Below are 114,858 nucleotides of genomic sequence, written 5' to 3'. Positions count from 1 at the left end.
ATAGCGATGGCCGAATCGATGCGTGCCGGACAGGTTCGTCCGGTGATGATGGCAGACATCGACGCGGCCGCCGCACAGATCCGCCCCAGCACTGGGCCCTGGTTCGAGACCGCGCGCAATGTCGTCGAGTTCGCCAACAACGACGGAACCTACGACGACCTGGCAAAGTATCTGCGCCGTAGAAAGATTCGGTGATGCCAGGCCCCGCCGCCGATCAGCGCGACGAAGCCATCCACATCGCCAGCATCCACTGCGACACTGGGAATTACGAACGCGCCCGAGAGGTCTTGCGCAGTTCGTTGGCGCAAAACCCCAATGACCCGAACCTGTTGGCGCATCTGTCTCGGGCTGAATACCTGCTGGGCAACTACGACAATGCCGCGTGGAGCGCATACAGCGCGTTGGCGGCCGCGCCCGAATCGGAATTCGCCATGCGGCTCTACGCGGTATCCCTCGATCAGCTGGGGCGCAGCTGGGACGCCCTGTGCATGGCGTGGCGGGCGGTGCTGGCTCATCCCAATGAGCCCCTGGCGCATCGGACGTACGCGAGCTTATTGCAGAAGGCCTGGCAATTGCCCAACGCGCTCTATGCCATCGACCAAGCGTTACGGCTCGATCCCGGCAACGTCGACGCACACGTTCTGCGCGGCTCGATCTTGCACGACCTGCGCCGAATCGAGGAATCCACCGAGGCGTATCGAGCCGCATTGGCGCTGGACCCAGGCAACGCCGAGGCGCTCAACAATCTGGCTATCAACCGGCTTCGTCGGCGCAAATTTGCGCACGCGCTGCGCGGGTTTCTCGATGCGGCAGGCACCGACCCGGCCATAGGTGCGGTGGCCCGCCGGAACATCGGTGTGGTCCTGGAACGGGTGTTTCGCGGGGTGACGGTGGTTGCCGGGGTGCTCGCGTTCTTCGCCGCCATGGTGCTGAAGCTGAACTCCAAGGCGCAATCGACGGCGGTGCTGCGGGTGGTCACCGGAATTCTCACCGGGGTGCTGATCGTCGGGTTCATCTGGATGCCGCGCTCGGCGCCCCGTCGGGTACTGGCTTCGGCGTTGCGCGAACAGCGCCTGACCTATCTCCGGGTGCTGCACGCGCTACTGGCAGTGCTGGTCGGGGCGATTGCCACCATCTTGGCCTGGCCCGCCGGCATCATCCCGGTGTGCGGCCTGCTGATATTGAGCGGGCTGCTGTTGTTCTGGGTCGGCCTCAGCTACTGAAGCTGACCGGCCTAGTATCCGACCATGGCCTCCCGACCCCTTACTGAACTCGATAAATCCGACGTATTGGCTGGGTTGTTCGCCGTGTGGGACTCCATCGACGCGCTGCTGGACGGGCTGCCCGAGGCCGATTGGCAGGCTAAGAGCCCGCTGCCGGGTTGGGATGTCAAGGCCGTCGTGGCGCACCTGATCGGGACCGAGTCTTTCCTGATGGGCGTCGCCGCGCCCGAGCCCGACGTCGACGTTTCCGCGCTGGGGCACGTGCGCAACCCCATCGGGGTGATGAACGAGTACTGGGTGCGCCACCTGTGCGGGGAGTCCGGTGCCAGCCTGCTGGAACGTTTCCGCAACGTGACCGAGAAACGGCGCAAGGCTCTCACCGACCTTTCCAACGAAGAATGGAATGCCGCGACCACCACGCCGGCCGGACCCGACAGCTACGGGCGGTTCATGCGGATCCGTGCCTTCGACTGCTGGATGCACGAGCAGGACATCCGCCACGCGCTGCAGCAGGAATCGTCCGACGAGCAGCTTGCGGGGCCGGCTTCGCGCCTGTCCCTCGACGAGATCTCGACCTCGATGGGGTTTGTGGTCGGCAAGCTGGCCAAAGCTCCAGAGGGCTCACGCGTCCTATTCGAGCTGACCGGACCGCTGACCCGCGAGATCCGCGTCAACGTCGAGGGTCGTGCGCAGGTCGTCGACGACTTCGGGGGACAAGAACCGACCGCGAAGATCCGGATCGACGGCCTGCAGTTCACTCGGCTCGCCGGTGGTCGCCCGAAGAGTCCGGCGCGCAGCCAGGACATCGAATTCGGCGGCGACAAGGACCTGGCCGCCCACATCGTCGAGCGTCTCAACTTCGTGATCTGATCGGGAACATAATTCGGTTGCCGCTGGTTTTTCAGGGCGTACCATGGGTTGTCCTGCCGAAGATCGGCAGGGATGCGAGGGGCTGAACGGTTTCGACTTCGCGCATCGAATCAAGGGAAGCGTGCCGGTGCAGGCAAGAGACCACCGTAAGCGTCGATGCAACTAGATAAGCGCCGATTCACATCAGCGCGACTACGCTCTCGCTGCCTAAGCGACGGCTAGTCTGTCGGACCGGGAACGCCCTCGCCCCGGACCCCGGCATCAGCTAGAGGGATCAACCGATGAGTTCGGTCGCGGGGCTCATCGGGACATCAACAGCGACTGGGATCGTCATCCTGGCTAGTTCGCGTGACCAGGAGATCCGAGCAGAGACATAGCGGACTGCGCACGGAGAAGCCTTGAGGGAATGCCGTAGGACCCGGGTTCGATTCCCGGCAGCTCCACAACTGAATGGCGGGTCGTACGCCATAACTATCGCGTACGAACCATGCCTGATTCCCAAATCGGTTGCCGGTCACGGCTGTGGCCGGACCCGCAGGGTAGTTGGTGTCGACGCCACCCGCGCATTGTCGTGGCAACTGAACCTGCGCAAGCACCCGGTCACGGCGGCGGGTAGTTGAATACCACCGTCCCAACACCGCTCGGACTGTTCGAGATGTACACCGGGCCCAATGCGAAGGGCAGAAGCCCGGTATTCATTGGAATGTTTCCGGTGACTACCGGGCTGTCGGTGGCGGTCGTCGTGTAGGAGTACAGCAGCGTTTGATTGTCGTTCGTGGAGATGGAGATAACCGTTCCCGGAGGGACGACTCCGGATGTCTGTCCGGTCCCGAGAATGATCCCGGGAATCGTCCCGTGGTTTCCGCCGGAATCAACAATCGAGGTGACCGGATAATAGGTGCCGAGTGGGTCATAACCGCCGAACTGGACATCCAGGGTGGTGATCGGTACTCCGCTCACCGAGGTTATGGGTGTGCCTGTGTTGGGCCCGAAATGCATGTATCCCTGAGGAATGTTAATCAGTTCGCGCTCATTGAGTTGACCCGGCAGCGCCGTGGTCACGACGTTGCCGTGCCCTCCTGCGGCGGCGTTGATATTCGGTCAGATGCCCAGTACGCCGTGCCCCGTCGGGCCGAAGCCGTTCCCCATCGCAATCAGGGTCAGGCCTTGCAGAGATGTCGGGAACGGGAGGATGCCGACCTGAACGCTGGTCGGGGCAGTGACAGCCCCACTGCCGAAGTCCACTGTTGTGTTGAAATCGGCGTCGAGGATGTTGACCCCGTTGCCGTACCGAATCACATCGAATCCGGTGGGCAGGCCAAGGTTTTGTAATCCGATGTCCCAGATGGGGACGACAAGACCAGCAGATCCGGTGTCAAGCAGCACAGGCACACTGGGCCCGCCGTTAATGGAGACATTTACCGCCGGAAAGTTGTTGTCGAGGTATAGCGGGACAGATGCGTTGACCGGTGACCCAGTGCCAGCGGGCCCGTTGTTGCCGTATAGCCAGCCGCCGAGGCCTCCTGGTCCGCCCGCCGCGTTGGGTCCTCCGGCACCCCCGGATCCGCCGTTGCCGATGAGCAGACCGCCAGCGCCGCCATTGGGGTTGGCTGCGGTGCCGTCGGCGCCGTTGCCGATGAGCGGGCGCCCGAGCAGGAATTCAGTGGGTGCATTGATGGCTCCCAGCACGTCGCGTCCGACCGTCTGCAACAGCGACGCGCTCTGTGCCTCAGCGGAGGCATATGCGCCGGACGCCGAGTTCAGCGCTTGCACGAACTGCTGGTTGAAAGCGTCGAAATGCCCACTCAGGGAATGATATTCGCGCGCGTGTCCCGCAAATAGCGCCGCAATTGCCGTTGATACTTCGTTGGCGGCAGCGGTTGCGAGAACGGTGGTTGGGCCGGCAGCGGCCCCATTGGCCGCTGCAAGAGTCGAACCGATGCTTTGTAGATCCTGCGCTGCCGATACCAACCACGGTGGGGCCACGCTCAGTTGCGCCACGCCGACCCCCGTCCTGTCATGGTTGTCCACGTCCCCGGCTGTCTCGTCGAGGTATCCCCAGTGATTCCGAGACAGTCGGCGCTCTTCGTCGTTTCCGAGTGCCCCAATTTCAATGCGGTGTGTCCGGGCAAAGGTGGTGTTGTGCGGCGTAGACGACGGCCGGCATTGGGATCCGGCGCGATTGCACACCGCGCACACACGCAGGTGTTGGCCATGCCGCACCTCCCAGGTGGGGGTGATGCTACGCCGACGGCATCTTCTTTGGCGGACGGTTTGATCGGCGCACGCCTCAACCGTGGTGCGGTGGTGCCTCGTTGCGCAGCCATTCGTCGTTTGACGCCCGCCGGATCAGATCCTCATCGCCGAACCTGTCCAGATCCTCGGGCGTGACGCGCACCCGCGGAGGTTTTGCCGGGGCCGGCGGCGGGGTTTCGGAGTCCATGACAGTGATTGTCTCTGATTTGAACGTCGGGTTGGGATTCGCGCTCGCTGCACCCCGGACAGCTAAGACGAACAATCCTGCTGTTTGGGATCGGTAGCGGATCCGCGCCGCTACTTTTCGCGTGACGACGCCAGACAATGGCGTCAGTGGATTTGAGCGAAAGAAGTTCCACGATGTGTGAATCTTCGGCTTCCAGCAAGCAGGCGACTGCCCTGGTGGGTGCGGTGTCACGGCTGAGACCACTAGTCGTCGGCTCGGCAATGACGGTGTTCGTCTATATCGGTCTGGGGCTTGCCGGTTTGGCGCTAGGCGCGGGGACGGCCCGGGCCGATTCGAGATGTGACCCGATCTGTCACGGCACTTGGTGCCCAGGCGAACCGGTGCCGTGGGCGGTGCGGGAGCTGGCCCAAACCTGGGACATGAACGTCTGCCATGACTTTCACCAGGTATCCGGTGGGGTCTACGCGGAGGGGCCGCTTCCGCCGGACGCGGTGCGGTGCCCGCCCATTTCGTTTTTGTGCCCCTGACCGGGGCGTGGTCGACGCGTTGAACGCCGATAGTGAAGCCTAGAAGCCCATCTTCTGGCATCTCACATTGTGATTCTGACAGACCATTCCGATCCGGCCTTGGCCTTCCAAGGCGCCCTCCGGATGGCTCTGATGCAACGCGCGTGGATCCTGGGCGGGGGGCTGGGTGAGGATGAGCAAATCGTCGATTATCGGGGGAGTCGCATCTTCTGGGTCCGCGTTGGCGATCGCGCTGCTACCCACCAGAGCCGTCAGCGCAATCAGGATTGCCGACACTGCGTGAGCGATTCTCCGAAGGGGCATTGATCAACCTCTCTGCCGCCTGCCACGAATTTCTGGCTAAGTGTGAAGTTTAGTCGCCAAGCGCAGCCATTAGCGATCCGGCAAACCAAGTAAGTACACGAATTGCACAACCACCCGCCACAAACCGACCGGGTCGTGTCCAGAGTGACGTCAGGGCTCCGGCGTTGTTGATTAGCAGGCTTGTGAGCTGGGTTGATGATCTTTGGTGCCGCGCTATTGGGGCCGGAGTGTAGGCACGGGCTATCTGGAGAACGATCGAGTTGGTTACTGTTCGTCGTTGGTCTGGAGTTGCCCGTGCCTACCGTTTCAGTATTGCGTGTGTCGTCGGTTCCAGAGGTGTTCGACTGCTGGAGTCCTGGTGAGCGCAGCGAGCTCATCGGATCGGAGTTTCTCGATGTGTTGGCCTCGGTGCCAGACCCGAGGGACCCACGCGGTCGGAGGTATTCGCTGGTGGCTTTGTTGGCGATCGCGGTTCTGGCCACTGCCGCGGGGATGCGCGGCTATGCTGGTTTTGCCACATGGGCGGCCACCGCTCCCGATGATGTGTTGGCCCAATTAGGGGTCCGGTTCCGGCGGCCCAGTGAGAAGACCTTCCGCGCTGTTTTGTCTCGGCTAGACCCCGCCGACCTCAACGCCAGGATGGGCAGTTACTTCACTGCACACGTGGCCAGCAGCGACCCCAGTGGATTGGTGCCGATCGCGTTGGACGGCAAGATGCTGCGTGGTGCTTTACGCGCCAAAGCGACAGCCACGCATCTCGTGTCGGTGTTCGCCCACCGTGCCCGATTGGTGCTCGGTCAACTCGCTGTCGCCGAGAAAAGCAATGAAATTCCCTGCGTACGTGCCCTGCTCACGCTGCTGCCGGGTAGCTTGCGGTGGCTGGTCACCGTGGATGCGATGCATACCCAGGTCGTCACCGCGAAGTTGATCTGCGCCACCTTGAAGTCGCACTACCTGATGATCGTCAAGTCCAACCAAGCCAAAATATTTGCGCGTATCACCGCGCTGCCCTGGGCCGAGGTGCCCACAGCCGCTACCGACGACTCCCGCGGCCACGGCCGTGTCGAGACCCGCACCCCGCAAATCATCACCGCTGCACGAGGAATCGGCTTCCCCTACGCAAAACAAATCATCCGGATCACTCGTGAACGCTTGATCACCGCCACCGACCAGCGCAGCGTGGAGGTGGTCTATGCCATTTGCAGCCTGCCGTTCGAGCACGCCCGCCCTACCGCGATCATGACCTGGATGCGTCAACACTGGGGAATCGAGAACAGCCTGCACTGGATACGCGACGTCACCTTCGACGAAGACCGTCAAAGGGCACATACCGGAAACGGCGCACAGGCCCTAGCAACGCTACGCAACACCGCGATCAATCTGCACCGCCTCAACGGCGCCGACAACATCGCCGAAGCCTGCCGGATCACCGCTTTGACCACCAACCGCCGCCTAGACCTCCTCAATCCACAATTCCCCAGCTCACAAGCCCGCTAATCAACAACGCCGGAGCCCTGAGAGTGACGTGTCTGCGTCGCGAACCAGCTACAAACGGGAAACAACTCTGATTTCTTCAACCAGCAAAGCCGTGAGGCGAATCGGGCGGTGCCTAGCGTATCGGCTGTGATGCCGATTTCCGCGGTGATTCGTCGTGCCGCGGTTCTCGCTGTGTGCCTAGTCGTATCGATTTCCGCGCCGTCGGCAGGTGCACAACCGGACGCCCAACCCCCGCCCGGTGCCGTGCCACCGGATGACGGGGCGGTGCCGCCTGGCACACCCGCCAAGATCACCACCCCTGACGGCTGGGTCGTGGCGCTCGGCGCGAAAGACGAGAAACACGTTCCGGTGGCGCCGATGACCACCGCGATCTCGTCTCGGGAGTACCTCTCCAGCGGGATCTTCGGCGCTTCGCTAACCGGGCCGGAAACCCCGCGGGGCATCCTCGAGGTCGGCTACGAGATTGGCTGCGGCATCGACATGAGCACCTCCAACGGCTTCGTCGTGGCCAATAGCGGCGGTGTTGCCCCCTCGATCGGCGCCGAACTACCCCTGGGGCCCGGCCAGCCGCCGATTCTCATTCCTCTGATAACCGGGCAATACAACAACGTGGTCAGTGTGGGGCTCAAGCCCGGGTTCGTTGTCGTGGTGCCAGTGGTCAGAAAAGAGTTCAAGGGGGCAAATCCCTGGATCATGATCAGCGCCTTCCATCTCAAGATCGATGGGTGCGTTGGTCAATCGTTCGTCCGCTCGTACGCGACTCTGACCCGGATTACCGATGAATCCGACGTGGTGCTGTCCTACGTCGGCTCCACCAAGGCCGTCTGATCGCATCCCGGCCGATTCGGGTCGGTGGTCCTCGGAGCCCTTACTACGCCGGTGCGGCGGGCTCGATCAGAAGTGTCGGTACGTCGCACGTACCGTCCTTCACGCTGACCACGCGGGTGCCCGGCTTGCGTCCGACCCGAACCTCGGAGACGTCGAACCCGGCTTCGGCGAGGCGCCTTCGCGCGGCATCGGCGTCGGGGACGCGCCAGGACAGCCCCCACACCTGATCGGTTCGGGCTGGAAGCCGCGCGTCGCCCAGTGGCTGCGCGATCTCGATGGTGACTCCGCCCACGCGCAGGAACACCAGCCGCATGCCCCAGTCGGCAAAGCTGCGGTCCAGCGCGAGACGCAGGCCGAGCTGGTCGCGGTAGAGCGTGATTGCCGCATCGGCGTCGGATGTCTTGACCACGACGTGATCGATCCCGGTGACCACCGCATCCGGGGATCCGACTAGTGCGGCCTCGGCAAGGCGATCCGGCGACTCGTGCTCGATCGCGATCATCAACACCGCCCGGGTGCGGGTCTCCGGTAACAGCGCGCTGCGCCAGCGCCGCACCTGTCCGGTTTCGGAGTCGCGGCCGAGACCGGGGGACACCGGCGAGGGCTCGAGCCCGTTTGCGGCGAGCCGCGCATGCGCCGTGTCGAGATCGGCCGTCGCGAATGCGAGCCCGATCGGGCCCTCGCCGCGTTCATCGAGCTGCGCGGTGATCCGCTGCCCGAAGGGCCCATCGCCGCGCGGCGTGATCAGCTCGAGGTAGGTGTTGTCCAGCCGGAACAGCGTATTCGCTGTGCCCCAGCCGGGATGATCTCCGCGCCACGACGGGCTGCGGGACAACAGCGTGGCGTAGCGCCGCGTGGCGTTGTCGAGGTCGCGCACGGCGAGGATGACGTGGTAGAGCGCGTCGAACACATGCCCAGCATGCCTGATCGTCCTGAATGCTCGATCCGCCGGGTTGGCCCGGCGGGGTAGGGCCCGCTAACCGCCGCTCTCGCGGGCCTTGATCGCGTCTTGGGATATGTAGACGTCGAATTCGCCCGGTGCGGCGATGACGGCGTTGCCGTAGGCCGAGCGCACGAATGGCTTGGTCCACCACTTGCCGCCGCGCATTTCGGCGAAGAAGTTCCCGTCACCGCCGTTGAGGAAGATCTGGTGCTGTGTCGGTGAAACACCGTCGAGACGCTCACCAAACAGGCGGGTCACCTTGTAGCCGGAATGCATGCCCAAGATATTGACCCAATGGTGAAGCTCGACGATGTCGGCTTGCAGCACCCACATGTCGCCTTCGAGCTGATAGGTGTGGCGGCTATAGGCCTTGCCGGCATCGTCGTAGAGGGTGAGATCCACGTTGAGTTCATGCGCGGAGTTGCTGACCTGCGCCGCCACCACGTGGGCGGCCTTGACTTCGCCGGTCAACCCCAAATACGTCTGCACCAGCGTGGCAAACCAGAGCATCAGTAGCGAAACAACCAGCAGCGCAACGCCGGTGACCGCTCGCCCGGGCCGGAATCGCAGTCGGCGCCCGCGCGCCGCCGCTCCCGAGCGGTCGCCGGAATGCACCTTCCGGCGTCGTCCGACCACCGACGACAGCAACATCACCACGGCGGCGACGGCGATGCCCGCCAGCACGATCTGCGCCAAGCCGAACTGGTGAGGGAAGTTCATATCCGTAGTTGTACCCGCTGAACCTCAATGCGAAGCCACGGCCTAGGGGTGTTCGCTAATTGCCCGCACCAGTCGTTGCCGGCCGCTGGGGGTGAGCCCGATGTCCTGAGTGCCTTGCCAGGTCTCGACATCGGCCAGAGTCTCTTCGCACCAACGCAATAGCAGATTGTTGAAGCCGGAGTAGAAGGACACGAGGCGTTCGTTGAGGTGCAGTCGCTGCGGGAACGGTCCTCCCGTCGCGAGCAGCTCCGCCACGAGCGGTAGACCTTCGGCGCGTACCGTGCGCGCTTGCCGTGCTGTCGCTTCGACGGCGGCGCGCAGATCGTCCATGTTTCCTTGGTCGGCGAGCATGACCCGAAGCAGTCCCTCGATTTCGAGCGTCGGGGGTGCCGGCTCCGTGCCGAGCCAGGCCTGTAGCGCGGCGCGGCCAGCGGGAGTGATCGTGTAGCGGGTGCGCCGCCGCCGCCCGCCCTCCACGTGCGCTTCGGCGTGTCCGCGTTCGACCAGACGCTTGAGCTCCGCGTACAGATGTCGCTCCGACCGGGGCCAAAACCAGTGCAGACTCCGCTTCGACTGGGCTACCAGCTCGTATGCCGTCCAGGGTTGCACGCCCAGCAATCCGAGGACTGCGAAAGAACTGGCAGTTGGTTGAGGCGTCATGCTATTGACAGTACCGCATGATGCAGCAAATAATACTGCACTATGCAGTAACGCCCTCCCGCAAGGAGATCGTGATGAACGCAGCCGAGTGCATCGCCCTTGTCGACACCTCCCGAGATGAGTTACGAGATCGAATTTCGCTGGCACACAAGCGATTTGATCGCCTCATTCGCACCGCGGACCCGCTGGCCCGACCGCCGGGCCACGATTGGACAGTGCAGCAGATCGCGGCCCATGTGCTGACACTGGCGCACCGCTATCACCAGATCGCGCGGGGGCGTGACTATCGGCACGCGGGCAGCGCAAGTGCTGTCGCCGCACTCAATCAGTCCGAGCTGGAGGCGGTGCTGGCCCCGGTGTCCGAACTCGCCGATCAGCTTCAGGCACTGCTTCCGGAGATCGACGCCTTCTTCGACGCGAACAGCGACGACCGGCTGGCCATCCCGTTTCATGGCTGCGGCTTCATGTCAACCAACACCGCGCAGACCAACTTGTTGGGTGAATTCCTCCTGCACGGCCAGGATGTCGCGCAAGCGGTAAAGCTGCCCTGGGACCTACCCGAACGCGACATGGCGCTGATACTGTGGGGGGCAAGGGAGATGGTGCCCATCTACCTACGCCCTGGGGTGGGCGCCAACGTCGATATTTGTGTGGCCTTCCAGGTCCCCGCGGCGCGCCCGTATCTCATCCATATTCACGACGGAACCGCCGAGATGCGCGAACGCCGGCCTGAGGACCGCCCCGACGCGGTGTTGCGGGCACCCGCGTCGACCATGACTCAGCTGCTCTATCAACGCATCGGGCAGTTCGCCGCCGTCCGCCGCGGTCTGTGGCTGACCGGTGGCCGGCGGCCCTGGGTGGCACTCAAACTCATGACGTATTTCGAACGGGCCTGACCCGCCCCGCGCGCCATCAATGGTCCGCGGCGCAGGTCAGGGGACATCAGGAACATTTACCAGACAGATCATTTGCCAACCCATATACGGCATTTGTCTGCTCTTCCATGTAATCGAAGCTGCCCCAAGTGCCCGCCTCTGGCCAAGCCAGGCTGGTCGAGCCGTCATCCAACCAGTAGAGCCCTTCGACCGATTTCTGCAGATTGTTTGAAGCACGGTCCAGCCTGCCGAGAAGAGGTTCTAAACCGGGGACGTTGTGGTCGGCATTGAGATCCTGAAGGCGCAAAATACCTTGACGCATTGTGTTTAGCTGTCCTGTGGCGTCCCGCCGCTGCCATCCGCCGGATAAGTACGGCGAACTGATTATCCTGCGTGTCTCGTTGATTCCGGGCGACACTTGGTTGTCGAGAATATTGCGAATTTGATCGGGCACTGCACAAGGAACGGAACCCTGGGGTGCGGCTCCCGCTTTTGGTGCATTGCACACGAGCGGGAAGATGGCTACTGCGATAGATAGTGCGATGAGTCGTAGGGGCACGACGGAACTCCTGATCGGATCACTAATCACTGAACTCCTGCTAAATGATGACCGTCTGGGTTTGATTAAACGGTTGAGCAGGATTCGGCTGGTCGACTCAACGTTACCTGTGGCGGTTATCGAGGCGATGTTTCTGGCGCGATTCTAACGGGTTGCAATCACCCTGTAAATTCCTTTTACGAATTTTTTGAGTCAGATTTGTCTTGTCCGAATTTAGTTGAATTCTCGCCGGTCGGAGCGTATTCAATATGAGCACCCCGCAGCGTGTTCCGCGCCGGCCGGTAGCCCCCCGTGTCCCCTCGCGCCTGCGCATTAGAGCCCTCTCGAAGGCGTCGAAGATGTACGTTGCTGCAAAGGGGCCGCTGAAGTGCTGATCGAGGGGGACCGCTAGTGAGTTTCTGGATGTGGCCGCCCGAGGTGAATTCGGTGCTGCTGCTTGATGGGCCGGGGCCGGGGCCGATGCTGGAAGCGGCCGCCGCCTGGGACGGGATCGGTACCGAGTTGAGCGCCGCGGCCTCCGCATTTGGCTCGGTGACCTCAGAGCTGGCTGGCCAGGCCTGGCAAGGCCCGGCATCGGCGTCGATGCGGGCCGCGGCGGTCCGATACCTGGATTGGCTGGGGGGCACCGCCGCTCAGGCCGAGCAGTCGGCAACCCAAGCCCGGGCGGCGGCCGTCGCATATGAGGCGGCACTGGCAACCATCGTGGACCCCGGATTGATCGTGGCCAACCGCGGGCAGCTGGTGTCGCTGGTGTTCTCGAACCTGTTCGGCCAGAATGCGCCGGCGATCGCGGCCGCTGAGGCCGCGTATGAACAGATGTGGGCTCAGGATGTCGCGGCGATGGGTGGCTACTACTCCAGCGCGTCGGCGACGGTCGCGGCGCTGGGGCCGTGGGCCCGAGCGCTGGAGAATCTGCCAGGCGAATTCGCCCGAGCCCTGGACAACGGTCTTGTCCTGGTCGAGCAGGAGATCGAACAGGCCGCCACAACATTGGCCACCGAATTCACCCAGGTGTCCAACACGCTGTTCACCACGATCTTTGGGGCGCCGGCCGATCCTCCCTTCGCGGCATCGCAGACCGGGACATTTACCGGCACCCCGTTGCTGATAACCAGATTTGAAAATACTGCGCTGTTGCCGCTAAAGCCACTGCTGAGTGTGTCCGGGCTCGACAGTCAAATTGCGGTTCCCGGCAACCCGCTGCTGGCGTTGGTTGCCAGCGACATCCCGCCGCTGTCGTGGTTTATCGGCAATTCCCCGCCGCCGCTGTTGAACTTGCTACTGGGCGTAACGGTGCAGTACAGCACATATGACGGGATGAGCGTCGTGCAGATCACGCCGGCTCAACCAACCGGGGACTACGTGGTCGCCATTCACGGTGGCGCATTTATCTTTCCGCCCTCTTTTCTGCACTGGATCAATTATTCGGTGATGGCCCACCAGACCGGCGCGACCGTTCAGGTGCCGATCTACCCGTTGCTGCAGGAAGGGGGTACGGCCGGCACCGTGGTACCGGCGATGGCCGGCCTCATCTCAAACCAGATCATGCAACATGGTGCCGCCAACGTCAGCGTGATCGGCGACTCCGCGGGCGGCAACCTGGCGCTGAGCGCGGTCGAATACATGGCGAGCCAGGGGAGCCAAGTGCCGTCGTCGATGGTTTTGCTGTCGCCATGGCTGGACCTTGGGATGACCAATCCAAATATTGCTTTCGTCCAGGACCCGCTCCTCCCGTTCGGGCCCGCACAACAGATCGGCAAGGCGTGGGCGGGCAATCTCGCCGTGACCGACCCGATGGTGAGTCCGCTATACGGGTCGCTGAGTGGACTTCCGCCCACCTACGTCTACGCGGGGTCGCAGGAAATCCTCGCCCCGGACGTTCTCGTCCTGCAGCAAGAAGCCGCAGCCATCGGAGCCCCGTTCAACTTCGTGTTGGCTCATGGCCAGATTCACGACTGGGTGTTGCTGACGCTGGACGGTCCGAGATACCTCGCGCAGATCAACCAGGAACTCGGCATCGCGGCCTGAATGCGGGATGCGCCGTTGACTGCTGTCGCCGCCGCTGATGCCGGCGCCATCGAACAGAATTGAACCCATGGCTCCCACTTCGGTGTCGAACGCCCGGATCGAGAAGGCAGTCCTCGACGCACACGAGAAGCAGAAGAACAAGCACGGCGGCAAGAACGCCGACTACATTCCGATTCTGGCGCAGGTGCCCTCGACCCTATTCGGAGTGTCCGTCGCTACCGTCGACGGACAGGTCTTCACCGCGGGTGATGCGGGGTACGAGTTTGCGCTGGAATCGATCTCGAAGATCTTCACTCTTGCGCTGGTGATCGAACAACGCGGTCCCCGAGAGCTGCGCCTCAAGGTTGGCGCGGACCCAACCGGTGAGGCGTTCAACTCGGTGCTGGCGCTCGAGCTGCACAACGACAAACCGATGTCGCCGCTTGTCAATGCCGGCGCGATATCGACGACCAGCCTGGTGGACGCCGTTGGTCCCGAGGACCGCTGGCGCCAGATCGTCGGGGCGCAAAGCGATTTCGCGGGACGTCAGATCTCGATCAGCGAGGAGATCAACGCCTCCGAGCAGGCCACCAACTTTCACAATCGCGCCATCGCCTGGCTGCTGCGCGGCAGCGGATACATCTACTGCGATCCGATGGAAGCCTGCGACATCTACACCCGCCAGTGCTCGACGTTGGTCACGACGGCGGACCTGGCTGTGATGGGGGCGACGCTGGCCAACGGCGGGACGAATCCGATCACCGGCAAGCGAGTGATCGCACGCAAGAATGTTCCGCATGTGCTCGCCGAGATGACGATGGAAGGTGTCTACACCCGCTCGGGCGACTGGGCCTATACGGTCGGGTTGCCCGCCAAGAGCGGCGTAGGCGGCGGGCTGGTCGCCGTCGCGCCGGGGCAGCTGGCGATAGCGGCCTTCTAGCCGCCGCTGGACAAGGTGGGCAACAGCGTTCGCGCCCAAGCCGCTGTGGCCCAGATCGCAGACACCCTGCAACTCGGGCTGTTCAACGTTCCCGGCGAGGAAGACGAATAGGGGACTCGGCTCGGCCGCCCAAACCGCGAGCAGTGCCGAGATGGGGACCTTCGGCCGTGGCGGTGACCGGTGCGTGCCGACGAGAATCGCGTGATGGCCCAACGCGAGCTCGAAGAACTCTCCGACGCCGAATGCTTTGAGCTGCTCGCTACCGGGCGGGTTGGCCGACTGGTGTACCAAGACGACCTCGGACCGGTCGCCGTTCCCGTCAACTACGCGATGGCCGGACACGACATCGTCGTCCGAGTTGAGGGGGGCGCGAAACAAGCGGCGATGGCCCAACCGATGCTCGCTTTCGAGGTCGACCATGTCGACGAGGGCCAGCAGCCGGCATGGAGTGTCCTGGTGCGCGGTCCCGGGGCAGAGGTCGACATGGAACGGATTCCGGCGCTACTGCGAGAGACGGATGGCCACTTCCCCAAGCCGTGGGCGCTCGGCATCCACAACGTCTGGCTTCGGATTGTGCCCACAACCATCACCGGGCGGCGGCTCGGCGGGCAGCGTCGGTCGTGGTGACCTGCTACAGCAACGGGACGAACGACAGCAGGGAAAGCAGCAGTATCAGGGGGACACCGGAATTGGCGGTGCCGGAATTGAGGACACCGGAGTTCAACGAACCGATGTTCAGCACACCCGAGTTGTAGCCGCCCAAGGTGAAGAAGCCCGCGTTGCTGCCATCGCTGCCCGCGTTGACGAAGCCGGTGTTGTAGCCGCCGTTACCGACGTTGAAGAATCCCGTGTTGTTTCCGCCGTTGCCAAGGTTCAACAAGCCGGTGTTGCCGCCACCGGCGCCCGAGTTGAAGAAGCCCGCGTTGCTCCCGCCGGCCCCCAAGTTGAAGAATCCCGAGTTGTAGCCGCCGCTGCCCACGTTGAACAAGCCCGAGTTGTGGCCGCCGCTGCCCACGTTGAACAAGCCCGAGCTAGTTGACCCGGCGTTGAAGAAGCCCGAGTTCGCGACGGTTTGGGTGATCGCACTGCCCAAGCCGGTGTTGAGATCACCCGAGTTCCACATGCCGGTGTTGATATCGCCCGCATTCCAGAAACCAGTGTTGTAGCCGCCCGCGTTGAAGGCGCCCGTATTGTGCGCGCCCGAGTTGAAGCTGCCCACGTTGAACCCGCCCAAGACGAAGTTGCCCGAGTTGAAGCTACCCAGGTTGCTGGTGCTCGAGTTGAAGCTGCCCGCATTGAAGCTGCCCGAGTTTCCCACGCCGAAATTGTTGATTCCCGAGTTGCCGAATCCCACGTTGAACCCCGAGCCCGCGTTGAGGCCCGAGTTCCCGATGCCAGTATTGAGCGCGCCGGAATTCCCGATGCCAATGTCGATGAAGCCCGAGTTGCCAAAGCCGGTATCGATGGCACCCGAGTTTCCGATGCCCCAGTTCCCGACCCCGGAGTTGAAGAAACCAACATTGCCGGTGCCGGAGTTGCCGAAGCCGAGATTGCCGCTGCCGGAATTCAGCCCCCCAAACCCCATCTGATTGTTGCCGGTAAGGCCGATGCCGATGTTTCCCGAACCGGTGTTGCCGAAGCCGACGTTGTTGTTGCCGGTGTTCCCGAAGCCCATGTTGTCGCTGCCGCGGTTTGCCAGGCCCACATTGTTGTCGCCCTGATTTCCCCAACCCTGGTTTTGGTTGCCGATGTTGCCGCTGCCGGTATTGCCGCTGCCCAGGTTCCCGTTGCCGAAGTTGTCGTTGCCCGCGGTTCCCCCCAGCCCCGCGTTTCCGAAGCCCACGTTGTTATCGCCGTGATTTCCGCTGCCCTGGTTGTAGTTGCCGGTGTTGCCGCTGCCCCAGTTGGAGTTTCCGAGATTTCCGCTGCCGACGTTGCTGTCACCGCGGTTGCCGCTACCGAGATTGCCGTTGCCGGTGTTGCCGCTACCCAGGTTGGTGTTGCCGGTGTTGCCGCTGCCCAGGTTTTGGGTGCCGACGTCGCCACTGCCCACGTTGCTATCGGTGTTGCCGATGCCCAGGTTGGGCCAACCATTCGCGGCCGCAGCGGCGGTGGCTGAGCCAGCCAGTTGCCCCGGCAGGCCGGGCAGGCTCTGCAGCCACTGCTGCCATGGTGCCAACTGCGCGGCCGCCGCCGACGCGCCGCCGTGATAACCCACCATCGCGGCCACGTCGGCGGCCCACATCGCCTCATATTCGGCCTCGGTGGTCGCGATTGCCGGCGCGTTCAGCCCCAACAGATTCGACCGCACCAGCGACACCAGCTGGGCGCGGTTGGCCGCCACCAGCATCGGATGCACCGTGGCCGCTCGGACCGCCTCGAACGCTGCTGCCACCACCTTGGCCCGCGCGGACACATCACCGGCGCGGGCGGCCGCTAAACCCAGCCAGCCCGCATAGGGAGCGGCCGCGGCGGCCATCGCCGCCGCCGCGGGGCCCTGCCACGACCCGCCCGTCAGCCCCGACGTCACCGACGAAAACGCGGCCGCCGCCGTGCTCAACTCGTCGGCCAACCCGTCCCAGGCGGCTGCGGCCGCCAGCATTGGCCCGGACCCCAGGGCTCCGGCGTTGTTGATTAGCAGGCTTGTGAGCTGGGTTGATGATCTTTGGTGCCGCGCTATTGGGGCCGGAGTGTAGGCACGGGCTATCTGGAGAACGATCGAGTTGGTTACTGTTCGTCGTTGGTCTGGAGTTGCCCGTGCCTACCGTTTCAGTATTGCGTGTGTCGTCGGTTCCAGAGGTGTTCGACCGCTGGAGTCCTGGTGAGCGCAGCGAGCTCATCGGATCGGAGTTTCTCGATGTGTTGGCCTCGGTGCCAGACCCGAGGGACCCACGCGGTCGGAGGTATTCGCTGATGGCTTTGTTGGCGATCGCGGTTCTGGCCACTGCCGCGGGGATGCGCGGCTATGCTGGTTTTGCCACATGGGCGGCCACCGCTCCCGATGATGTGTTGGCCCAATTAGGGGTCCGGTTCCGGCGGCCCAGTGAGAAGACCTTCCGCGCTGTTTTGTCTCGGCTAGACCCCGCCGACCTCAACGCCAGGATGGGCAGTTACTTCACTGCACACGTGGCCAGCAGCGACCCCAGTGGATTGGTGCCGATCGCGTTGGACGGCAAGATGCTGCGTGGTGCTTTACGCGCCAAAGCGACAGCCACGCATCTCGTGTCGGTGTTCGCCCACCGTGCCCGATTGGTGCTCGGTCAACTCGCTGTCGCCGAGAAAAGCAATGAAATTCCCTGCGTACGCGCCCTGCTCACGCTGCTGCCGGGTAGCTTGCGGTGGCTGGTCACCGTGGATGCGATGCATACCCAGGTCGTCACCGCGAAGTTGATCTGCGCCACCTTGAAGTCGCACTACCTGATGATCGTCAAGTCCAACCAAGCCAAAATACTTGCGCGTATCACCGCGCTGCCCTGGGCCGAGGTGCCCGCAGCCGCTACCGACGACTCCCGCGGCCACGGCCGTGTCGAGACCCGCACCCTGCAAATCATCACCGCTGCACGAGGAATCGGCTTCCCCTACGCAAAACAAATCATCCGGATCACTCGTGAACGCTTGATCACCGCCACCGACCAGCGCAGCGTGGAGGTGGTCTATGCCATCTGCAGCCTGCCGTTCGAGCACGCCCGCCCTACCGCGATCATGACCTGGATGCGTCAACACTGGGGAATCGAGAACAGCCTGCACTGGATACGCGACGTCACCTTCGACGAAGACCGTCAAAGGGCACATACCGGAAACGGCGCACAGGTCCTAGCAACGCTACGCAACACCGCGATCAATCTGCACCGCCTCAACGGCGCCGACAACATCGCCGAAGCCTGCCGGATCACCGCTTTGACCGCCAACCGCCGCCTAGACCTCCTCAATCCACAATTCCCCAGGGCTCCGGCGTTGTTGATTAGCAGGCTTGTGAGCTGGGTTGATGATCTTTGGTGCCGCGCTATTGGGGCCGGAGTGTAGGCACGGGCTATCTGGAGAACGATCGAGTTGGTTACTGTTCGTCGTTGGTCTGGAGTTGCCCGTGCCTACCGTTTCAGTATTGCGTGTGTCGTCGGTTCCAGAGGTGTTCGACTGCTGGAGTCCTGGTGAGCGCAGCGAGTTCATCGGATCGGAGTTTCTCGATGTGTTGGCCTCGGTGCCAGACCCGAGGGGCCCACGCGGTCGGAGGTATTCGCTGATGGCTTTGTTGGCGATCGCGGTTCTGGCCACTGCCGCGGGGATGCGCGGCTATGCTGGTTTTGCCACATGGGCGGCCACCGCTCCCGATGATGTGTTGGCCCAATTAGGGGTCCGGTTCCGGCGGCCCAGTGAGAAGACCTTCCGCGCTGTTTTGTCTCGGCTAGACCCCGCCGACCTCAACGCCAGGATGGGCAGTTACTTCACTGCACACGTGGCCAGCAGCGACCCCAGTGGATTGGTGCCGATCGCGTTGGACGGCAAGATGCTGCGTGGTGCTTTACGCGCCAAAGCGACAGCCACGCATCTCGTGTCGGTGTTCGCCCACCGTGCCCGATTGGTGCTCGGTCAACTCGCTGTCGCCGAGAAAAGCAATGAAATTCCCTGCGTACGTGCCCTGCTCACGCTGCTGCCGGGTAGCTTGCGGTGGCTGGTCACCGTGGATGCGATGCATACCCAGGTCGTCACCGCGAAGTTGATCTGCGCCACCTTGAAGTCGCACTACCTGATGATCGTCAAGTCCAACCAAGCCAAAATATTTGCGCGTATCACCGCGCTGCCCTGGGCCGAGGTGCCCGCAGCCGCTACCGACGACTCCCGCGGCCACGGCCGTGTCGAGACCCGCACCCTGCAAATCATCACCGCTGCACGAGGAATCGGCTTCCCCTACGCAAAACAAATCATCCGGATCACTCGTGAACGCTTGATCACCGCCACCGACCAGCGCAGCGTGGAGGTGGTCTATGCCATCTGCAGCCTGCCGTTCGAGCACGCCCGCCCTACCGCGATCATGACCTGGATGCGTCAACACTGGGGAATCGAGAACAGCCTGCACTGGATACGCGACGTCACCTTCGACGAAGACCGTCAAAGGGCACATACCGGAAACGGCGCACAGGTCCTAGCAACGCTACGCAACACCGCGATCAATCTGCACCGCCTCAACGGCGCCGACAACATCGCCGAAGCCTGCCGGATCACCGCTTTGACCGCCAACCGCCGCCTAGACCTCCTCAATCCACAATTCCCCAGCTCACAAGCCTGCTAATCAACAACGCCGGAGCCCTGGCCCGGACCCCGTGCCAGCGAATATCCGTAGCGAATTGATCTCTGGTGGCAACACCGAAAAGTTCATCACTGTCGTCCTCGTACCAGTGCCTTCTCAGCGTCGGGGGCAATTGCTCGTTGTCACCGTGGCGCTATTTGAAAGCGTAATTTTAATGACTGACTTGGCGGCATGTTGCCGCCTTTGAAGAGAAAAGCTCGACCGCATCGTCGACGCGGTGGCGTCGGCCGGGCTCGGATGCCCGCGGTTTGCGCGACGCCCGTGACCAGTGTTTCGCGTCAGGGCGGGGACGTGTTCATTTGCGGTCCTTCGCGGTAGTCAGGCCGAAGACGGTTCGGATGATTCGCGAAATATTTGCATTCGCTCGCGGCTACCAATCCCAACAACGCATCCAAACCTAGGAATCAGGCCCGGACTCCAACAGTCGCAATGGGTGCAGGCCATCAACCGCGCCAACGAACGGGGGATGGATGCTGTAGCCGAGCATCCGGCGAATGTCGTCGGAGACCGCTCGGGCAATTTCGCGCGATATTGACAGGGTGTAGGCCTCCATCGGGCGCAGCCACGGTTCGCAGTACTGGGCGGTGACGGCCAGACGCTCGCTGGTGCTGGTATTGGCGCCACCACCATGCCAGAGGGTGCCGACGAAGAAGACGCACGAGCCGGCAGGCATCACGACGGGCAGCACCTGATCGTCCGGGCCCGGCGGACGTCTGCCCCAACGATGGCTGCCGGGGATGACCACCGTGGCGCCATTGTCGGCGGTGAAGTCGTCGATCGCCCAGATCGTCGCCGCCGCCAACGGTGCCCTGGGCCGCGGAATCGGGTAGAACCCGTCGTCATGGTGAGGTAGCTGCGCGTCTTCTCCGGGCAGAATGTTGATCGGCTGCAATGCCGAAAGCAGGTAGTTGGGCATCAATATCCGATCGAGCACCGCCAGCACCCGTGGATGATCGGCAAGCCGGTCGCACACTCGCGTCCTGCTCAACACGCTGTAGATGCGTTGGGTGCGCCGGCCCTCAAACGAGTTACGTCCGGTGTGCTCGAGCCAGGGTCGCACGACCTCTTGGATCAGCCGGCACTGCTCGGCACTGAGCAGGTTCTCCCAGATGACGTAGCCGTCGCGGTCGAGGGCCGCCATGTCGGCCTCGATGGTCGCGCTGTCGACCGAGCTTCCGCCGCTTGGCGTCCATTTGTAGCGGTGCGCCAGATCGCCCTTGAGGTCTTCCAAGGTTGTGACGGCTTCGTCATCAATGCTCATTGGCACTCGTCCTTTTCCCGCTGGCACCAACGGCGGCCAGCCCTGCGCGGCGACGGCTCGCACCACCACAGTAAGCCGACGATGGCCGAAATGGGTCAGACCAGGCGGCGGCTGACGGCTCGATCGGTACCCTGGCGCCATGAAGACGTTGCTGTCAGCCCTGTCGCTGGTGATCGCGCTGGCTGGTCCAGCCGCACTTCCGGGCATTATCGCCACGGCGCAGGCCGAACCGGTCATGTTCGAGCCCGACTGGCCCAATCACCAGGAGCAAGCCGAACAAACGATATGCCTGGCTCTGGCGCAAGGCTGGCCACGCACCCAGATTGTCTACGTCGCCGAACACGCAAACGACATCGACCAGACGGGACTGAGCGTGCCTGAGGCCGCCCGGCTGGCCGACACGTGGATCGACGAGGCGCACAACACCCTTTGCCCAACACTTGCCCTGGATTGACCGTTCGGCGGCGCCGCACCTTCTGACTAGCCAGCTATCAGCTGCATACCAACTTCGACTCAGATCTGCGACATTCCCTCGTCCCGCCCTTGTCGGCCCGTGCAATCGCCTGTGTACTCGGTGAGGTCAGGGCTCATCGAATGCCCGGAGATCGGCCGCGATGAGGTCTGCGACAACGCATTCCGGGGAGAGGAGGCAGTGCTTCCATGCGAATAGTTGGTTGGGCAGCGACGGTCGCTGTCCTGGCCGCCTTGAATCCGCTGGCGCCACCGGCACAAGCGGAACCGACCTGTGGGGTCAACCTCAATGCCCCAGAGATCCAGGCAGCGATCAAGTCATTGCCAACCCTGCCGCAGAGCTACCCGTGGGACACCAATCCGCGCAGCTTCGATCCGAGTAGCAACTACAACCCGTGTTCCACACTGTCGGCGGTCATCATCAGCGTTGAAGGCGCGACGGGCAGCTCACCGGACCTCGTTCTGCTTTTTCACAACGGCACCTCCGCCGGTATTGCCACCACAAAGGCGTATTCGTTTACGACGCTGAATGCGGCGAAGACAACCGATGACACGGTGGCCCTCGACTACAAAGACGGCAGAGACGTCTGCACGGCGTGCCCCGGACCGATCACGACGGTGAGGTACGAGTGGAAGGGCGACCACGTCGCGATGTTGGACCCGGCGCCAGCTTGGTGACCCACGCCTGTCGTCAGTCCTGGGTTCGGGCGCCGGTCAGCGACTGGATGGACTGTATTTCGCTCTCTCGGTAGGGCCGTCCTTCGGGTTGCAGAAGATCGCTGAACCATACCTTCGGGGGCTTGGTGTACGGATGATCCCAGGAATCCCACGGTAGGTAGGTCTGAGTCTTACCGGCGACCAAACCCCAATTGAAGGCGCCGACGTTGCGACGCTTGGCGATTGGTAGCACCCCCTCCACACTGCTGCCCTGGGAGCGCGCCAGGTACTCGGTGCAGATGATCGGCCGCCCCAGCGGCGCAAGTTCGTCGATACGGGCCTCAAAGCCGGCCGGTGCCGCGTAGCTGTGAAATGTGATGACGTCGGCATTGTCGAGCTGGATGCTGGCGATGGTGGAGCGCTTGCCCGGATCCGACCAATTTCCCTGCCAGACACCGCTTGTCAAGGGCTGGCTGGGATCGACCTCGCGCGCCCACTGAAACACCTGGGGGAGTAGCTCCGCGACCCGCTCCAGCTTGTCCTTTCTCTCCACCTTTCGGTACACCTTCGCCGGATTGTCGGGCTCATTCCACAAGTCCCAGCCCAATACGCGGTTGTCGTTGCGGAACTGGTTCAACACTCCAGTCACGTAGCCGTGCAGAACGGCCTGGTAGCTGGGGTCGCCGAGGTGTTCGGCGCCGGGGCTTTGCACCCAACCCGAGTTGTGCACGCCGGGCCTTGGCGCACGCTGCTGACCCAGCTTGGGGAACGGGTCCCAACAGGAGTCGAACAAGACGAAAAGAGGTTTGATGCCGTGGCGCGCCGCGATGGCGACGAATTGTGCCAGCCGAGTCTGAAAGCCCCTTTGATCCGAGGCCCACAACTGATCGTGCAGGAAGACTCGCATGCTGTTGAACCCGATCAACCGGGCCAAGCCCAGCTCTCTGTCGATGCGCCGCGGATCGTAGGTGGCGGGCTGAAACATCTCGAGCTGATTGATGGCGTTGGCGGTGATGTAGTTGGCGCCGACGATCCAGCCTTGGGTCTGGTACCAGGTGTTGGCGCGCTCAGCCGACCACCGGCCTGCCACAGCGGTGGCGCGGGGGGTCTGGGCCAGCGCGGCGCCGGCCGCCAGCAGCAGCGGCAGTTTGAGAGCCGTTCGACGTTGCACCAAGTGACGATAATTTCGCGGGCGATCTGTCCGGTCTTGCGCGCTGACGTGTCTAGGCATGCTTATCGATTCGCAACAACCTGGGATTGCAAATTGTTATCTCCTGAACACCATCCAGGCTACCCGGCCGGCGGGGTGAAGTCTCGGCGCAACGCCGTGGATTGTCTTGTGCCACACCGGCCGAGCGCACTGTGTAGGATGGCTTGAGCGTCTTGTCGAAGACGTCTCGGGAGACTCTGTGGTGCCGCGCGTCTGCGCGCTCAGTTTGGCGCGGCTACCGCGTCCCCGAAGCCGGGCCCGGCTTCGGGTGTGACATTGCGTGCGGTGATCTCTTCGCCGCAGTGGGCGTAGATCAGGCGCGGCTCGACGAACTGGCCGCAATGGTGACGCAACACAATCGGTGGGCCGTCGGGGTTCGGCAAGTGCTTGTCGCCCCACTGCATGAGGACGACGATCGCGGCGAACAGTTCGTGGCCGGTGTCGGTCAGCCGGTACTCGTGGCGCTCCGGATCCTGGGAGTAAGGCACCCGGTCCAGCAGGCCCGCATTGACGAGCATCCGCGGCCGCGATGACAGGGTGGGGCGCGGAATGTTGAGGTTGCGGGCGAGCTGGCCGAAGCGCTGCACGCCGAAGAACGCCTCGCGCAGGATCAATAGGGTCCAGCGCTCGCCGACCAGCTCGAGGGCACGGCCAACCGACTCCCCTTCGAAGCGGTGGGACAGATCGGCGGCGCCCATGGTTCAACAACTGTACCCGGTTCAATTTCTGAACCATGGTGGTAACTTGACGGAACCGCCGTCATTACCAGGAGTCCTGATGAATCAGCCGGACCTGAGCGCCGCACCACTGCGCAGAGCAGATAGCGAGATGGAGAACCTCGCCGAGAAGATCGCCCTGACGGCGCGGGAGATGTCGGCGGAGATCGACCGCGATCGCAGACTGCCCGACGAATTGGTGGCGCGGCTTGGCGAGGCAGGATTGCTGCGCGCCACGATGCCGCGCGAGGTACAGGCGGCAGAGCTGGCCCCCGGACCGGCGCTGCGGTGTGCCGAAGCGGTGGCGCGCGGCGATGCTTCAGCGGGATGGTGCGTGTCGATCGCGATCACCAGCGCGTTGTTGGTCGCCTATCTACCGGCGTCCAGTCGCGACGAAATGTTCGGTGCCGGGCGAAGTGTCGCCGCGGGTGTGTGGGCACCGCGAGGTAAGGCGAAGTCGGTCGACGGCGGTGTTGTGGTGTCCGGGCGCTGGCCGTTCTGCAGCGGGATCAACCACGCGGACATGATGTTCGCCGGTTGCTTCGTGGAGGGCGAGCCGGTGCCATCGGTGGTGGCGCTACCCAAAGACGATCTGCGCGCCTTGGACACCTGGCACACCCTGGGGCTGCGCGGTACCGGCAGTCACGATTGCGTTGCCGAGGAGGTCTTCGTCCCCGCCGATCGAGTGTTCTCGGTGTTCGACGGTCCCACCATTGACAGGCCGCTGTATCGCTTCCCGGTGTTCGGCTTCTTTGCGCTTTCGATCGGCGCGGCGGCGCTGGGCAACGCGCGCGCCGCGATTGACGACTTGGTCGAGTTGGCCGGCGACAAGAAAGGGCTGGGGGCCAAGCGCACCTTGGCCGAACGGTCGGCCACCCAAACGGCGGTCGCGACGGCCGAGGCGGCACTTGGTGCGGCGCGTGCACTGTTTTACGAGGCGATCGACTCGGCCTGGCAAGCCAGCCACAATCCCGATCCGGTGCCGGTGCCGGTGCCGGTGCCGGTGCCGGCGCCGGTGGCGCTGCGCAACCGGCTACGGCTGGCGGCCACCCACGCGGCGCGGACCTCTGCCGACGTCGTGCGCACCATGTATGACCTGGCCGGGAGCAGCGCGATCTACGATGGCTCACCACTGCAACGCCGGTTTCGCGACGCGTTTACCGCCACCGCCCATTTCCAGGTCAACGAGGCATCCCGCGAACTGCCGGGGCGCGTCTTGCTCGGCCAGCACTGCGATACCTCGATGCTGTGACCGATTTAGAAGTCGCGCTACCGTTTTGGCTGGACCGGCCCGACGACGAGGCGATGTAGGTGGCGCTGGCGGCGTCGAACGCCGGTTTCGACGTGCTGTGGGTTGGGGAAATGGCCACCTACGACGCGTTTGCCCTTGCCACCGCGATAGGGCTGGGTGCACCCGGAATGGGCTTGAAGATCGGACCGCTGGCCGTCGCCGTTCGCGGCCCGGTGGGGCTGGCGCTGGGCGTCAGTTCGGTCGCCTCTCTCACCGGTAGCCGGGTCGATATCGCCCTGGGCGCCTCCAGCCCGGCGATAGTGGCCGGTTGGCATGATCGGCCGTGGGCACACCACGTGCCGGTGATGCGGGAAACCATGGAATGCCTGCGGTCGATACTGGGTGGGGCGCGCGTCGACTACCACGGGCGCCATGTCGCCAGCCACGGCTTTCGGCTGCGCAACCCGCAGCAGGAGACTCGAATTGCGTTGGGGGCCTTCGGCCCTGGCATGATTCGCCTGGCGGCAAGGCGAGCCGATGAGGTGGTGCTCAACCTCGCATCGCCGGCTCGGGTGGCGGAGGTTCGTCACGCCATCGACTCCGCGGCCGCCGCAGCGGCAGGTCGCGCCGCACCGCGGCTGACGGTATGGGTGCCCGTTGCCGTTGATCCCGGTGCCGCCGCGCACGCTCAGCTGGCGGCGCAGCTGGCGGTCTATCTCGGCCCGCCCGGCTACGGCGAAATGTTCAGTGCACTGGGCTTTGACCGCCTCGTCGGTGCCGCGCGCGCCGGGGCGAGCCGTCGAGAGTTGGCTGCCGCCATCCCCGTCGAACTGCTCGAGCAGGTGGGGGCATTGGGCACCGCCGAGCGAGTCGCCGCCCGGCTGCGGGACTACGAAGAGGCCGGCGCGGACTGCCTGGCACTGGTGCCCTGCACTGCCGAAGATCCGGCGGGCCGGGCAACGCTGAACGCACTGTCGAGGAAGGGTGAATCGTGACGCTGGTCAATACCGTGTGCCGGCTGGCCGCGCGCCCGATCGGATTGCCCAAGCCATCGGACTGGGAGGTCGCCGACGAACCCGTTGGCGGTCCGGCCGATGGGGAGTTTTTGGTGCGCGTTGAGTATCTGTCGGTCGATCCGGCGATGCGGACGTGGATGAACGCGGGGCGGTCCTACGTGGCGCCGGTGCAGATCGGCGAGGTGATGCGCGCGGGCGGCATCGGGCGCGTGATCGATTCTCGCCACCCGGATTTCGCGGCCGGCGACGAGGTGTACGGAATGTTCGGGGTGCAGCGTTACGCGCATTCCGACGGTAGCGGTGTGACGCGCGTGGACACCACCCTCGCGCCGGCCCCGGTGCATCTGGGCGCCCTGGGCATCAGCGGTATAACGGCCTACTTCGGGCTCCTCGACGTCGGTCGCCCGCAACCCGGTCAGACCGTCGTCGTCTCCGGAGCCGCCGGTTCGGTGGGCAGCATCGTCGGACAGGTAGCCCGGATTGTGGGTTGCCGGGCGATCGGCATCGCCGGCGGTGAGCAGAAATGTCGTTGGCTGGTAGAAGAGCTTGGCTTCGACGCCGCCATCGACTACCAAGCCGGGGATCTGCGCCGTCAGCTGAAGATGCATGCCCCCAATGGCATTGACGTCTTTTTCGACAACGTCGGGGGAGAGGTGCTCGAGGCGGGGTTGTCACGTCTGGCCCGCGGAGCGCGTGTCGTAATTTGCGGAGCCATCTCCCAGTACAACGCCGCCGGGGAGCTGCACGGGCCGGCCAACTACATGCAGTTGCTGGTCGCACGCGCCTCGATGACCGGGTTCGTGGTCTTCGACTACGCGGATCGATATGGCGAAGCCGTTGGGCAGCTGGCGAATTGGCTGGCTAGCGGTGAGCTGCGCGCCCGCGAGCAGGTGGTTGCGGGCGATGTCGGCGACTTTCCTGAGGTGCTGTTGGCGCTGTTTCGGGGTGAGAACACCGGCAAACTCGTGCTCGCGCCGCGCTAGCGATTCGGACGGATCGGACCGTCACGATAGCGGCCATTCATGGACTGGGGCCCCGCTGCGCGCGTGCTCGACGTATCGCCGGGTCATCTCGTGCAGCGCCGAGATGCGTTCCAGTCCGCGTTCTTCGAGGTGGCGCACCGTTTCCGTCTGCCAGGCCGCGCCGGTGCGGCCGCTGCGAACCCGCGCTTCGATGACACCGAGGTACCGGTCGCGGTCGTGGGCGTCCACGCCCCACGCGTCGAGTCCGGACGCGGCGGCCGGCAGCAGGACGTCGCGGGTGAGCTGTGCTGCGGGCTGGTCGGTGCCCTGCCAACTCAATTGCGCCGCCAGCCCGTCGCGTGCCGCGCGGTGCAGGTCTCGCTCGGCCACCGCGAAAGGGGTCTGTTCCCACGGAGTGCGGTCACTGTCAGCGATTGCGCGCACCAGTCCGTAGTAGAAGGCGGCATTGGCGACCATGTCGACTGCGGTGGGCCCGCTGGGCAGCACCCGGTTCTCGATTCGCAGCTGCGGGCTGCCGCCCTGGACGTCGTAAACGGGGCGGTTCCACTGCCACACCGTGCCGTTGTGCAGCCGAAGCTCATGGAGCACCGGAGCTTGCCCGGCCTCGAGGGCAGCGTCGGGATCTTCTGCCTCCAGGGTTGGGAACAGGGGCGGGTACTCGCGCACCAGGTGGTCGAAGAGGTCCACGGGGTCGCTGATCCATCCCTCCCCGAGCCGGACGCGCGCCGGTGCGCTGGCCTTGACCTCGCTGGGGCGGCGGGAGTCGAGTAGCTGCTCCACCAGCGTGATTCGGGTCTCCTGCCAGGCGTGCCGGCCGAGCAAGAACGGGGAATTGGCGGCCACCGCGACCTGCGCTCCGGCGATCAGTTGGGCCGCGTTGAAATAGGCCGCAAATCGGTCCCGGTGCGCCCGCAAGTGCAGCTGCAGGCTGGTTGCGGAGGCTTCGGGCGCGACCGAGTCGGTGGTGAATTCGACCGGCTCGGGTGCGTCGCTGATGTGCACCCGGAACGGCCGGTGGCGAGCGGTGCGGATGCGGCGGCTCAGCAGCTCGTAGCGCGGGTTGGTGGAGAGCCGTTCGGCGGTCATGTGGTCGGCGCTCAGGGTGGGAAGCATGCCAACCGCGATCAGGTGGGTGCCCAGGCTTTCGATCCGCGCGCCGGACCCGTCGAGCACGTCGGCAAGAAGTTGTTCGCTGTCCCGGAGCACGTGGCCCATTAGCGGGTGGGGCGGCAGGTTCAACTCGACATTGAACTGGCCAAGCTCGTGCTGCATATCGGTTCGGTCCAAGGCCTGTAGAACCGCGTCGTTGACCAGTCGCGGCCGGCCCAGCGGGTCCACCAGGTCGAGTTCCACCTCCATGCCGATGGTGTCCTCGTGGCCGGCAAACCAGCCGGCCTCGACCATTTGCCGCAACACCGCGACTGAACGCGTGAGCCGGCGCCGGACGTCATCTCCGTGCCCGAGAACCAACGCGGACGCGTCGATGCGATCACCCACGGGCCTACCTTCCCTCCCGCACACCTGGCCATCAGTTGCTTGTGCCGGTATACCTAATTCGCAAACTAGGCGTCATCGCGGGGTTTGGCGACTCGGACCCCGGATTGGGTGTGGGCGCCCACGGAAGGCCAGCACATACGCCACTCCCGCTCGGTGATTCCGCCGAGCGCCGTGCGGTCGGGTTCTTCGGTGGCATCGGGCGCGCGGCGCCTGGCGGCGATCGTGTCCTCGGCACGGCGCACCGAGTCCATGAACTCCAGGACCGCCGCCCGCAGCTCGCCTTCCGAATCGATGTCAGGTGACACCACGACGGAGGTGAGCGTCGCCGGGACCAGGTCCATCGGCAGGCCAGCCCTGACTGCGCGTTCGATCACCTTCTGGGCCAGAGCCAACGCGGGCTGACCATGAAACAGGTCGTGCATCACCGAGCCCGCCCGTTTGTCTGCCTTTTTGCCCTTCTCCCACTGCGCCACCTGCTCCTGGAATAAGGGCGAATTGCCCGCCAGCACTCCGCGGCGCCGGTTGCCCAGCTTGCGTATCAGGGTGTCGGCCACGTCATCGATGGCGAAGGGGCGTCGCGGCGCGTCCTGCGCGATCCGAGCCTGGAAAAGTACCTGCAGGAGCAAGGCGCCGAGTTCTTCGCGTAGCTGGCCGGCATCTGCGCTACGCAGCGCATCCAGCAGCGCATAGGTTTGGCTCAGCAAATAGCGGCTAACCGAGACGTGGGTCTGCGCGGCTTCCCACGACCCAGCTGTGCGTAGTTCGTCCACTGCCGCAACGGCATCGATCAGGCGCTCACCGCACTGTGGGTGCGGTATGGAGATCAGCCGGTCACCGGCGACCAACCGTGCCGTAACCGCAGGATGTGTTGGATCGGAGGACAACAACACGGTGGCGTGGCTTCCGACGCGCACGGGGCGCGCCGCGGGCAGCAGCCGAGTCAACGCGGCCGGTATTTCCTCGGTGTACTGCACCTGCTGCCGCAGCACTTCGAGGGCTTCCATTGGTACCAGCAAATAATGCGGGTCAATCAGTACGACAGTCATCACACAGCCGGCTCCGCGTTCGACGGTGACATGGCAGCCGTCGCGGCCATTGCAGTTGGCGCTGATTCAACCCGCGTCGGGGAGCCTCATGATGCCCGCCGCCAGGCGCCCAACACCGCTTCGATGATGGCCGTGCGGTGGGCCGCGGTGGACACCGTGGCATCGAGCCAACGCACCCTGCGGTCTCGCCGAAACCACGACCGCTGCCGTCGGACATAGCGTCGAGTGGCCAGACAGGTTTGTTGGCGCGCACGATCCAGGGCTTGAGTGTCTGCGCCGGCCTTGAGCGCCTCCATGACTTGGGCGTACCCCAACGCGAGTGAAGCGGTGACCCCCCTGGCCAGGCCGCAGGGGAGTAGCGAGATCACCTCTTCGATCAGGCCTCGATCGAACATGGCTTTGGTTCGTGCCGCTAGCCGTTCATCAAGAACCTTTGTCTCGCAATCTAATCCGATGATCGCGCTATCCCAGCGAGGGCTGCCGATGCGTGGAGCGGAGGCGGCATACGGGCGACCGGTGATTTCGACCACTTCCAGCGCACGCACCGTACGGCGGGCGTCGTTGAGCGGGATGACTGCGGCCGCGGCAGGGTCGCGGCGGACCAGCTCGGCATGCAACCTGGCCGGCCCGGCCTGAGCGAGACGTCGCTCCCAGCGGGCTCGGATCGCTGGGTCTTTCGCCGGAAAGGCCCAGTCATCGAGCAGCGACTGGACGTAGAGCATCGAGCCCCCGACCAGCAGCGGCAGCGCTCCGCGTGAGGCGATCGCTTCGATGTCAGCTGCAGCCGAACGCTGGTAGCCCGCGACAGTGGCGGTTTCGGTGACGTCGAGCACGTCGAGTTGGTGATGCGGTATGCCGCGGCGCTGGGCCAGCGGCACCTTGCCGGTGCCGATATCCATGCCGCGGTAGAGCTGGTACGCGTCGGCGTTCACGATCTCCACGGCGATCTTGCCGCTGAGTCGGTCCGCAATCTCGATCGCTAAGTCTGACTTGCCGGTTCCCGTTGGTCCGATGATCGTTAGTGGTCTCATATCCTCTGCCTGCTATCTTGCCTCAACAGCGCCTGTCGGAGGGTCAGCAGTGGGGCGAATCGATGTCGGCATGCGTGCCATCCCGTGCTCCCCTGCGGTGGTCCTGCTTGCTAGCGGTGACACCACAAGGGTTGCGTTCGGCGGCCGCGCTGGGATCAGTCAAATGGCCTAATAATGCGCATGGGTCCGCTCTGAGACGCTGGCCTCCCCAGACGACGCGAACGCCGACCGAGTTGATGGGCAGAGGTTGCTGAATGCGCTGTCGACGTCGGTCGTGACGATGAGCCGATCGATCGCGGCGGTGCGCACGAAGCCTTGCTGCCGCAGTTCTTCGAGCCAGTCGAGCAGTCCGCGGTAGTGTCCGGCGGGGTCCAGCAGGACTACGGGCTTGTGATGTATGCCGAGGCTGGCCGCGGTCCAGCATTCGAGCAGCTCTTCGAGGGTGCCCAGACCGCCGGGCAGCGTCAGGAACCCGTCAGCGCGTTCGCCCATGAGGTGTTTGCGTTGGGTGAGTGTGTCGGTGACGATCAGCTCATCGGCACCGAGGTCAGCAAGTTCGGATTGCAGGAGAATTCTCGGGATTACGCCTGTGGTGTGGGCTCCGGCGGTTCTGGCCGCGCGGGCCACCGCGCCCATCATGGCGATGGTGCCGCCTCCAGAGATCAATCGCCATCCGCGTCTACCGATTTCGGTGCCCACGGCGGCGGCCAGGCTCAGGTCGGCGGGGTTGTCGCCGCCGGAAGCGCAGTAGACGCAAATCGTCGTACGGCCATCGGTCCGAGCGCGCCAGGCAGGTCTGGGCCCAGCGTCAACGAATCCCGCCTCCTCGAGCAATCCGGTCACCCGCGCGGATTCGTCGGCGTCCAGCAGGGAGCCGCCGCTGTGCAGGTCGTAGATTCGGCTGGCCGTGCGTTGTGCCGGCAGGTCTCGAGTCACAGACCGTCCTCCAGTACCTTCCTCGAACTGATCAGAAGTTGTCCGCTGACGCGGGTCAACTTGTCGTGGATCACGCAACTTTGGGCGATCGCCGGCTTGGTACCGGGACGAGTGTTGATTTCGATCAGATAGGCAGATGCCTCGATCACGCCGGCACTACGCGACGCCAAGTCGATCATCGACAACCAGTGCCGTCGTTGAATCGCATCCCCAGCTCTGCTGTCCCACTTCAGCAGGGCTTTCTCGATTGCTGCGCGTGTCGAGACCGGGCCGGCGCCGGGGATGTGCTCGAACGTGGCGTCCTTGGTGAACGTCTTTGCGTGGGAGCCGATGTCACGCAGGTCCAGTAGCCTCATCTGCCGTGCGTAAAACTGCTGCACCTCCGCGTACAGGCAGCTGTGCAGCGCCTTGCCCCGCGGCCAGGAGAACAAGCGCAAGCGGTTCGCTGACGGGATCACGCCGCCGTTACTGCCTTCAGGTGCAACAGCGCGGGCAACACGATGTTGGTGTGGCGGTGCAGTTGGGTCCTCTCGGTCAATGTCAGCCGTGGTAGCCGACGCATCAGAGTTCCCACTGCGATCTGGCATTCGAGGCGGGCCAAGCGTGCCCCAAGGCAGTAATGAATTCCAGCGCCGAACATGACCGCTGCGCCTCGGGCACGGGTGATGTCGAATCGGTCCGGCCCCTCGAACACCTTCGGATCCCGGTTGGCTGCGCCTACGAAGGCGATCACCGGTTGCCCCGCACGAATGTGCGCGCCGCCGAGCGTGACGTCTTCGATGGGCTTGCGTGCCGCCGTGGACTGAACCGAGCCGTTGAAACGCAAACTCTCGTTGACCGCAGCTGCCATCAGCTCCGGATGCGCCCGCAGTAATGCCAGCTGGTCAGGGCGCGTCCACAGATCCGCGATCATGTTGCCGATCTGCGCAACCGTCGTCCCGTGTGCGGCGAACATGAGCTGCACACAAAGGGCCAGCAGTTCTTCGTGCGTCAGCTGACCGGCCTCGCGGGCCGCGATCAGGGCGCTGATCAGCCCCGGTCGTAACCGATCGTGGCTGGCCGCGGCGGTCTCGAAGAACCACAACATGTTCGCGGCGGCATCGTCGGCTCTCGCTATGGCCGCAGGTTCCTTGCGCAGATCGAACCCATCGCCAAACCGAGAGACCCACACCGGAAGGTCCGGATGCAACTCGTCGGCGGTCAAGCCCAGCATCGCTGCTATCAATGTCATTGACAGAGGAACGGCATAGTTGTCGATCACGTCGAACGCAGTCGCCTCGTCGAGCCCGTCGATCAGCCGATCCGCGGCCTTGGCCGCGATCATCCGGTAAGACTCGATTGCCGAAGGTGTGAACGTGGGCGCCACGATGGAACGCAGACGCCCATGATGGGGCGGATCCAGTGACAGCAACAGCCGACCCGACAATTCGGCGAAACCGCGGGGCGCGCCAAACACTCGCCCGGATGCCAGAGGATCGGCCGGAACCAATTTGCGGCGAAACCGAGGGTCCCTCAGCATCGCAACGACATGATCGTGTCGAAACAGGTACCAGCATCCGTTGTCGCCGGGTTTGAACGGTTGTCCCCAATGCACCGGATCCGCCTGACGATAGGTCGCGTAAACCGCGTACGGATCGTCGCGCAGCTGCTGATCGTGTGGGCCGAAACGGGCCAACATGGTGTCTGTCACATTCCGTAGGGCGGGGCCGGTTGCCTACGCGATGGCGTTGATCCCAGCCGGGATGGACAGTCGTGATCGGTCACGGTTCGCCTGGCGTCTTGAACGAAAACAACTCGTATGTCATCAGCCGCTGCGCAAATGCCGAATGCATCAACTCTTCGGTGCCGGTCACGTGCGCCGACTCCAGCCGTGTCTTCCAGTATGGGACGGTGAGTCCGGTCAAATCCACCTGCCGACAAGTGATCAACCCGGCCTCGTCTGCCGCTCGCCGGTAGTCGGCCGGCTCGTGAATGTTCGTGCAGTATTGGTCATCGACGCGCTGCTTGACGCTTTCGGCGGCCCGACCCCGGCCCGCGCACCACGCGACCACTACGATTTGCCCACCCGCGACCAGCACTCGGCCAAACGTGGTGAACATCAACCCCAGATCATCGACGTGCTCAGTGCTTTCGCACGCCCACACGGCTTGATAGCGGTGTCGGATCTGGCCGGAACCCAAGCGGCGGTCAACCTCGAGCATGTCGCCGACCCTGAACCTGACCTGGTCTTCCACGCCGCGCACCAGGGCCGTTGCGGCGGCGAACCGCGCCTGCTCAGGCGACACTGTCACGCCTTCCACGGCACACCCGAATCGCTGGTGAATCATGATCGCGCCGCCCCCGGCCCCACAGCCGGCATCTATCACGGTGCCATCCGAAGGCGGTTTACCGAGGAACTTCAGGCCAAAGCTGACCAGCTCGGCCTCGGAGCGGTGCAACCAGTCCAGTCGAGCCTTCTCCTGCATCGGCGCCGGACCGTCCGGCAGGTCGATGCCGTTGTGATTGAAAAACAATCCATCGCGCGACGCGAGCATTGCGTTGAGCCCGTCGCAATCGCGGGTCTTCCGGTCGTAGAGCGCGGCAATGGACATCCGCCGCGCTTCACTCAAGCCGGCTACTATCTCACCAGTACTCAAGTCGATCACCCTCCCTCACTTGAAAATGCCAATCGCCCACTGCTGTTGGTTGCGCAAGGACTTCGATGCGGCAGTGACTTTGCACAGTCGCCGTCCGTGGTTGTCCACCGCTGCGGCCGCACGGGTAGCGGGGGAGAAAGCGGCGTAGGTGCGGTAAAGGCCAGGAGCTTCATCGGTGGGCCCCCGCCGCTAACGGCACGCGGTGTCGGGATGCGTACCGGAACTGGGGATTTGGGCTTGGGCAACCGTGATTCGGGATACCCCCAGCCCGACGCCACGCGTTGTCGGGGTCTGGCCGCGTTCGCTGGCATCACCTGCGGGGGTCCTGCGCTGCTGCAGCAGCGGCCCGTCTGCGATCAGATGGTGCGGTGCGGCATCGGTGATTTCGACATCCACCAAGTCACCCGGCCGGACCGAACCGTCGGCGCTGTCCGGACGGAAGTGGACGAGTCGGCCGTCGCGGGCCCGCCCGCTGATTCGCGCCGTGGTGGCGTTTTTGCGGCCCTCTCCTGCGACCACCAGCAGTTCCTGCCGGGTCCCGACCAGGGATCGGTTGCCCTCCAAGGAGATTCGCTCTTGCAGCGCCACCAGCCGCTCGAAGCGCTGCTGGACGACGTTCTTGGGAATCTGGTCGGGCATGTCCGCCGCGGGTGTGCCTGGCCGAGGCGAGTATTGGAAGGTGAATGCGCTTGTGAACCGCGCTTTTTGTACCACGTCGAGGGTCTGCTCGAAGTCATGTTCGGTTTCGCCGGGAAAGCCGACTATCATGTCGGTGGTGATGGCCGCGTGCGGTATCGCGGCACGGACCTTATCGATGATGCCCAGGTAGCGATCGCGCCGGTAGGAGCGGCGCATGGCCTTGAGGATCTGGTCCGAACCCGATTGCAGCGGCATGTGTAGATGCGGGCACACAGCCGGAGTTTCGGCCATCGCCAGGATCACGTCGTCGGTGAATTCGGCCGGGTGCGGTGAGGTGAACCGGATGCGCTCTAGACCCTCGATCCGGCCGCAAGCGCGTAGCAGCTGCGCAAACGCACCTCGATCCCTAGGCAGTGGTGCCTCGCCCGTCGAAGGGTCCGGGTCTGCGAAATTGACGCCGTAGGAGTTGACGTTTTGGCCGAGCAGGGTTACTTCCAGCACGCCCTGCTCTACCAGGGCCTGCACCTCGGCGAGGATGTCGCCGGGGCGGCGGTCGGCTTCCTTGCCGCGTAGCGACGGGACGATGCAGAAGGTGCAGCTGTTGTTGCAGCCCACCGAGATCGACACCCACGCGGCATAGGCTGAATCCCGTGCCGCGGGCAGCGCCGAAGGGAATGTCCGCAGTGATTCGAGAATCTCGACTTGCGCGTCTTGGTTGTGCCGAGAGCGTTCCAAGAGCACCGGCAGTGAGCCGATGTTGTGTGTGCCGAAGACGACGTCAACCCATGGTGCCCGGTCGAGCACGATGTGGCGGTCTTTTTGGGCCAGGCATCCGCCGACCGCGATTTGCATGCCGGGCCGGCTCGCCTTGATCGGAGCCAGGTGCGCTAGCGAGCCGTAGAGCTTGTTGTCGGCGTTTTCACGCACCGCGCAGGTGTTGAATACCACCAGGTCTGCAGGCGCGCCCGGGTCGGCTTTGATGTACCCGGCGTCTTCAAGCAAACCCGCCATGCGCTCGGAGTCGTGAGCGTTCATCAAGCAGCCGAGAGTGCGGACTTCATACGTGCGGGCGGTTGCGTTGCCCGCGGTATCATTCCTGGTCGCAGGTGGCCGCTCAGTCACAATGTGGTCTTGAGTCACGATTCCTCCGGCAATTTCTCGACTGGAGGGGCGACATTTCCATCGCACGCCCAAAAGGATCGGAACAAGGCATAGCCGAAATTGGACTAATCGAATTCCCCAGGAAAGGGGAATTCGACAAGCCACGGCGAGATATAGCCCATGCAAAACTTTCCGAGCCTCCTTTTGAGGGGGGTGCGGGTTTTGCTGAGTCCGGGACTCCTTTTAAGGGAGCTGCGGATCCACTTCGATTTGAATCTCTGAGAAGTGGTGCTGGTAAGTACTGCAAACCCCATCACCTATGCCGCACAAGTCCCGTGTGGCGATTCCTCGAAAAATTTCCCGGTAAGCAGATAAAAGCCCCGCGAGAGGCATGGTAGGTGCGGCGTTGGGCCATTTCGCGCCGCACTTTGAGGCCGCACTCGCCGGTCAGAGGGGTCGATTGCCCGCACCGACGACTTCGGCAACACGCGGTAACCTCGGTCGCCATGGGGGAGAGCCGATGAGCGCAGGCCTGTTCGGGCTGCTCGATGACGTCGCTGCCCTGGCGCGGCTGGCCGCGGCCTCGGTGGACGACGTCGGTTCGGCCGCGGCTCGCGCGACCGCCAAGGCGGCAGGCGTAGTGGTCGATGACACCGCGGTAACGCCACAATTCGTGCACGGCATCACCGCCGAGCGCGAACTGCCGATCATCAAACGCATTGCGCTCGGCTCGCTGCGCAACAAGTTGGTGTTCATCCTTCCCGGCGCGATGCTGCTTAGCCAGTTCGTCCCGTGGCTGTTGAGTCCAATCCTGATGCTCGGCGCCACATACCTGTGTTACGAAGGCGCGGAGAAACTGTGGAGTGCGCTGCGCGGCAACGGTGCCCAGGCCAGGAGGCCGAAAGACGAACAGCAAGTGGTGACCGGGGCGATCCGGACCGACGTCATCCTCTCCGCCGAGATCATGGTGATCGCGCTCAGCGAAGTGGCCGACTTGGCTTTTCTGCCAAGGCTTGTCGTCCTGATCGTCGTTGCGCTGGTGATCACTGGCGCGGTGTATGGGGTGGTGGCGGCGATCGTCAAGATGGACGATGTTGGGCTGCGGCTGGCCGAGACGTCGTCTCGGTTCGGGCAGCGGCTCGGTCGCGCCCTGGTCGCTGGGACGCCCAGGTTGTTGTCCATGATCGCGGCGGTCGGAACGGTTGCGATGCTGTGTGTGGGTGGCCACATCCTGTTGGTGGGCAGCGATCAGATCGGTTGGCACACCCCATACGGCTTGGTGCATCATCTCGATGAACAGGTGCGCCACGCGGTCGGGTCCCTAGGTACCGTCGTGGCCTGGCTGGTCAATACCGGCGTGTCGGCGGCGCTCGGACTGATTGTCGGGGCAGTAGCGGTCACGCTCGTGCACCTGCTGCCGTTTCGTCGGGTGGGTTAGGCGCCGGCGTGCGCCGTCAAATGAAGTCCGAGCCGCCGTCGGCATTCACCGTCGCGCCGGTCACATAGCCGTTGCGCCGCGACACCAGGTAGGCGGTGATGGAAGCGACCTCCTCGGGAAGGCCGGCGCGGCCCAGATCGCACGGCTGGTGAAAGTATTTGTCAATCCAGGCCATGACGTCGTACGGGTTGGTGGCATCGAGTCCGTCGGCGGCCAGCAGGTCTTTGAGCTGTTCGGTAAAGCTGGCCGTGACGATGGTTCCCGGGCACACGCAGTTCACCAGGATGCCGTCCTTGGCCAGGCTCTTCGACAGGTTCTTGGTCACGCTGGACAGGGCCGCCTTCGAGGCCGTGTAGGCGACCAGGCGTGGGTTCTGTCGCTGAATTGAGTGCGCGGACAGCGTCACAACGCGGGCCCAGTCCGCGGCGCGCAGCAAGGGCAACGCGGCGCGAATCGCCCGGACCCCCGACATCGTGCCCAGCGTGAACGCGGCATCCCAAGCGGCGTCGTCGAGTTCCTCGAAGTACCCGTCGCCCGGTCCGATCGTGTGCACCAGGCAATTGAGTTGCCCCCAGCGTTCGGAGACGGCGGCGAAGGCGCTGGTGATCGATGCGGCGTCGGCCATGTCCGCGCTGATCGCCATCGCGTCGGGAGCGCCGGCCTGACTTAGCCTTTCCACGGCGCTGTCCAGTGCCCGCTTGCCACGGGCGATCACCGCCACGCTGGCTCCTTCGGCGGCCAGGGTTTCGGCGATGGCCAGGCCCATGCCTTTGCTGCCTCCGGTGACGACGGCCTTGGAACCGCTGAAGCCCAGGTCCATCGCATCTCCTCTGCGGGCGGGCGCCTCACATGTCAGTCTGGCGCGGTGATCTGCGCAATGGTGTCCGGCGCAACGCCCAGTCCGCGCAGGCAAAATCGCACCGTGCTCTCGCGAACCTCGTCGCGTCGGCAATCCCCGGAGGCCCACTGCTGTTCCGTGTTGGCCCACACCACGCCCTGAATGGAGCGCGCCTCGCTGTGCGGGTCGACGTCGTGGAACACTTCCTGGGCCACGCCGAGGTGAAGCTGCTCGATGAGCGGCTCAAGCGTTTCGGCGTATGCGGGTTCGACCAGCTCGGGGGCGTTGAGCAGATGTGATTGAGCATCCATGGACAGGTGACGCAGGTCCGCCTTGACCGCGTCGTCGAAAGCCAAGTCGAGGCGGCCGTCGATCCAGGCAGCCACTCCTTCGATCGGATTTGTCGCTTTGGCCATGAGCGTTCTGAGCCGCACCGCTTCGACCCGGGCGACCTCGAGGAACATCGTGGCTACCAGTTGGTCTTTCGACTCGAAATGCCGGTAGAACGCCCGGGTGCTGAGTTGGGCCCGGTCCAGGACGGTCGCGACGCTAAGTCCACGAACCCCATGTTCGCGAACCGACATCGACGCGGCGACCAGGATGGCACGCCGAATGCCAGGATCCGGAGCAAGCTTGTGCCGGCGCCGCGTAAGCCGGCTACTCAGGTCCGCCTGGCGGCGGGTGCCCGGGCTGTTCGGATGCGTCATAGATCCGTAGGTACCCACCAGGCGCTTCCGGGACACCCGCAGCCGACATTTCATCGTCGCTGCAATGTTGGACATGTGTTAGCTACCTGCGCGGCAGTGCATTGTGGGTGAGGGGGATGAGCCGCCTTTTACGGGCAATATGTGCGCATCGAGATGTCGACGTAGTCGCCAGCGTGGTTGCTGAGGGCCGGATTGCTCGAACGAAATGCCGCGACGATCTCGTCCACAGTGAGCCCACGACGGAAGTTCTCGCACACCAACTTGCCGTTGTAGATCGCTGCGTTGGGATTGGCGAAGGAGATACCCCGGTCGTTGAGCGCTGCGATGTAGGCGCTGTCCTGCTCAGGAGTTGAGGCGATCGTCGTCGTGGTGGTTGGGGCGGACGTCGGCGTTGGCGCAATCTGGGTGACCGACCGCGGCTTCGAGGCCTTGCCCGGCGAGCTCTCCGTGGACAGGGCCCAGCCACCGATCACGATCACCGCCGCAAACCCGAGACCGAGCAACAGTAGGGCCGCGGCCCTGGCCAAGGTGGTGCGCCAGGACTGGACGAGCGACGCCGGTTCAGCAGCAAGCTCCTCGCCGCGACCATCGGGGATGTCCGGGACATCGGGGAGGTCTGGGCCGGGGTCGCGGACGTCGCTGACGTCCTGTTCGCGCGACCAGGCCGTCTCGACCGTGTCGGTGGGTGCGGGACTGGGGACGGCTGCCGTCTTGTCGCCGTCGAGTGCGGCGGTCTTGTCGGAAGCCGGGACCGGCTCGGCCATGAGGGCCATGGTAGCCATCGACTCCGTCACCCGATGCGGGCCAACGGCGGGCGCCCGCTTTATGTGAGGTGACGGTCACGCCACCTGGCGAATCGGCCCGTCGGTGCGTGTATCGCCGCCATCACCGAGCTCATCGATGAAGCCACCGAACTCGCGTGCTCGGCGGGCTCGGCGACCGGCGGTCCATCACCCTCCCACCACGTCGGCCGCAATAGTGCCGTCGTCACCGGAATCGCGTCCTCGACGCTGCTGCGGCCCCACTCGTAGGCACGGTCGATGACGCCGGCCGAGGGGGCCAGGTTGATCGGTGACAGCGTCGGCTGGAACCTGACCAGGTGGTCGGCATACGGCAAATTGCGCACCATCTGCAGCTGGATCGCCTGGGTAATCGGGGCCAGCCACATGTGCCGGGAGTCCCACTGCGGATGGAAGCAATCAAAGGCCAGGTAGCACGCGTTGCGGGTGCCGAGCTTTCCGTCACGCACCCGCTTCCACGCCAATTCGACCGGCACGTTGCTGGCCGCGCCGCCGTCGACGATCGCCGCGATGTCTTGGTCGGCGCAGAGGGCATCGAGCATGTCGAGCATGCGGTCATCACTGGTTTCGTGGTGCAGCACGCCGGGAACGGCAGACGAAAACGACGCCGCGTCGACGACGTCGAAGTCGCGATCGGGGTCATCGCCGCTGACCACGATCGGTTTGACCACCCGCAAGTCGATGAAGGCGGAAACCTGCCACATTCGGGCTGCGACCAGCGGGCCGATGCCGATGGGCTGGAAGGGCAGTGAGCGCAGTTGCAGCGCCGCCAGTTCCGGACGGCGAAACCGGGATGGCAGTGCGGAATACGGTTGCTTTCGCACGCCGGAGACCACGACATCGAACGGAATCGTCAGATCTGACATGCGGAGCCGGATGTTGTCTTCACGGCTGAGCAGCGATAGCGCGAATTGGTCGAAGCGCAGGGCGAACATCCCGGCCAAGCCGTGGCGGCGGCGCAACCGCTCGGGGCCCAGAATGGCGCGATAAGACACCGTCTTGGCCCATTCCACATAGTCGTCGATCGGCACCGGCAGGCAACGCGCCACCAGACTGCCGATGATCGACCCGAACGACGACCCGATCATGTAGTCAGGCGTTTGGCCGGCCTCCAGGAGGCGCTGGATGCCGCCGATGTAGACGAACCCCGCGCCGCCCCCGCCGCCGAGGATGGTGACGAGCTTCTTGTAGCCGACTTCGGAGTCCAGTTCGGCCGCAGAGAAGTCGCTGCCGTGGCGTTCGATCAGCACTCGCCGTTGGTCGTCTTGGTCGGCGGACAAACCGTCGAGCGCGGTGCGTGCGGCCTTGAGCGCGGTGATCGGATCTGGCTCTTCGCGCAGCGGTCCATACAGGGTGTCGCTGACCCGGGACCGCCACGGAGCGACTTCGGCGCCCACCGAGATGTCACCGCGTCCGCGGCTGCCGCCCGGACCCGCGGCTCCCGGTTCGAAGTCGGCGAGTCTGGCGAAGTTGAGGATGTAGCGCAGCTCCTCGTCGCTCAACACGCCCGGGTTGGCCAGGTGCTGCCGGATCAGCCTGCTTTCCATCTTTTGCAGCAGCTGGGCCGGCTCGGCCGATGGGAGATCGACGGTGTCGAGGGAATCATCGATGTCCTGAGTCTCGGCATCGATCTTGTCGACCAGGTCCAGTGCGGCGTGACGGCGAGCAAAACGGCTGCCTATCAACTCGGCGAACGGAATGTGCATCAGATCAACCCTCTCATGGCGATCATCTGCGCATGGCTACCGTCCGGGGGGCACCGAGACGGTCGGCAGAGCCGAGCTGCCCGGCCAGCAGCCCAGCGGGCTGATGCCCTTGTTGATCGCGGCCGTAATGCAGTTCTGCACCACAACGTTGGGGTCGTTGCTGATTGAGCGGGACAAGATCTCGTTGGCCTTGGCCTTGGCCTTGGCCTTGGCCTTGGCCTTGGCCTTGGCCTGAGCCTCGGCGGTGCGCTGCGCCTCCACGGCGATCGAGGTCTGCGCGCGCTGCTGGTTGAGCTGGTTGATCTTGTCCTCGGTGCCCTGGTCGTACTGGATGGTCGGAACGTTGACGTCGAAGATGTCGACTTGGCGGCCCACGTCCTGGCGCATGATGTCGGCGGCTCGCTTGGCCAGGTTGGGCAGAGGGGACACGTCCAGGTTTTGCGGGTCCAGTGGGTTGAATGCGGCGAACACCTCGTTGAGGGCAACCGACAGATTCCGCTCGATGAGGTTGACCCGCACGTTGTCGAAGGTTTTGTACTGCTGGAAGAGTTCGGGTGCGGCCGACTGCTTGAGCTGCCAGCGGATACTGACGTCGGCCAGGGCCGTGGATTGGTTGCCCAGCCGCACGGTGATGCGCTGGTCGCTGTTGCCTTCCTTGACGTACTTGTCGATCTGCACCGCGCCGTCCAATTGGTGGGTCATCTGCCAGGGCCATTTGCCGTGGAAGCCGTTGTTCAGGCTCACCCCGTTGGGGCGGCCGAAGGTGGTGACGATCGCGATCTGCCGGGTCCCGACGATGGTGAAGCAGCCCATCAGGAAGAACAGGACCGCCGCCCCAAGGGCGCCGAGGGTCACGATCTTGCCGCGTAGGCGCGCTTTGTCATTGCCGGCGAACTTCCACAGCAACGCCGCCACGGCGGCGCCGATCAAGCACATGGTCAACATCACGATCTCCCACGTCATCCCTACGCTCCTTCTCCCGCTCGGGTGATGCCGATCGGGCGCGGCATTGCTCAGTTGGGTTCAGCCAGGCCCAGCCAGGTGCGGCCGGGTACGTGCAGACTAGGCGTTGGCGCGACCTGGCCGGGTGCAACGCCCGAGAATGTGGCGTCCGCGGCGGGCTTCAGGTGCCGCAGTAGGTCCGGTAGGCGCCGAAATCCTCAGGCGCCGGGCCGGCGTAGCGCTCGAGCCCAGGCCTTTCGACATAGGGGTCCGTGACCGCATCCAAGAGCCGGCGGAACGGATCGAGGTTGCCGTCGGTCGCCGCGGTCAGAGCCTCCTCGACGAGATGGTTGCGGGGGATGTAGATCGGATTGACCCCGTCCATCAATTCGGCATCCGGCCCCAGGTTCTGCCAGCGTGACAGCCAGTCGTCGAATCCGCTTGGGGCGTCAAACATTGCGCGGGCCGCGCCGCCATCTCCACGGGCCGCTGCCGCCAGGTGCCGGAAGAACGAGGTGTAGTCGACCTGGCCCTGCCGCAGGAGCTGCAGCAGCTCGTCGGCCAGGGGCTTGACCACCTCGGCCTCGGTCACCGCCGGCAAGCCGAGTTTGGCTCGCATACCGGAGCACCAGACGGCGTCGTAGCGGGTGCGGAATACCCCGAAGGACTTCTCGGCGAGGGCGATGCCCTCCTGCATGTCGTCGGCGAGCAGCGGCAGCAGGGCCTCGGCAAAGCGGGCCAGGTTCCAGCCCGCGAGGACGGGCTGGTTGGCGTAGGCGTAGCGGCCCCAGTGGTCGATCGAGCTGAACACCGTTTCGGGGTCGTAGGCCTCCATGAAGGCGCACGGCCCGTAGTCAATGGTTTCGCCCGAGATGGTCATGTTGTCGGTGTTCATCACCCCGTGCACGAACCCGATCAACATCCAGCGCGCCAGCAGTGCGGCCTGGACCGCGACCACCTCTTCGAACAGCGCGAGGTAGGGGCGCTCGGCATCCGCGGCGCCGGGGTAGTGGCGGGCGATGGCGTAGTCGGCGAGGCGCCGCAGCAACTCGACGTCGCCGGTAGCGGCCGCGTACTGGAAGCTGCCCACCCGCAGGTGGCTACGGGCGACCCGGACAAGCAAGGCGCCGGGCAGTGGTGTCTCGCGCTGAACCTGGCGCCCGGTACCCACGACGGCCAGGGACCGCGTTGTCGGGATGCCCAACGCGTGCATCGCCTCGCTGACGATGTATTCGCGCAACATCGGCCCAACCACGGCCAGGCCGTCGCCACCGCGGGCGAACGGGGTGCGCCCGGAGCCTTTGAGGTGAATGTCGTACAGGCGCCCATCGGTATCGGCGATCTCGCCGAGAAGCAGGGCGCGGCCGTCGCCCAACCGCGGGACGAACCCGCCGAACTGGTGCCCGGCGTAGGCCTGCGCCACCGGAACCGCTCCGCTGGGTAGCAGACTGCCGACCAGGAACCGGACTCCTTCGGAACTGCGCAACCACGTGGAGTCGAGTTTGAGCTCGCCCGCCAACGGTTCGTTGAGCACCAGCAGCCGCGCGTCTGGCGGCACCTCGGCCTGCCAGCGAACGGCCAGCTCCGGCAAGTCCCGCAAGAAGTGGCTTTGCAGAGCGATGGTCAGATCCGGTGCAGTGCTCATCTCACCAAGCTTACGGACGGGTCAGCCACTCGGGCGTGTCCATTCCCTGTCGGATGATTACCTCCTAGGCTTGCGTGCCATGTCGATCGATCGTGCCGCGCTGGTTGCGGGCAGTCTGCGTTGTGCCTCCGGTATCTCATTTCTCGTCGACCCGGTACGGGCGAACCGGCTTTGGGGTGCGGGTGCGCAGGAGTCGTCGCCGACGGCGCGGCTGCTGTTGCGGTCGATGGGCTATCGCGACGCCCTCATCGGAGGGCTGCTGGCGACAGCTGCGGTGCGCGGCAAGAACACCCGTGGCTGGTTCCTGGCTTCGGCTGGCGCGGACGCAGCCGACCTGCTCGGCGGGATCAGCGTGCATGACGAGCTGAAACGGCTACAGCAGATCGTCGCCCTCGGCGGCGCAGTCGTCGGTATCGGAGTGGGGCTCTGGGGTGCCGCGCGGCCGGCCACCGAAGCCAGTGCGTCCCAACTCGGGTAGGAGCAAGCATGCGTGTCGGAGTCCTGACGTTTGTCACCGATGAAGGCATCGGCCCTGCGGAGCTGGGCGCGGCACTCGAAGAGCGTGGGTTCGAGTCGCTGTTCCTCGCCGAGCACACTCACATCCCGGTAAACAATCAGAGCCCGTATCCGCCCGGCGGGCCAATTCCGCGCAAGTATTACCGCACGCTGGATCCGTTCGTGGCGTTGACGGCGGCGGCGGTGGCGACCGAGTCACTCGTCTTGGGCACCGGCATCGCGTTGATCCCCGAGCGGGATCCGATCGTGACGGCCAAAGAGGTGGCATCGCTGGACGTGGTGTCCGGCGGGAGGTTCTGCTTCGGTGTGGGTGTGGGGTGGCTGCGAGAAGAAGTCGCCAATCACGGTGTTGATCCGGCGGCGCGAGGACGGGTCACCGATGAGCGGCTGGGCGCGATGATCGAGATCTGGACCCAGGACAACGCCGAATATCACGGGAAATATGTCGATTTCGGCCCAATTTGCTGCTGGCCGAAGCCGGTGACCAAGCCCCATCCGCCGCTGTACATCGGGGGAGGGCCGGCAAGCTTTGGCCGCATCGCCCGCCTAGGTGCCGGATGGATCGCGATTAGCCCGTCGCCGCAGCTGTTGGCCGGTCCGCTCGAAGAACTGCGCTCGCTGGCCGGTGAGGACGTGGCGGTGACGGTGTGCCTGTCGGATGAGACGAAGGTCAGCGACCTCGAGGGCTACCTGCCGCTGGGGGTCGAACGAGTCCTGCTGGGATTGCCGACCGAGCCTCGCGACCAGACGTTGAGATATCTTGACCAGATGGAATCCGAACTGGTCCAGTTGGGATAAGACCGCAACCCAGTCAAGTGTGGGGGCAGGCCTCTGTCTGCGCAAAGTGGTTGTGGTTATTCAGATTTCGTGCCGATACCCGGATCTGGACGGGATCTGTAGCCGTGATGCGCCGAAAATTATTGTAATTTGCGTAATTTCGGTCATTCATGCTGAATTGTGCTTATATTGCTTGACTTTCGTCGGGATCGGCGAGCTAGGGTGGTGGCGTGAATCTCCACTTGAACGCGGACCTGCAAGCCCGCTATCACCGCTTCGTCGAAAGGGTGCGCACATCAGGCGAACTCTGGGTGCTGATTGGACCCGAGGCGCGGGGAGCGTGGGTCGAATCGAACCACTACGTGACCGAGGACGACGAGCCCATCCCCGTGCATCTGGTCTATTCGGCTGCAGCCTATGCGCGCCAGCACGCCACAGGGTCGTGGGCGGCATACGAGCCGGCGGCGTTGGAGCTGGACCAGTTCCTGGCCGGGCCGCTTCAGCACATGCACCAGAGCGGCGAGATGCTGGGCCCCGACTACAACGCCGATCTCGCGGGAGTCGAGATCGAGCCCATCGACCTGGCCCGTGCCCTGCTGGGGGAAGAGCAGCCGTAGCCCGCGCAGTGGAGCCGTTGGCTAGCTCCCGATTCGGCCCAGCAGCCGACGAATCGGGCCCTGCGACTCACCGGTCTCCGGCTGTCGATTGGCATAGGGCCACGGCTGGTTGCGCTCCGGCACCGACGAGGCCCGCTGCTGTTTGAGCTGCATCCGCAGATGCTGACGCAGCTCATGCAACTCGGGGTCGGTCCAACGATTGTCGGTCTCGATTGGATCGGCAGTCAGATCGTAGAGTTCCCACTGGTCGTCCACCGGGTCGGTGCGATAGGTCTCGCCGCCCACACCGTTGCTGGCCAGGTGACGTACCCCGGGCTCGGTCCAGGTTGCCGGGTCGTCAAAGGTGCGCACCAGCTTCCACAAGTGGCCGGCGCCTCCGGGGGCGTCGGAGTCCTCGACCCGCACCACCAGCCCTTCGAAGTTGGCGGCCACGTGCGCGGGCAGCTTGATGCGCAGCGGCGCTGGGGGATTGACCGTGCGTCCCAGCTGTCGGGACAGCAGCGATGCGCCGGTGTCGCCTTCGAGCACGTTGTCGCGTGTCATCAGGTAGATCGCTCGATCTTCGTCGGCGGGGGCCCCGTCGACCACCGCCATCAGATCCCGACCGGGCAGCGGGTGCACCTCGGTGAATGATTCGGCAAGGTTTGCGGCGACGGCCTCGGTGTCGATGCCGGCCGCGCTAAGCAGCGTCGGCACCAGGTCGACGTGCGATGTTGGGGCCGAAACGGTGCGTGCCGTGGTCGCCTCATTGCCGACTCGGGCGATGACGAACGGGACCCGGGTGGCCTCGTCGTAGAGGTTGAACCACTTCTGATGCAGCCCGCCATGAGCCCCGAGCAGATCACCGTGGTCGGATGTGCGTACCAGGACGGCGTTGTCGGATCCGCCCTCGGTCACCGCGCGGCGGACCCGGTCAATCGGCCCGTCGTTCTCGGCGTGCAAGCGGTAGTAAAGATCGCGGTAGCGCTGCGCGTTGCGCTGGTAGGTGCGCTTGATCGCCGGTGCCACGCCGTATCCGGTGTAGTACGCCTGCCGGAATGCGATCTGTGCGGCCGGCTTTGTTCTCAGGTCCTCGTCGGCGGTGGGTGGTGCCGGCACATGTGGGGGGTCTAGGTGCGACGGCTTCAACGGGCCGAATCGCACCCAGGCCGGGAACAGCACCACGTCGTGCGGGTTGATGAAGCTGGCCACCAGCAAGAACGGACGCAGCGCCGCTTCGTCGCCGGCACGGCGGCGCGCATAGCGGTCCTCGAGCCACGCAACAACTCGATCGGCGATCAGCGGGTCACGACGGAAACCGCTGTTCGCGTTGCCCGCGCCATGCGGCTCGGGGCCCACCCAGCCGGAAAAGCCGTACGGGCCGAGCGGGTCGGCGTCGAGGTAGCGCTGTACGGCCGCCGGGTCGATCTCGCCGTCGTCGTCGTTGGTGGCCAGCGAGAGGCCGGTGTCGGGGTCTTCCAGATCGGCATGCGAGATGTGCCATTTGCCGTCGTAGTGGGTGTCATATCCCGCCGCGCGGAACCAGTTGCCCAGAGTCGGTACCTCGCCCGCCCGCAGCCAGCGCAGCCGGGAGTCGTCGAACCGTTTGCCGATGCCATCGGTTTGCGTGACACCGTGCAGGTCGGGGTACTGGCCGGTGAAGATCGTCGGGCGACTCGGCACACAGGCCAGCGATCCGGTGTAGTGCCGGGCGAAACTCACCCCGTGTTCGTCGAACCAGCGACGGCCGGTGAGGGTGCGCTGCCGCCAAGCCAGGACGTCGGCCGACTCGTAAGGGGGAACCGCGCGCTCCTCGTCGGTCATGATGATGACGATGTCGGGCCCCTCAGGCATGCGTTTTCTCCAATCGGCTCGCCAATCCGGCAAGCATCGCGTCGGACTGCTTGGCCAGCACGCGCAGCGCAACCCGCTCCGCCATCTGAGCCAGCCGGCTGGTCCCGACCTCTACCGTGCTCGTGAGATCCACGATGGTGGCGTTACCGCTTCGGCGCAACCTCCAGTGGTTGGCGACCTTGCGGAGGCGGTTGGGTAGGCCCTCGATGTCATAAGCCAGCGAGGTGGGCGGGTCGAACGCGGTTATGCGTTCCACCAGGGTGTTGCGGCCCACCTGTACGCGGCGGGTGGTGCCCACCGGCTCCCCGTCGGGGCCCTCATTCAACACGCACGAATGGTCGATGCCGTCAGCCCACGTGCTCAGGGCGCCGAAGTCGGCGAGTACGTTCCAAATCGCCTGCGGCTCGGCCACTATGGTCCGGCTACGGCTGATATCTGCCACTCAGCCATCCAACACTATGCGGCAGGCTCGCGCGCCAAGTTGGTCTGTTCGCGTCCTCGACGCGGGACGCGGCCGCCGTTGCCCGGCCGGGTCGGCGATGCGGCGGCGCGGGGTCACGATGGCAGTGATCGGACCTGCCCCTCGAACACCGTTCCCCAAATGGGGAGGTCTTTGAGGCCGTCGACGCCGACCTGGTAGGGGTCGTCTTCGAGGACGGTGAAGTCCGCGTACTTGCCGGCGCGGATCGATCCGAGGTCGTTTTCTTTGCGCATGATCCAGGCGGCGTCGATGGTGATGGCCCGCAGTGCGGCGTGCAGGCTTATCCGCTCCTGCGCGCAGTTGAGGTTGCCGTTGATCGTGATCCGTCGGGCCGCGACCCAGGCGAGGGTCAGCGGGGCCAGTGGCGCCATGGGGCAATCGGAATGCAGGCCGAACGGGACGCCGAGGCGTTCGAGTGATCCCAGGCGCACCAGCTCGGCGCCGCGGTCGCTGCCGAGCCATTCCGAACTGTAGATATCGCTGAGTAGGTAGTGGTAGTAGGGATTGGCGGAGACCACCATGCCCAGCTCCCGCATCTGCAGGTTCTGTTCCTCGGTGGTGTAGCCGAAGTGTTCCAGGACGGTGCGGTGACCGATCCGGGGATGGATCCACTGCAGGTGGCGTACCAGGTCGATCAAGGCCTCGGCACTGAGGTCGCCGACGGTGTGGGCGTGCAGTTGGTAGCCCTCCCGCCAAAAGACCTCGGCCCAGGTCCGCGTGACTTGCAGCGGGGCCATCCACATCCCGGTGTGGCCGTCGAGGTAGCCGGGATACCCGAACTGGGCCATTCCGCTGAAGATCGCACCGTCCATCATGAGTTTGAAGTGGTGGTCAAATCCGACTCGTCCGGAGGTCATTTGCGCCCACTCCGCGACAACGGCCACGGCCTCCTGCGGGGTGACACCGCGGGCCAGGAAATCAGAGATCAACGGGGTGAGCACGATCCTGGACGGTGCGTCGATCTCCCGCGAGATCCTGTTGATCAGCCGGATCTCGTTTTCCGGATTGCCCATGCTGCCGACGCCCATGTCCAGACAGGTCGTGACGCCGGCTAGGTGGACCATGCGGAAGAAGTTGGCCATGCCTTCCCCATACCGGGCGGGTTCGAACAGGAGTTGCGGCAGGCGGCTGGCGCCGACCAGGGCCATTGCGCCGTTCTCCCAGAAGCGTCCGCGCTCCCAGTCCACCTCGGGAAGATCGGCGAACTGCTGCTCGCTGAGCCCCATCCAGTCGATCGCGCCATCGTTGGCGATCAATTCATGGAACGACCGGTGCCAGAGGATGACGGGCCGGGTTCCGAACATCGCGGTCAGCTCGGGGCGCCCGATCGGCCCGTGCCAGAGCGGGTGGTAGCCCCAGGCCACGAACGGCACGCTCCAGTCCGGGTGGGCGTCGACCAGTTCCCGCAACTGCGTGCGGAACGCGTCCGGGGTCGTTGCGCCGGCAAAACGTCCGGTCGGCAGGTTCCAATCCGCGGGAGCGAGGAACGGAAACTGAGTAAGCACCGCAGGCAATGAGGGGTGCACGTGCGGGTCGATGAAGCCGGGAAGCACCACCTTGTCGGACAGCCGCTCGTCGACCACGTATTCGTGGCGGTTCAGCCAGGGGCGCATCGAGTCCAGCGAACCGACGGCGACAATCCGGCCGTCGGCCACCGCGACCGCGGAGGCCTCCGGTAGTGAGGGCGTCATCGTCAGCACCTTGCGGGCCGGGAAGACAGTGATCGGATGCGTGGGGCCCTCGGACATATGGCCAGCTTGCTCCACGGGCTCACCCCAGCGGTACAAATCAACGAAATCGGCGGCCGTCGGCTATTTCAGTTCCGCTAGAGCTAGTTTCGCCGCATTGGCGCCACACATGCCATGGGCGCCCGGCCCCGGCGGCGTCGCGGCCGAACAGATGTAGGTGCCCGGCACCCCGGTTCGATAGGGCGACAATGTCACCCGCGGCCCAAAGGTCAGCTGGCGGATATCTTTGGCGCCCGTCATGATGTCGCCGCCGACGTAATTCGGGTTATATCTGGACATCTCGGTGGTGCTGCGGACGGTCTGCCCGACGATGTGCTCCCGGAATCCCGGTGCGAAACGCTCGATCTGCGCGATGATCGCGGCGGTGGCGTCGCCGGTGTAGCCGTTGGGGACGTGTGCTTAGGTCCACAGCGGATGGATATTGCCGACCGAGCGCTCAGGATCGGCCAGGTACTGCTGCCCGACCAGAACGAATGGTCGTTGTGGCATCCGTCCGGCATGGACCTCGCGTTCGGCGGCGGCGAGCTCGGCGTAGGGGCCTCCCAGATGCACCGTCCCCGCCCGGCGGGCCTGCGGGTTGGTCCATGGTACGGCGCCCTCGATGGCGAAGTCGACTTTGAATGCGCCTGGCCCGCGCCGCAATTTGTTGTAGGCGCGGGCAATCCGCCCGGGCATCCGGTCGCCGAGGATGCCGGCGACGGCGTCCGGCGCGAGGTCGAACATGGTCACGTCCGCCGGTGGCAGCTGCGATGCCGTCTGTACCCGTACGCCCGTTTCGATCTTGCCGCCAAGCTCGTCCAACGTTGCCACCAGCGCGTTGGTGATTGACTGCGAACCGCCGGCCGCTACTGGCCAGCCGTGCCGGTGGCCTGCGGTGATGATGCCCAGGCCGATGGCTGAGGTCATCGGGTAGTGCAGTGGCCGAAACGCATGCGCGGCAACGCCTCCGAACAATGCCCGGCCCTGGTCGGTGCGAAACAGCCTGGCCAGCACCGAGGCGGGAAGCACCGTCGGTGCACCGAACCGGGCCAATGTGATCGGGTGCCCGGGAATGCTCAGCAGCGGACCCATGATGTCCTCGGCCAGCATGTCGAATCGTTGCGAAGTCCAATCGAACAGGGCCCGCCATCGGCGACCATCGGCGCCCAACCCGTCGGCCGTCTGGCCTACCGAACGGTGCAGCACGCCCGCGCTGCCGTCATCGAGCGGATGCACGCAGTCGATATCGGGCAGCAGCCAGCTCAGGCCGTGGCGGTCCAGGTCCAGGCCGGCGAGGAACTCCGAGCCGACGGCCATCGGATGGATGGCCGAACAGTGGTCATGCACCAGGTCGGGCACGATGGCCTCGCTGCTGCGGGCACCGCCGCCCACCTCCTCGGCGGCCTCGAGAACGGTGACCTGCAGTCCGGCTTTGGCCAGGGTGATGGCGGCGGCGAGCCCATTGGGCCCGCCACCAGCCACGATCGCGGTCTGCGATGCACCTTTCATGCCAGCGCCCCATGCTCGCGGTCCTGCCCGTCGCGGATCCGTTCCCGCCTGCCGCCGAGCGACCAGGTCACCTGCGTTGGGATCGGGCCGTTAGGCAGCCACGGTTGCTCGGCCACCGCATCGGCAACCTTCCAGGTGCCGCGCTCGAGCACGCCCAGGGCCGAGTCGATGACCTTGTAGTGCTGCACCTTGCTGCCCCAGGCCTGCGACTCCACCCATACGACGACGAGTTCACCGGGCTCGAACGCGGCCTGTGTCTGCATCGCCGCGATCAGATCTTCGTTGTGCAGGTGACCGTCGCCGAAGTTGAACCCGATCAACGAGTTGCAGATGAACTCGCCTTCCCGCACGGTGCGGGTGTCGATGTCGGGCAGGTTCTTCAGCAGCACCGAGAACAGGCCGCGGCCCTGGCTGTGCATGCTGCGCCAGGCGATCGAGTGCTGCATCGTGATCTCCGCCCACTGCGGCTCATAACCGAAGTCGATGAACTGGTCGAGCTGGTTCTTCGACGACCGGGTGACCTTGTTGAGTTTGTGCTCGGTGCCCGGAGCGAAGGCCCATACCGCGGAGACCCAGTTGCCGGCGTATTGGCGCATGGACGGCAGGAAGGAGACCTTGTCGGGCCGGAAGTTGCCCAGGATCGGGAAGAACAGCAGTGCGGCGACGATGGCGGCCAACAGCCATGGCGACGACATGGAGGTCACGCCGTAGCCCTGCCAGGCCGGGAAGTCCAGGAACAGAAAGATCGTGGCGTAGGCGAACAGCACGTTCCATTCCAGCGGGACCGCCAGCGGGAACGTCGAAATGATAAACAGGTGGAACGACACCATCAAGGCGGCGGCCGCCAGGGTCAGCCACTTGTTGGTGGAGAACAACAGCGTCAGCGGGGCGAGGACTTCTACCGTGGTGCCGGCGGCGTGGGCCATCACCTCGGCAAGCCGAGACGGGCGCAGGTCCCGCGGAAAATTGCGGTAGTGGGCCCGCTTGAGCCACCTGAACGCAATGGCCGGGCTGTTGCTCACCATCGGGGGGATGACGTTGGCGAAATGCTTGCCGAACTTGGATGCGCCGGCGCCCACCCATACGACAATGATCAGTAGCTTGAGCGCGATGATCATGTCCGCGAAGTTCGCGAATCCCAGCACCGCGAAGAAAAACATCGCCGGCAGATACTGCTCGCCGCGGGCGCCCAGGAAGATCGTCTTGTCGCGCAGTCCCACCAGGACCAGCAGCACCATCGGCGCGATCAGCAGTGCGGGACTGACCAGGCCGGATGTGTTTCCGGGAAGCGCCGCCGACAGCGAGTCACTGGGCACGCCGGGCGAAAACAGCGCAACCGCCACACTGACCAGCAGGGCGACATAGAGCGCAACGTCCAACAGAGTGCGCCGGTCGCCCTTGGTGAACGGCACCCATTTCCATGGCCGCAGCCGGATGGTGCCGGGGCGGGCCCAGAAACGAATGCCGCCGGTCATCGGCTTGATCTTGCCGGCGAGGGGCCCCCAGGAACCGGCGACGCCAATGGATTCCAGCAGCACCGTCCACAGTATGACCTTCTGGTACACAATCGGTTGGTTCCACCACGCGGCCACGTGCAAGAAGGCCGGCAGCCCTGAGGTCAACGTGGCAACGATGACCCCGCCGAGCGCGTAGCCGAAGATGAGCTTCAGGATGTAGATGGCATGCACCATCCGCGGCGACGGGAACCCGTATTCCACCCAGCTCTGGGCGAGGATGCGCCCCCGCTCCATCAGCGGTTTGCGCAGGAATGTGTCCGGATCAACGTCGGGAAAGCGTGGTTTGAAGAATCCCATCGCAGTGGCTCCTTGATTCATTGAAACTTGTTTGGTCAGGTCGAAGGTGGATCGGGACACCGTACGAATCAGGTGATGTGGCCCACACCGTCTCGACCGGATGAAATTGCTTGTTCGCACTGTCCTGGGAGGACAAAAGCACCGCTAAGACCCGGTTCTGTCGGACCCGTCAAGACGTCTAGTGTCGGTTCATGGCGGAACGAAACCGCACCGACGACGCGGTGGTCGGCAAAATCGTGGTCGAGGTCGTGTACCGCCTTAGCGCCCAATTAGCCGAGGCGACCGCATCGATTCAAGGCACCCTGGAACGCGAAATCGTCGAGCTGCGCGGTGACGTGCAACTGCTGGACCTTCTCCACGCCAGCGTCGAGGGAAACGTGGCCGCGGTGCTCAACGCGATCCACTACGACATTCCGATCGAGCGCGTTGAGTCTCCGACAGCGGCGCTGGAGTACGCCAGGAGGTTGGCGCAGGGGGGGGCGGTCAATGCGCTGGTGCGTGCCTACCGGCTTGGTCACAAAGAGATGCTGGAGCGAATCATCGATGGGGTCCAGGAAGCGGGCGCCGATCCCGCGCTGAGCCTTGATGTGTTCAACCGGATCTCCGAGGTCACCTTCAACTACATCGACTGGATCTCGCAACAGGTCGTGGCGGCCTACGAGGCCGAACGCGACCGGTGGCTGGAAAACCGCAGCCGAGTCCGCAATGTCCGGATCGCGGAGATTCTCGATGGCGGCGACATCGACACCGACGCGATGACCAAGTCGATTCGCTACCCGTTGCGAAAGGTGCATCTCGCGCTCGTCTTGTGGTTCCCCGATGACGCGACCGACGGTAACGAGTTCGAGAGGCTGGAGCGGTTCTTGGACGAACTTGCCGAGCACCTGGGTACGGGCAATGCGCTGTTCGTGGCCGCGGATCGGATCACCGGGTGGGGGTGGATCCCGTTGCGGGCCAATGATGCTGGCCTGACCGGGCGGGTCCGTCGCTTCGTCGCGGGCCACACCGATGCGCCGCACGTCGCATTGGGCCAGGCGTTGCCGGGCGTCGAAGGGTTCCGGCGGGCGCACCGTCAGGCGCGAAACGCACACCGTGTTGGTGTCGCGGTGGGTGCATCCGCGCCGGCGGTCATGGCGGTCAGCGACGAGGGACTGTCCGCGGCCGCATTGATGGGTGCGGATCTGCCGGACGCCGGGGCCTGGGTGCGCGAGACCCTGGGCCCGTTGTCCACCGATTCGGACAACGATGCCGTGCTGCGCGAGACGCTTCGGGTCTTCCTGCGCGAAGGGGGTAGTTACAAGGCGGCGGCCGAGCGCCTGCACCTGCACTACAACTCGGTCAAGTACCGGGTTGCCCGGGCGGTCGAGCGTCGGGGCCGGCCGATCGACGACGAGCGGCTCGACGTCGAGATGGCGCTACTGGTCTGCCAGTGGTTCGGCGCGGTGGTGCTCGGCCCCGGGCGGTGAGGGTGCCGGCGCCGTGGGTACAGGTCGTTGGAGGCAATCGGTGGCGTTACCGCTACGGTTTAGGTAATACGCCCGACTAATAGAACGAAGATGGCGGCAGAACAAGCAATGTACGAACAGGTCAATAGCTACGTCGTGGATCCTGCCGACGTGGGTTCACGCATCGACCCAGTGCTGGCCCGGAGCTGGTTGCTGGTCAACGGCACGCATGCCGACCGATTCCAGGCCGCGTCGCATTCTCGCGCCGACATCGTCGTGCTCGACATCGAGGATGCGGTCGCCCCCAAAGACAAGGGCAGCGCTCGCGACAATGTGGCGCATTGGCTCGGTGACGGCAATGCCGACTGGGTTCGCATCAATGGCTTCGGCACCCCGTGGTGGGCCGACGACATAGCCATCCTGGCTTGCAGTTCGGTCGGTGGTGTCATGTTGGCGATGGTGGAATCGGTTGACCATGTCACCGAGACCGCCAGGAGGCTGCCCAACGTGCCGATCGTGGCATTGGTCGAGACGGCCCGTGGCCTGGAGCGCATCACCGAAATCGCGTCGGCCAAGGGCACCTTCCGGCTGGCTTTCGGCATCGGTGACTTCCGCCGGGATACCGGCTTTGGCGAAGACGCCACCACGCTGGCGTACGCGCGGTCACGATTTACCATCGCGGCCAAGGCGGCCGGCCTGCCGAGTGCGATCGACGGGCCGACCATCGGTTCCAACCCGCTCAAACTCATCGAGGCCAGCGCGGTCTCGGTGGAGTTCGGGATGACGGGCAAGATCTGTTTGTCGCCGGAGCAGTGCTCGGTGGTGAATGAGGGGCTGTCCCCGTCGCAAGATGAGATCGGCTGGGCGAAAGAGTTTTTCGCCGAGTTCGAACGCGATGGGGGAGAGATCCGAAACGGCTCCGACCTGCCGCGTATTGCCCGCGCAACCAAGATCCTGGATCTGGCGCGTGCCTACGGCATCGAGGCCTCTGACTTCGAGGACGAGCCGGTGCACTCACCCGCGCCAACCGACACCTATCACTACTAGTCACTACTAGGTTGTGACGGGCTAGGCGGCGTGCCGGGCGAGTGAAATGCCTACCCTGACCTCGAGTTCGCTGGCCGTGACGGTCTGCACCCGCGGCGGGGCGCCGGATCGATAGCTTGTTCCCGTTGGCGTGGTGAATTCAGCTGTGTGCGTGTGGGTTTCGTGCATACTCGTCTCGACTCGCCAACCGTACGCCTCCTTGGCGTAGTTGCAGCGCTCGCACGATCCCAGGCCGTTGTCCGCTGTGGTGGGGCCGCCTTTGGCCCAAGGCCGCGCGTGATCGCGGTGTCGGATCGGGGCGTCGCAGTAGGGAGTGCGACACCGCTGATCCCGCAACTCGATGAAGGCGGCCAGGCCGCGGGGAAATAGCCGCGCTCGTGATTCCATCGCTACCAGCGCCCCGGCTCGGGGATGGGCGTAGAGCCTGCGCAGCGTCGCCCGCGAACGTCCGTCGGCGACAGCGTCGGCGACCATCGTACGGGCGACCGCCGCGGGGATTGGGCCATAGCCGCAGACATCCGCGGGTGCGCTATCGGCTCCCAGCAGTGATTCATCCGTCAGCACCAGGTTGACCGCGATCGGAGTCGGGACCGCCGCGTCGCGCCCGGTGACCCGCTCGACCAGGGTGTCCGCCATCACCTGCCCGCGGGAGCGCCCGTCACACCGGGTGTCTGCCGCACGGCGCAGCGCCGCGTACACCGATATGCCCTGGGCCACCGGAAATAGCGCGGTCAGATAGGTCATGGTGTCGGGAGCCGGGCGGATGGTGACTGTCCGTTCCCTCTCGGCCTTGGCCGCCCGGTCGACGACAGCATGTGGGTCCAGCCGGTAGGCGATCGCTTTGGCCGCCGCGGCGACCCGAGCATCACCCATCCCCTCAAGGCCGGACGGGTCGCCACACAATTCGGCATCCAATTCGCGCCGGTGCTCGATGTCCAGACAAGCGCTCTCGCGAACGATCAGGGTGGCCCGCCACTCCGACAGCAACCCGCATTCCAGCGCCGCCAGTGTGTGCGGCATTTCATGCACTAGTGCCTTGGCGAATCCCAGGTGGCGGCTGCCCCGGGCGGGCGAGTCTCGTCGCGCCAGCGCGATCTCATTGGCCAGACCACGTCCACGCCGGGCGGCTGGCACGCCGGCAGCTGATTCGGCAGCTCGGCGTGCCGTGTCCAAGGCGGCCGCCGCGCGGGCCTGGCCTGCTGCGGCTGCCGATTTGACCCTCTCCAGCTCAGCAATGCGCTCGACCAGCGCGGCTTGGTCGGCGGCGGGATCGACAGTCGCCAAGGATTCGAACATATTTTCGATTCTAGCAGGTTCCACTGACTGGACGACAGCCCCCGATACGCTGGCTGGATGAGCCGCGAGGCCCGGATCCGGGTGGCTCGGATCTATGACGACGTCGAACCCGACGACGGCCAGCGCGTCCTGGTCGACCGCATCTGGCCGCGAGGCATTCGCAAGGACGACCCCAGGGTCTGCATCTGGTGCAAGGGCGTCGCCCCGTCTACCGAGTTGCGTCAGTGGTACCACCGCCAACCTGAGCGATTCGACGAGTTCGCGGCGCGCTATGAGGCGGAGCTGTCTGGCAGCGCGGCGCTGGCCGAACTGCACACGCTGGCCCAGGGCGGTGTGGTCACGCTGGTCACCGCTACCCGAGAGGTAGCTGGAAGTCACGTGGCCGTTCTGGCGAATCTGCTGAAAGCCCGCTGAGATTCGTCGCTCGGGGGTGCGCTGCGTGAGACGATCTCCGGGTGCAGCTGGGATTGCATGCGCTGGGAATCGGTGCCGGGGCCGACCGCTCGATGATCGACGCCGTGGCCTGCGCGGCCGATGATGCCGGGTTTGCCACATTGTGGGCCGGCGAGCATGTCGTGATGGTCGACCGGCACACATCGCGCTACCCGTACTCCGAGGACGGCGTCATAGCGATCCCGCCCCAGGCGGACTGGCTGGACCCGATGATTGCGCTGAGCTTCGCCGCCGCCGCCGCCTCCCGTATCACCGTGGCGACCGGGGTGCTGCTGCTGCCGGAGCACAACCCGGTAGTGGTGGCCAAGCAGGCGGCAAGTCTGGACCGGTTGAGCGGGGGACGGTTGACGCTTGGCGTGGGCGTCGGCTGGTCTCGCGAGGAGTTCGCGGCGCTGGGTGTCCCGTTTCAGGATCGTGCTGGTCGTACGGCCGAATACGTCGCCGCGATGCGCACCCTGTGGCGCGACGATCTCGCCTCGTTCACCGGGGAGTTCGTCCGGTTCGATTCGGTTCGGGTGAATCCCAAGCCCGTGCGCGACCGACGGGTCCCGGTCATGGTCGGGGGCAACAGCGATGCGGCGCTGCGCCGCGTCGCGGCCTGGGCGGATGGCTGGTACGGCTTCAACCTCGACGGCGTTGGCGCCGTCCGCGAGCGGGTTGGCACGCTCGACCGGCTGTGTGCCGAGTCGGGCCGCAACCGTGATGAGCTGCGGTTGTCCGTCGCCCTGCGCTGCCCCCAGCCGTGCGACGTCGATGCGCTGGCCGAGCTGGGGATCGATGAGTTAGTGCTGGTTGAGACGCCGCCCGAGGCCGCCGATGCGGCGCAAAACTGGGTTTCGGCGCTGGCAGAAAGATGGCTGTCCACAGTGTGGGTTAGGTAGGCTCCCCGTTGACATGAGTGAAGCCGACACGCTGTTCCCGAGGGAACTGACCGACCTCGACGACGAGGTCCGCAGCGTTCCGCCGCCGCCGGCGCCGGAGGTCCCCAGCCCGTACGCGTTCCGGCTGGCTGATCCCGACGCCGACGCCGACGCCGAGAAGATCGCTGACTGGATGCGCCGGCCGCACCTGCTCAGGGCCTGGGATGCCGCATGGCCGGCGTCGCGGTGGTACCGCTACCTGCAGGCACAACTCGAGGGCGACTACTCGCGACCCTACATCGGCAGCTTAGAAGGCCTGGACTATGGATACCTCGAATTGTATAGGGCTGCAAAAGATCTCATATCAACGCTATATGAGTCTGACCCCTATGATCTTGGCATCCACGCCGCAACGGCTGAACCGAAGTTCGTTGGCCTGGGAAATGCCCAACTCTTGCTGCCGCACTTCGTGGCCAGCGTACTCAATGCCGAACCGCAATGCCGCCGGATCGTCTTTTCCCCGGACTATCGCAGCAGGGGCACCCGCCGATTCTGCGAGAACGGTGGCTGCACATTCCTGGGCGAACATGACCTGCCGGATCGTCGCGTGGCGCTCTACGTGCTACCGCGCACTCTCGACGACGTGCCCGGACTACGCAGCTGAAGGGTTCGCTTCAGTAGTCGTAGCGAGCCATCGGGGGTTCGCAGGTGCGCTGCGTCCAGTCCAACGACTCGCTGAACGACATTGCGGCAGGAATCATTTCGCTGGTCACCAGCCCGTGACGGGTGGTCAGGTCCTCGACAATCTCGAAGCTGCGCGCGATCGCCTCGGGTGTGTCGATGATGATCGTGGTTACCGGCACATCGCGGGTGATCCGAAACAGCTTGTCTCCGTGTGTTCTGCGGTCGCCATGAAACCCCCAGATGCCGCGTAGGGCGGTCGCTCCGCGCGCCGCCCCGGACTGCATCAGTCGATGCACCAGGGCACGGTGGATGGGCACCCCCTCGTGGTGACTGGCTTCGGAGGTGTGCACCATCAGCTTCTGCCACAGGTGGCGTCCTTGGTCATCGGTCGGCGGCAGCTGTTGGGGGCGGGCGAACAATCTGCCGTCGTTCTTGCACAGCCGCACCCGTTCGATGGTCAACAGCGGGTTGGTCAGTACGGCGGCGAGTTTGGTGGCGGCGGCGGACACCTGCGCGGCCGTTCCGATGCCGATGATCATGAGCGGAACGTTGACATTGCGGCCAAAAAAGCGGGCCCGGAATCGTTCGCCATCTGCTGTGCCGTCCACACCAAGAAGTACCGTGGCCCCGGCAAATCCATGCTGCCATAGCAACTCGCAGACGGCATAGGCGGCGGGGGATCCGCCAACCCGGACCTGGCGGCCGACATAGACGGTCAGCTTTGCGGCGTCCGCGGTTTGCTGCTCGATGTCGTTCAATGCTTCGACGCCGTTGTTCCGGGTCACCAGTCGAGCGCGCTCGAGTGTCAACAGCGCCCGGCCGGTCATCGCCGTCACTTCGTCGACCAGCGAGCGGATCTTGGACTCGACATCGACGGCGACGACTGTCACCGGAGGGTCCTCGGACAGGCTCAGCGACTGGTCGCTGCGCAGCTCGTGCTTGAGGCCGAAACCGGTGGTACCGCGCAGCATTACGCTCGTGGCGATGCCACGGTTGCCGAACAGATCCAGCATCGCATCGGCCAGGAACCGATTGGTACCCACAACGCGATGCCGCTCACCGAAGTACGCGGTCAACTTGAGGCTCTGCGCGCTCATAGCAGCTGCGCGATCCAGTGCCCCAACAACGCCGCCCCGAGGCCGGCGAGCACGCTGAGCCCAATATTGGCCAGCGCGACCCACATTTGCCGTTCCTCGCTCAGCCGTTGGGTTTCCAGCATCCAAGTGGAGAAGGTGGTGTAGGCGCCCACAAACGCGGTGCCCGCCAACAGGGCCGCGTCCCGGGACAGTGCCAGGCCGGCAAGGAATCCGAGTAGTGCTGCACCGCTGACGTTTACGGCGAAGGTGCCAAACGGAAACGTCCTGGCCATTCTGCGCGCGATCGTGCGGTCCACCAGAAAGCGCAGCGTCGAACCGAGGCCCCCAATGACCATGACGCCCATCCAGACCACCACGGTGCCTGCGGTCATCAGCGCACCCGCACGCGGCGAACCGCGACTGTCGCCAGTTTGACCGCCAGCAGCCCGAAAGTAACGCTCACGAGCGTGTAGACGAGGGCCAGTGCCCAATGGCCGTACTCGATCATCTTCAGCGTCTCGACTTGCATCGTAGAGAAAGTGGTTAGGCCGCCACACAATCCGGTTCCCAACAGTGGGCGTCGGTAGCTAGACAACGGCAACCGCTCCAGCAGGCGGGTGGTGAAGTAACCCACCAAGAAGGCGCCGACGATGTTCACGGTGAAGGTGGGCCAGGGCCACTTGGCCGGGTCGGGGACCGCCAGAGTGCTCAATGCCGCGCGGGTCAGGGCGCCCAGGGCTCCGCCGGCGAAAATCGCGGCCAGTTCTCGGTAGTCGGGGCGTGCCACCAGTCGCTTCCCTCCCGCGGTACAAGTTCGTGTCCTTTAGCAGCCTAGGTGGGGACTTGCAAGTGGGTAAATCCTGGGAAATACCTGGGAAGTTCCCGAGTGGTAGGGGGAGGCAGAATTGGTACTCATGGTTGCCAACCCGCGGGCCGGACAGCCGGCCCAGCCCGAAGACCTGGTCGATCTGTCCCACCTGGTGACGGCCTATTACACCATTGAACCCGATCCGGACGACGTCGCCCAGCAGGTGGTGTTCGGCACTTCGGGTCATCGCGGCTCCGCGCTGAACGCAGCGTTCAACGAAGCCCACATTCTGGCCATAACCCAGGCCATCGTCGAGTACCGCGCCGCACGTGGCACCACCGGACCGCTGTTCATCGGCCGTGACACACATGGTCTTTCGGAACCGGCCTGGGTGTCGGCGCTGGAAGTGCTCGCCGGCAACAACGTGGTCACCATGATCGACTCGGCGGACCGCTACACACCGACGCCGGCGGTCAGCCACGCGATCTTGACCTACAACCGCGGCCGCACCGAGGCGCTGGCTGACGGCATTGTGGTCACGCCATCGCACAACCCGCCGCCGGACGGTGGCTTCAAATACAACCCCCCCAACGGGGGCCCGGCCGACACCGACGCCACCAACGCAATAGCCAAGCGCGCCAACGAAATTCTGCGGGACGGGGCAGGCGTGGCGCGGATGCCATTGGCCCGAGCGCTACGTTCCGCGCAGCGGCATGACTACCTGGGCAACTACGTGGACGACTTGCCCAACGTGGTCGATATCGCTGCCATCCGCGAGGCTAGGGTTCGCATCGGTGCCGATCCGCTGGGCGGGGCCAGTGTGGACTATTGGGGTGAAATCGCCAGTCGGCACGGTCTGGCGCTCAGCGTGGTCAACCCGCTGGTCGACGCGACCTGGCGGTTCATGACGCTCGATCACGACGGCAAGATCCGGATGGACTGCAGCTCACCGGATGCGATGGCCTCGCTGATCGCCAACCGGGACCATTACCAGATCGCGACCGGCAACGACGCCGACGCAGATCGACACGGCATCGTCACCCCTGATGAGGGGCTGCTGAACCCGAATCACTATCTGGCGGTGGCCATCGACTATCTGTACACGCACCGGCCGTCGTGGCCGGCAGGCATTGCCGTGGGCAAGACCGCCGTCAGTTCGTCGATCATTGACCGGGTCGTCGCAGGAATCGGCCGTGAGCTTGTGGAAGTGCCGGTCGGGTTCAAGTGGTTCGTCGACGGCCTGATCGGCGGCACCATCGGGTTCGGCGGCGAGGAGTCGGCGGGCGCCTCGTTCCTGCGGCGCGACGGATCGGTCTGGACCACCGACAAAGACGGCATCATCATGGCGCTGCTGGCCGCGGAGATCCTGGCCGTCACCGGCGCCACGCCTTCGCAGCGGTACCGCGCGCTGGCTGATCAATATGGTGCCCCCACGTATGCCCGGGTAGACGCGCCCGCAAATCGGGACCAGAAGGCCCGTCTGGCCAAGCTGTCGCCCGACCAGGTCAGCGCCACCGAACTCGCTGGTGAGCCGATCACCGCCAAGCTGACCCAGGCGCCGGGAAACGGGGCACCGCTGGGTGGGCTCAAGGTGACCACCGCCAACGCGTGGTTCGCGGCGCGTCCGTCGGGCACCGAAGACGTCTACAAGATCTATGCAGAGTCCTTCAACGGGCCCGCGCATCTGGCCGAGGTACAGAAAACCGCGCGCGAAGTGGTGAATCAGGTGATCGGGTAGTCGTTGCGGCCAGCGACTTTGAACCCGTGATGCTAGTGGTGTAGCTTCGATGAGCACGACTTCGCGGGGCTATGGCGCAGCTGGTAGCGCACCACACTGGCAGTGTGGGGGTCAGGGGTTCGAGTCCCCTTAGCTCCACTCGATTTGACTGGGCATCTTGCGTATTTCTACGCGGGATTTGAGTGGTCAGGAGTGGGTTGACGACCGTGTTCGTCCGCACGCTGAAAGCAGGCTCGAACACCGGCCGACTGAGTGGCCAAGGCCCTGCACTCGCAGGCCACTCGGGTACCCCGAGGCGTTGGAAGCGAAGGTCGAGTCGCTCCGCCGTTCCCAAACCGCGGGCAAAGTGTCCGACGGTTACCCGCCGAGCTTCCTACTGACCTTGGCCATGGCCACGGCCACGGCTTGGAGCGCGATGAGCCCGTTCGGACCGTCTTTGAAGCCCTTGTCCAGCCAGCAGCTTGCGGTGATGCGGGAGTGTGTTGCGCGTCGGCCGGCCCTTAGCTGATCACCGACACGGTGTCGTCACCCTTATTTGCGACATAGACGACGCCGGCTTCGGCGCCGGTCGGGCTGACCGCCACCTCGATCGGCTTGGTACCGACGGAGATCGTGTCTATGACGGCGTTGGTGGTGGGGTCGATCACCGACACCGTGTCGCCGCCCCTGTTGGTGACGTAGATGTCGCCGGCTTCGGGGCCGGTGGGGCTGACCGCGCCACCCCAAACGGTCCGTTGCCGACGGAGACGGTGGCGGTGACGCTCTAGCCCGCACCTCCGTCACCTCCGTCACCGCCGTCACCGCCGTCACCGCCGGTGCCCCCGGTGCCTCCAGGGCCGCCGGCCGCACCGGAGGAGCCACTGCCGGCGTTGCCGGCGTTACCCGTGCCTCCGGCGTTACCGGCACCGACGACGCCGGTGCCGCCGGTGCCGCCGTCACCGCCGCTGCCTCCGGTGCTGCCGCTGCCACCTTCACCGCCCTCGCCGCCGGTGCCGCCGGGGCCGGCGCTGCTGGATCCGCCGCTGCCGCCTGGACCGTCCTGGCCGCCTTGGGCGCCGGCGCCGCCGTTGATGCCGCTGATGATTCCGTTTGCTCCGGTGCCGCCTTGGCCGCCTTGACCGCCGCTGTTACCACTGAAAGTGGAGACGCCGCCGGTCCCGCCCTTTCCGCCTTGACCGCCGAGGCCGGCCGTGCTCCCGGTGCCCGGTGTGCCGGGTCCGGCACCGGCCGTGCCGCCGGCTCCACCCTGGCCGCCATTGCCGCCATTGCCGCCATTGCCGCCGGTGCCGGCATTGTCGGTACCGGTGTCGAACGCGCCAACACCGCCTTGGCCGCCGCCGCCGCCCTGGCCTCCATCGCCGCCGTCGCCGTTGGTGCCGTTGGTACCCGTACCGGCAGCGGCGCCGCCGTCACCGCCGGTGCCTCCAGCGGCGCCGACACCGCCGTCACCACCCACGGCGGCTAGTGCGGCTGCTCCGCCTGTGCCGCCGGACCCGCCGCCGCCGGCGTTGCCGCCGTCGCCTCCGCTGCCGTTTCCGCCGGCCCCAGCATCGCCGCCGGTGCCGCCGGTGCCGCCGTTGCCGGCGGCGCCACCCGCGCCGCCCACACCGCCCGCACCGCTACCGGTGGACCGGGCTGCGCCGCCGTTACCACCGGCGCCGCCGTTACCACCGGCGCCCGCGTTACCGTCATCGCCGCCGCCAGCACCACCCGCGCCACCGTTGCCGCCATCACCAGCGGCCCCACCTGTACCGCCAATGCCACCGGGGCCATTGGAGGTATCGCCGCCTTGGCCCCTGCCGCCGGTGCCGCCGTTGCCCCCGTGGCCCCCGGCTCCGCCGTCGCCGCCGCCACTAGCGCCAATGCCGGCGCCGCCCGCACCGCCGTCACCACCCCTGCCTCCTACGCCGCCAGTTTGGCCGGCTTGGCCGTTATTAGCGGTGGGCGCGCCGCCAAGCCCGCCCTTCCCGCCGTTTCCTCCCGCTCCGCCGTCTCCAGCGGCGCCGCTAGCCCCGCCGCCCGCGCCGCCCGCGCCGGCAGCACCACCGGCACCGCCGGTCCCGCCAGATCCACCGTCTCCGCCGACCTGTCCGGCCGAGCCCTGCCGCCCGTTGCCGCCGTTGCCGCCGCCGCCACCGTTTCCGCCGTCGCCGCCGCCGACTCCACCGATTCCCGCGCCGCCGGTCCCGCCGGCCCCGCCGACACCGCCGTCGCCGCCGTCGAGGCCTGGGGGGAGGGCGGCTCTGGTGCCACTGCTGCCGCCGCCGGCGTCGCCGCCGTCGCCGCCCGTCCCGCCGTTGCCGGAACTGCCGTCAGCGCCCGTGCCCGTGCCGCTGCCGCCTGCGCCGCCGGTGCCGCCGTCGCCGCCTGCGCCGTCGGTCCCGAGAGTCCCGTCGGGAAGCGCCGCGGCGACACCGCCGTTGCCGCCGGTGCCCCCAGTGCCTCCGGTGCCCCCATCGCCGTTGCCGCCGGCGCCAGCCGCGCCGCCGGCGCCCCCGGCACCGGCCGCGCCGGCGATACCGCCAGCGCCCCCGTTGGTGGTAATGGTGCCGGTTCGGGGGTCGCCGAGGCCGCCGGTGCCGCCATCGCCACCGAGGCCGCCGGTCCCTCCGTGACCGCCACCGATCCCGCCTGTACCGCCGACGCCGCCATCACCGGCCGCACCGCCGGCCCCGCCGTCGCCGCCGAGCTCGCCGCCCTGACCGCCGGTGCCGCCACCGCCGCCGGTGCCACCTCCGCCGCCGGTGCCGCCGCCGGTAGCGCCGATGCCGGCCCCGCCAGCGCCGCCGATGCCGCCCGTCCCGCCGTCGCCGCCGGGGTGGTCACTGTCCCACGGACCGAGGCCGCCGGTGCCGCCTTTGCCGCCGCTACCGCCATCCCCGCCGGTGCCGCCACCGTCGTCGCCGCCGCCGCTACCGCCATCCCCGCCGCTACCGCCGGAGCCTGGGTCGCCGCCAGCAATGCCTGACGGGGTGCCGCCTCCGGCTCCGCCGGCTCCGCCGTTGCCGGCAGCGCCGCCGTGGCCTCCGGTGCCGCCTCCGTTGCCGGCCCCGCCAGCACCGCCTACGCCGCCGTCGCCGCCAGCGCCACCAGCACCAGCGTGCTGGCTCGGATCTTTGCCGCCGGTGCCGCCGGTGCCGCCCGTGCCGCCTTGGCCTCCGGCGCCTTGGATGCCGCCGGTGCCGGTTCCGGCTGCGGCGCCCGTTCCGCCGGTTCCGCCTGCGCCGCCGGTGCCTCCGGTGGCGCCTTGGGCGCCGGCGCCGCCGGCTGCTCCTGGGGTGGTGCTGTTGTCGGTGCCGTCGCCGCCGGATCCTCCGGCGCCTCCGGTGCCGCCGGTACCGCCCTGGCCGCCGGCACCTTGGATGCCACCGGTGCCGGTTCCGGCTGCGCCGCCGGTGCCGCCTTGGCCGCCTGCGCCGCCGGTGCCTCCGGTGGCGCCTTGGGCGCCGGTGCTGACCGTGGTGGTGTTGTCGGCGCCCGTGCCGCCGTGGCCGCCGAGTCCGCCGGTGCCGCCGTCGCCGGCGGAGCCGTCAGTGCCGGCCACTGATCCGGTGCCGCCTTGACCGGCCGCTCTGCCGGTTCCTCCGGTGCCGCCTTGGCCGCCGGCTTGGCCGACGAGGGTTGGGTCGGTGCTGTTGTCGGTGCCGTCGCCGCCGGTGCCGCCTTGGCCTCCGGTTCCGCCGGTGCCGCCTTGGCCTCCGGCGCCTTGGGTGCCGCCGGTGCCGGTTCCGGCTGCGCCGCCGGTTCCGCCTTGGCCGCCTGCGCCGCCGGTGCCTCCGGTGGCGCCTTGGGCGCCGGCGCTGACCGCGGTGGTGTTGTCGGCGCCTGCGCCCCCGTGGCCGCCGAGTCCGCCGGTGCCGCCGTCGCCTGCGGAGCCCTCGGCGCCGGTCACTGATCCGGTGCCGCCGGTGCCTGCGGCTCCGCCGGTTCCTCCGGTTCCGCCTTGGCCGCCGGCTTGGCCGGCGAGGGTGGGGTCGGTGCTGTCGGTGCCGGTGCCTCCGGTGCCGCCTTGGCCTCCGGTTCCGCCGGTGCCGCCTTGGCCGCCGGCGCCTTGGGTGCCGCCGGTGCCGGTTCCGGCTGCGCCGCCGGTGCCACCTTGGCCGCCTGCGCCGCCTGATGCGCCCTGGCCGCCAGTGCCGCCGTCGACTGCGCCCATAGAACCGGTGCCACCAGCCCCGCCGTCGCCACCTAGCCCGCCGGTACCGCCGTCCCCGGATGACCCGTCGGCACCCGCAACGGATCCAGTGCCACCAGAGCCGGCAGCACCACCAGTACCGCCGGCCCCGCCCTGGCCGCCCGCTCCGCCTGCGACTCCGGCATTCGCACTGTTGTCGCTACCGGCTCCGCCTTGGCCGCCGGTGCCGCCGACGCCCCCGACACCGCCGGATCCACCGACTCCCGAGTCGGTGCCTCCGGATCCGCCGGTTCCTCCGGCTCCACCGGCGCCTCCGGTGCCGCCGATGTCTCCGCCGAGTCCGCTGCCGGCAGCTGCGTCGGCGCCGGTGGTTCCGGTGCCGCCATCCCCGCCTGCGCCGCCGTCGCCGCCGGTACCGATGGACTGGCCGCTAGTGCCGCTAGTGCCGCTGGCGCCGCCGACCCCGCTTGTGGTGCCGGCCGCGCCGCCCTGACCCCCGGCGCCCCCAGCGCCGATGTTTCCGCCAGATCCGCCGGCTCCGCCGGTCCCGCCGATCGTGGTGTTGGCAGCTCCGGCGCCGCCGTCGCCAGCTTGGGCGCCGCTGTTGCCGCCCGTCCCGCCGGCTCCGCCATCGCCGTTGTTGCCCGCCGCGCCGGCTCCGGTCCCGGCGGGACCGCCTGCCCCGCCGGTCCCGCCGTCACCGCCGGCGCCACTGTCCCCGCCGTCGTGGCCGCTCGCGCCGCTGCCGTCCAGTGCGTCCGCGCCGGATCCGCCGGTTCCGCCAGTCCCGCCGGTGCCGCCGTGTCCGCCGGATCCGTTGGTGCCGCCGAGGCCGCTGTTGCCGCCGGTGAGGCCGGTTCCTGCGGCGGCATCGGTGCCTTGTCCGCCGGTTCCTCCGTTGCCGCCGTCACCGCCGTCTCCGCCGGTGCCGGCGTCGCCGTGGGTTCCTGTGGTGCCGCCGGTGCCGCCGAAGCCGCTGTTGCCGCCGGCTCCGCCTGCGCCGGCGTCGCCGCCGGTGCCGCCTTGGCCTCCGTCGCCGCCGATGCCGGTGGTGTTGTCCGCGCCGGATCCGCCGGTTCCGCCGGTTCCGCCAGTCCCGCCGGTGCCGCCGTGTCCGCCGGTTCCGCCGGTGCCGCCAGTCCCGCCGGTGCCGCCGTGTCCGCCGGATCCATTGGTGCCGCCGAGGCCGCTGTTGCCGCCGGCGCCGCCGGTTCCTCCGGTGCCGCCGGCGTATCCGGTGCCGCCGGTGAGGCCGGATCCTGCGGCGGCGTCGGTGCCTTCTCCGCCGGTTCCTCCGGTGCTGCCGTCACCGCCGTCTCCGCCGATGCCCGCATGACCCCTGGATCCGTTGTGACTGAACAGGTTGCCGGCACCGCCGGCTCCGGCTTGGCCGCTGGCACCGCCGATCCCGCCGTCCCCGCCAGCACCGCCGATACCGGTAAGACTGTCTGCGCCCGTGCCGCCGCCGCCACCGGCGCCGCCAGCACCGGCGTGGCCCCCGGTCCCACCGCAGCCGAACAACAGCGCGGCTTGACCGCCGGCGCCGCCGTCGCCGCCAACACCGCCACCGCCACCAGTGGCGCCGTTGCCTCCGTCGCCGACACCGTTGCTGCCATCAGCACCAGCTCCGCCGGCCCCGCCGTCCCCGCCGGCACCGCCACCCATCAAGACGCCGCCGCGTCCGCCGGCCCCGCCGTGGCCAACCACGCCTCCGGTGGCGCCGACTGTGGTAGCAGCCCCGCCGGCCCCGCCGTCTCCGCCGGAGCCAGCTCGGCCCAACAGCCATCCGGGGTTGCCGCCGTCGCCGCCGGCACCCCCGGCGCCACCGGCAGTGCCGACTCCGCCGGCGCCACCACCGCCGCCGTGCCCGAAGAGCAGCGCGGCCTGACCGCCCGCCCCGCCTGCACCGCCGCCGATGCCGCCGGTGCCGCCGTGTCCGCCGAAGCCCAACAACCATCCACCGTTACCGCCCTCGCCGCCCGCGAAGCCGCCATCGCCGCCGGCGCCGCCGTGCCCGCCGAAGCCCAACAACCACCCGGCATTGCCACCATCGCCGCCCCCGAGGCCGCCGTCACCGCCGGCGCCGCACAACAGTCCGCCGTGGCCGCCGTCGCCACCGGCGAACCCACCGTTGTCGCCGCCAGCCCCACCAGCCCCACCGCGGCCCCACAGCGCCGCCCATCCGCCGGACCCGCCGGTCTGCCCAGTTGCACCGGCACCGCCAGCGCCGCCGTTGCCATACAGCAGCCCGCCGTGCCCGCCGGTGCCGCCGAAGCCGCCACCGGAGCCGCCGGTGCCGCCCATCCCGCCTGCGCCGCCGTCGCCAAACAGCCACGCACCTCCACCGCTACCCCCGCTACCGCCACCAGTGCCGCCCGCACCGCCGATGCCACCGCGGCCAAGCAGCCACCCGCCGCTGCCGCCGTTGCCGCCGGTGCCGCCGCCTATTCCGCCGGAGCCACCGTTGCCCCATAGGCCCGCGGATCCGCCGGCCCCGCCGGCCTGCCCGGGCGCACCGGCCGCGCCGTTGCCGCCACTGCCGTAGAGCAGCCCACCGTCGCCGCCCGCACCACCGGGGGTTGTCGCATTGGCACCGTTGCCGATCAACGGGCGCCCGAGCAGAGTCTGGACCGGCGCGTTGACCGCGTTCAGCAGATTCTGCTCAACGTTGGTCGCCTCAGCCCACACATACGAACTCGTCCCAGTGTTCAAAGCCGCAACGAACCGGTCGTGAAACGACGCTATCTGTGCGCTGATGGCCTGATACTCGACGCCGTTGGCGCCAAAGAGCGCTGCGATGCGCGTCGATACCTCGTCAGAGCCAGCAGCTAACAACTCTGTCGTGGCGACGGCAGCCGCCGCGTTGGCCGCGCTGACCGTCGATCCGATGTTCGCCAATTCACCTGCGGCCGATGAGACGATTTCCGGTGAGATAGACATGTGCGACACAGGGCAGCTCCAAAACACGCTCGGTGACGGCAGTGCACCCGCAGCCAGAATTGATGCGGTTGGTATTGGGAAAGAAAATAGGTAGGCGGCCTACTGGCGTAGGTTCGCTTTGGAGAGATTGCCAAGGTGAGCCCGTCGTTGTGGTCCAGCCTTTGTGCGACTCGGTCACGCGACGTTCGGATGGGACGACTCTGCGGGACACGACATCGACCAAGTGCCAACCGCACACGTTGGACCGAAGCATTCCTAGCCTCGTCACGGTCAACAAAAGTGTTGGGGCAGAGGATAACCCGACGTCATGGTCGGGAACCCGAAGATCGGGCAGGATGCGCGACGCGACTCGAGATGCTCAAGGTGCCGAACACCAATCATGTCGTGATGGTTGGCCGCGATCACGAAATCGGCAGTGTCATTTGGTGTTCATGCGGACCTCATGATCGGCGGTCGGCCGGAGGCGAGGCATGGTTGCGCACCAATCCTGGGACTGTTGGTGCGGATCGGCCAATTCTGCACCGGCAGAGCGCCCAGGCAGCCAACAGTCGGCCTCTGCGTGCAGCGGGTCGCGACGTACGTCGGCTCGTACATCTGGGCGAGCGCCTGGTAATCGGTTCGGCCGGTTTAGCGTTTCGCGTCGGTGCCGGAGATCGCAAAGTGCTTGAGGGATCGGCCAGCGAAGTTCTACCACCACCCACACGAGCTCGTGTTGTTCGACCGACGATCGTGTTGCCGCGACTGGTATCGGCGCCGGTCTGATGCTTCGCGCCGGCCTCGCGTGGGTCCCAGCGATAGCGACGTCATCCAAACCATCGATCCGAACAACGCGGGCGACACCCGCGTTTCCGTTGACTGATGGAGCCGCTTCTCACAACGACCGCTTATTCGATTTGACTTTCATTGTCGTTTGCGAAGCCAGGCGCACTCTAGACCTGGTCAAGGCGAAGATCGGAAGTTAGCAATTGAGCCGATAACTGTCGGCAACGTAATTTTCGACCGTGAGCTGCTGCTACGCACCTGCCTCGGTGGGGGAGTTAGTCGATAGCCGAATGGGGGAGAGGAAAGTTTATACCAGGAATGCCTGGTTGGCCCCAATTGCTTGAGCCGGGGTGTATAAGAGGTTTTCCGAGAATGGTCGCTGAGACTGGCCGGATGCGGCGCGTATGCCCGGCAGGGCTGGCGACAAGGGTGCTTGGACATCTGGGGCGACGTCGCCTCGATATCCCGTGGCTCGCACGCCGGAGCCCTGGGGTCGAGCCCACCTGCACCGGCTGTGATCGGCAGTCGGGCGGGTGGCCCCGAACGCGCATTGCCTGACAGCGCACCCGCCCGTCGCGGTGCCTTTCCGCCTCAACGCATTTCATCAGAGCAGTACTGCCGCACGTCGCGGCAGGGCAATTCCCGGGTCGGGGCGGCCGCAAAGCTGTGCGAGGCGGCCCGCCGCGCCGGCGTGATATCGGCTGCGATCAGGGCGTTCGGCCACGCCTGGGTACGGGCATTGCCGGCGCCGCCGTAGCCACCGGTGGAGAGCGGCCAAGCTCGCTTCTCGGCGGGCCTCGACGACAAAGACTGCGGCCGCAGACGAAGGGTCCGCGGCGTCAAAACCCAACTCTGGAAAGGTTCATCATGTCCATCACCAAGAACGCCCCCCGGGAAGGGGCCGAGGAAGTGGCGGCCACCGCGCTCGGTGTGGCCGCCGCGCGTGCGGCAGAGACCCGGCGGCAGCGGCCGCTGATCGTCGATCCGTTCGCGCAACTATTCGTCGATGCGGCCGGTCAGGACTTGTGGAGCATGGTGGCCAGTGGCGCGGCGCACGATGAACTTGCCAGTGCCGATCCGGCTTTGGCGGCGGTAGTGCAAACCTCGCTGGGGCACATCGCATCGCGCACCAAGTTTTTCGACGAATTCGTTCTTGCAGCGGCTGACGCGGGCATCCGCCAGGTGGTGAGTCTGGGGGCCGGTCTTGACACCCGAGCGTCGCGTCTGAGCTGGCCTGACGCTGTCACCGTGTATGAACTCGAACAGCCCAACGTGCTGGAATTCAAGTTGTCTACGTTGCGGGACAACGGCGCAACGCCGGCGGCGAACTACGTCGACGTCCCGGTGGATCTACATCGATGCTGGCCGCGATCGCTGTGTCTGGCCGGATTCGACCCTGCCGCACCGACCGCCTGGCTGGTCGAAGGTCTCCTGCCGTTCGTTTCTGTCGCGGCCCAGGATCTGCTTTTTGGGGACGTCCACAAGCTCAGCGTGCCTGGAAGCTGGCTTGCCGCTGAGGCATTGGGTAGCGAGTTCCTCAAGCCAACGACGGTGGCGCGCCAGCGTGCTCGCATACGGCGGATGCGAGTCACCGCGACCACGCTGGCCGGGCTTTCCAACGTTACCGAGCTGTGGGATCTCGCCGAAGGACGCTCAGACGTCGCCGACTGGCTACGCGGGCGTGGTTGGCACGCTTCTGTGTTGACCGCGGAGCGCCTCTTGGCCCGCTATCACCGCAGCGCACCCGTCGAGCTGGGTGATGCAACACCGCCGAGCCTGTACGTAACCGCTCGGCTTAGTGCGGAAAGCAGCCTCGATGCCTAACTACGTCACCACCATGCCTCACGGCAATCCACCGGGAGCCGTCAGCGCAGTGACCGGCGACGGCAGCGTGGTCGAAATCTACCGCCGAATGCCATCGCTGGGCGAAGTTGAACGCATCCATTCGCTACTCCCGCCGCGCAGTTCGGTGCTGGACCTCGGCGCCGGAACCGGCCGTATCGCCAACGCGCTAACGGCGTTGGGGCATCGGGTCACTGCGGTCGACGACTCGGCCGAGATGCTTGAGCATGTCCGTTGTGCGCGCACGGTTCAGGCGCGAATCGAGAACCTGCGATTGGCCGAGAGGTTCGACGCAGTTCTGCTGATATCCAACCTGATCAACTATCCGGACACTCAACTGCTCAGGTCGATGTTGGCCTCGGTCACCCACCATCTTGCGCCGGCCGGAAAGGCCATCATCGAGTGGTCGCTACCGTCCTACTTTGCCGAGTGGCCGACGGGCTGGACCGGAACCCATGTCAAGGCGGGAGTGACGATGAGCTTGGCCATCCACTCCAACCGAGGCGGTGTCATCGACGCTGAGTTGGTTGTTGCTGTCTACGACCAGCAATGGTGCCAGCGGCAGACGATGCGGCGAATCACCCTCGCAACGCTGCGCCGCGAACTGGCACGGGCCGGACTGGTCTTGACGACGGCCGCTCCCGAATCGACTCGATGGTTACAGGTCAAAACGAGGCACGAGCCCGAACGCACGGTGCGGGCTTTCCCGCTCGGGCGGGGGCCTGGTGTTGCGTGAGGGCGGCCGGCTCGCCGAATTTGTGCCGAGAGGCAAGCCGAGGTGGTGCTCACCAACAACCCCTCTTTGACATGTTGATCTACCGTCTGGTATAGCTAATACGGCGACTTGATCTACCGATTGGTATATCAAGTGTGACGCCAGCAGGAAGTTGGAAGTGAGGGCAATGGCGATGGTGTCCAACGATCACAGCGGTGAGCGTGTGGATGGCCGGCGGCTGCGCTACCGGGACCGGCGCGGCGAAATCCTCGACGCGGTCATGGCCCATCTGTTGGAGCACGGGATTAGCGGGATGTCGTTTCGCACTCTTGCGGCAGCGGCAGGCGTGTCGCACATAACGTTGCGCCACCACTTCGGCACAAAGGACGAACTGCTAGTCGAAATCTTTGGCGTGATCGGCGCACGGGTACAGATCCCGGATCACTTTGGTGCTGATGATGTCGAGTCGCTAGTCAGGAAGATGTGGCAGCGATGGACCGAGCCACAGTCTGACCGCAGGTCTCGACTTGTGTTTGAGGCCTACGCACACGCGGTGCGCAGCCCAGACGAGTACCGCGCGTTCCTGGACCGCGTGGTGACCGGATGGATCGAAATCATCCGCTACCACGCACTGCTAGCCGGGTGCCCCAGCGACGAGGCCGACACCTTTGCCACGCTGTTGCTGGCGCAACTGCGCGGTCTGCAGTTCGACTTTCTCGCCACCGGTGACCGCGTGAGTATCGGTACAGCGCTTGAAAGTGTCATTGATGGCATCCACCATCAGCGCGCCCAATGGGCCAGGGTCGCCAGCCGCTGACATCGGACAGACACGCCATGCACAGCGACCTTGCACTGAACCTGGCTTCGCCCGACAATGCCGGGCGGGCCCTGTCGGCTACGGTCCCGCCGAAATGCCCGGCACACCGACGCGGGTCAATATCGCTGGCATCGCCAAACATTGACCCGATATCCACCGCGTCGTGGCCATCGGCCGCGCCGGGGTAGATGTCGAAGACATCGAGGCTGCCCTTACAGGTTGGCACCTGTGGGTCCGCCTCGCCGAGAAAACACCCAACCTGCAGCCACCCGTCGGCGCATTCGCGACGCCGGTCTTGGCTGACAGTTCTCGATTGGATGGTGCCCATCGTGGACCAAAGAACTCTCATACACCCTGGCTCACTCGATTGGGGCCAGTCCAGCAGCAGCACGCCAGCGCGGAGGCTCGATAGGATCGTGGCGACGAGGAAGAGGCACAGCCCCGAACAGGTTGTACGCAAGTTGGTGACGGCCGATCGGCTGCTGGCTGAGGGGATGGACACGGCGGCGGTGTGCCGCGAGCTGGGTATCTCGCAGGCGACATATCACCGGTGGCGCAACCAGTTTGGTGGTTTGAAGGCTGACGACGCTAAGCGCCTCAAGAAGCTCGAGCGGGAAAACGCCAAGCTCAAGCGGCTGTTGGCAGATGCCGAGCTGGAGAAGATCGCCCTTAAGGAGATCGGGAAGGGAAACTTCTAGGCCCGGAACGTCGGCGGGCGGCCGTTCGTCATCTCCAGCAGGAGCTGGGGGTCAGCGAGCGATTCGCCTGCCGGGTTACCGGGCAGCCCCGTGCGACTCAGCGACACCAGCCCGCAGCCACGACAACCGACCCCGATGCGGCGTTGCGGGCCTGGCTGCGTAGCTACGCGAAGGAGCATCCAGGTCGCGGGTTCCGGCCGGCCTATCGCGACGCCGTCGTTGAAGGCTGGGTGGTCAATCACAAGAAGGTGCAGCGACTCTGGCGCGAGGAAGGCCTGCGGGTGGCGCAGAGTCGGCGCGGCGAGCGCCAGGCCAGCTCGATTTCGCCAAGCGGGATGACAGCCGACAGGCCAAACCGGATATGGGCGGCGGTCTTCCTGTCCGGTGCCACTATCGACGGACGGCCGATCAAGATCATGTCGATTGTCGATGAGCACACCCGCGAATGCTTGGGTGGGCTGATTGTCCGCAGCATCACCGGCGAAGGCCTGATCGCTGTACTCGAGAGACTCGCGGCCAGCCGCGGAACCTACCCGGATGTGGTGCGCTGTCACAATGGACCCGAATTAGCCTGTGCCGCAATGTCCGAATGGGCCACCGAACACGCAGGTCTGCACTTCATCCCGCCCAGTGAACCTCGGCGCAACAATTACGTGGAGTGGTTCAACTCGCGCATCCGCGACGAATGTCTCAACATCAACAGCTTCTGGTCGCTGAACCAGGCCCGGATAGCCATCAATGACTGGAAACACGACTACAACCATCGCCGTCGCCACGCCGTGCTCGGGCACCTGCCGCCCGCCCGCTACGCCGCCGCGTGCAAGCACCGATGAACGGCTCGGCGCTGGATGCGGCCAATCGCAACGCCAGCGGCGCATCGGGGTATTCGCTAATATCCCTAGCAATCGCGTCGTGACAGCCCGGGGCGCCCAACACGCGACATCCGAGCAAGGAGGGGCACGCCATGGTGGCGAAAGCCGTAGCGCTGATGGTCCTTGCGGTCGGATTGGCCGCGCCGGCCGCTGCAGACTCCACCGACGATGCATTCCTGACCAACCTCAACACCTCCGGCATGGATTTCGGATCCCCAGACAAGGCAATCCAAGTCGCGAAAACCATCGTGTGCGGCTCGCTGCACGACAATCCCAATGCCAGCAACGCGGACCTGATCGCCAAGGTGACCAAAGCCACCGACTGGCCGGCGCTCGACTCTGCCTACTTCACCGGAGCCGCAATTCAGGCCTATTGCCCACAGTACGGCTCGCTGACTCCGCTAAGTCTGCCCAGCAAAGTCCCCACCGCCCCCAGTGCACCTCCCGCACCCCCATCCACCTCAGTGTTGCAGACCGCGTAACCGCGATACTTGGTGACCGACTCAACGGTCCCGGCGGCACGCTGTCCTCTTCCAATGATCGTCCACGAGTTCGGGTTGATGACTGATTCCCCGACTGGACTAGCGACTATGGGACAGGGATCGGCGGGATGAAACCGAACGCCCAGTTGATGAGGGAGTTCACCCAATTGATCCCGTAATTGATCCACGAGTTGATCCAACCAAGTGACGGGATGAAACTGAGCGCCCAATTGATTACCGAGTTCACCAATTGGATCCCCCAGTTGATCCACGAGACCGCCCAGTCAATTGCCCAGTTCACGACGTCGAACGCCCAATTGATGAGCTCGTTGATGATAGGCGGAAGCGGGGGGAGTGGGGGTACGGGGATCGTCGCGGTCGAGGCCGCTGCCGCCGAGGCCGACATCAGTGCTGCGTTGGTGGCTTCACTGGCCGCAAAGGCGGACCCAGCCCCACCCAAGGCCTGCACAAACCGGGAGTGAAATGCCGCCGCTTCACCGCAGAGGTGCTGGAAACCTTGTCCGTGCTCCGCGAACAGCGACGCCACCGCCGCCGACACCTCGTCACCGGCTGCGGCCGCTATCCCAGTGGTGGGCGGCGCCGCCGCCGCATTGGCCGCACCCAACGCCGTGCCGATGTTTTCCAATTGTCCGGCCGCCTGGTTCAAACATTCCGGCACCACCATCACGAACGACATATTCGATCCCCATTTCATCGCCACCGATTCCCAGGTGCCGCCGACCGTATCAGCGTCGCCGCAATTCGGGGGCCGAATTCCGCAGATGGTGACGTGCCCGGTCAATCGTCCACGGCGCCGGCGAAGAAGCGGAGTTGGCCGCGGACGCGGTGGGATCCGGATGCCAGCGACGGGGGCAATAGCGGCCGACGGTTGTCCGGCTGACTTGTCTCCCGACGACAAGGCCGCATCAAGAGTTTCGTCACCTGGCAACGTCGACGCACACTCGTCGTCTCGGCAATTCTTATTGCGACCGCGCGGAGGGCACGCGTCGCGATTTCGCTACCTCCCCGCAACGGAGTCAAGATCCCACCAGCCTGTAGGAGGCACCAATGAATTCCCCCGTCACCGATACGCACCGCGCGGTCTTGGCAGCGCTGGCGGACACCGTCGTGCCATCGTTGGATCGCTCCGATGACCCAACCCGGTTCTGGTCGCTGGGCGGCAGTGACCTGCACGCGGATGTCGCGGTCGGATTCACCCTCGTGGAACTTCCCGAGCAACAGCGCGCGCGCATGCTCGCACTGCTCGACGGGCTGCATGCGCAGGGATTCGTCGCCGCCTCGCAATCGGCGCGCGAGCGGCTCATCGGTGACTTTGCCCAGCTGGGTCCGCAGCCGGCGGCGGCGATGAACGCGCTGGTATCGCTGACCCTTGCGGTCGCCTACGCGGGGCCCGATCCGCAGACTGCTAGCAACCCCATGTGGGAAGGTTTCGGTTACCCGGGCGCGCCGCGTATCGAGCCGGGCGGCGACGAGGCCCCCGTGCCGTTTGTTCCCGACGGGCCCGAGCTCAGCGCCGATGTCTGTGTGGTCGGGTCGGGGGCCGGGGGCGGTCTGATCGCGGGCGTGCTGGCGCAGGCCGGGCTCGATGTCGTGGTGCTCGAGGCGGGTGGGAACTTCAATGAGCCCGACTTCAGCGGGCTCGAGTTGCCCGCTTTCCAGCAGATGTTCTGGCGCGGCGGCCCCACCCCGACGGCCGATTTCAACGTCACCCTGCTGGCCGGGGCGACGCTCGGTGGCGGCCCGACGATCAACTGGTCGAACTGCTTGCGCACCCCGGCGCAAGTGCGCGAACAATGGGCGCAGGAGTTTGGCCTCAAAGATGTGGACGGACCCGAGTTCGACCGCCACCTGGACGCGGTATGGGAGCGCCTCGGGGTCAACCCGGATTGCTCGGACCTCAACGGCCCCCACGAACGCATGCGTGACGGCGCCCAAGAGCTGGGCTGGTCCTTCAAAACCCTGTTCCGCAACGCGGATCCGGCCGCGTATTCACCGGACACCGCGGGCTACATCGGCTTGGGTGACCGCTCCGGAGCCAAGCTCGATGTGCGTCGCACCTACCTGCGCGACGCGGTGCACAGCGGTGCCCGGGTAATCGCACGCTGTCGCGCCGAGCGGGTGCTGACGCGGGACGGGCGCGCCACCGGGGTGCAGGCCAGTTTCGTGGACCCGCGCACTGGGGCGAGTGTGCCGTTGCAGGTCAATGCGCCGCGCGTGGTCGCCGCATGCGGCTCGCTCGAGTCTCCCGCGCTGCTGCTGCGCTCGGGTATCGGCGGTCCGGCGGTCGGCCGGTATCTGCACCTGCATCCGGTGGTCGCCATGCTCGCGCTACACGACGAGCCGCAGCAGCCGTGGTGGGGCGGCCCGATGACCGCACTGGTCGACGAGTTCTCCGATATCGAAGACGGCTACGGCTTCCTGATCGAAGGTGCCCAATGGGCGACATCGATCATTGCCGGCGGCATGGCGCGTGCGACCTTCGAGGAGCACAAGGAAACGATGGCGCGGCTGGGGAACGCGGCCTGGTTGATCGGGCTGGCCCGCGACCGCGGGCACGGGACCGTCACGATCGACGACGCCGGGGAGGCGGTGGTTCACTACGATCTGACCGACGAACTCGACGTGCGCATCGCGCACCAGTCGATCGAAGCTCAGATCCGCATCCATGCCGCGGGTGGGGCTCGGGAGATCGTGTCGTTCGCCGCAACCGGCGCCCGCTGGCGCGCCGGCGACGACCTCGAGGCGTTCATCGCCGAGATGCAGCGAATCCCGCTTGGCGCGGGCGGGCATCGGCTGTTCTCCGCCCACCAGATGAGCAGCTGCCGGATGGGTTCGGATCCGGCCACCTCGGTTGCGAACGAGTGGGGCGAGCTGCACGACACGCCCGGGGTCTTCATCGGTGACGCGAGCGCACTGCCGAGTGCCAGCGGTGCCAATCCGATGATCTCAACAATGGCTCTGGCACATCGCACCGCGGAAGCCATCGCTGCGATCGCCGTGCCTGGCGGGGGCAACGCCTGACGTGGACAACCACGGCAGTTCTGGGCTGACCGACATCAGCCCAGAACTGCGGCCCCGTACCAATGGCAAAGCAGGAGTGCGACTTCAACGTCGAGGCGGTCATCGGTGAGCGGTCGGCCCCGACGCTTGATCGCGCGCTGCACTCGATACTTGACGGAGTTGTGATGCAGGTGAAGCTCCTCGGCGGCCGCTTTGAAGCTCGATCCGCTGCGCAGGAACGCGCGCAGCGTCTCCCGTAGCCGCTCGTCGCTATCGGTTTGAGAGGCCAGCGGGCCGAGTATCTGGCCGACCCAGGCCGCCGCGTCCTCGATGTTGCGGCCGAGTAGACCCGCCATGGAGAGCCCAGGATCGCCGGCGGCGGTGACCCGATGCGCATTGGAGCCCAACACGATTGCTACCGAACGAGCGTCCCGCGCCTGCCAGTGCGAGCGGCGGAAGCCGGCTACATGTGGCAGGGGATCGCCAACCGCGATCCACGGGATGTCGGTTCGCTCCCGGGCGAATTCGCGGATCTCTGTCACCGCGTTTCGCGCGGTGTCGGTCGTCAACGGGACCCATGCCCATCCGGTCAGTCGGTCCACCGGGATGAACAACGGGCTCGCGCTCGCGCCAACCGACTGTCCGAATTGGCGGATAACCCGTTGCATGATCGCGAGTTCGTTGCCGAGGGCGGGCCCGTCGAACCACATCACGGTGGCCAGGTGGATGAGGTTGAGTGGATAGCGAATCTCGGTCGTCATGGCATCGACGTCGAGCTGGGCTCCGTCGAGTACTTCACGTACTCGCAACGCGCGCAGACTGTTTCGGTTCTCGGTCCAACGGTCGTGCTCACTCTGATAGGTATTCACCACTTCTTGGGTGATGTGATCGACGTAGCCGAAGGTGACCTGCTCGATGCGGCCGAATACGTCCAGGCTCAGGCCCTGGTCCAGCTTCAAGGCGCGGACTTGTCCGCGTGCGACGTCGAGTACCGCCTTGTGTCCCAGCCGATAGGAGCGCACCAGCGAGTTCACCGACACCTCGCGTTGTGCCAGGCGCCGTGCGTGCTCGAGTGCGGCTGTTGGCGGCTCGACGTTTTCGATTCGGATCCCGTGGCGGATGGCGGAGAAGACCGTCTCGATATTCGCCCTGATGCTGTCATGCAACAGTCTCGTCAGCAACGCGTCCTCGCGCAGTTCGCCGACTTCACTGACCACCTCGGCTTCGACCGTGTCGACAAGCGAAGTCATCAGGTCACCGAGCCGCGTGACGATTTCGACCGCCCAGGTGTCGACGGAGTCTTGCTGGCGGTCTGCGGCCATGCCCAGACTCTATGACGCGGCGGCGGGCCGGCGAAGTGATTCGCGGGTTCGCCCGGCGCGAAGAGGTTTGTTCTCGAGAGACAAAGACTGCCTGCGGAGTTGGTTGCCTGACGACCTCGTTTCCGAGTTCTGGGAGCCGTAATTTTGGAGACGTCGGATTCCGTTCCACCCCATCGCGCAGCCATGGTCCGGGCGATCCGTTCAGTCAATGACAGTCAAGGGCAGCTGATGCCATCCCGTCGAGCGCTCGCTCGGCGTGAAACGCGTAAGGAGGAACATTCATGACGACCGCGACCGTCACCCCTATCAATACCAGGCAAGCGCCCCAGGGGCGGCTGGAGAAATTCATGGCACGTCGCATTGCCGGGGCGATGTCCGCCGCGGCCCCCAACCAGCAGTTCATGCGATACGTGCAGAATCCGATCTGGAATTTCCGGTGCGACAATTACTTTCGGGTGGAGATCGATGGCTGGCACCGCATCCCTGACGAACCGTCGTTGCTGATCGGCATCCATTCGGGCGGCTCGCTGACAATGGACGCGTGGACGCTGGTGCATTCCTGGTATCGGCGGTTCGAGGGACGGCGGATCTTGAACGGCACCGCCCACGACGTGTTGATGGCCGCGCCGCTGCTGGGCGACTATTTCAAGGCCCTCGGGGTGATTCCGGCGTCCCGCAAGGGGGTCACCGATGCCCTGGCGGCGGGCCACGATGTGGTCGTCTGGCCGGGAGGCGAGCAGGATGCGATGCGCAACTGGCGCCAGCGGGACAAGGCGATCTTGTCCGGCCGCAAGGGATTTGTGCGCCAGGCGATCCGTTCCGGTGTGCCGATTGTGCCGGTGGCCACGGTCGGTGGCCACGACACCGTGTTTGTGCTGTCCGAGGGCCGGTTCATTGCTCGCTGGACGGGTCTGGGTAAGCGGCTGCGCGGCGCGACGATACCGATCATCGCGGGCTTCCCGTTCCCGCTGGCCGTCGAGATCCTGTCCGCACATCTGCCGTTGCCGGCCAAGATCCGCACCGAGTTCCTCGATCCGGTTTACGTCGATACCGACCCGGCGCGCGCCGACGACACCGAGTACGTGGACAAGATCTACCGGGAAGTACAAAGCGCGATCCAGGACGGGATGGACCGGCTGGCCAAGCGCCGCAGCTTCCCGGTGTTCGGGTGAGCTGCGATGCACCAGCTCACCAGTCTTGACGCGCAGTTTCTCGCCGCTGAAGACGGTCGCACGCACGGCCACGTCAGCGCGTTGGGCATCTACGATCCTTCGACCGCGCCCGGGGCGAGGCTTACCCTCGAGGCTGTGCGCGACCTCGTCGCGACGCGGATCGACTCACTGGCGCCGTTTCGGTGGCGATTGGCGCCTGTGCCGCTGAACCTCGACCACCCCTATTGGTTCGACGATCCGGTCTTCGATCTCGAGTTTCACATCCGTGAGCTGGCATTGCCCGCCCCGGGTGACGACCGCCAGCTCGCCGAGCAGGTGGCGCGCCTGCACGCGCGCCCGCTGGACCGCGGGCGTCCACTGTGGGAGCTCTATCTCATCCAGGGCTTGTCCGGGGGGCGAGTCGCGATCATGACCAAGATCCACCACTCCGCCGTCGACGGGGTGTCGGGCGGCGAGTTGCTCAGCGTGTTGTTGGATCCCGACCCGAACCCCCGCACACTCGAGCGCCTCGAACCGGCGCAGCGCCCTCCTCGGCGCGGCGACCCGGTTCCGGGTCAAGTGGGGCTACTGCTGCGCGGTCTGCTCGGTTTGGCCCGGCAGCTGCTGCGCGCGCTCGCCGCGACACCGCGCACGCAGCCACATCTGGACCAAGTGCCCACCGTGCGGATGTTGCCCGGGGTGCGGGCGCTGGCGGCCGGCAGCGCTCTGCTGACCGGCGCGCGGCGCCGCGACGGCGGCGTGCTGGAGCGGACCAACCTGCGGGCACCTCGAACACGATTCAACCGGCGTATCGGTCCGCACCGCCGGTTCGCGTTCGCCTCGGTGCCGTTGGCCGATGTCAAGGCGGTCAAGAACGCGATGGGCGTCACCGTCAACGATGTCGTGCTCGCATTGAGCGCCGGGGTATTGCGTCGGCGGCTGGCCGCCGCCGGCGATCTGCCGACCGAGCCGTTGCTGGCCATGGTCCCGGTGTCGGTGCGCACCCCCGAGCAAGCCGGGACCTTCGGTAACCGCGTCTCGACGATGATCGTGCCGCTGCCCACCGACGAACCCGACGCTCGGCGGCGAGTCGCGCGGGTCAATGACGTCATGCGCTCGGCCAAGCAGCGTCACCGCGCCATCCCGGCCACGCTGATGCAAGACGCCAACCAATTCATTCCACCGGCATTGCTGGCGCGGGCATCCCGGGTCGTCGGCCAGCTGTCGGTCAGCGACCCACTGGCGCCGCCGGTCAACGTCGTGGTTTCCAACGTTCCGGGCTCACCGACGCCGTTGTATCTGGCCGGCGCCCGGCTGCAAGCCCAATTCCCGGTGTCGATCGTCATCGACGGCGTCGGGGTCAACCTCACGGTGTTGAGCTACCGCGACTCACTCGACATCGGCGTGATCGCCGATCGTGACCTCGTCGAGGACACGTGGCCATTCATCGAAGACATCAAGGCGGAGCTGGCAGAGCTGTCTGCTCTGGTGATTCCGCGCCCAAAGCGCAAGACTCGAACTCGCACCGCGAGAACGCAACCCAAGGAGGATCCGAAGTGACCAGTCTGGCCGGCAACCTGATCGAGGGCGCTCGCCGCCACCCGAACCGAATCGCGTTGCGTCTCGACGAAATCGAAATACCTTACGGCGCACTTGATACCGCCAGTGCGCGGCTCGCCGGCCTGCTGATCCAGCGCGGATTAGGACCCGGCGACCGGGTGGGTGTCATGCTGCCCAACGTCCCCTACTTCGCGGTTGCCTACTATGGCGTGCTGCGTGCGGGCGGGGTGGTGGTGCCGATGAACGTGTTGCTCAAGGAGCGGGAAACCAGCTTTTATCTCACCGACTCCGAAGCCAAGGCGATCATCGCCTGGCACGAGTTTGCTCCCGCAGCTCAAGCGGGTGCCGATGAGGCTGGCGCCGAGTGCATCTTGGTCAAGCCGGGCGAATTCGAGGAACTCATCCAAGCGGCCGAGCCGCTCGAAGAGGCGGCCGTGCGCGAGGACGACGACACCGCGGTGATCCTCTACACCTCGGGCACCACCGGAAAGCCCAAGGGCGCCGAGCTCACCCACGCCAACCTGCGCCGCAACGTCGAGGTGATCGTGCAGATGCTGCAGGTGGGGCCCGATGATGTGATCCTGGGCGCCCTGCCCCAGTTCCACGCGTTCGGGCAGACCGCCGGGCTCAACGCCGCAGTCGCCGCCGGCGCATGCCTGACCCTGATCCCGCGCTTCTCGCCGGAGAAGGCTTTGCAGATTATCGAGCGAGACCGGGTCACTGTTTTTGAGGGCGTGCCCACCATGTTCGCCGCGATGCTGCACAGCACCGAGCGCCCGGACACCGGATCGTTGCGGCTGTGCGTGTCCGGTGGGGCCGCGATGCCGGTCGAAGTGATGCGCGGCTTCGAGCAGGCCTTCGGCACCATGGTGCTCGAGGGGTACGGCCTGAGCGAAACCTCGCCGACGGCGTCGTTCAACCATCCCGATCGGGAGCGCAAGCCGGGGTCGATCGGCACGCCGATCGCTGGGGTCCAGATGAAACTTCTCGAAGTCGACACGCACGGCATCGGCGAGATCGCCATCCGCGGGCACAACGTGATGAAGGGCTACTGGAACCGGCCCGATGCCACCGCGGCCGCGATCGACGCCGAGGGCTGGTTTCGCACCGGGGATCTGGCGCGCATCGATGAGGACGGCTACTACTTCATCGTGGACCGGTCCAAGGACATGATCATCCGGGGCGGCTACAACGTCTACCCGCGCGAGATCGAGGAGGTGCTCTACGAGCATCCCGAGGTCCGCGAAGCGGCGGTGGTCGCCGTTCCCGACGACATGCTCGGGGAGGAGGTGGGCGCCGCGACTGCGCTGATACCGGGCGCCACGTCAGACGCCGCAGCGCTTTCGGACTTCGTCAACGAACGCGTCGCCGCTTACAAGTATCCCCGTCGGATCTGGTTCGTCGATGAACTGCCCAAGGGGCCTACCGGCAAGATCCTCAAACGCGACATCACCGTTCCCCAGGCTAGCCCGGCGCAGCAGTGATGACCGGGCACGTAATGACCCATATCCCGTCCGGGCGCGGCGGCGGCCAAGCCGCTGTCGACACGCTGCGCTGAGATCCTGAGGAGATTGAAATGTCAAGCATCGCAACCGAACCAACAACGCAAAAGGATGATGGCCAGCCTCAGATCCCGGTTGAGAACCCCGCGACCGGCGAGGTCATCGGGCATGTTCCCGACATGAGTGCGGCGCAGATCGCCGAGCTGGCCCGGCGGGGCCGGGCCGCCCAACCGGGCTGGGAGGCGCTGGGCTACGAGGGCAGAGCCGTCGTGCTGAAGCGGATGCAGCGCTGGCTCGTCGACAACGCAGATCAGGTGATCGCGACGATCTGCTCCGAAACCGGCAAGACCTACGAGGACGCGCAGATCGCCGAATTCATATACGGCGCAGCGGCATTCGGGTTCTAGGCAGACAAAGCCCCGCGCTACCTCGCCGACGAGCGGATCCACTCATCGTCGGTATTCGTCAAGGGCAAGCGGCTGGTGCTGCGCTACCGGCCAATGGGGCTCATCGGAGTCATCGGCCCGTGGAACTACCCGCTGACCAACTCCTTCGGCGACTGCATTCCCGCACTCGCGGCCGGAAACAGCGTGATTCTCAAACCTTCGGAGGTCACGCCGCTGACTTCGCTGCTACTGGCGCAGGGACTGGCCGAATCCGGTTTGCCTGACGGCGTGTTCGCGGTGGCAACCGGCCGGGGCGGCACCGGTGCGGCCGTCATCGACGAGGTCGACATGATCATGTTCACCGGTTCCACCGCCACCGCCACCGCCACCGCCACCGGGCGCAAGGTCGCGGTCCGCGCCGCCGAGCGCCTGATACCGGCATCGCTCGAGCTCGGTGGCAAGGACCCGATGATCGTGCTCGCCGATGCCGACATCGAGCGGGCAGCCAACCACGCCGCCTACTATTCGATGTTCAACTGCGGTCAAACGTGCATCTCTATCGAGCGCTGCTACGTGGAGGCGCCGGTCTACGGCGAGTTCGTCGCGAAGGTCACCGAAAAGGTGCGTGCGATCCGCCAGGGCGTACCCGCCGGCCCCGGCAGCGTCGACGTCGGGTCACTGACCTTCCCACCGCAAGTCGAAACGGTGCAGCGCCACGTCGAGGAAGCGGTTGAACGTGGCGCGAAGGTGCTCACCGGCGGTCATCGCGGCCGGACGAAGGGGTACTGGTATGAACCGACGGTGCTGGTCGACGTCAACCACGACATGGCCTGCATGCGCGAGGAGACCTTCGGGCCGACGTTGCCGATTATGAAGGTCGCCGACGCCGAAGAGGCGATTCGGCTGGCCAACGACTCGGAGTACGGACTGTGCGCCGCGGTGTTCTCCCGCGATCTGGCGCACGCCGAGGCCGTGGCGCGACGCGTCAATTCGGGTGCGGTCACCGTCAACGACGCGCTGTTGAACTACACCGCGCTGGAGCTACCGATGGGCGGAGCCAAGCCGGGCTCCGGGGTTGGCTATCGCCACGGCCCGGGTGGCATCCGCAAGTACTGTCGCCAGCAGGCGCTGCTCATTTCCCGCTTCCACGCGCGTCGCGACGTCCACATGTACCCGTACTCGGCGCGGCGAACCCGGATCCTCGGCCGCCTGGTCGGGCGTCTGTATCGGGGAGTTCGGGGAACCGACAGCTAGGGTGCGTGGAGAGGTACTACGGCGTCACGATGTTGAAGTCGGGGTTGGGCCTGTCGAGCACACTGACAAGGGATTGCAGGGCTTGCGGGTCGCCACTGATCTCGACGCCGGGGGAGGTCTGATCCCCGGCTGCCAGGGTGACCAACCTCAGCTTGCCCGCGAGTTTGATCGTGGCATTCGCGGTTGACGCATCGGCGCTGGCCTTGCGATAGACCAATACCCCGTTGCGCAGCGTGAGCCGGTAATTGACTGCCAGGTCGTCGAACGAAACATCAAGTGCCAACGAGAGATCCCACGCCTTCGGGCCGTTCACGCTGATCGCCAGGACGTCGAACATCTGCTCGGGCGTGAGTTGGCCGAGCAACGAGGCCGACGAGGCGGCCTGAGTGGGCGTTCCCATGTTGCCCGCCGCCAGCTCGGTGGCTCCGGACAGGAAGAAGTTTCGCCAGGTGGCGCACTCCGCCCCGTAGGCCAACTGCGTCAGGGTGTCCGCGTACGGCTTGCGCGCGCCGGCGTGCTGCTCGTCGGTGAACACAATGTGATCAAGAAGTGTTGCAGCCCAACGGTAGTCGCCGGTGTCGTAGGCCTTCTGGGCCAGTTCGAGGGTGCGGTCGATGCCGCCGATGGCCTCGACGTATCGGGGCCCGATCGCTTCGGGCGGGTGCTGCCAGAGCCGGGCGGGATTGCCGTCGAACCAGCCCATGTAACGCTGGTAGACGGCCTTGACGTTGTGGTTGACCGATCCGTAGTAGCCATGGGTGTGCCAGGCCTTCTCCAGCGCCGGGGGCATCCGGAAGTTTTCCGCGATCTCGATACCGGTGTATCCCTGGTTGAGCAGGCGCAGCGTCTGATCGTGCAGGTAGGCGTATAGATCCCGTTGCAGCGAGAGGAATTCCACGATGCCCTCGCGGCCCAGGTCGGCCAGTGGTGTGAGGCGAATACGACGTCGGTGCGATCGGCGAAGGTGTCGATGGCCTCGGTGAGGTAGCCCGACCACGCGTGCGGATCGCGCACCAGCGCGCCGCGCAGGGTCAACAGGTTGTGCAGGTTGTGGGTGGCGTTCTCGGCCATGCACAGCGCCCGGAACTTGGGGAAGTAGAAGTGCATCTCTGCCGGCGCCTCGGTGCCGGGAGCCATCTGGAATTCGATGTCGACACCGTCGATGGTGTGGATCTCGCCGGTGCTGGTGATGTCGATCGTCGGCACGATCAACCCGACCTCACCCAGGGAAGGGGTCTGTCCCAGGCCGCATCCCACCTGACCTTGCGGACCACGCGGCAGGACCGCTCCGTACATGTACGCCGCCCGGCGGGCCATCGCGGTGCCGGCATAGACGTTCTCTTGCACCGCGTGTTCGACGAATCCTTCGGGCGCCAGCACCGCGACCTTGCCGGCATCGACGTCGGCCTGGGTGGTCACCCCGAACACGCCCCCGAAGTGGTCCACGTGGCTGTGGGTATAAATGACGGCGCTCACCGCTCGGTCACCGCGGTACAGGGCCAGCGCGGCCGCCGCCGTCTCGGTGCAGACCAGCGGGTCGATGACGATGACACCGGCGTCGCCTTCGATGAAGCTGATGTTGGACAGGTCCAGTCCGCGCACCTGGTAGATGCCCTCGACCACCTGGTAAAGGCCCTGCTTGGCGCAGAGCTGCGACTGACGCCACAGGCTGGGATGCACCGACGGCGGGGCATCCTCGTCGAGGAAGGAGTAGGAATCGTTATCCCAGACCACCCGGCCGTCGGCGGCGGTCACCACGCACGGTGACAACTTGGCGATGAAACCGCGATCGGCGGCGGTGAAATCCTGCGTGTCGCCAAAAGGGAGCGCGCTGAGGTGATCGCGGTGATTCGAGACGATGAAGGGGCTGGGACTGGTCTGCTCCATGACCCTAATTTGTAGCCGAAGGCGCTGCGGTGAACCTATCCGGACTGGGGACGATTTGTGTTCAGTACCGCGGTACGCCAGGCCTGCATCATCGAGCAGAACGACTCCCTGGACAGCCCGTAAGTGTTCGGGAAGGACACCATGTCGCGGCGTTGGCCGCCGGTGCGGTCGGTCTCGACTTCGTCAAAACAGACCCGCTGTATCACATGGCCATGGACGCGAACCGACTTGATCCGGAAGTTCTCGACGGCGCTCCAGCGGAAGTTCTGGGCATCGTGGGCCTTGATGATCCCGAATCCCCGCTTGTCCAGGACCAGTTCGGGCGGGTTGCGCAGGTCGCTGATGGAGAGCGCGAGGGCCAACACGCCCGAGGTTCCGAACACCAACGTCCCGAAGAATGCCTGTGCCGCGCGGGGAAAGTGGGGGTCGGAGTCACCGACTCCGACGAAGACGAACCAAAGGAAGGTAAAGGTAAGCGCCACGCCCACCGCGAGTCCGAGTCGGGTCACCCACCTGGGTTGCTGCATGGTGACCGGGCCGGGAAAAGAATCCAGCGCGGCCTGCGCGCGCTGTGGAGTTCGACACGGCAGTCACCTTCCAGTGGGGCCTCGTAGTGAGGTCAGACTGCGCCGTCAGGCTTGGTGGATTCTTGGGAAACTGCGCTCTCGGTAGTTGCTGCCCTATATTTCGCAACGGGTGTGCGGCGACGGGTCGAAGCAGGTCACCGTTCCGTGCGGGCAACGTGGCAAGGCGCGGGTGGCGGTCTTGCGCCAGCGACGCCGGAGCAGCCGGCGGGCCAGATATCGCGCCGCGACCACTCCCTGCTCCTTGTTGTACTGCGGGCCGTCGTGCTCGATTCCGTAGTAGATGTCGTAAACGTCGTAGGCGAGGGCGTCGATTAGTTCCTCCACTTCCGTTGGTGTGCTCATCCCTCCAGGGTTCCCCATGCGGCCCCAGCCGCAACCCCCTGCGCGAAACTCACAACGAACTTTGTGCGAGCAATCCTCGTTTCTGGCCACGTCGGTATCGGTCGTCACCGGGATGACGGCGATGTGCACCGCGAGTTCACGATGGCCTTCGGCGGCCTACCGACTGCCGGGCGTCCCGGTGTCGTTGCCGACCAGTCTGGCGATCGCGTCGGTGAGCGCCGGAGCGTCCAGGGGGGTGTCGCTGATCATGGCGTGCAGGGTGGCGCCGTCGAGGAAAATGCTGACGACGCGAGCGGCGCGGGGCCCGATACGCGGCTCCAGCAGCGCGACTAGGCCGTCTGACCACAACTGGGCTAGCGATTGCAGTTCGGGCTGATGACTTGCCGCAACGTAGAGCTCGTTGAGGGTGCGGTGCCGATCAGGGTCGGTCAGGTAGTCGGCGGTGAGCCGGGCCAGGGTCGCCGGAATATCGGTGCTCTCATCGAGGTCGCGCTCCCAATGCTCGAGCCAGTCGGTTGCGCTGGTCGCGACGTGAGCGAGGGCAGCTTCCCTTAGTTCGCTAAGATCGCTGAAGTAGTAGGTGGTCGACCCGACCGGTACGTCGGCTTCGGCGGCAACCCGGCGATGGGTGAGGTCGCCCAGTCCGTGGCGGGCGATCAGCCTCCCGGCCGCCTCGATGATCGTCTGCCTGCGACCCGCGGGGTCTCGAGGGCGACGCTCGACTTCCCGGGTCAATGGGCGCCGGTCAGGTTCAGCGTGAGCACGCCGCCGATGATCAGCCCCACTCCGAGGACCTTGGTCAGCGACAAGTGTGAGCCGAGGAAGAGCACGGCGATGAGGACGATGGCGCCGGTGCCGATGGCCGACCACAGCGCGTATGCGACGTCGGTTTGCATGCCGCGCGCGATCGACATCGCCAGCATCGCGAAGGAGAAGCCATAGACCGTCAAGCAGATCACCGTGGGCCACAGTCGGGTGAAGCCCTCGGTGCTCTTCAGGAAGCTGGTCGCCATCACCTCCATGGCGATCGCGCCCAACAACAGTAGGTAAGCCATGAACCCTCCTCGTGTACAAATGTACATGTACAAATGTACATGAAGGGTCGGCTGGGGTCTACCCAGGCCTATTCACCCCACCTACCCAGCGACTCCAGTTGTTCCAGGGCGGTGATGCCATTGGTGCGGCGTTCCAGGAGCAGGCCTCCGGGCACCGTGTAGGGCGGCGCCGCCTCGGGGCTGCGCTGCGCGTGGGTGGTGATCGCGTCGACCAGGGTGGTGGCCATGGACAGCCGTGGGTACTGATCGTGGATCAATGCGGCGGTCCGGTCGTCAACGAATTCGGCGTTGCGGCCGAAATCCATGCCCACCCCGGCGTGGACCAGATAGCAGATCGGTCCGCGCCGCTCGGCGATCCCGAAGCAAGTGTGCAAGGCGATGGCTTCCCAGACGGTGTCCACGACCTCGTTGTCGCAGCCGTGTTCGCCCAACAGCGCTGCGGCGAGGTCCGCGCCCTCGACCTCGAAGCGGGCCTTGCCGGGGGCGGCGGACCCGGCGCCCAAGTCATGAAGCACGCAGCCCAAAAACAAGGTCTGGCTGTCGTAGTCGACTCCGTGGCGCATGCCGTCGTGTGCGGCAAGTAGTTCGCCGAACAGGTAACTGCGCACGCTGTGGTTGAACACCGCGGGCGACTCGGTGGAACGGGACAGCCGCAGTGCCGCTTGGGCGACGGTGGTGTCGACGAGCTCTGGAACTGATTGCATACCGGGCACGTTAGGGCGTTCGCCGCGTCGTGGGGAGTGGCCGATAGGTCGCTGACCGCACAATTTAGGTCAAGTTCGGGACCTGGCAGTTACGGGGTGAGGTTGGTGCCGGCCGTGAGTTGTTCCCAATCGGCGATCTCCACATCGCGCCGTTGCGCGATGTGGCGGTAGGCCATCAGCGCGTCGGGCCCCAGCAGCAGAAATGCCGGCGGGGCGGGTGATTCGACGGCGGTGATGATCGCGGCGGCAGCCTTGGCGGGATCACCGGGCTGGTTGCCGTGCATGGTGTCGTTCTCCTTGCGCCGTTGCCCTGCCGTGGCGGCGTAGTCATTGATCATCCTGGTCGATTGCACCAGGGAGCGGCCGGCGAAATCGGTACGGAAGGCGCCGGGCTCGACGACGGTGACCGATATGCCCAGCGGCGCGAGCTCCCCGTGCAATGCGCCGCTCATCCCCTCCATGGCGGCCTTGGCCGCCGCGTAGTAACCCGATCCCACCGGCGTCAGCGCCACCGCGATCGATGAGATGTTCACGATCGCACCGCTGCGGCGGGCCCGCATGTCGGGAAGGACGGCTTTGATCAGTGCCACGGTGCCGAAGAAGTGTGTCTCGAACAGGTCGCGGATCTCGGCGTCGTCGCCCTCTTCGACCGCCGCACGGTATCCGTAGCCGGCGTTGTTGACGAGTACATCGATGCCGCCGAAACGCTGCTGCGCCGCCTGCACCGCCGCAGTGATCTGGTCGGGCTCGGTGATGTCCAAAGCGAGGGGCAAGACCCGTTCGGGGGACCGCTGGGCCAAGTCGGCAACGCCGCCGACGCTGCGCGCGGTGGCGACGGTGTGGTGACCGGCGTCGATGACGGCTTCGGCCAGGGCGCGGCCCAGCCCGGTGGAACAGCCGGTGATGAGCCAGGTGGACACGGTGAAAGCCTCCTTGGCTATAGGTCAGGATCGTGCTGGGACGTGCCGTTGCAGCCGGAAGGTGCGGTTGAAGCCGGCCGGATGCGTGGTGAGGGTCACTTCGGCCGCGCCGCTGGGGGCGATGACCAGGGCTCCGGCGTTGTTGATTAGCAGGCTTGTGAGCTGGGGAATTGTGGATTGAGGAGGTCTAGGCGGCGGTTGGCGGTCAAAGCGGTGATCCGGCAGGCTTCGGCGATGTTGTCGGCGCCGTTGAGGCGGTGCAGATTGATCGCGGTGTTGCGTAGCGTTGCTAGGACCTGTGCGCCGTTTCCGGTATGTGCCCTTTGACGGTCTTCGTCGAAGGTGACGTCGCGTATCCAGTGCAGGCTGTTCTCGATTCCCCAGTGTTGACGCATCCAGGTCATGATCGCGGTAGGGCGGGCGTGCTCGAACGGCAGGCTGCAGATGGCATAGACCACCTCCACGCTGCGCTGGTCGGTGGCGGTGATCAAGCGTTCACGAGTGATCCGGATGATTTGTTTTGCGTAGGGGAAGCCGATTCCTCGTGCAGCGGTGATGATTTGCGGGGTGCGGGTCTCGACACGGCCGTGGCCGCGGGAGTCGTCGGTAGCGGCTGTGGGCACCTCGGCCCAGGGCAGCGCGGTGATACGCGCAAGTATTTTGGCTTGGTTGGACTTGACGATCATCAGGTAGTGCGACTTCAAGGTGGCGCAGATCAACTTCGCGGTGACGACCTGGGTATGCATCGCATCCACGGTGACCAGCCACCGCAAGCTACCCGGCAGCAGCGTGAGCAGGGCACGTACGCAGGGAATTTCATTGCTTTTCTCGGCGACAGCGAGTTGACCGAGCACCAATCGGGCACGGTGGGCGAACACCGACACGAGATGCGTGGCTGTCGCTTTGGCGCGTAAAGCACCACGCAGCATCTTGCCGTCCAACGCGATCGGCACCAATCCACTGGGGTCGCTGCTGGCCACGTGTGCAGTGAAGTAACTGCCCATCCTGGCGTTGAGGTCGGCGGGGTCTAGCCGAGACAAAACAGCGCGGAAGGTCTTCTCACTGGGCCGCCGGAACCGGACCCCTAATTGGGCCAACACATCATCGGGAGCGGTGGCCGCCCATGTGGCAAAACCAGCATAGCCGCGCATCCCCGCGGCAGTGGCCAGAACCGCGATCGCCAACAAAGCCACCAGCGAATACCTCCGACCGCGTGGGTCCCTCGGGTCTGGCACCGAGGCCAACACATCGAGAAACTCCGATCCGATGAACTCGCTGCGCTCACCAGGACTCCAGCGGTCGAACACCTCTGGAACCGACGACACACGCAATACTGAAACGGTAGGCACGGGCAACTCCAGACCAACGACGAACAGTAACCAACTCGATCGTTCTCCAGATAGCCCGTGCCTACACTCCGGCCCCAATAGCGCGGCACCAAAGATCATCAACCCAGCTCACAAGCCTGCTAATCAACAACGCCGGAGCCCTGGGGCGATGACGTAGCGCTCCTCGACATCGGGCCCCTCGTCCCAGCGGCCGACCGGCTGATGCCCGAGGTCTTGCCGGTCACGAAGGGCCGGGTCGAACGGGAAGTAGACCGGATCGTAGGGCGTGACGTCACCGTCGGGGCGGCCGTTGACCAGGCGGCTGCACTCCACGAACCGGAAATGGCCGATGTTGTGCGCGGCCCGGTAGGTGCGCCGGATGACCAGCGGCGAACTTCCGTCGCGGAGAAGTGGGGAGTCTTTTGCCACGATGGGGTCAAAGACGACGTCGGCACCGGCTTGGGCCTCGCGAAAGACCCCGAAGTGTCGCGAGAAATGTTCGGAAAGCTCGAAACTCGCTTCGTGGTCGAGGAAGACGGCCAGCCCGATGGCGGTGGCCGCAAACGCGTGCGGCGAGCGTTTCACCCGCTTGTCGCCGAAGGTCGCGCGCAGCATGCGCGAGATCAGTGGGAAGCTCCCCGCCCCACCGGCCAGGTAGATGCCCGCGACTTCCGACCAGGCCACACCGTCACCGCCGGGCGCCGGATCACGCAAGACGCGCGACAGTACCCCGATCGTGTCGTCGACCAGCGGTGCACATGCGGAATACGCGTCATCGATATCGCAGGAAAATGGTGGCCGGTCGCCCCCGATCCCGGTGAGGTCCATCAGGAAGCGGCGCGTCTGTGGCCCGACGGCTTCTTTGCGCGCGGCGCATTCCTCCTTCAGCACGTCGTATCCGGTGACGTCGGTTGCGGCCAGCTCCGCGATCTCGGGCAGCCGTGCGGCAACGAGTTGCAGTATCGCCTCGTCGAAGTCGTCGAAGTCGTCGAAGTCGTCGAAGTCGTCGAAGTCGTCGCCGCCGAGCCGCTGGATGCCCTCGCTGCGGACGACGTCGTTGACGTGGCCGGTCATCTTCAGCAGTGAGGCATCGAAGGTGCCGCCGCCGAGGTCGTAGATCACGACGTACTCGCGCTTGGCGGTGATGGTAGAGCGGTAACGATGTGCGTATTCCAGGCTGGCCGCAGACGGTTCGTTCAACAACGCGACTACTTGGAAACCCGCCGCCACGAAGGCATCCAGCGTCAGGAAGCGTTGTGCGCTAGACGCATTCGCCGGCACGCTGATCGCGGCCTCGACCGGCTCGCCGGGTGTCAGGCCGGCGTTTGACCGGTGTTGCAGATCGTCTTTGAGCTGTTCGAGGAAGCGGGCCAGCAGCTCGGTCAGCCGGTAGCTGCGGCCGGCCAGGCTGACTTCGGTGTGCGGTCCAGCGTCGTTGAGCAGACGTTTGAACGAACGCAGCACCGACCAGCCGGGATCGCGGCGCACCGCGGTTGCGTCCAAACCGAAGCGCAGCTCACCGGCCGCGTTGGCGGCGATGGCCGAAGGCCATGCGTCCACTCCGTCGAAGGACACGACGGGATAGTTGCCTCTGTCGACGACCGCAGCCACGGTGTGGGTGGTGCCGAAGTCGATACCGACTCTCATTGCGCACAATTCTAGGGCGCTACAACGCAGTTGGGCACTACCTGATTTCCGGCGCGCCGATACCGGATTGATCAGCGGGCGGTCATGATGGTCGCCCACCTTGCGTGTCGGCCAGCGCTGACCACTGCTGCGCTACCTCACGTTCGACGGCGGTGGGAACCAGGCCGGCGGGGGCGAACAGCTTCGACGGCATTGGCTCGTCTTCGGTCAGCGGGCGAGCGCTTCCGCGAAGTGCCTTGTAACACATTGCTATTCCAGCGATCACAATGATGATGACAATGCCGGCGAAGACGATGGACAGGATCCCCTGCGCCAACGTGTTGCGGATGACGTCGTCGAGCTGGTCGACATTGGCGGCCGAACCGAACGCCGTCTTGCCGGCGTCCTTGGCCTCCTGGTGCCGAAAGTGCTGGGTCCAGTAGCCGACGGCGGGGTCACCGGAGAAGATCTTTTGCCATGACGCCGTCAAAGTGACGATGAGGTCCCACAGCAGTGGGACGCCCGGTATCCAGGCCCACTTCAGGTGACCCTTCTTGATCACGATGACGGTGATGACCGTGAGTGAGATCGCGGCCAGTAGCTGGTTGGCGATACCGAACAGCGGGAACAGCGTGTTGATCCCGCCCAATGGGTCGGTGACGCCCAACAGCAAGGTGCCGCCCCATCCCGCAACCACCAGTATGGTGGCCAACCATGCGCCCGGGCGCCAGCTCGGATTCTGCAGCTTGCGCAGCGGCCCGCCGAGGTTGCTCAGCGCATCGGACACCATGAAGCGTGCGGCCCGGGTGCCGGCGTCGACGGTGGTCAGGATGAACAGCGCCTCGAACATGATCGCGAAGTGGTACCAAAATGCTTTGAGGCCGATGCCGGCAAGGGCGCGGTTCATGATCTCCGACATGCTGAATGCCAGCGTTGGTGCGCCGCCGGTGCGCGACACGATCGAGTGTTCGCCCACGCCCGCGGCAGCCTGGGTGATCTGGTCTGCGCTGGCCGGATTTCCCGATAACCCGAGTCCGTTGACGTAGTCCGCGGCGCTGGCCGCCGTGCCGCCGGTCTTGGCGGCGGGGGCATTGAGCACGAAATACAAGTGCTGGTCCAGGATCGATGCGGTGGGCAGTGCGATGATCGCCACGAAGGACTCGGTCAGCATCCCGCCATAGCCGATCAGGCGCATCTGGCCTTCCTTCTCCAGCATTTTCGGCGTGGTGCCCGAGGAGATCAGCGCGTGGAATCCGGACAGCGCGCCGCAGGCGATGGTGATGAACAGAAACGGAAACAACGCGCCGGCGAACACCGGCCCGTCACCGGTCATGGCGAATCGGGAAACGGCCGGGGCCATGATGTCGGGCCGAACAACCAGCACGCTGACGGCCAGCAGCGCGATGGTGCCGACTTTCATGAACGTAGAAAGGTAGTCACGCGGTGCCAGCAGCAACCACACCGGCAGCACCGACGCCGTGAAGCCGTAGATGATCAGCAGCCATGACAGGGTGACCGGCGACAGGCTGAACCAGGATGCACCCCACGATGTTTCGGCAACCCAGCCGCCGGAGACCACGGCCAACAGCAGCAACCCGATCCCGATCACCGACACCTCGGCGACCCGCCCGGGCCGCAGGAACCGCAGATAGCAGCCCATGAACAGGGCAATCGGAATGGTCATCGCGATCGAGAAGACACCCCACGGGCTTTGCGGCAGCGCCCGCACCACCACCAGCGCCAGCACCGCGATGATGATCGTGATGATCAGCGGCACCCCGATGAGCGCGGCCACCCCGGCTGTCGCGCCGAGTTCGTCGCGCACCATCTGCCCGAGCGAGCGCCCGCGCCGCCGAGTGGAGATCCACAACACCAGGTAGTCGTGCACGCAGCCGGCGAATACCGCTCCGGCCACAATCCATATGGTGCCGGGCAAATAACCCATCTGGGTGGCCAAAACCGGACCGACCAGCGGACCGGCTCCGGCGATGGCGGCGAAATGGTGGCCGAACACCACCCGACGGTCGGTGGGCACGTAGTCCATGCCGTCGTCGAGATATTCGGCCGGGGTGGCGTGATCGTCGCGGGGGCGGACGATCTTCATTTCGACCAACCGCGCATAAAAACGAAAGGCGATGATGTAAGTGCACCCAGCCGCGGCGACAAGCCAAACGGCGTTGACCGTCTCACCCCGGGCGAAGGCGATCATCGCCCAGGCGACGGCACCAACGGCGGCGATCACCCCGAAGACGATCTTGTGCCGGAAGGTGATCGGGGAGCGGTCCACGATCGCGACCGGCGGTAGATCGGCGTCGGTGCGGATATAGCTGACGTCCGCGGAGCGGTCTTCGATTCGATCCGGCGGGGTCGACTGGGCCACCGGCGCCTCCCTTGCTGACAGGTGGTCGTTGTTCCCGGTGATCCTTGCACCATGAGGGGGATGTGCGGAACCCGAGAGCGGCATACGCCACTGTGGCGCCCCGTCGCCTGTCGGCCACTGCCCTGGGTCCTCGGCCGGCACATCTTCTCCAAATATGCAGATCTCGAAAATTCCTTCGGGCCAATACAAGAGGCGGCCTTTAACGGCATTGCGTAGCGCGAAATATGAATGCGCCCGGATATCATCCAGATTGTCATTTGGATGACACAATTGCCCGCGCTGGTCATGCTGAATTTGGCCGCGCGAAATGGCGCATTCTTGGCTAAGCTCCCGTTGACGAATCGGAAAGCACAGTAGGGACTTGGCGGTTGGCGACTGTGAATCGCAGGGCGTTCCTGGCTCTTATGGCGGCAACTGGCGCGGCCGGCGCGATAAGAGGCGCATCGGCGCCAGCACACGCGGGCGGTGACGAGCTTCGTGACCTTCCCGAATTCTCAAGCGCAAACGGTGTTTTGGATACAGAGTTGAGCGCCGTCACCAATGTTGTCGAACTCGATGGCCGTCAACTGACCTTGGAGACGTTCAACGGCCAGCTACCCGGGCCCATCCTGCGAATCCGGCCGGGTGACAATCTGCGGGTCTTGCTCAAGAACCGGATTGTCCCGGTCGGGATCCCCACCAACAACGTATTCATGCTGCCCTATTGCGCCTCCAAGTCCAACGACGCGCGTTATGACACCCGGCGGGCCTGTGTCCACGACCTGTGGAACAAGTGGGAGAGACGGCAAACGCTCGCGCAAGAGGATGTCGACATCAACTTGCACACCCATGGCCTCCCAGGGCTCCGGCGTTGTTGATTAGCAGGCTTGTGAGCTGGGTTGATGATCTTTGGTGCCGCGCTATTGGGGCCGGAGTGTAGGCACGGGCTATCTGGAGAACGATCGAGTTGGTTACTGTTCGTCGTTGGTCTGGAGTTGCCCGTGCCTACCGTTTCAGTATTGCCTGTGTCGTCGGTTCCAGAGGTGTTCGACCGCTGGAGTCCTGGTGAGCGCAGCGAGCTCATCGGATCGGAGTTTCTCGATGTGTTGGCCTCGGTGCCAGACCCGAGGGACCCACGCGGTCGGAGGTATTCGCTGATGGCTTTGTTGGCGATCGCGGTTCTGGCCACTGCCGCGGGGATGCGCGGCTATGCTGGTTTTGCCACATGGGCGGCCACCGCTCCCGATGATGTGTTGGCCCAATTAGGGGTCCGGTTCCGGCGGCCCAGTGAGAAGACCTTCCGCGCTGTTTTGTCTCGGCTAGACCCCGCCGACCTCAACGCCAGGATGGGCAGTTACTTCACTGCACACGTGGCCAGCAGCGACCCCAGTGGATTGGTGCCGATCGCGTTGGACGGCAAGATGCTGCGTGGTGCTTTACGCGCCAAAGCGACAGCCACGCATCTCGTGTCGGTGTTCGCCCACCGTGCCCGATTGGTGCTCGGTCAACTCGCTGTCGCCGAGAAAAGCAATGAAATTCCCTGCGCACGTGCCCTGCTCACGCTGCTGCCGGGTAGCTTGCGGTGGCTGGTCACCGTGGATGCGATGCATACCCAGGTCGTCACCGCGAAGTTGATCTGCGCCACCTTGAAGTCGCACTACCTGATGATCGTCAAGTCCAACCAAGCCAAAATACTTGCGCGTATCACCGCGCTGCCCTGGGCCGAGGTGCCCACAGCCGCTACCGACGACTCCCGCGGCCACGGCCGTGTCGAGACCCGCACCCCGCAAATCATCACCGCTGCACGAGGAATCGGCTTCCCCTACGCAAAACAAATCATCCGGATCACTCGTGAACGCTTGATCACCGCCACCGCCACCGACCAGCGCAGCGTGGAGGTGGTCTATGCCATCTGCAGCCTGCCGTTCGAGCACGCCCGCCCTACCGCGATCATGACCTGGATGCGTCAACACTGGGGAATCGAGAACAGCCTGCACTGGATACGCGACGTCACCTTCGACGAAGACCGTCAAAGGGCACATACCGGAAACGGCGCACAGGTCCTAGCAACGCTACGCAACACCGCGATCAATCTGCACCGCCTCAACGGCGCCGACAACATCGCCGAAGCCTGCCGGATCACCGCTTTGACCGCCAACCGCCGCCTAGACCTCCTCAATCCACAATCCCCCAGCTCACAAGCCTGCTAATCAACAACGCCGGAGCCCTGCATGGCCTCCAAGTGAGCCCAGAAGACCCCGCGGACAACGTCTTTCTGCAGATCGGCCCGCTAAACGATCACCAATACAGCTACGACATCCCAAAGGATCAGCCGGCTGGCTTGTATTGGTACCACCCCCATTTCCACACGGCGACCGCACATCAGGGCTGGAACGGGCTCTCCGGCGCAATCATCGTCGAGGGCGACATTGACGCGGTGCCCGAGATCGCCGCCATGCGTGAGCGCACCATCGTGATCAACGAGCTGTGGATCGCCGATGACAGCGGTGAGGTTCCGTTCACTGTGGTGGCGCCCATCGCGGGCGATGTGCCGTTCGCCTCCTTTCCCTCAGTGCCGTCGAGCATGTACTACACCGTCAACGGCCAACTCATCCCAGACATCACCATGCAACCGGGTGAAGCCCAGCGCTTTCGGGTGCTCAACGCGTGCCCGCATCGGTCGATATGGCTGCACGTGGAAGGGCATTCACTCGAGCAGATCGGAACCGATGGGACGCCCTACGCCGCCCCGCGCACGCGCCAGCACATTTTCTTGGCCTCGGCCAACCGGGCCGAGTTCATCATCAAAGCGGGCGAGCCCGGGCGCTACCGGATCTACGCCGAAGCCTACGACCAGGGACACCCCGGTGGCCCCCGCCCTTATCTGCCGCTGGCCACCCTGGTGGTGCGCGGCAAACCGACCGACACACCGATGCCGAAGACCCTGGTGGAGCCGCCACGGATGCCGAACCTGCCGGTGTCGCGGCGCCGGGTTCTGGTGTTCTCCGGCGATATCAGCGGGCGGACCGGTATGGGAATTCACTTCCTCATCGACGGTAAGGAGATGAATATGGACCGGATTGATCAGGAGATCGAGGGTGGCACGGTCGAGGAGTGGACGATAGTCAATGAGGACGTCTTCCAGCACCCCTTGCATATCCACATAAACCCGTTCCAGGTTGTCGACGTCCAAGGGATCCCAACAGGTGACACCAGTTGGGCGGCGGCCTACGAGCCCGACATCTGGTGGGACACATTCCGCCTACCGCCGTACCGCAGGTATACGTTGCGGACCTACTTCCGTCCGGACGTGACCGGCAAGTCCGTCTATCACTGTCACATCCTGCCCCACGAAGACAGGGGAATGATGGGCATCTTGCTCGTCGATCCCCAGGGCAGTATCCGAAGGGGGCGCCGTGAGGCTGCGCCGCCCGCTGCTGGCCGCATTCATCGCCGCTCTGGTGTTTGCCGTCGGTCCCGCGGTGGCCGAGCCCGAAGATGCCCAGTTGCCGCTGCACAACGAGGGTCGCTATGTCTTCACCCAGCAGCATCGGGACAATCTGAGTTGGTGGAACCGCACCTGGACTCCGCAACTGGTGCCCAAGGGTGCAATGCTGGAAGTACAGCTTCCCAGCACCCCGGTGCACTGGATTCCCTACGGAGAACCGGAGTGTCAGCCGTGCCCAGGCTGGGACTGGGCCGAGATCAGCGGTTCCTGGTACCCCGACGGTCCGCCGCGCCATCAGCGTGTGCCGGTGCAACTGGTCGGTCAGCGTATTGTTCCCAACCCAAACCGCATGAGGGAGTCGGCCAACCCCTATGAACTTCCGGGGGTCTACATCCCGTTCGACAAGCGAGTGTTGGGCAGCTCGACCCTCAGTGTGTTCGAGTACCGACTCGAGACCGGTGCCCCCGACGACTATTGGGCGGGCAGGGGCCTGGCGACGATATGCCTTCGCCCCGAACCGATTCCCGAAGATGTAAGGGTGCTGGGCTTCCCGCCCGATACTCCGCCCATCTTCGTGCTTACCTTGGTGGTCGGCGTGCGACAGGCATCCTATGGGGGTGGTCTGCCGCCGACCCCACTGCCGGCACCGCCGGAGGTGCGCCCCATGCCCGACGAGCCTGCGCCATAGGCACTCCGGCACAGAGATTGCAGATGGGAGGTCACTACGATCCGGCTAGGAGCCGACGAATGGCGCGGCGCCTTTCAAAAGCATTTGATCAGAATGTGATTCGGACTTGGCGCTGGCTTCTAGGATCAGGGCAAACCCCAGAGTTTCGGCTGCCGTTGATACGGATGAGCACCAGCCACGCCAACAGATCTGCCCGACGATTTCGAGATGGCAGCCATGGGATGCCCGGCGTACGATACGAAGCCATGCGAGTTGCGGTGTACGCATGGGTGTCGATCGCGGCGGTGCTGGCCGCCGCCGTCGGCCCTGGACTCGCACCGGATGTTGCGCGAGCGGATCCACCAGGTGCGCACACAATCACCTACATCGCGAAGGTGGATGCCCCGATCTCCAGCGGACGGGCCATCTACATGGTCAACGACACCTACACGGCAACCGCCCCGTTGAGCGCGACCGGCCGCGAATTCACCACCACTACGATGCTGGCCGATCCGGCGAAAGCGGGGATGCAAGTAAGTATCCTGTGGCCGTACTCGGACAATGTGCACTGCGAAATCGATGTGGACAACCACATTGTCGCGCAGGTGGATCAGTTCGTGGCGTCCACGCCCGGCAACGGCGACCCCAACTCCTACGGAGTGGTGTCGTGCGGCGCCGGGTCGTTGCCCGTGCCGCTGTGGTGGGCGAAAATCTGCGACGCATGGTGGTGTACGGATACGTCGTTGCCGTCTAACGCCCGTGATCAAGCCCGCGCCGACGTGACGCGGGACTCGGATCTGGGGCGCAGTCCTTCGTGGCCTCCGCCTGACCCAAATGAGCCGGCCACCTAGTTCGGGCTGCCGGCCTAGCGCGCTCTGGCGCTGAGCCCGTTGACGTCAACGATCGATATCTCGGCGTAGCCGACGGCGATCAACCCGTCACGTTCAAAGCCCTTGAGGATCTTGTTCAGAGACGGTCGCTGCACACCGAGCATTGCCGATAGCGTGCGTTGCGCGAGTTGTACTGATCCTTCCGATGATTCGTCGAGCAGTAGCTGGGCAACCTGAGCCGGAAGCGGTCGGCCCAGCAGGGCAATGAGCCGGGCTTGCCCGGCTGAGACGCGCTGTGCGACCGATGACAGCCAGCGCCGCGCGATGTTGGGGTGGCCTGCCAGTAGGCTCTCGAAGTTCGCCCGGTCCAGATAGAGGCAAGTGCTGTCCTCGAGCGCGCGGGCGGTATAGGCCATCGGCATCTCCAGCAACAGCGGAATGTCTCCGTCGACATCGCCGCCGCGCAGCACATCGACGACTGCGCGCCGCCGCCCCGAACCTACCGCGAGCTCGATCTGTCCCTGTCGCACAATCCACACCCCGGTCGGATCTTGGCCGAGATTGAAAAGTACTGCCCCGGAGGTGAACTGACGTTGACTAAGGGTTCCGGCGAGAGCCGTGAGGTCGTTGGGATGCAGCGGCGCTGCCGCTCCCCGCCCGACGCAGCGGGCCACCCACGCGGCGTGGCGGACTTGCGATTCACTGGGTTGCGCGCCACCGGTGAAAAGGGTGACCGCCTCTCGAAATCCCGATCCGCGGCGTTCGCTCATCGTCGTGCCCTCCTAGATTCCTGTAATCCTGATGACATTTCCGCGGTGTGCGCAAGGTCTAGCGGATTGAGTGTCAGCGGCGCCGCTTCTCATGCGCCGACGTACGGAGGTATTCGAAATGGCAACTGCTGCTTCATCTGGCTCGGAGGCATCGACAATATCCCGCCAGGCCGTGCGAGGCCTGCTTATGGGCGGGGGAGCGGGTGTGCTCGCCTCGCTGGTGATGGCGATGTTCGCGATGCTGGCCGGCGCCACGCTGCTGCACAGCGGGTTCTTCACCCCGCTCTATCGCATCGCCGCTACGTTCGTCGGCCCCGACGCGATGGTGCAGTCGATGCGGGCGGCCACGGCGGGACAACTGTTCACCTTCATCGCCGCGCCGGCGGTGCTGGGCGCGCTCGTGCACATGATGGTGGGCGCGGGGTATGGCGCGGTCTTCGGGCTGATTGTGGACCGGGTGCGACTGCGCGGCGTCGCCCTGGTCGGCGCGGCGCTGGTCTGGGGCCTGGCGGTTTTCGCGGTCAGCACCTGGATTGCCCTGCCCGTTTCGGCGGCGCTGTTCGGCGGCGGGGATCCGGTGCGCAACATGGCGGCTGCGGCCGGTTACGGCCCCTTTGCCGTCCAGCACCTGATCTACGGGGCGGCGCTTGGCCTGCTCCTGCTCAAACCGGCGAACCGCTAGCGCGTCAATACAGCGCCCGCACGGTGTCGATGGTGTCTGCGTCGGCCGGCCCCTTGTCGTCGCGGTAGCGCACCACCCGGGCGAAGCGCAACGCCAGCCCGCCGGGATAACGCGAGGACGCCTGCACGCCGTCGAAGGCCACCTCGACCACCTGCTCGGGGCGCAGCGCGACCACATAGCCGTCGGTGCCCCCCACGGCAAGTTCGGTGAATCGCGCGGTCTGCCAGTCCAGCATGGCATCGGTCATGCCTTTGAACGTCTTGCCCAGCATCACGAATTCGCCGGTGGCGGCATCGCGGGCGCCGAGGTGAATATTGGACAGCTTGCCGCGTCGTCGTCCTGACCCCCACTCCACCGCGAGCACCACCAGGTCCAGCGTGTGCACCGGTTTGACCTTCAGCCATCCGGCGCCGCGGCGGCCGGCCAGGTAGGGCGCGGTGGGGGATTTGGCCATCACGCCTTCGTGGCCGGCGGCCAGTGTTGCCCGCAGAAAATCGGTCGCCGCGGCCGCGTCTGCGGTGGTCAGCCGATCGACTCGGTGCCGGGCCGGCACCACGGCGTCCAGGGCTGCCAGCCGGTCGGTGGTCGGCGCATCGAGTAGGTCGCGTCCATCCCGATGCAAGATGTCGAAGAAGAACACCGACAGCGGCTGTTTGGCTTGGGCGGCAGCGACATTCACCGACCGGCCAAATCGTGATGCGGTGACCTGGAAGCGATGCGGCCGGCCGTCTGGTTGCAGGGCAATCGCCTCGCCGTCGGCAACAAGGTCGCTGACCGGCAGCGCCAGCGTTGCCTGAACCACCTCCGGCAGGCGGGCCGTGACGTCGTCGAGGCTTCGGGTATAGACGGTGACCTCATCACCGGTTCGGTGGATCTGAACCCGGGCGCCATCCAACTTTGCCTCGAAAATTGTTGCACCGCAATGGCGTTCGAGGGCATCGGTGATGCTGCCGGCGCTCTGCGCCAGCATCGGCCCGATCGGTCTGCCCACCCGCAGCGTGAACGAATCCAGCGCGCCGGCCGCGCCCGATGGCCCGGCCGCCAGGCACGCCGCCGCCACCGTCGGTAAATCCCCGCCCAGCATGGCGGCTCGTTGTACCGCCGTAGCGGGGACTTCGGCCGCCCTGGCGACGGCGTCGACCATGATCCCGGCCAGCGCGCCCTGGCGCAGTTCGCCGCTGAGCAGCCGCACCAGAAAGGCCTGCTCGGTTTCGGTCGAAGCGGCGAACAACCGAGTGATGAGTTCGCGGCGGCGGGCCGCAGACCCCTTACCCGACACCGCGCCGATCTCGCTGAACGCCGCGTCGGTACCGGTGACGGTGAGCGCCGGGCTACCCGCGGCCGCGGGCAGCGACCGCAACGTGGCCCAGCCCACGCCGATCTGGCGCTGCCGCAGCTCGCCGGAGAGCCACGCCACGACGATCGCGACCAGCTCCGGGTCGGGTGCGGCCGCGCGTAACAGCTCGGCAATCCGTGCGACCTTGGCCAGCCGAGACGAGGTGCCGCCCACATTAAGCGAAGTGCTTGCTATGTCGATGAGGAGCACGTTTCGAGCTTGGCATGAGTCGCTGACATCAATGCACGGTAGACGCGCTAGCGTTCCGAGATAACGTTACAAATTGTCATGATTCTGACAAGGCATCGGGAGGTCCGGATGGAGATCAGCGGCAAGAAGGCCGTCGTTATCGGCGGCGCGTCGGGGATGGGTCGTGCCACCGCCGAATTACTGGCAAAACGCGGTGCTGACGTGGCGATACTGGACCGCGAGGGGTCCGACGGCAAGAGTGTTGCCGAGGCGATCGGCGCGGCGTTCTACCCGGTCGATGTCACCGACTTCGCCGGCACCGAAGAGATCCTGCAGACCGCGGTTGATCGTCTCGGCGGTCTGCACGTCATCGTGACCACCGCCGGCGGTGGTATCGCCAAGCGGACCCTGACCAAGTCCGGTCCGCACGACCTGGAATCCTTCCGCTCCGTGGTGGATCTCAACCTCATTGCCACCTTCAACATCAGCCGGCTCGCCGCCGCGCACATGGCCAACAACGAGCCGGAGGACGACGAGCGCGGCGTCATCATCAACACCGCATCCATCGCGGCCTTCGAGGGCCAGATTGGGCAGGTCGCCTACACGGCCGCCAAGGCTGGAATCGCCGGCATGTGTTTGACCATGGCCCGCGATCTGGGCTCGATGGGGATCCGGGTGCTGGCTATTGCGCCGAGCCTGTTCCTCACCGGGCTGACTGCGATGGTCCCCGACGAGATGGCCGCCCAGCTGGTCAAGGACGCCGCCTTCCCGAAGCGGATGGGCCGGCCCGAGGAATACGCCAAGCTGGTCGCGGCAATCGTGGACAACCCGATGCTCAACGGGCAGTGCCTGCGACTGGATGCGGGACAGCGGTTCGCGCCCAAGTGAGTGACCCCACAAACCCCGCCGATCGCACCGCACATATTTGAGTACACTCTTTAGGTGATCGGCCGGGCCCGTAACGAGGCGAGCTTGGCAGTGTCGCGAGGAGGGCCCTGATGGGTATCGCATTGACCGACGACCATCGCGAGCTTGCCGAGGTAGCCCGCGCGTTCTTGACCTCGCAGAAGGCGCGCTGGGCGGCGCGTTCGCTGCTCGATTCACCCGATGAGTCGCGACCACCCTTCTGGCAGGACATGGTCGAGCTCGGTTGGCTCGGCTTGCACATCGACGAGCGTCACGGCGGCTCCGGCTACGGATTGCCTGAACTTGTCGTGGTAGTCGAAGAACTCGGCCGTGCGGTGGCGCCCGGCCCCTTTGTGCCCACCGTTATCGCTTCGGCGGTGCTCGCCAAGGAGGGCAGCGACGAGCAGCAGACGCGGCTGCTGCCGGGCCTGATCGACGGCACCGTCACCGCTGGCATCGGCCTCGACGGCAACGTACGGGTCGAGAACGGGGTCGCCAGCGGTGATGCCGGGATCGTGCTGGGCGCGGGACTGGCCGAGCTGCTGCTGGTCGCCGCGGGGGACGACGTGCTGGTGCTGGACCGCGGCCGCAGCGGTGTGTCGGTGGAGGTTCCGGACAACTTCGATCCCACGCGGCGCTCGGGGCGGGTGCGGTTGCACGAGGTGAAGGTCAGCGGGCAGGACCTCTTGTCCGGCGCCCGGGCCGCGGCGCTGGCCCGGGCCCGGACCGTGCTGGCCGCCGAGGCGGTCGGCGGCGCGGCCGACTGCGTCGACGCCGCTGTCGCCTACGCCAAGGTGCGCCAGCAATTCGGTCGCACCATCGCCACTTTCCAAGCGGTGAAACACCATTGCGCAAACATGCTGGTGGCCGCCGAGTCTGGGATCGCCGCGGTATGGGATGCCGCGCGGGCAGCCACCGAGGACGAAGAACAGTTCCAGCTCATCGCCGCAGTGGCCGCGCTGCTGGCGTTCCCGGCCTACGCGCGCAACGCCGAACTCAACATCCAGGTGCACGGCGGGATCGGATTCACCTGGGAGCATGACGCGCATCTGCATCTACGCCGGGCGCTGGTGGATGCGGCCCTGTTGGGCGCGGAAGTGCCGGCTCGTGATGTTTTCGAGCGCACCGCCGCCGGAGCGACGCGAGAGAACAGCCTGGAACTGCCCGCCGAGGCCGAAGAATTGCGTACCCAGATCCGGGCCGACGCCGTCGAGATCGCTGCCCTCGACAAGGCTGCCCAACTCGACAAGCTGATCGAGACCGGTTATGTGATGCCGCACTGGCCCAAGCCGTGGGGGCGCGCGGCGGATGCGGTGGAGCAGCTGGTGATCAAGGAGGAGTTCCGCAAGGCGGCCATCAAACGCCCGGACTATTCGATCACCGGCTGGGTGATCCTGACGCTGATTCAGCACGGGACCGCTTGGCAGATCGAGCGATTCGTGGAGAAGGCGCTGCGGCAGGAGGAGATCTGGTGCCAGCTGTTCTCCGAGCCGGAGGCCGGATCGGATGCGGCCTCGGTCAAGACCCGCGCCACCCGGGTCGATGGCGGCTGGAAGATCAACGGCCAGAAGGTGTGGACCAGCGGCGCGCAGTACTGCGCCCGCGGTCTGGCCACCGTACGCACCGATCCTGACGTGCCCAAACACGCGGGCATCACCACGGTGATCATCGATATGAAGTCGCCCGGGGTCGAGGTCCGCCCGCTGCGTCAGATCACCGGTGGTTCGGAATTCAACGAGGTGTTCTTCAACGACGTGTTCGTTCCCGACGAAGATGTCGTCGGCACGCCCAACTCCGGCTGGACGGTCGCGCGGGCGACATTGGGCAACGAGCGGGTCAGCATCGGCGGCAGCGGTGGCTACTACGAGGGCCTGGCCGCCAAGCTGGTCAAGCTGGCCCAGAACGGGGTGGATCGATTGGCCGGCGCCGAGATTCGGGTCGGGTACTTCCTAGCCGAAGACCACGCGCTGCGGCTGCTCAACCTGCGCCGGGCCGCGCGCAGCGTCGAAGGTGCCGGTCCGGGGCCGGAGGGCAACGTCACCAAGCTCAAGCTGGCCGAACACATGGTGGAGGGCGCGGCCATCTCGGCGGCCTTGCTGGGCCCCGAGATCGCCCTGCTAGATGGCCCCGGTGCGGTGATCGGCCGGATGGTGATGGGCGCTCGCGGCATGGCGATCGCGGGCGGCACCTCGGAGGTGACCCGCAACCAGATCGCCGAGCGGATCCTCGGCATGCCGCGTGATCCTTTGATCAACTAGCGCCCGCGGCTCGGGGTCATCCGCCTCGCGGGCTCAGGCCGGGCGGGGGACCGCCGCCAGGCGCGATTGGCCGAGCCAGGCGGGCACCGACCGGCGCACCTGCGCCGGCCCGTCGATGCGCACCCCGCCGTTGAGCATCGCCCGCGACCAGGACTGGTCCCCGCGCCAGAGCTGAGTCAGCGTGAGCAGGCTGGTCTCGACGGTCGCGGCAACCTGATAGCCGGGGTCGAAATCGCACACGTCGGCCTCTCCCTCGGACACCAGCAGCCACCAGCGTGCGGTTTTGGGTGCCACACCGGCCAACCGGAACGCCAGGACCGTGCGGGCCCGCGGCCACGCGTCGATGGGTACGGTGCGCCGGATATCCCACATCAACAGGTGCGGATCGAGGTCTTCGTCGCCGAGCTCAGGTATCCAGCGAATGCCCCACTCACCGAGTGCATCCACCACCGTGGCGAGCTCGCGACCGCAGGTTGTCAGCGAGTACGAGGTGCGCCCCTCGATATCGCTGCGTTCAACGACAGCGGCCTTGGTCAACGACTTGAGTCGCTTGGACAACAACGCCGGTGACATCTTGGGTACCCCGCGGCGCAGGTCGTTGAAATGCGTGCTGCCCAGCAGCAGCTCCCGAACCACCAGCAGTGTCCATCGTTCGTCGAGCAACTCCATCGCCTTGGCGACCGGGCAGAACTGGCTGTATGTGGACATCGCGCAAGACCCTCCAGTCGACTGTGTCCAGTAGACGCTGTGGCGATCGAATTGACTAGTACAGATTGTGTACCGCCGCAGGTTCACATCTGTCACTGGAAGTGATTCAGCGCCGGCCCGACGATGGTGATCAGTCATCAGAACAGCCCAGAAAGGTAACTCGTCATGACGACCCTGGCCCGGACCGAACCGACCGATCGCGGTTACGAAAGCAAGCATCGCGCCCTGTGGGCATTGGGCGACTATCCGGCCGTGGCCACCGATCTGGTGTCGCCACTTGGCCCAATCCTGTTGGAAGCCACTCGAATCAGCGCCGGTGACCGGGTGCTGGATGTCGCGGCCGGATCTGGCAACGTGGCGATACCGGCCGCGCTGGCCGGGGCTGACGTCATTGCCAGCGACCTGTGCCCGAACCTGCTCGAGTGCGGCCGGGGGCTGGCGGCCGCCCGTGGTGCCAGCCTGCGCTGGGTGGAGGCCAACGCCCAAGCCTTGCCGTTCGACACCGATGAGTTCGACGCCGTGGTTTCCTGCGTCGGCGTCATGTTCGCGCCGTATCACCAGCCCTGCGCCGACGAGCTGGTTCGAGTGTGCCGGCCCGGCGGGGTGATCGGTTTGATCAGCTGGACCCCAGGCGGATTCATCGGTGAGATGTTCACGACCATGAAGCCCTACCTGGCCCCTCCGCTACCGGGCGCCCAGCCGGCGCCGCTGTGGGGAACCGAAGGCCACGTCCGTGAGTTGTTCGCGGATCGGGTCACCGACTTTGCCGTTCGCCGCGGTGCGTTGCTGGTGGACGAGTTCGCCGACGGTGCGTCCTTCCGTGACTACTTCAAAGCGAACTACGGGCCTACCATTGCGGCCTATCGGGCGATAGCGGCCGAACCCGATCGTGTCGCGGCGCTGGACGCGGAGCTGGCCGCACTCGGCGACCGGTATCTGGCCGGCAGATCGGCGATGGAATGGGAGTACCTGCTGGTCACCGCGCGCAAGCGGTGATCAGCGCCCGGCCGGTGCGAAAAGCGGCGCCCCGCCGGTGCCCCGCTCCGGCCGGATAGTGACCGGCATGCCACAGGTCACCGAATCGGGTTCGCAATCAACGATATTGGCGGCCACTCGCAGCCCGGCTTGCTCGCTGAGTTCTACCAGGGCGATGATGTAGGGCGTCGGGATGTCCGGGTGGTACCGGTGGTGGTTGACCGTGTAGGTAAACACCGTGCCGCGCCCGGATACCGGACGTGGCACCAGCGCGGCGTCGCAGTCATCGCACCGTCCGGTTGCCGGGTGTACCCAGCGAGCGCAAGTATCGCAGTGCTCGATGAGCAGCGAGAAGATCGGCTCGGCGGACACGCTCAATACAGTACACTTTATTAATTCGTGTACGCGGGGCCTTCGGACGGTTGCAGATGAAGCACTTCGAGAAAGACGCGATCCTATCCGGTATCGGGATTTCGCGGATCGGCCGTCGAACCGGCATCCCCGGGCTCGAACTGACCATGGAGGCGGTGCGGGCCGCCGTTGCCGACGCCGGCCTGACCCCCGCTGATGTCGACGGCATCGCGACGCTGGGTGACACCCCGGCCGCCGACGTCAACGCCGAACTGCAGATCGACGCCCCGGACTGCGGAACCGGCTTCGGTACCGGCGGGTTGTTGAGCCCGGTGATGTCGGCCTGCCGTGCCGTCGCCGAGCGGCGCGCCCGTCATGTGATCGTTTACCGGACCATTCAGATGCTGGGCGGCACCGTTGCGCTCCAACCGGAGCAGGACGCTCCCGCTCCGCCGCTGGCCCGCATGTTCGATGTTGCCGAGGGTGCCCCGCGCCCGGCGGTGGGGCCGATGGATGACATCACCGATCTCATTGCGGCGCATGCCTACTCGGCGGCGAACTGGCTGGCGCTGAACTGCCGCCGCCACATGGAGCTGTATGGCACCACAAGGGAGCAGCTGGACTGGACCGCCCTCAACGGGAGGCGCAACGCGGCGTTGAATCCGCTTGCCGTCTATCGCGAACCCATGACCATGGCTGACTACTTGGGGGCGCGCCCGGTGTCCACACCATTGGGCTTGCTGGATTGCGATGTGCCCATCGACGGCTGCGTCGCGGTGCTGGTCTCGACCGCCGAATACGCGCGTGATTGTCCGCACCGCGCTGTCCGGGTCGAGGCGATTGGGGGATCCGATGGGTCCGGCGGCTGGTTTCACCGCGCCGACTATCCCAAGATGGCGATGTCGGACGCCGCGGCGCAGATGTGGTCGCGCACCGCGTTGAAACCAGCCGATCTCGAGGTCGCGCAGCTATATGACGGCTTTACGTTTCTGACCCTGGCCTGGCTGGAAGCCCTGGGCATTTGCGCCGACGGCGAAGCCGGCCCGTTTGTCGAGGGCGGAGCGCGAATAGCGCGTGACGGGAAGTTGCCGCTCAACACCTACGGTGGCCAGCTATCGGCGAGACGCATGCATGGCTACTGGGCACTGCATGAAGGCTGTCTACAGTTGCGCGGGGATGCGGGGCAGCGGCAGGTGCCGCGCCGCCCAGAGGTCGGGGTGGTTTCTGTGGGCGGAGGACCGATTGCCGGATGCATGTTGTTGACGTGTTGAATCAGCTGGTGGGGTGGGGCAGTTGAGCGTTGAGCCGGATGTGATCCGGGCGGACAAGCGAGCCGCAAGAGTCGCCCGCCACATTGAGGCCGAGATCGTGCGCCGCGGGTGGACAGTGGGGGCGTCGCTGGGTTCCGAGGGCGCTCTGCAACAGCGGTATGGCGTAAGTAGGTCGGTGCTGCGTGAAGCGGTTCGGCTCGTCGAGCACCATCAGGTCGCCAGGATGCGTCGCGGACCCAACGGTGGGCTGCTTATCTGCGCGCCCGATGCCGGACCTGCGACCCGGGCCGTCGTCATCTACCTCGAATATCTCGGCATCACCCTGGGGGAATTGCTCGACGCGCGGCTGGTGTTCGAGCCGCTGGCGGCCTCGCTTGCCGCCGAGCACATCGACGAAGCCGGGATCGACCGGCTGCGAGCGGTGTTACGCGCGGAGGAACAGCGCAAGCCGGGGCTGCCGGCTGCGCGTGACGAGTTCCATGTGGCGCTGGCGCGGCAGTCGAAAAATCCAGTCCTGCAACTCTTTATCGAAATCCTGATGAGGTTGACCCGCCGCTACGCGCTCACTTCGCGCACAGATACGGTGGCCGAGGCGTTTGAGGCTGTCGACCAGATGCACAACGACCACGCGGCCATCGCTGCAGCCGTCACGGCGGGGGATTCGGCGCGTGCCAAGACGCTCAGCGAGCAGCACGTGCAACAGGTGACCGGTTGGCTGCAACAGCATCAACCTGGTGGGGATGCCAAGCTGGCGCACGTGCCGCGCCGGTCACTGCGGCTGGACTCCGAGACCCCGCCCGGCAAGCTCGCCGAAGTGTTGGCCGCCACGATCGCCGACGACATCGCCGCCAGCGGCTGGCAGCTCGATTCGGTCTTCGGGACCGAAACAGCTTTGCTGCAGCGCTATCGGGTGAGCCGTGCGGCGCTGCGGGAAGCCGTGCGGCTACTGGAGTATCACTCGGTGGCGCGCATGCGCCGCGGTCCCGGTGGTGGGCTGGTGGTCACCAAACCACAGTCGCAGGCCAGCATCGACACCATTGCGCTCTACCTGCAGTACCGCCAGCCCAGCCGCGAGGACCTGCGTTGTGTTCGTGACGCCATCGAGATCGCAAACGTAGCCAAAGTCGTGGAGCAGCGCGCCCGGCCCGAGGTTGCTTCGGTCCTCGACGAGCTGGTTGTGGCCAGCGACTTCGCGTTCGAGGACGCCGCAGACGCCGCCCGTAAGGTCGCCGTCGAGGAGTTCGGCTTTCATGTCGGTCTGGCTCAGCTGGCGGGCAACGCACTATTGGACTTGTTTCTGCGGATAATCGTCGAATTGTTTCAACGGCACTGGTCCAGCACCGAACACCAGCAGCCGACGTTCAACGATGTCGGCGCCGTCGAACATGCGCATCAGCGGATTCGCGAGGCGATCATCGCCGGCGATGACAGCCTGGCCCGCTACCGCATCCGCCGTCACCTTGATGCTGCGGCGTCCTGGTGGCTCTAGTCCTGTGCCGGGGATCTGACAAACCCATAGAGCCCGTGCATAGCAACGCCTCTCGACGGGTATGCCGATAGCCAAGCGAGAGGCCGGTCCAGCGGGGTGCCGGCGCAGGCGGGAGCGTTGAGATGACCACTAGCACGGTGACCGGACAACGAAACTTTGTCCATTCCGCGCTGCTGTACCACTCCCAGCATGAGTATCTGGAATCGGTGCAACGCTTCGTTCGCGAGGCGATGGTGCTAGATGAGCCGGTCCTGGTCGCGGTGCCCACCGACCGGCTGGCGCTGCTGGGTAGCCGGCTGCGCGGTGGAGCCACGGCCGAGCTGCAAATGATCGACATCGCCGAGGCCGCCCGCAACCCGAGCCGGCTGCTGGCCCTGCAGAATGCGTTCGTGGCGCGACACCGCGGTCGGCGGGTCCACATTGTCAGCCAACTTGTCTGGCCGGGGCGCACCGTGGACGAGTGTCTGGCCTGCATGCAGCACGAGGCGCTGGTCAATGCGGCGCTGGAAAACGACAGAGTGACGGCGCTGTGCCTCTACGACGCCGAACGAATGGAGGAGGAGGTGCTCGCCGACGCCCGCGCCACCCATCCGTTGCTGTGGAAATGCGGGTCGCCGCAGCGCAGCGCCGACTACGCGCCGGCTGAGGTCCTGGCCCGGTGCAATCGGCCGCTACCACTTCATCCGGGCGCCGTTACCTGCCTGGTGCGCGAGAGCACCGACCTGCGGCCCGCGCGCTCGTTCGCCGTCGACTACGCGGGTTGGGTCGGTTTGTCGCAGGAAGGCCTCACCGATCTGCAGTTGATCGCCACGGAGTTGGCCACCAACAGCCTGCAATACGCCGACGGTGGCTGCCAGCTGGCATTTTGGCGTCACGATGAGCATCTGGTGTGTGAGGCGCGCGACGGCGGGGAACTCGGTGACCAGATGGCCGGACGTCACATCCCCGGCGGCAGCGGAACTGCCAGCCGCGGACTGTTCCTGGTCAACGCCATGGCGGATTTGGTCCGCACGCATACCTCGGCAAGCGGCACCACCATCCAGGCCTACCTACGCCTTGATCCGATGCGAGGCCAGACCGGATAGCGGCCCGCATACCTGCGGGCCGTCAGCCAGGCGAACCAGCCCTACTGTTCTTCTGGATATGTTGGGACGACCGGCTCCACGGGTGACTCGCGTTGGGTTGAGCAACCCGCCGACGCCACGGCGAACGCCGCGGCCAGTACCACGACCACCATCCGGATTGCCTGCATGCCCTTGCTGGTTTTCCTCGCGCTCATTACCGCGCCTTCCACTAGCCCCAATCCCCACAACCTGCGATTTGTAGCGCAAGCCGATGCTAACGCCATCGTTTGGCGACGCGAGCGGTTTTCGGATCTTTGGGCGGCCCGGTTGCGCCAGCGCGCGGCCGCTGCAGACAAAACCCGCTTGCGCCGGTCGCCGACCCCGTCTAGTGTCACCGTTCGTGCGTCTTCTCGAGTGTGCCGTAGTAGCCAGCACCCGCAGCGGGGTCTGATCCAGACCGACCCCCCGCTGTGGGTCGGAAGCTACTGCCGTCGGTCGTTCCTGCGAATCAGAGAAGACCGCCACCATGACTCTGCTCAACACTTTCGATCTGGACCTCGACCCCGAACCGATCGACGGTTCGGCGCGCAAGCCCGGCGCGCGAGCACATTTCGCGGGAATCTTCGGCGTCGATTTGCCGCGCGGACTGCGCGAGCAGGCCGCCACGATGTCATGGGATCGCTTTGTCGCGACCTATGGTCGCACCGGCGGTCCGGTCCGGTTGGGGCACTGGGAGTGCACCGACGCGGATCGGCCATC

98 protein-coding genes, 1 tRNA gene, 1 other RNA gene and 9 pseudogenes (2 of these 109 only partly in view) are annotated in these 114,858 nt (G+C 65.6%); 54 read left to right on the top strand and 55 right to left on the bottom strand.

The window, feature by feature from the left end:
* The 4 genes from MPSD_RS21380 to ssrA all read left to right on the top strand — a co-directional run.
* Nucleotides 1-195, top strand: partial view of an ATP-binding protein gene (locus MPSD_RS21380; RefSeq protein ID WP_015354984.1) — the 3' end only. Its footprint begins 1,041 nt before the window's first position; the window shows 195 of its 1,236 coding nt (coding positions 1,042-1,236); its start codon lies beyond the left edge, outside the window; the stop codon is at nt 193-195.
* The gene (locus MPSD_RS21375; protein ID WP_086085283.1) at nt 195-1,223 is read left to right on the top strand and encodes a tetratricopeptide repeat protein; all 1,029 of its coding nucleotides are present in this window, start codon (nt 195-197) and stop codon (nt 1,221-1,223) included. The genes MPSD_RS21380 and MPSD_RS21375 overlap by 1 nt, the downstream gene beginning before the upstream one ends.
* A gap of 24 nt (nt 1,224-1,247) precedes the next feature.
* The gene (locus MPSD_RS21370) at nt 1,248-2,093 is read left to right on the top strand and encodes a maleylpyruvate isomerase family mycothiol-dependent enzyme (protein WP_036426366.1); all 846 of its coding nucleotides are present in this window, start codon (nt 1,248-1,250) and stop codon (nt 2,091-2,093) included.
* A 78-nt stretch (nt 2,094-2,171) separates the two neighbouring features.
* Nucleotides 2,172-2,539: a transfer-messenger RNA gene (ssrA, locus tag MPSD_RS21365) on the top strand.
* A 154-nt stretch (nt 2,540-2,693) separates the two neighbouring features.
* Here the strand turns inward: ssrA and MPSD_RS21355 are convergent.
* Nucleotides 2,694-4,094 (bottom strand): annotated as a pseudogene (locus MPSD_RS21355) (PecA family PE domain-processing aspartic protease).
* 289 nt (nt 4,095-4,383) lie between these two features.
* Complete coding sequence (locus MPSD_RS28250; protein ID WP_015354987.1) at nt 4,384-4,536, bottom strand: hypothetical protein; 153 nt, start codon at nt 4,534-4,536, stop codon at nt 4,384-4,386.
* Between the two features lie 173 nt (nt 4,537-4,709).
* Here MPSD_RS28250 and MPSD_RS21350 point away from each other — a divergent pair, with 173 nt between their 5' ends.
* Nucleotides 4,710-5,063, top strand: a complete 354-nt coding sequence (locus MPSD_RS21350) for a hypothetical protein (RefSeq protein ID WP_012393378.1) — start codon at nt 4,710-4,712, stop codon at nt 5,061-5,063.
* 39 nt (nt 5,064-5,102) lie between these two features.
* On the opposite strand, the gene MPSD_RS21345 is transcribed toward MPSD_RS21350, so the two are convergent.
* Nucleotides 5,103-5,339, bottom strand: coding sequence for a hypothetical protein (locus MPSD_RS21345; protein ID WP_020732292.1), 237 nt, complete (start codon nt 5,337-5,339; stop codon nt 5,103-5,105).
* A 321-nt stretch (nt 5,340-5,660) separates the two neighbouring features.
* Between MPSD_RS21345 and MPSD_RS21335 the strand changes: the two genes are divergently transcribed.
* Together MPSD_RS21335 and MPSD_RS21330 are read left to right on the top strand one after the other, a co-directional pair.
* The gene (locus tag MPSD_RS21335; RefSeq protein ID WP_420811956.1) at nt 5,661-6,863 is read left to right on the top strand and encodes an ISAs1 family transposase; all 1,203 of its coding nucleotides are present in this window, start codon (nt 5,661-5,663) and stop codon (nt 6,861-6,863) included.
* Nucleotides 6,864-6,992: 129 nt separating this feature from the next.
* Nucleotides 6,993-7,691 carry an MspA family porin gene (locus MPSD_RS21330; RefSeq protein ID WP_174524143.1) on the top strand — a complete coding sequence of 233 codons (699 nt, stop codon included), beginning with the start codon at nt 6,993-6,995 and terminating at the stop codon, nt 7,689-7,691.
* Between the two features lie 43 nt (nt 7,692-7,734).
* On the opposite strand, the gene MPSD_RS21325 is transcribed toward MPSD_RS21330, so the two are convergent.
* The 3 genes from MPSD_RS21325 to MPSD_RS21315 all read right to left on the bottom strand — a co-directional run bounded on the left by MPSD_RS21325 (nt 7,735) and on the right by MPSD_RS21315 (nt 10,014).
* Complete coding sequence (locus tag MPSD_RS21325) at nt 7,735-8,601, bottom strand: VOC family protein (RefSeq protein WP_020786377.1); 867 nt, start codon at nt 8,599-8,601, stop codon at nt 7,735-7,737.
* Between the two features lie 66 nt (nt 8,602-8,667).
* The gene (locus MPSD_RS21320; RefSeq protein ID WP_086085849.1) at nt 8,668-9,354 is read right to left on the bottom strand and encodes a hypothetical protein; all 687 of its coding nucleotides are present in this window, start codon (nt 9,352-9,354) and stop codon (nt 8,668-8,670) included.
* 42 nt (nt 9,355-9,396) lie between these two features.
* Nucleotides 9,397-10,014: a PadR family transcriptional regulator gene (locus MPSD_RS21315; RefSeq protein WP_036426368.1), complete on the bottom strand. Its 618-nt coding sequence runs from the start codon at nt 10,012-10,014 to the stop codon at nt 9,397-9,399.
* Nucleotides 10,015-10,088: 74 nt separating this feature from the next.
* Between MPSD_RS21315 and MPSD_RS21310 the strand changes: the two genes are divergently transcribed.
* A complete protein-coding gene (locus tag MPSD_RS21310; protein ID WP_086085853.1) occupies nt 10,089-10,910 on the top strand; it encodes a maleylpyruvate isomerase N-terminal domain-containing protein in 822 nt (273 codons plus the stop codon).
* A gap of 46 nt (nt 10,911-10,956) precedes the next feature.
* On the opposite strand, the gene MPSD_RS21305 is transcribed toward MPSD_RS21310, so the two are convergent.
* On the bottom strand, nt 10,957-11,448 hold the full coding sequence (locus MPSD_RS21305; RefSeq protein ID WP_232022617.1) for a hypothetical protein: 492 nt from the start codon (nt 11,446-11,448) through the stop codon (nt 10,957-10,959).
* Between the two features lie 402 nt (nt 11,449-11,850).
* Between MPSD_RS21305 and lipY the strand changes: the two genes are divergently transcribed.
* The 3 genes and pseudogenes from lipY (at nt 11,851) to MPSD_RS21290 (ending at nt 15,022) form a co-directional block, all read left to right on the top strand.
* Nucleotides 11,851-13,476: a triacylglycerol lipase LipY gene (lipY, locus tag MPSD_RS21300; protein WP_086085850.1), complete on the top strand. Its 1,626-nt coding sequence runs from the start codon at nt 11,851-11,853 to the stop codon at nt 13,474-13,476.
* Between the two features lie 67 nt (nt 13,477-13,543).
* Nucleotides 13,544-14,506: pseudogene (glsA, locus tag MPSD_RS21295) on the top strand (glutaminase A).
* A 93-nt stretch (nt 14,507-14,599) separates the two neighbouring features.
* On the top strand, nt 14,600-15,022 hold the full coding sequence (locus MPSD_RS21290; RefSeq protein ID WP_036427187.1) for a pyridoxamine 5'-phosphate oxidase family protein: 423 nt from the start codon (nt 14,600-14,602) through the stop codon (nt 15,020-15,022).
* Between the two features lie 4 nt (nt 15,023-15,026).
* Here the strand turns inward: MPSD_RS21290 and MPSD_RS21285 are convergent, their stop codons facing one another.
* Nucleotides 15,027-17,036 carry a PPE domain-containing protein gene (locus MPSD_RS21285; RefSeq protein WP_086085851.1) on the bottom strand — a complete coding sequence of 670 codons (2,010 nt, stop codon included), beginning with the start codon at nt 17,034-17,036 and terminating at the stop codon, nt 15,027-15,029.
* Nucleotides 17,037-17,152: 116 nt separating this feature from the next.
* Here MPSD_RS21285 and MPSD_RS21275 point away from each other — a divergent pair.
* Both MPSD_RS21275 and MPSD_RS21265 read left to right on the top strand, forming a co-directional pair.
* Nucleotides 17,153-18,349: pseudogene (locus MPSD_RS21275) on the top strand (ISAs1 family transposase); the annotation flags it as partial.
* A gap of 130 nt (nt 18,350-18,479) precedes the next feature.
* Nucleotides 18,480-19,682 carry an ISAs1-like element IS2404/ISMul1 family transposase gene (locus tag MPSD_RS21265; RefSeq protein WP_420811955.1) on the top strand — a complete coding sequence of 401 codons (1,203 nt, stop codon included), beginning with the start codon at nt 18,480-18,482 and terminating at the stop codon, nt 19,680-19,682.
* Nucleotides 19,683-20,097: 415 nt separating this feature from the next.
* On the opposite strand, the gene MPSD_RS21260 is transcribed toward MPSD_RS21265, so the two are convergent.
* Entirely contained in the window at nt 20,098-20,961 is an 864-nt protein-coding gene (locus MPSD_RS21260) for a phytanoyl-CoA dioxygenase family protein (protein ID WP_086085040.1), read from the bottom strand.
* A gap of 139 nt (nt 20,962-21,100) precedes the next feature.
* Here MPSD_RS21260 and MPSD_RS21255 point away from each other — a divergent pair, with 139 nt between their 5' ends.
* Nucleotides 21,101-21,415, top strand: a complete 315-nt coding sequence (locus MPSD_RS21255; RefSeq protein ID WP_015354997.1) for a hypothetical protein — start codon at nt 21,101-21,103, stop codon at nt 21,413-21,415.
* Between the two features lie 206 nt (nt 21,416-21,621).
* On the top strand, nt 21,622-22,110 hold the full coding sequence (locus tag MPSD_RS21250; RefSeq protein WP_015354998.1) for an LppP/LprE family lipoprotein: 489 nt from the start codon (nt 21,622-21,624) through the stop codon (nt 22,108-22,110).
* A gap of 13 nt (nt 22,111-22,123) precedes the next feature.
* On the opposite strand, the gene MPSD_RS21245 is transcribed toward MPSD_RS21250, so the two are convergent.
* Together MPSD_RS21245 and MPSD_RS21240 are read right to left on the bottom strand one after the other, a co-directional pair.
* The gene (locus tag MPSD_RS21245; protein ID WP_020786387.1) at nt 22,124-23,260 is read right to left on the bottom strand and encodes a cellulase family glycosylhydrolase; all 1,137 of its coding nucleotides are present in this window, start codon (nt 23,258-23,260) and stop codon (nt 22,124-22,126) included.
* A 260-nt stretch (nt 23,261-23,520) separates the two neighbouring features.
* A complete protein-coding gene (locus tag MPSD_RS21240; RefSeq protein WP_020786388.1) occupies nt 23,521-23,997 on the bottom strand; it encodes a winged helix-turn-helix transcriptional regulator in 477 nt (158 codons plus the stop codon).
* A gap of 79 nt (nt 23,998-24,076) precedes the next feature.
* Between MPSD_RS21240 and MPSD_RS21235 the strand changes: the two genes are divergently transcribed.
* The 3 genes and pseudogenes from MPSD_RS21235 (at nt 24,077) to MPSD_RS21225 (ending at nt 27,245) form a co-directional block, all read left to right on the top strand.
* Nucleotides 24,077-25,267, top strand: coding sequence for an acyl-CoA dehydrogenase family protein (locus MPSD_RS21235; protein ID WP_372509724.1), 1,191 nt, complete (start codon nt 24,077-24,079; stop codon nt 25,265-25,267).
* Nucleotides 25,264-26,241 (top strand): annotated as a pseudogene (locus tag MPSD_RS21230) (LLM class F420-dependent oxidoreductase). The gene MPSD_RS21235 and the pseudogene MPSD_RS21230 overlap by 4 nt, the downstream one beginning before the upstream one ends.
* Nucleotides 26,238-27,245, top strand: a complete 1,008-nt coding sequence (locus MPSD_RS21225) for an NADP-dependent oxidoreductase (RefSeq protein WP_020786391.1) — start codon at nt 26,238-26,240, stop codon at nt 27,243-27,245. Before MPSD_RS21230 ends, MPSD_RS21225 begins: the two are co-directional and overlap by 4 nt.
* A gap of 21 nt (nt 27,246-27,266) precedes the next feature.
* Here MPSD_RS21225 and MPSD_RS21220 read toward each other — a convergent pair whose 3' ends face one another.
* From MPSD_RS21220 to miaB, 8 genes are all read right to left on the bottom strand, one after another.
* Entirely contained in the window at nt 27,267-28,742 is a 1,476-nt protein-coding gene (locus tag MPSD_RS21220) for a glutamate-cysteine ligase family protein (RefSeq protein ID WP_020786392.1), read from the bottom strand.
* Between the two features lie 65 nt (nt 28,743-28,807).
* Nucleotides 28,808-29,788, bottom strand: a complete 981-nt coding sequence (locus tag MPSD_RS21215; RefSeq protein WP_086085039.1) for a nucleoside triphosphate pyrophosphohydrolase — start codon at nt 29,786-29,788, stop codon at nt 28,808-28,810.
* Nucleotides 29,789-29,874: 86 nt separating this feature from the next.
* Nucleotides 29,875-30,819, bottom strand: coding sequence for a tRNA (adenosine(37)-N6)-dimethylallyltransferase MiaA (gene miaA, locus MPSD_RS21210; protein WP_086085038.1), 945 nt, complete (start codon nt 30,817-30,819; stop codon nt 29,875-29,877).
* Nucleotides 30,820-30,987: 168 nt separating this feature from the next.
* Nucleotides 30,988-31,578 carry an LOG family protein gene (locus tag MPSD_RS21205; RefSeq protein WP_231991586.1) on the bottom strand — a complete coding sequence of 197 codons (591 nt, stop codon included), beginning with the start codon at nt 31,576-31,578 and terminating at the stop codon, nt 30,988-30,990.
* Nucleotides 31,579-31,751: 173 nt separating this feature from the next.
* Nucleotides 31,752-32,213 (bottom strand): nuclear transport factor 2 family protein, encoded by a 462-nt coding sequence (locus tag MPSD_RS21200; RefSeq protein WP_012393399.1) that lies wholly within the window; start codon nt 32,211-32,213, stop codon nt 31,752-31,754.
* The gene (locus MPSD_RS21195; RefSeq protein WP_232022615.1) at nt 32,210-33,445 is read right to left on the bottom strand and encodes a cytochrome P450; all 1,236 of its coding nucleotides are present in this window, start codon (nt 33,443-33,445) and stop codon (nt 32,210-32,212) included. Before MPSD_RS21195 ends, MPSD_RS21200 begins: the two co-directional genes overlap by 4 nt.
* A gap of 70 nt (nt 33,446-33,515) precedes the next feature.
* Nucleotides 33,516-34,400: a methyltransferase domain-containing protein gene (locus MPSD_RS21190; protein WP_020786396.1), complete on the bottom strand. Its 885-nt coding sequence runs from the start codon at nt 34,398-34,400 to the stop codon at nt 33,516-33,518.
* A 180-nt stretch (nt 34,401-34,580) separates the two neighbouring features.
* The gene (gene miaB, locus MPSD_RS21185; RefSeq protein WP_232022614.1) at nt 34,581-36,065 is read right to left on the bottom strand and encodes a tRNA (N6-isopentenyl adenosine(37)-C2)-methylthiotransferase MiaB; all 1,485 of its coding nucleotides are present in this window, start codon (nt 36,063-36,065) and stop codon (nt 34,581-34,583) included.
* Nucleotides 36,066-36,651: 586 nt separating this feature from the next.
* Here miaB and MPSD_RS21180 point away from each other — a divergent pair.
* Nucleotides 36,652-37,569: a DUF808 domain-containing protein gene (locus MPSD_RS21180; RefSeq protein ID WP_086085036.1), complete on the top strand. Its 918-nt coding sequence runs from the start codon at nt 36,652-36,654 to the stop codon at nt 37,567-37,569.
* 16 nt (nt 37,570-37,585) lie between these two features.
* Here the strand turns inward: MPSD_RS21180 and MPSD_RS21175 are convergent, their stop codons facing one another.
* From MPSD_RS21175 to MPSD_RS21150, 6 genes are all read right to left on the bottom strand, one after another.
* Complete coding sequence (locus MPSD_RS21175; RefSeq protein WP_015355012.1) at nt 37,586-38,389, bottom strand: SDR family NAD(P)-dependent oxidoreductase; 804 nt, start codon at nt 38,387-38,389, stop codon at nt 37,586-37,588.
* Nucleotides 38,390-38,421: 32 nt separating this feature from the next.
* Nucleotides 38,422-39,189 (bottom strand): TetR/AcrR family transcriptional regulator, encoded by a 768-nt coding sequence (locus MPSD_RS21170; RefSeq protein ID WP_086085035.1) that lies wholly within the window; start codon nt 39,187-39,189, stop codon nt 38,422-38,424.
* Nucleotides 39,190-39,242: 53 nt separating this feature from the next.
* The gene (locus MPSD_RS21165; RefSeq protein ID WP_020732315.1) at nt 39,243-39,878 is read right to left on the bottom strand and encodes a DUF732 domain-containing protein; all 636 of its coding nucleotides are present in this window, start codon (nt 39,876-39,878) and stop codon (nt 39,243-39,245) included.
* A gap of 59 nt (nt 39,879-39,937) precedes the next feature.
* Nucleotides 39,938-41,620: a patatin-like phospholipase family protein gene (locus tag MPSD_RS21160; protein ID WP_086085034.1), complete on the bottom strand. Its 1,683-nt coding sequence runs from the start codon at nt 41,618-41,620 to the stop codon at nt 39,938-39,940.
* 36 nt (nt 41,621-41,656) lie between these two features.
* A complete protein-coding gene (locus MPSD_RS21155; RefSeq protein ID WP_086085033.1) occupies nt 41,657-42,583 on the bottom strand; it encodes an Rv3090 family protease in 927 nt (308 codons plus the stop codon).
* A 160-nt stretch (nt 42,584-42,743) separates the two neighbouring features.
* Nucleotides 42,744-44,207 carry a protein adenylyltransferase SelO gene (locus tag MPSD_RS21150; RefSeq protein ID WP_020786402.1) on the bottom strand — a complete coding sequence of 488 codons (1,464 nt, stop codon included), beginning with the start codon at nt 44,205-44,207 and terminating at the stop codon, nt 42,744-42,746.
* A gap of 79 nt (nt 44,208-44,286) precedes the next feature.
* Here MPSD_RS21150 and MPSD_RS21145 point away from each other — a divergent pair, with 79 nt between their 5' ends.
* The 3 genes from MPSD_RS21145 to MPSD_RS21135 all read left to right on the top strand — a co-directional run bounded on the left by MPSD_RS21145 (nt 44,287) and on the right by MPSD_RS21135 (nt 46,117).
* Nucleotides 44,287-44,685, top strand: coding sequence for a DUF4267 domain-containing protein (locus tag MPSD_RS21145; RefSeq protein ID WP_012393410.1), 399 nt, complete (start codon nt 44,287-44,289; stop codon nt 44,683-44,685).
* 8 nt (nt 44,686-44,693) lie between these two features.
* On the top strand, nt 44,694-45,521 hold the full coding sequence (locus tag MPSD_RS21140; protein WP_086085032.1) for an LLM class F420-dependent oxidoreductase: 828 nt from the start codon (nt 44,694-44,696) through the stop codon (nt 45,519-45,521).
* 209 nt (nt 45,522-45,730) lie between these two features.
* On the top strand, nt 45,731-46,117 hold the full coding sequence (locus MPSD_RS21135; RefSeq protein WP_020786403.1) for a DUF2750 domain-containing protein: 387 nt from the start codon (nt 45,731-45,733) through the stop codon (nt 46,115-46,117).
* 21 nt (nt 46,118-46,138) lie between these two features.
* Here the strand turns inward: MPSD_RS21135 and MPSD_RS21130 are convergent, their stop codons facing one another.
* The 5 genes and pseudogenes from MPSD_RS21130 to MPSD_RS21110 all read right to left on the bottom strand — a co-directional run bounded on the left by MPSD_RS21130 (nt 46,139) and on the right by MPSD_RS21110 (nt 53,481).
* Nucleotides 46,139-47,950 carry a sulfatase-like hydrolase/transferase gene (locus tag MPSD_RS21130; RefSeq protein WP_086085031.1) on the bottom strand — a complete coding sequence of 604 codons (1,812 nt, stop codon included), beginning with the start codon at nt 47,948-47,950 and terminating at the stop codon, nt 46,139-46,141.
* The gene (locus MPSD_RS21125; RefSeq protein WP_036426377.1) at nt 47,943-48,392 is read right to left on the bottom strand and encodes an SRPBCC family protein; all 450 of its coding nucleotides are present in this window, start codon (nt 48,390-48,392) and stop codon (nt 47,943-47,945) included. The genes MPSD_RS21130 and MPSD_RS21125 overlap by 8 nt, the downstream gene beginning before the upstream one ends.
* 113 nt (nt 48,393-48,505) lie before the next feature.
* Complete coding sequence (locus MPSD_RS21120) at nt 48,506-50,179, bottom strand: amidohydrolase (RefSeq protein WP_020786406.1); 1,674 nt, start codon at nt 50,177-50,179, stop codon at nt 48,506-48,508.
* Nucleotides 50,180-50,242: 63 nt separating this feature from the next.
* A pseudogene (locus tag MPSD_RS21115) lies at nt 50,243-51,667 on the bottom strand (phytoene desaturase family protein).
* Nucleotides 51,664-53,481: a DUF3556 domain-containing protein gene (locus tag MPSD_RS21110; protein WP_036427188.1), complete on the bottom strand. Its 1,818-nt coding sequence runs from the start codon at nt 53,479-53,481 to the stop codon at nt 51,664-51,666. The pseudogene MPSD_RS21115 and the gene MPSD_RS21110 overlap by 4 nt, the downstream one beginning before the upstream one ends.
* A 191-nt stretch (nt 53,482-53,672) precedes the next feature.
* Here MPSD_RS21110 and MPSD_RS21105 point away from each other — a divergent pair, with 191 nt between their 5' ends.
* Entirely contained in the window at nt 53,673-54,947 is a 1,275-nt protein-coding gene (locus MPSD_RS21105) for a PucR family transcriptional regulator (RefSeq protein WP_086085030.1), read from the top strand.
* 108 nt (nt 54,948-55,055) lie between these two features.
* Nucleotides 55,056-55,973 (top strand): HpcH/HpaI aldolase/citrate lyase family protein, encoded by a 918-nt coding sequence (locus MPSD_RS21100; RefSeq protein WP_086085029.1) that lies wholly within the window; start codon nt 55,056-55,058, stop codon nt 55,971-55,973.
* Nucleotides 55,974-55,994: 21 nt separating this feature from the next.
* On the opposite strand, the gene MPSD_RS21095 is transcribed toward MPSD_RS21100, so the two are convergent.
* Nucleotides 55,995-57,269 (bottom strand): HNH endonuclease, encoded by a 1,275-nt coding sequence (locus tag MPSD_RS21095; protein WP_036426378.1) that lies wholly within the window; start codon nt 57,267-57,269, stop codon nt 55,995-55,997.
* Nucleotides 57,270-57,326: 57 nt separating this feature from the next.
* Here MPSD_RS21095 and MPSD_RS21090 point away from each other — a divergent pair, with 57 nt between their 5' ends.
* The 3 genes from MPSD_RS21090 to MPSD_RS21080 are packed head-to-tail and all read left to right on the top strand — an operon-like array spanning nt 57,327 to nt 59,246.
* A complete protein-coding gene (locus tag MPSD_RS21090) occupies nt 57,327-57,683 on the top strand; it encodes a DUF488 domain-containing protein (RefSeq protein WP_020786414.1) in 357 nt (118 codons plus the stop codon).
* A gap of 41 nt (nt 57,684-57,724) precedes the next feature.
* Nucleotides 57,725-58,603 carry an LLM class F420-dependent oxidoreductase gene (locus tag MPSD_RS21085; RefSeq protein ID WP_020786415.1) on the top strand — a complete coding sequence of 293 codons (879 nt, stop codon included), beginning with the start codon at nt 57,725-57,727 and terminating at the stop codon, nt 58,601-58,603.
* Nucleotides 58,604-58,616: 13 nt separating this feature from the next.
* Complete coding sequence (locus MPSD_RS21080) at nt 58,617-59,246, top strand: GNAT family N-acetyltransferase (protein ID WP_086085028.1); 630 nt, start codon at nt 58,617-58,619, stop codon at nt 59,244-59,246.
* A gap of 10 nt (nt 59,247-59,256) precedes the next feature.
* Here the strand turns inward: MPSD_RS21080 and MPSD_RS21075 are convergent, their stop codons facing one another.
* Genes MPSD_RS21075 through crcB (MPSD_RS21065) form a run of 3 tightly spaced genes read right to left on the bottom strand, consistent with a single transcriptional unit; the run spans nt 59,257 to nt 61,129 of the window.
* The gene (locus MPSD_RS21075) at nt 59,257-60,363 is read right to left on the bottom strand and encodes a DUF190 domain-containing protein (protein WP_015355026.1); all 1,107 of its coding nucleotides are present in this window, start codon (nt 60,361-60,363) and stop codon (nt 59,257-59,259) included.
* The gene (gene crcB / locus MPSD_RS21070; protein ID WP_012393424.1) at nt 60,360-60,734 is read right to left on the bottom strand and encodes a fluoride efflux transporter CrcB; all 375 of its coding nucleotides are present in this window, start codon (nt 60,732-60,734) and stop codon (nt 60,360-60,362) included. The genes MPSD_RS21075 and crcB (MPSD_RS21070) overlap by 4 nt, the downstream gene beginning before the upstream one ends.
* Entirely contained in the window at nt 60,734-61,129 is a 396-nt protein-coding gene (gene crcB / locus MPSD_RS21065) for a fluoride efflux transporter CrcB (protein WP_015355027.1), read from the bottom strand. Before crcB (MPSD_RS21065) ends, crcB (MPSD_RS21070) begins: the two co-directional genes overlap by 1 nt.
* A gap of 127 nt (nt 61,130-61,256) precedes the next feature.
* Between crcB (MPSD_RS21065) and pgm the strand changes: the two genes are divergently transcribed.
* The 3 genes from pgm (at nt 61,257) to MPSD_RS30905 (ending at nt 63,396) form a co-directional block, all read left to right on the top strand.
* The gene (gene pgm, locus MPSD_RS21060) at nt 61,257-62,888 is read left to right on the top strand and encodes a phosphoglucomutase (alpha-D-glucose-1,6-bisphosphate-dependent) (RefSeq protein WP_086085027.1); all 1,632 of its coding nucleotides are present in this window, start codon (nt 61,257-61,259) and stop codon (nt 62,886-62,888) included.
* Between the two features lie 65 nt (nt 62,889-62,953).
* Nucleotides 62,954-63,026: transfer RNA gene (locus tag MPSD_RS21055), tRNA-Ala, on the top strand.
* 208 nt (nt 63,027-63,234) lie between these two features.
* Nucleotides 63,235-63,396 carry a hypothetical protein gene (locus tag MPSD_RS30905; RefSeq protein WP_420811819.1) on the top strand — a complete coding sequence of 54 codons (162 nt, stop codon included), beginning with the start codon at nt 63,235-63,237 and terminating at the stop codon, nt 63,394-63,396.
* Here the strand turns inward: MPSD_RS30905 and MPSD_RS21050 are convergent.
* The 3 genes from MPSD_RS21050 to MPSD_RS21035 form a co-directional block, all read right to left on the bottom strand.
* Nucleotides 63,389-63,541, bottom strand: coding sequence for a hypothetical protein (locus MPSD_RS21050; RefSeq protein ID WP_084472545.1), 153 nt, complete (start codon nt 63,539-63,541; stop codon nt 63,389-63,391). The genes MPSD_RS30905 and MPSD_RS21050 overlap by 8 nt on opposite strands.
* A 110-nt stretch (nt 63,542-63,651) precedes the next feature.
* Entirely contained in the window at nt 63,652-69,972 is a 6,321-nt protein-coding gene (locus MPSD_RS21045; RefSeq protein WP_086085025.1) for a PE family protein, read from the bottom strand.
* A gap of 1,344 nt (nt 69,973-71,316) precedes the next feature.
* On the bottom strand, nt 71,317-71,568 hold the full coding sequence (locus MPSD_RS21035; RefSeq protein WP_131807368.1) for a hypothetical protein: 252 nt from the start codon (nt 71,566-71,568) through the stop codon (nt 71,317-71,319).
* Between the two features lie 24 nt (nt 71,569-71,592).
* Between MPSD_RS21035 and MPSD_RS21030 the strand changes: the two genes are divergently transcribed.
* The 5 genes from MPSD_RS21030 (at nt 71,593) to MPSD_RS21010 (ending at nt 76,151) form a co-directional block, all read left to right on the top strand.
* Nucleotides 71,593-72,549, top strand: coding sequence for an SAM-dependent methyltransferase (locus tag MPSD_RS21030; RefSeq protein WP_020786424.1), 957 nt, complete (start codon nt 71,593-71,595; stop codon nt 72,547-72,549).
* Entirely contained in the window at nt 72,542-73,303 is a 762-nt protein-coding gene (locus tag MPSD_RS21025) for a class I SAM-dependent methyltransferase (protein WP_020786425.1), read from the top strand. Before MPSD_RS21030 ends, MPSD_RS21025 begins: the two co-directional genes overlap by 8 nt.
* 172 nt (nt 73,304-73,475) lie before the next feature.
* Nucleotides 73,476-74,099, top strand: a complete 624-nt coding sequence (locus MPSD_RS21020; RefSeq protein WP_036427189.1) for a TetR/AcrR family transcriptional regulator — start codon at nt 73,476-73,478, stop codon at nt 74,097-74,099.
* Between the two features lie 413 nt (nt 74,100-74,512).
* Nucleotides 74,513-75,630 (top strand): IS3 family transposase gene (locus MPSD_RS21015; RefSeq protein WP_164497866.1). Its coding sequence is split into 2 segments (ribosomal slippage): nt 74,513-74,780 and nt 74,780-75,630, totalling 1,119 coding nucleotides; the frame shifts between segments, so codons are not numbered across the junction.
* Between the two features lie 131 nt (nt 75,631-75,761).
* A complete protein-coding gene (locus MPSD_RS21010; protein WP_086085024.1) occupies nt 75,762-76,151 on the top strand; it encodes a DUF732 domain-containing protein in 390 nt (129 codons plus the stop codon).
* 106 nt (nt 76,152-76,257) lie between these two features.
* Here the strand turns inward: MPSD_RS21010 and MPSD_RS30445 are convergent, their stop codons facing one another.
* Entirely contained in the window at nt 76,258-76,848 is a 591-nt protein-coding gene (locus MPSD_RS30445; protein ID WP_036426384.1) for a PE family protein, read from the bottom strand.
* Between the two features lie 371 nt (nt 76,849-77,219).
* Between MPSD_RS30445 and MPSD_RS21000 the strand changes: the two genes are divergently transcribed.
* The gene (locus MPSD_RS21000; protein ID WP_020786429.1) at nt 77,220-79,193 is read left to right on the top strand and encodes a GMC family oxidoreductase; all 1,974 of its coding nucleotides are present in this window, start codon (nt 77,220-77,222) and stop codon (nt 79,191-79,193) included.
* Nucleotides 79,194-79,228: 35 nt separating this feature from the next.
* Here MPSD_RS21000 and MPSD_RS20995 read toward each other — a convergent pair whose 3' ends face one another.
* Nucleotides 79,229-80,494, bottom strand: a complete 1,266-nt coding sequence (locus MPSD_RS20995; protein ID WP_012393437.1) for a PucR family transcriptional regulator — start codon at nt 80,492-80,494, stop codon at nt 79,229-79,231.
* A 281-nt stretch (nt 80,495-80,775) separates the two neighbouring features.
* Here MPSD_RS20995 and MPSD_RS20990 point away from each other — a divergent pair, with 281 nt between their 5' ends.
* The 4 genes and pseudogenes from MPSD_RS20990 to MPSD_RS20975 all read left to right on the top strand — a co-directional run bounded on the left by MPSD_RS20990 (nt 80,776) and on the right by MPSD_RS20975 (nt 86,347).
* Nucleotides 80,776-81,666, top strand: a complete 891-nt coding sequence (locus tag MPSD_RS20990) for a lysophospholipid acyltransferase family protein (RefSeq protein ID WP_036426385.1) — start codon at nt 80,776-80,778, stop codon at nt 81,664-81,666.
* 6 nt (nt 81,667-81,672) lie between these two features.
* Nucleotides 81,673-83,205 carry a WS/DGAT/MGAT family O-acyltransferase gene (locus MPSD_RS20985; RefSeq protein WP_086085023.1) on the top strand — a complete coding sequence of 511 codons (1,533 nt, stop codon included), beginning with the start codon at nt 81,673-81,675 and terminating at the stop codon, nt 83,203-83,205.
* On the top strand, nt 83,202-84,689 hold the full coding sequence (locus MPSD_RS20980) for a long-chain-fatty-acid--CoA ligase (protein ID WP_020786432.1): 1,488 nt from the start codon (nt 83,202-83,204) through the stop codon (nt 84,687-84,689). Before MPSD_RS20985 ends, MPSD_RS20980 begins: the two co-directional genes overlap by 4 nt.
* 92 nt (nt 84,690-84,781) lie before the next feature.
* Nucleotides 84,782-86,347: pseudogene (locus MPSD_RS20975) on the top strand (aldehyde dehydrogenase family protein).
* Between the two features lie 16 nt (nt 86,348-86,363).
* On the opposite strand, the pseudogene MPSD_RS20970 reads toward MPSD_RS20975, so the two are convergent.
* The 10 genes and pseudogenes from MPSD_RS20970 to MPSD_RS20920 form a co-directional block, all read right to left on the bottom strand.
* Nucleotides 86,364-88,234 (bottom strand): annotated as a pseudogene (locus MPSD_RS20970) (alkyl/aryl-sulfatase).
* 35 nt (nt 88,235-88,269) lie between these two features.
* On the bottom strand, nt 88,270-88,743 hold the full coding sequence (locus tag MPSD_RS20965) for a hypothetical protein (RefSeq protein WP_232022613.1): 474 nt from the start codon (nt 88,741-88,743) through the stop codon (nt 88,270-88,272).
* 171 nt (nt 88,744-88,914) lie between these two features.
* On the bottom strand, nt 88,915-89,163 hold the full coding sequence (locus tag MPSD_RS20960) for a hypothetical protein (protein ID WP_015355051.1): 249 nt from the start codon (nt 89,161-89,163) through the stop codon (nt 88,915-88,917).
* Nucleotides 89,164-89,319: 156 nt separating this feature from the next.
* On the bottom strand, nt 89,320-89,898 hold the full coding sequence (locus MPSD_RS20955; RefSeq protein WP_015355052.1) for a TetR/AcrR family transcriptional regulator: 579 nt from the start codon (nt 89,896-89,898) through the stop codon (nt 89,320-89,322).
* Nucleotides 89,895-90,218 carry a DMT family transporter gene (locus MPSD_RS20950; protein WP_012393445.1) on the bottom strand — a complete coding sequence of 108 codons (324 nt, stop codon included), beginning with the start codon at nt 90,216-90,218 and terminating at the stop codon, nt 89,895-89,897. The genes MPSD_RS20955 and MPSD_RS20950 overlap by 4 nt, the downstream gene beginning before the upstream one ends.
* A gap of 68 nt (nt 90,219-90,286) precedes the next feature.
* The gene (locus tag MPSD_RS20945) at nt 90,287-90,922 is read right to left on the bottom strand and encodes an HD domain-containing protein (protein WP_012393446.1); all 636 of its coding nucleotides are present in this window, start codon (nt 90,920-90,922) and stop codon (nt 90,287-90,289) included.
* 89 nt (nt 90,923-91,011) lie between these two features.
* Nucleotides 91,012-91,842: an oxidoreductase gene (locus tag MPSD_RS20940; RefSeq protein ID WP_086085022.1), complete on the bottom strand. Its 831-nt coding sequence runs from the start codon at nt 91,840-91,842 to the stop codon at nt 91,012-91,014.
* Between the two features lie 146 nt (nt 91,843-91,988).
* Nucleotides 91,989-93,191 carry an ISAs1-like element IS2404/ISMul1 family transposase gene (locus MPSD_RS20935; RefSeq protein WP_420811954.1) on the bottom strand — a complete coding sequence of 401 codons (1,203 nt, stop codon included), beginning with the start codon at nt 93,189-93,191 and terminating at the stop codon, nt 91,989-91,991.
* A 123-nt stretch (nt 93,192-93,314) separates the two neighbouring features.
* On the bottom strand, nt 93,315-94,817 hold the full coding sequence (locus MPSD_RS20925; RefSeq protein WP_086085894.1) for an Hsp70 family protein: 1,503 nt from the start codon (nt 94,815-94,817) through the stop codon (nt 93,315-93,317).
* 82 nt (nt 94,818-94,899) lie between these two features.
* Nucleotides 94,900-97,176, bottom strand: coding sequence for a carbon starvation CstA family protein (locus MPSD_RS20920; RefSeq protein WP_086085893.1), 2,277 nt, complete (start codon nt 97,174-97,176; stop codon nt 94,900-94,902).
* A gap of 524 nt (nt 97,177-97,700) precedes the next feature.
* Here MPSD_RS20920 and MPSD_RS20915 point away from each other — a divergent pair.
* The 3 genes and pseudogenes from MPSD_RS20915 to MPSD_RS29655 all read left to right on the top strand — a co-directional run.
* Nucleotides 97,701-98,033 carry a multicopper oxidase domain-containing protein gene (locus tag MPSD_RS20915; RefSeq protein WP_232022611.1) on the top strand — a complete coding sequence of 111 codons (333 nt, stop codon included), beginning with the start codon at nt 97,701-97,703 and terminating at the stop codon, nt 98,031-98,033.
* A 123-nt stretch (nt 98,034-98,156) separates the two neighbouring features.
* Nucleotides 98,157-99,365: an ISAs1-like element IS2404/ISMul1 family transposase gene (locus MPSD_RS20905; RefSeq protein WP_420811953.1), complete on the top strand. Its 1,209-nt coding sequence runs from the start codon at nt 98,157-98,159 to the stop codon at nt 99,363-99,365.
* A gap of 32 nt (nt 99,366-99,397) precedes the next feature.
* Nucleotides 99,398-99,520: pseudogene (locus MPSD_RS29655) on the top strand (hypothetical protein); the annotation flags it as partial.
* 17 nt (nt 99,521-99,537) lie between these two features.
* Here MPSD_RS29655 and MPSD_RS29650 read toward each other — a convergent pair.
* A complete protein-coding gene (locus MPSD_RS29650; RefSeq protein WP_015355059.1) occupies nt 99,538-99,741 on the bottom strand; it encodes a hypothetical protein in 204 nt (67 codons plus the stop codon).
* Between MPSD_RS29650 and MPSD_RS29645 the strand changes: the two are divergent.
* From MPSD_RS29645 to MPSD_RS20890, 3 genes and pseudogenes are all read left to right on the top strand, one after another.
* Nucleotides 99,740-100,489, top strand: a pseudogene (locus MPSD_RS29645) (multicopper oxidase family protein); the annotation flags it as partial. The gene MPSD_RS29650 and the pseudogene MPSD_RS29645 sit on opposite strands and share 2 nt — an antisense overlap.
* Nucleotides 100,490-100,571: 82 nt before the next feature.
* A complete protein-coding gene (locus MPSD_RS20895) occupies nt 100,572-101,291 on the top strand; it encodes a hypothetical protein (protein WP_036426389.1) in 720 nt (239 codons plus the stop codon).
* 221 nt (nt 101,292-101,512) lie between these two features.
* Nucleotides 101,513-102,121, top strand: a complete 609-nt coding sequence (locus tag MPSD_RS20890; RefSeq protein ID WP_020786444.1) for a hypothetical protein — start codon at nt 101,513-101,515, stop codon at nt 102,119-102,121.
* Between the two features lie 14 nt (nt 102,122-102,135).
* On the opposite strand, the gene MPSD_RS20885 is transcribed toward MPSD_RS20890, so the two are convergent.
* The gene (locus tag MPSD_RS20885; protein WP_012393452.1) at nt 102,136-102,870 is read right to left on the bottom strand and encodes a Crp/Fnr family transcriptional regulator; all 735 of its coding nucleotides are present in this window, start codon (nt 102,868-102,870) and stop codon (nt 102,136-102,138) included.
* A 205-nt stretch (nt 102,871-103,075) separates the two neighbouring features.
* Here MPSD_RS20885 and MPSD_RS20880 point away from each other — a divergent pair, with 205 nt between their 5' ends.
* Nucleotides 103,076-103,552, top strand: coding sequence for a hypothetical protein (locus MPSD_RS20880; protein WP_231991728.1), 477 nt, complete (start codon nt 103,076-103,078; stop codon nt 103,550-103,552).
* 4 nt (nt 103,553-103,556) lie between these two features.
* Here MPSD_RS20880 and MPSD_RS20875 read toward each other — a convergent pair whose 3' ends face one another.
* A complete protein-coding gene (locus MPSD_RS20875; RefSeq protein WP_086085712.1) occupies nt 103,557-105,098 on the bottom strand; it encodes an ATP-dependent DNA ligase in 1,542 nt (513 codons plus the stop codon).
* 108 nt (nt 105,099-105,206) lie between these two features.
* Here MPSD_RS20875 and MPSD_RS20870 point away from each other — a divergent pair, with 108 nt between their 5' ends.
* Nucleotides 105,207-105,965, top strand: a complete 759-nt coding sequence (locus MPSD_RS20870; RefSeq protein WP_011741195.1) for an SDR family NAD(P)-dependent oxidoreductase — start codon at nt 105,207-105,209, stop codon at nt 105,963-105,965.
* Nucleotides 105,966-106,075: 110 nt separating this feature from the next.
* Entirely contained in the window at nt 106,076-108,241 is a 2,166-nt protein-coding gene (locus MPSD_RS20865; RefSeq protein WP_086085711.1) for an acyl-CoA dehydrogenase family protein, read from the top strand.
* A gap of 33 nt (nt 108,242-108,274) precedes the next feature.
* Here the strand turns inward: MPSD_RS20865 and MPSD_RS20860 are convergent, their stop codons facing one another.
* Nucleotides 108,275-108,949 carry a winged helix-turn-helix transcriptional regulator gene (locus tag MPSD_RS20860; RefSeq protein ID WP_020786447.1) on the bottom strand — a complete coding sequence of 225 codons (675 nt, stop codon included), beginning with the start codon at nt 108,947-108,949 and terminating at the stop codon, nt 108,275-108,277.
* 165 nt (nt 108,950-109,114) lie between these two features.
* On the opposite strand from MPSD_RS20860, the gene MPSD_RS20855 reads away from it, so the two are divergent.
* Nucleotides 109,115-109,945 (top strand): class I SAM-dependent methyltransferase, encoded by an 831-nt coding sequence (locus tag MPSD_RS20855; RefSeq protein ID WP_020786448.1) that lies wholly within the window; start codon nt 109,115-109,117, stop codon nt 109,943-109,945.
* On the opposite strand, the gene MPSD_RS20850 is transcribed toward MPSD_RS20855, so the two are convergent.
* The gene (locus tag MPSD_RS20850; protein ID WP_020786449.1) at nt 109,946-110,296 is read right to left on the bottom strand and encodes a Zn-ribbon domain-containing OB-fold protein; all 351 of its coding nucleotides are present in this window, start codon (nt 110,294-110,296) and stop codon (nt 109,946-109,948) included.
* 56 nt (nt 110,297-110,352) lie between these two features.
* On the opposite strand from MPSD_RS20850, the gene MPSD_RS20845 reads away from it, so the two are divergent.
* The 3 genes from MPSD_RS20845 to MPSD_RS20835 all read left to right on the top strand — a co-directional run bounded on the left by MPSD_RS20845 (nt 110,353) and on the right by MPSD_RS20835 (nt 114,120).
* Nucleotides 110,353-111,546, top strand: coding sequence for a thiolase family protein (locus MPSD_RS20845; RefSeq protein ID WP_086085710.1), 1,194 nt, complete (start codon nt 110,353-110,355; stop codon nt 111,544-111,546).
* A gap of 22 nt (nt 111,547-111,568) precedes the next feature.
* Entirely contained in the window at nt 111,569-113,035 is a 1,467-nt protein-coding gene (locus MPSD_RS20840; RefSeq protein ID WP_020724587.1) for a FadR/GntR family transcriptional regulator, read from the top strand.
* Nucleotides 113,036-113,157: 122 nt separating this feature from the next.
* Nucleotides 113,158-114,120 carry a sensor histidine kinase gene (locus MPSD_RS20835; protein ID WP_086085709.1) on the top strand — a complete coding sequence of 321 codons (963 nt, stop codon included), beginning with the start codon at nt 113,158-113,160 and terminating at the stop codon, nt 114,118-114,120.
* A gap of 41 nt (nt 114,121-114,161) precedes the next feature.
* Here MPSD_RS20835 and MPSD_RS28240 read toward each other — a convergent pair whose 3' ends face one another.
* Complete coding sequence (locus MPSD_RS28240) at nt 114,162-114,314, bottom strand: hypothetical protein (protein ID WP_015355071.1); 153 nt, start codon at nt 114,312-114,314, stop codon at nt 114,162-114,164.
* A gap of 311 nt (nt 114,315-114,625) precedes the next feature.
* On the opposite strand from MPSD_RS28240, the gene MPSD_RS20830 reads away from it, so the two are divergent.
* Nucleotides 114,626-114,858, top strand: partial view of a 2-isopropylmalate synthase gene (locus tag MPSD_RS20830; RefSeq protein ID WP_020786453.1) — the 5' portion only. Its footprint extends 298 nt past the window's final position; only the first 233 of its 531 coding nucleotides appear in the window; its start codon is at nt 114,626-114,628; the stop codon falls past the right edge of the window.

Origin of the sequence: Mycobacterium pseudoshottsii JCM 15466 (assembly GCF_003584745.1) — a bacterium.
Lineage (GTDB): Bacteria > Actinomycetota > Actinomycetes > Mycobacteriales > Mycobacteriaceae > Mycobacterium > Mycobacterium marinum.
Note: the sequence above shows the minus strand (reverse complement) of the source record. Positions and strands in the feature narration are given on the sequence as shown.

What these genes read in the sequence shown, in the direction of transcription:
- MPSD_RS21080 (WP_086085028.1), top strand. Translation starts at nt 58,617, where the DNA reads ATGAGTGAAGCCGACACGCTGTTCCCGAGGGAACTGACCGACCTCGAC.
- MPSD_RS20995 (WP_012393437.1), bottom strand. Translation starts at nt 80,494, where the DNA reads ATGGCCGCAGACCGCCAGCAAGACTCCGTCGACACCTGGGCGGTCGAA.
- MPSD_RS21170 (WP_086085035.1), bottom strand. Translation starts at nt 39,189, where the DNA reads ATGTCCAACATTGCAGCGACGATGAAATGTCGGCTGCGGGTGTCCCGG.
- MPSD_RS21010 (WP_086085024.1), top strand. Translation starts at nt 75,762, where the DNA reads ATGGTGGCGAAAGCCGTAGCGCTGATGGTCCTTGCGGTCGGATTGGCC.
- miaA (WP_086085038.1), bottom strand. Translation starts at nt 30,819, where the DNA reads ATGAGACCACTAACGATCATCGGACCAACGGGAACCGGCAAGTCAGAC.
- MPSD_RS20960 (WP_015355051.1), bottom strand. Translation starts at nt 89,163, where the DNA reads ATGAGCACACCAACGGAAGTGGAGGAACTAATCGACGCCCTCGCCTAC.
- MPSD_RS21100 (WP_086085029.1), top strand. Translation starts at nt 55,056, where the DNA reads ATGTACGAACAGGTCAATAGCTACGTCGTGGATCCTGCCGACGTGGGT.
- MPSD_RS21180 (WP_086085036.1), top strand. Translation starts at nt 36,652, where the DNA reads ATGAGCGCAGGCCTGTTCGGGCTGCTCGATGACGTCGCTGCCCTGGCG.
- MPSD_RS21320 (WP_086085849.1), bottom strand. Translation starts at nt 9,354, where the DNA reads ATGAACTTCCCTCACCAGTTCGGCTTGGCGCAGATCGTGCTGGCGGGC.
- MPSD_RS20865 (WP_086085711.1), top strand. Translation starts at nt 106,076, where the DNA reads ATGGGTATCGCATTGACCGACGACCATCGCGAGCTTGCCGAGGTAGCC.
- MPSD_RS21090 (WP_020786414.1), top strand. Translation starts at nt 57,327, where the DNA reads ATGAGCCGCGAGGCCCGGATCCGGGTGGCTCGGATCTATGACGACGTC.
- MPSD_RS21310 (WP_086085853.1), top strand. Translation starts at nt 10,089, where the DNA reads ATGAACGCAGCCGAGTGCATCGCCCTTGTCGACACCTCCCGAGATGAG.
- MPSD_RS21250 (WP_015354998.1), top strand. Translation starts at nt 21,622, where the DNA reads ATGCGAATAGTTGGTTGGGCAGCGACGGTCGCTGTCCTGGCCGCCTTG.
- MPSD_RS20860 (WP_020786447.1), bottom strand. Translation starts at nt 108,949, where the DNA reads ATGTCCACATACAGCCAGTTCTGCCCGGTCGCCAAGGCGATGGAGTTG.
- lipY (WP_086085850.1), top strand. Translation starts at nt 11,851, where the DNA reads ATGTGGCCGCCCGAGGTGAATTCGGTGCTGCTGCTTGATGGGCCGGGG.
- MPSD_RS20945 (WP_012393446.1), bottom strand. Translation starts at nt 90,922, where the DNA reads ATGCAATCAGTTCCAGAGCTCGTCGACACCACCGTCGCCCAAGCGGCA.
- MPSD_RS21330 (WP_174524143.1), top strand. Translation starts at nt 6,993, where the DNA reads ATGCCGATTTCCGCGGTGATTCGTCGTGCCGCGGTTCTCGCTGTGTGC.
- crcB (WP_012393424.1), bottom strand. Translation starts at nt 60,734, where the DNA reads ATGACCGCAGGCACCGTGGTGGTCTGGATGGGCGTCATGGTCATTGGG.
- MPSD_RS21240 (WP_020786388.1), bottom strand. Translation starts at nt 23,997, where the DNA reads ATGGGCGCCGCCGATCTGTCCCACCGCTTCGAAGGGGAGTCGGTTGGC.
- MPSD_RS21020 (WP_036427189.1), top strand. Translation starts at nt 73,476, where the DNA reads ATGGTGTCCAACGATCACAGCGGTGAGCGTGTGGATGGCCGGCGGCTG.
- MPSD_RS21000 (WP_020786429.1), top strand. Translation starts at nt 77,220, where the DNA reads ATGAATTCCCCCGTCACCGATACGCACCGCGCGGTCTTGGCAGCGCTG.
- MPSD_RS21145 (WP_012393410.1), top strand. Translation starts at nt 44,287, where the DNA reads ATGTCGATCGATCGTGCCGCGCTGGTTGCGGGCAGTCTGCGTTGTGCC.
- MPSD_RS21315 (WP_036426368.1), bottom strand. Translation starts at nt 10,014, where the DNA reads ATGACGCCTCAACCAACTGCCAGTTCTTTCGCAGTCCTCGGATTGCTG.
- MPSD_RS21030 (WP_020786424.1), top strand. Translation starts at nt 71,593, where the DNA reads ATGTCCATCACCAAGAACGCCCCCCGGGAAGGGGCCGAGGAAGTGGCG.
- MPSD_RS20885 (WP_012393452.1), bottom strand. Translation starts at nt 102,870, where the DNA reads ATGAGCGAACGCCGCGGATCGGGATTTCGAGAGGCGGTCACCCTTTTC.
- MPSD_RS20845 (WP_086085710.1), top strand. Translation starts at nt 110,353, where the DNA reads ATGAAGCACTTCGAGAAAGACGCGATCCTATCCGGTATCGGGATTTCG.
- MPSD_RS21105 (WP_086085030.1), top strand. Translation starts at nt 53,673, where the DNA reads ATGGCGGAACGAAACCGCACCGACGACGCGGTGGTCGGCAAAATCGTG.
- MPSD_RS20890 (WP_020786444.1), top strand. Translation starts at nt 101,513, where the DNA reads ATGCCCGGCGTACGATACGAAGCCATGCGAGTTGCGGTGTACGCATGG.
- MPSD_RS21255 (WP_015354997.1), top strand. Translation starts at nt 21,101, where the DNA reads ATGAAGACGTTGCTGTCAGCCCTGTCGCTGGTGATCGCGCTGGCTGGT.
- MPSD_RS21235 (WP_372509724.1), top strand. Translation starts at nt 24,077, where the DNA reads ATGAATCAGCCGGACCTGAGCGCCGCACCACTGCGCAGAGCAGATAGC.
- MPSD_RS21110 (WP_036427188.1), bottom strand. Translation starts at nt 53,481, where the DNA reads ATGGGATTCTTCAAACCACGCTTTCCCGACGTTGATCCGGACACATTC.
- MPSD_RS20855 (WP_020786448.1), top strand. Translation starts at nt 109,115, where the DNA reads ATGACGACCCTGGCCCGGACCGAACCGACCGATCGCGGTTACGAAAGC.
- MPSD_RS30445 (WP_036426384.1), bottom strand. Translation starts at nt 76,848, where the DNA reads ATGTCGTTCGTGATGGTGGTGCCGGAATGTTTGAACCAGGCGGCCGGA.
- pgm (WP_086085027.1), top strand. Translation starts at nt 61,257, where the DNA reads ATGGTTGCCAACCCGCGGGCCGGACAGCCGGCCCAGCCCGAAGACCTG.
- MPSD_RS21165 (WP_020732315.1), bottom strand. Translation starts at nt 39,878, where the DNA reads ATGGCCGAGCCGGTCCCGGCTTCCGACAAGACCGCCGCACTCGACGGC.
- MPSD_RS21215 (WP_086085039.1), bottom strand. Translation starts at nt 29,788, where the DNA reads ATGACTGTCGTACTGATTGACCCGCATTATTTGCTGGTACCAATGGAA.
- MPSD_RS21160 (WP_086085034.1), bottom strand. Translation starts at nt 41,620, where the DNA reads ATGCACATTCCGTTCGCCGAGTTGATAGGCAGCCGTTTTGCTCGCCGT.
- MPSD_RS21130 (WP_086085031.1), bottom strand. Translation starts at nt 47,950, where the DNA reads ATGCCTGAGGGGCCCGACATCGTCATCATCATGACCGACGAGGAGCGC.
- MPSD_RS21375 (WP_086085283.1), top strand. Translation starts at nt 195, where the DNA reads ATGCCAGGCCCCGCCGCCGATCAGCGCGACGAAGCCATCCACATCGCC.
- MPSD_RS21155 (WP_086085033.1), bottom strand. Translation starts at nt 42,583, where the DNA reads ATGACGTGGGAGATCGTGATGTTGACCATGTGCTTGATCGGCGCCGCC.
- MPSD_RS21025 (WP_020786425.1), top strand. Translation starts at nt 72,542, where the DNA reads ATGCCTAACTACGTCACCACCATGCCTCACGGCAATCCACCGGGAGCC.
- MPSD_RS20985 (WP_086085023.1), top strand. Translation starts at nt 81,673, where the DNA reads ATGCACCAGCTCACCAGTCTTGACGCGCAGTTTCTCGCCGCTGAAGAC.
- MPSD_RS21120 (WP_020786406.1), bottom strand. Translation starts at nt 50,179, where the DNA reads ATGTCCGAGGGCCCCACGCATCCGATCACTGTCTTCCCGGCCCGCAAG.
- MPSD_RS21260 (WP_086085040.1), bottom strand. Translation starts at nt 20,961, where the DNA reads ATGAGCATTGATGACGAAGCCGTCACAACCTTGGAAGACCTCAAGGGC.
- MPSD_RS20835 (WP_086085709.1), top strand. Translation starts at nt 113,158, where the DNA reads ATGACCACTAGCACGGTGACCGGACAACGAAACTTTGTCCATTCCGCG.
- MPSD_RS28240 (WP_015355071.1), bottom strand. Translation starts at nt 114,314, where the DNA reads ATGAGCGCGAGGAAAACCAGCAAGGGCATGCAGGCAATCCGGATGGTG.
- MPSD_RS21075 (WP_015355026.1), bottom strand. Translation starts at nt 60,363, where the DNA reads ATGAGCGCGCAGAGCCTCAAGTTGACCGCGTACTTCGGTGAGCGGCAT.
- MPSD_RS28250 (WP_015354987.1), bottom strand. Translation starts at nt 4,536, where the DNA reads ATGGACTCCGAAACCCCGCCGCCGGCCCCGGCAAAACCTCCGCGGGTG.
- MPSD_RS20925 (WP_086085894.1), bottom strand. Translation starts at nt 94,817, where the DNA reads ATGAGAGTCGGTATCGACTTCGGCACCACCCACACCGTGGCTGCGGTC.
- MPSD_RS29650 (WP_015355059.1), bottom strand. Translation starts at nt 99,741, where the DNA reads ATGCTCGACGGCACTGAGGGAAAGGAGGCGAACGGCACATCGCCCGCG.
- MPSD_RS21370 (WP_036426366.1), top strand. Translation starts at nt 1,248, where the DNA reads ATGGCCTCCCGACCCCTTACTGAACTCGATAAATCCGACGTATTGGCT.
- MPSD_RS21290 (WP_036427187.1), top strand. Translation starts at nt 14,600, where the DNA reads ATGGCCCAACGCGAGCTCGAAGAACTCTCCGACGCCGAATGCTTTGAG.
- MPSD_RS20990 (WP_036426385.1), top strand. Translation starts at nt 80,776, where the DNA reads ATGACGACCGCGACCGTCACCCCTATCAATACCAGGCAAGCGCCCCAG.
- miaB (WP_232022614.1), bottom strand. Translation starts at nt 36,065, where the DNA reads ATGAACGCTCACGACTCCGAGCGCATGGCGGGTTTGCTTGAAGACGCC.
- MPSD_RS21150 (WP_020786402.1), bottom strand. Translation starts at nt 44,207, where the DNA reads ATGAGCACTGCACCGGATCTGACCATCGCTCTGCAAAGCCACTTCTTG.
- MPSD_RS21095 (WP_036426378.1), bottom strand. Translation starts at nt 57,269, where the DNA reads ATGTTCGAATCCTTGGCGACTGTCGATCCCGCCGCCGACCAAGCCGCG.
- MPSD_RS20950 (WP_012393445.1), bottom strand. Translation starts at nt 90,218, where the DNA reads ATGGCTTACCTACTGTTGTTGGGCGCGATCGCCATGGAGGTGATGGCG.
- MPSD_RS21140 (WP_086085032.1), top strand. Translation starts at nt 44,694, where the DNA reads ATGCGTGTCGGAGTCCTGACGTTTGTCACCGATGAAGGCATCGGCCCT.
- MPSD_RS21350 (WP_012393378.1), top strand. Translation starts at nt 4,710, where the DNA reads ATGTGTGAATCTTCGGCTTCCAGCAAGCAGGCGACTGCCCTGGTGGGT.
- MPSD_RS20870 (WP_011741195.1), top strand. Translation starts at nt 105,207, where the DNA reads ATGGAGATCAGCGGCAAGAAGGCCGTCGTTATCGGCGGCGCGTCGGGG.
- MPSD_RS21175 (WP_015355012.1), bottom strand. Translation starts at nt 38,389, where the DNA reads ATGGACCTGGGCTTCAGCGGTTCCAAGGCCGTCGTCACCGGAGGCAGC.